This window comes from Aurantimicrobium photophilum (assembly GCF_003194085.1).
GTDB lineage: Bacteria > Actinomycetota > Actinomycetes > Actinomycetales > Microbacteriaceae > Aurantimicrobium > Aurantimicrobium photophilum.
In genome coordinates this window covers 1,317,829-1,433,171 of the sequence record NZ_CP023994.1, presented here as the reverse complement: position 1 = coordinate 1,433,171, position 115,343 = coordinate 1,317,829, and the positions used below count along the sequence as shown (strand labels likewise).

Below are 115,343 nucleotides of genomic sequence, written 5' to 3'. Positions count from 1 at the left end.
GTGCCGGATTGTGAGGCGGAGAGTTTTCGAGACCAGTTGCCGGCAGACAAACTGGCCATCAGCGCAGTTCCAAGACCAGGTGCACCATATCCGGGACCAACGCCGTTATCGCTGGCGACCACCGTCAGACTATCTGCTGTGCTGGTGAGGTCAAGATGCAGTGTCGTTGCGTGGCCATGTCTTCTGGCATTCGAGGCACACTCTGTGACGAGTCGGTCAATCAGGACAATTTCACGAGGAGAATATGTGTCACGAGAGGAAAGAGACATGGTGATATCCATCACCCCCCGCCAGGATTCCGTCAGTTGCTCCTTCATTGACTGCAACGTGAGGGTCGAAGAACTTCCCGGAGCTAACTGACCTCGTTCGAGTTCGGTGAACATCGAAGTGATGTGTGCCTTGACATCCGATAACGAATGAGGGGTCGTGCCGAGTTTTATAGAACTCGAAAGCAACTGGTTCTGCACATAGCCGTGTAATAACTCTGCTGTTTCTCGGCGGCGCAAGAGGTAAATGATTCGGTCAACATCCGTAGACAATGAATCAGATCGCAGTGCAGTGAGGCGATCACGGACTTCCTCATGGGTGTCCCGGGCGGAGAAAACTATTCCCAGAATCAACAAGGTCATGATCAGGGCAACGTAGAGAGTGACATCCGCGATCCAGCTCGTGACCCCCGGCAGGGGTCCCGCGAGCTGGAGGGTCAGCACTTCGATAGCTATCACCGCCACCGCAGGAAATAAGAAAAAGATCAGTGGGCCACTCACCGAGCCGCGGAAAGGAAGCAGTCTGCCCAGTGACAACACGAGGAGTGTGACGAACGATTGAAAAAGGCTTCGTTGTAAAGAATCGAGAAGGCCGACGAGGGGTATCTGTAAAAACAGCAGTGAAATAAACAAGGACGCACTTGTCCATACGGCAGGGAATCGATGTTGTTTTATCGCGTTGAGAGCCAAGTCGCGAAAGCGAAATGAATCTATCTGGGCATCTTCCTGTTGCCAGAGTTTGTGGCTCATGGGGCGAACATCACGCTCAGCGAGCTCCACGAGTGCAGTGCGCATCAAGTCGGGAGAATCGCCTGCACGATCAAGTTGTTCCTTGGCGCGCACAACAAAACGCGCAATATCCTCATCTAAGTAGCGCGTGGTTGCGGCACTGAGATCATGCGCCACCATTTCGCTGATGAGCTGCTCACGTTCTGAGTTGTAGTCAGCCCGTATGGAACCCAGAATGCCAAAGGCAGGAACAAGCCAGAGCCCAATCACGACAGCGGGCAATGTGTTCTGAACCAGCGCAGAGAACGTCACGGGAACATCTGTGAGAACCCACAGCACTAGATATGTCGTGAGACCTTTGGCCAGACCAGTGAAGGCACCAACCAGGAATACAACCCACGGCTGGACAGGTTGAACAACTGTTCTTCTCTTCAGAAGAGCTCGCCAGGACGCCCCGATCAGCAGGAGAACGACTGCGGCTGTGCCATTAGCGGCAACGGCAGCACCGAACTGATTCGGGGAAAGAGCGAAACCTAACAACAGCGTCGAGTTCACGCACCACACGGTGATCGCAATTGCCCACAACGGAAGGTAGCCACTCCAGCTGGAACCCACCCGCTCACCAAAACGCGAGCGTGTTCTATTCATGTGAGGAGAATCCTTGTGACTCAAAATACAGACGAGCGAGTTGCACGCGCTGGTTGGATCCTTCGTCTCTGGGAATGTTCAGAGATTTGAGCAGGCGCGTAATGCTGGCTTCAATGGATTTTTCCGTAACTTGCCTGCGCCGAGCAATCTCGGTGTTGCTGAGTCCTTGAGCAACGAGGCGGAGGGTTTCCAACTGCACGTCACTGAGTTGACTCATATTGCTGGGAAGCTCCGTGCTTATTCTGCGGTTCTTTCCTTCCAGCGACGCTGTGATCGCCTCGGCAATTTCGTCGATACTCCCCACGTCTTTTTTGAGCAAATATTGACTACCTTGTGGAAGTGGTTTGGTCTCTGCAATGAGGCGCGGATCTTCAAAAGAGGTTAGGAACACAATGCCAATGCGGGGATCGTTTTTCCGAAGTTCGTGGGCAACATCCACGCCCGTAGGACCCCGGCCGAGGTGCAGGTCTACCAAGGCAACTTGAGGAAAGAGGGTGTGCGCAAGTTCCAGTGCTTCGGCACTCGTCTTTGCGCTGGCCACCACGTCGACGTCAGCCGAAGCGAGTGCAGCAACAAGGCTCACACGCATGAGGTCGTCATCTTCAATGACGAGAGCTGTGGTGGGCATGAGTTAAGTATCCCCGCTTCACCTCATACGGCTGTCTTGTCGCCTGGCAATTAGGGCTACCCCTACATTCATCAGAAAAAGACGTATGAGATTCGCACGGTGTGGTCCGCTGAAACCATGACTAGAAGAATGTCGATATTGGCCTACCTGATTTCCCCACTAGTGGGATTGTTCTTCGTTTCAGTATCAGCACAATCTGCGATAGCTTCTCCGCCAACCGTGACTATCGGGCACATCATCTATTCCTATGATCCCGGCCAGCCAAATCTAGGGGCAACGATTCTCGGTGAGGACGGTGCTCTCGGGGATACGTTGGCACCGCCAGAAACAATCACAGTGTCAGGGCAAGAGTATTCAGTCTCTGCAATCCGGTTCCAAGCTTTTGAAAACAATTCAACAATCCGTCACGTATTTCTCCCAGCATCTATCAGGAGTATCGGGGACATCGCATTTAGTCATTCGAGCATTACTGATATCCAGCTCAACGAAGGGTTGTTGACACTCGGGGCGAGTGCTTTGTGGGATACGGACTTGGAAAGTCTTGTGATTCCTAGTTCAGTTACTTCACTAGGAACGTGTGTAGCTTGCAATATTCCCACTTTGACCGAACTCCAGATTCTGGCTCAACTAACTGTGATTCCAGACAACGCATTTAGTTACACCTCTCTGACACATGTTGATATACCAGCTACAGTCACCACGATTGGGGATGCTGCGTTTTATAACAGCCCTCTCGTTGATATTGATATTCCTGGAAATGTGACGTGGATTGGCTCCGGGGCATTTACTAATGCACTCGGGCCAGTAACTTTTCAGGGCGCACCACCGGCACTGAGCAATAACAATCCAGCTTTCAGTAACGGTGTCCAGATGCGATTCACCTGCCCCTACGCTTCCTCTATCGTGGCGGGGCAATGGAATGGCTACAGTGCAACTGCGTACTGTGCAGTTGCTCTCCATGCAGGCGGAGGCGTGTCCGTACCTTTTGTGCAAACGACATACGGCGGAACTGTCTTACCACCGCCTACTCCCACGCGTGTTGGTTATGACTTTGCTGGGTGGTACACCTCCAACACGTTCACAACACAATTTAATTTTGGTGTCCCTCTCTACTCAGATACAGAAGCTTTTGCTAAATGGGTCATCGCTACCGACGCACCACAGCTTGCCTCAACAGGGAGCAGAGATGAGTCGGAAATTATGTGGGCTGGGGTATTGCTTGCCCTGTCTGGTGTCTTGATTCTCGGTTTAGCTTCTCGATTTTCTTCAAGGCGCTAACTAGGCTCTCGAAGCTACTCACATTATTTGAAGCCATTTCTTGGGGTTACCCCGAAAGTTTCGGCCATAAAGCGGACTCGCGGCTGACGAAATATCAGACTCAATCACAAGTTGATTTCTTCAGATTGGTTGAGAAGTGTCCATCAGTAAATTGTTCAGTGGGATTGCCTCACTCGTTTTCATCTCACTTTTCTCATTTATGCCGACAGTGAGTGCTCAAGCGACACCCCTCAGCTGGCCAACAGGTGGAATTTTCATCGTTGGGGATGCAAAGTGGCAATTCGATCAATATGGCCTTCAGTACGCATGGGATGTCAACGACAACTGGAACTCTGACGGCTACCTCTCCTACCCCAATGAGTTCAGTTTTTCTCACGACCCTTCCACAGGTAGTGGGGGAGATTATTTTCTTTGCAGTGATCCCAGCACTCTTGCCACCGACGTTGAGATTACTCAACTAAGTTCAGGTGCCATCGACATCCTCTGCCCTGAATTAGCTGTACCCGGATATCCGAATCTCAAAGCACAATTGCAATTCACTTTGTTTCCAGGAACGGCATCGGGATACCTTCTCAGGCAGGCAATTGCAATTACGAATTCATCGAATAACTACGAGGTAATTCCAGATCTCGAACTTCACAATTTCCCCAATCTGCATACGGATTATTGGCAAGGTCAATATCTAGGCCATGAAGAAGCTGAGTGGTTTGTTGATTCCATCAACAGCCCATTCGTGGGCTGGCTCTGGGAAGACGCCACTTACTTTTCTCAAGGTATGGGGGATGGCCGCGCTGTAGCTGTTACTAACGCATGGGCAAGGACAGGACAAGCGCAAGCTGAGCACTACTTCACCGATAACACAAACAATCAAGGCAATCCATATGCAGGATCTGGAGCAAAACTTAGAACAAAAGCACCAAACTATTTCGCTCCCGATTCAACCACTCACCTCCTTACCTATACGAACATGGTTTTGCCATCGGCAGTAAGTAGTGCTGCTGGTGCTGCCGCTAAAGCTACTGTCATTTCGCAGAATGCAGATTATGCAAACTTCTCTGGTCGGCTTATCGAGGGGTTACCTGATTGCACAACTTACGCAGGTTGGGGAACAACTCCTGGTCAATGCTCTCTAGCTGGTTCATCTGGTGGAGGATCTTCTTCAGGGAACAGCTCACCTCAACCATGTATTGCGGCCTTGGCAGAAACAGGTTTCAATCTCTTTATCTTCTTGATTGGTGGCCTCAGTGCCGCAGCGGTCGGTACTTGGTTGGCCATTCAGTCACGCAAAACCCCACGTGTGAAAAACGGTCGGATTCGTCGGTTAATTTTTCCTGAAGGGCAAGGGAATTAGTTCCACCCCAGCTGATTAAAGAGCTCATAGCTCGTTGGGTCATCAGGCAGGTACCAGTTGAAGCCTTCGAGGGCGAAGACTGCGACAAGGTTTGCCACCACCGTGAACAGGAAGATGCCGATGACAACCCACGCCACCACACGACCAAACGTGGAGCTGGGGCGAACGGGCAAGAACTCGGTACCAAAGGTGAGCAAGACACCCGCGAAGACCAACACCACAACAAAGCTCACCAGAGCCCAGGTGTAAAGGTGGAGGCCGAGAACGGCTCCGCCATAGCCGGGGTCACCGGGCATGATGTGGAGCAAGATCTGGCGAATAGACATCACTGCGCCTAACAGCGCTCCAAGGATGGCAAAGCCGAGACCAGTCATAAAGCCTGAAGGAGAAAGCCTGCCTCGTAGTGAGCCCACTACGACATACAGTGCACCTAACGAGGAGAGCATCATGCCCATGCGCTGCGTAATGCACAGTGGGCAGGGGTACTCACCCAGGCCGAACTGGAAGTAGAACATCGCACCAGAGAGCACTCCGATGTAGGCAAGCATGAAGCCGATTTGTGCCCAGAAGCCCAGCTTGCCCAACAGGATGTGGTGAGGCTTGGTGGGGGCGGGAACAACAATGCGGGTGTCACCAACGACAACAGTGGTGCTGGCATTTTCGCTCTGCAGCGCAGACACGTGAATCTCACTCATTAGAAGCTCAAATCCAGGGTGCTGGTGACGTGGTGCGCGAACAAGGCAGCCGTGGCCACGAAAGCAATGGAGTAGCCGAGTACGACGACCCAACGCTTCTTGACAAAAATGATGAGTAAGGCTGATACCAAGATCAGCGCGAAGACGATTGTGTCCATGACTTCACCCTAACCCGGGGGAGAATGAATACATGACCGCGCCTTACCGAAAGCCAGCACTCTTTGCTGGGCATGAGTTCAGTGCGTTCCAAGGCGGGGATGACCCCGCAGAGGTTTCTGCTATTGCGCATGACACTGCTCGTGCTTTGCTCTCGCGCGTGCGCGACGAAGCACACCCCGACATTGTCGAGAAGGTTGTCTCCTTTGCAGATGACAATGGCATCGACACTTTGGCTGAGTTGTGGTCTCGCTCCAGCGCACACTCTCTGCCCGGTGCACTGTGGCGAATGTATTTGATTCGAGACTTGATTCGTGCCCAAGCCGCACAGATGAGTGTGCTCTTCGGCCAAGGACTATCTGTGCTCAGCACAGCGGATGTCGTGGTCGCAGGTGCTCCCACACCCGCAGGTCCTGATGAGATGGTGAACCTGGCGGACACCATCCTGCACGGTGCCTTTACGGGAGACTTCAGTGGTGCTCTGGATCGCTCCGCCGCGTTCTGCCGGATCGTTTCTGCTGGCTGTACGGCTGTGGCCAACGAGTCAGATGCGGCGCATCCAGAACGTGCCACCACCCTTACTCTGCAGGCATCTAGGCTCACTCAAACAGCTCATGAGCTTGCTGTGTGTGCTCGTTTGTGGCGTGACGGGGCGCTGGACTAATCTGGTCAGTGCCGGACCGTAGTAACCCCGGGCTCCAATATTCGCCGCTGCGAGCGGCCTTCCGCCGAGAGGCGTTCACTGCGGTTCGGCATTTTCATGCCCTGTGCAGATTTAGAGCTGAGAGTCGTGCGTCTCCACGGCAATGATGCCGGAGGAGGGGTGGGTCGAGCTCAGGTGAACAACCGTGAAGGACGCGGTGTCGAGCATGCTGGCTTCGTCGAGTGCCGCTGACCGTGGAGTGCCGGTGGCGAGGGCAAGCTCACGAATCACTGCGGGGGCAACGGGGCCGTGGGTGCAGATAACACTGCTCTTACGCTTGCGCACGACCTGTCCCACCACGGAGCGCACATCTGCTTTGCCGCTTTCAAAGGCGTCCTGGCTGATCTTGTTGGTGGACTTGACGTCCTTGCCCAGTGCCTTGGCAACGGGAGCAATAGTGGCCTTGCAGCGAGCTGCCGTGCTGGATATGAAACGCTTAGGCTTCCACGCAGCAATGGTGCGAACGATGCCGTGGGCTTGGGTGAGACCACGCTCGGTGAGGGGACGGGTTGCGTCCTCACCGCGCCAGTCGGAAGGCGATGTGGCCTTGCCGTGACGAAGCACAACAACGGCGAAGGTCTTGGTGACACCGTCTTTGACCAGTGCAGCAAAGTTATCGAGGATTTCCTTGTCGGGCTCATAGCTGAGCTCGCCACGGGCAGAAGCAAGCGGGAGCCATTCGAGAGCAGCGACCTCATCGTTGGGGACAAACTTGGACTTCTGAATCGCCTTGGTGGTCACTTCGGCCGCCCAGTACTGTACGAACTTGTTCTTGCCATTGGGCATGACGTATTCGGTTGCGCCGAGGGGAACACCAAGGGCAACCTTGATGCCGGTTTCTTCACGAATCTCGCGCACAGCGGTCTGGGGGAGAGTTTCGCCCGGGTCAACCTTGCCTTTGGGCAGGGAGATGTCTTTGTGCTCGGTGCGGTGAATGACAAGAACATGAACATCATCACCGATGATGCGCCAGAGAACAGCACCTGCTGCATACACAGTTGTGGGGTGGGCGGTGCTCATCGATGTCCTCCTGGGCGACGACGCTTACTCATGCTCTTCATCAGGTGATCTTGTAAATCGATGAGAGCTGCTCCTGAGGCGTCAACAGTGTGACGTGACCAGGAACCATCTGACTCTAGCCACCATGACGCCGTTGCGTCATCCATGGCCAGATTGAAGAGTTCATCCAACTCAGTGATGTGTTCTGTGTTGGGCAGGCGCACGAGCGCTTCTACGCGACGATCCAAGTTGCGGTGCATCATGTCGGCACTGCCGATGTAGACCTGAGGGTCTCCGGCGTTCTCAAAAATGAAGATACGAGAGTGCTCGAGGTAACGGCCCAGGATGGAGCGAACACGGATGTTCTCGCTCAAACCAGGAACCCCAGCCTTGATGGAGCTGATGCCTCGAACCCAGACATCCACCTGAACGCCAGCTCGGCTGGCCAGATAGAGCGCATCGATGATTTTCTCGTCCACCATGGAGTTGATCTTGATCCGAATGCGGGCAGGCTTGCCTGCCTGGGCATTCGTGGTCTCCTGGTGGATGAGTTTGAGAAGTCCCTTGCGCAGGTGCAGGGGAGCAACCAGTAGACGCTTGAACTTCTTCTCGATGGCGTAGCCAGAGAGCTCATTGAACAAGCGCGTGAGGTCTTTACCCACCTGAGGATCTGCGGTGAGCAGACCGAAGTCTTCATAGAGTCGGCTGGTCTTGGGGTTGTAGTTTCCTGTGCCGATGTGGCTGTAGTGCTTGAGCTCGCCCTTTTCTTGGCGGATCACCAAGGCCAACTTGCAGTGGGTCTTCAGGCCCACCAAACCATAGACCACGTGAACGCCGGCCTTCTCGAGCTTGCGAGCCCAACTGATGTTGGCCTGCTCGTCAAAGCGGGCCTTAATCTCGACCAAAGCTAGGACTTGCTTGCCCGCTTCAGCCGCATTGATCAGTGCCTGAACAATCGGGCTGTCACCGCTGGTGCGATAGAGCGTCTGCTTGATAGCGAGCACGTTGGGGTCTGCAGCAGCCTGCTCCAAGAACGACTGCACGCTCGTGGAGAACGATTCGTAGGGGTGGTGCAGCAGCACATCACCACGGCGAATGGAGGCAAAGATGCTGCGGGGTTCGTTCGCCTCTGCTGTGGTGAGTGCCGCAGCAGTGGTGGGAACGTGGGGTGGGTAGTGCAGGTCAGGACGCTTGATGCCAGCAATCTCAAACAGTCCACCGAGGTTCAAAGGCTCAGGTAGGCGATACACCTCTTGCTCAGTGATATCGAGTTCACGGATGAGTAGATCCAGCGTGGTGGGATCCATTTCTTCGCCCACCTCGAGGCGAATGGGGGGACCGAAGCGGCGCTTCAGGAGACCCTTTTCGAGGACCTGGATGAGGTCTTCTGTCTCGTCCTCATCGATCTGGACGTCTTCGTTGCGGGTCACACGGAAGGTGTGGTGCTCGAGAATCTCCATGCCGGGGAAGAGATCTTGCAGCTGGTTCGCAATGAGATCTTCAAGGGCGATGTAGCGCAGGCTGGCCACGCCTTCACGGCTGTCTACGCGCACAAAGCGAGGCAGCATCTGTGGAACCTTGAGGCGCGCAAACTCCTCAGTTCCGGTCTTCGCGTTGCGCACGCGAATAGCGAGGTTGAGGGACAGACCAGAGATGTAAGGGAAGGGGTGTGCAGGGTCCACAGCCAGTGGCATGAGCACCGGGAAAATCTGGTCGGTGAAGTAGCGGTGCAGAATCTCGTGGTCTGCTTCATCGAGCGAACCCCAGGTGACTACCTGAATGCCTGCCTCGGAGAGGGCTGGCTTCACACTGTCGTGATACACCTTGGCATGGCGTAACTGCAGTTCGTGGGCACGTGCAGAAATATCTGCGAGCACATCACCGGGTGCTCGGCCAATGTTGGTGGGCACCGCCAAACCGGTCATGATGCGGCGCTTGAGACCTGCGACCCGCACCATAAAGAACTCGTCCAGGTTGCTGGCAAAGATGGCCAAGAAGTTGGCTCGTTCGAGCAGCGGGAGCTTCTCATCTTCAGCTAACTCCAGCACGCGCTGGTTGAACGCGAGCCAGCTCAGCTCTCGGTCAAGGAAGCGGTCGGCAGGCAAATCCGCAGAAGGCTTGAGGATGACTTCATCAAAGTCATCGTCGACGTCAGGGGCGTCGATATCTGTTTCGTGCGGAGCCATACATTCATACTGGCACGGGCAGGTGACCGTAAAGAAACTAGGAGGTTACCGAAGCGTGCTCGTGGGTTTCTTCAGCCACGTTAAAGCGGTAGCCCACGTTGCGCACGGTGCCAATGACCTGCTCCATATCGCCGAGTTTGGCGCGCAGGCGACGAACGTGAACATCCACGGTTCGAGTACCACCGAAGTAGTCATATCCCCAGACTTCGCTGAGCAACTGCTCACGCGTGAAGACACGGGAAGGGTGGGTTGCCAGGAAGCGCAGAAGCTCAAATTCTTTATAGGTGAGATCCAGGGGCTTGTCGTGGACCTTGACCGAGTAGGACGCTTCATCAATCACGATGCCGGAGGCAGAGATTCGTGCCTCAGAAGGTGCATCTTGGTTAGCGCGGCCCAAAGCCAGGCGAATACGAGCATCTACTTCAGCGGGGCCTGCCGAGTCCAGGATCACATCTGCCACACCCCAGTCAGGGCTGACAGCAGCAAGACCGCCTTCAGTAATGACAAGAAGAAGGGGTGAACTCAGGCCGGTGGCCTGCAAGATCTTGCACAAGCTCTTGGCGCTGGCTAGGTCGGTGCGAGCATCGACCATGACGATGTCACTGTGAGGGGCACTGACCAGTTGTGCAGGTTCTGCAGGGATGGTCTTGACCTGGTGTGAGAGCAATCCAAGCGCGGGAAGGACTTCCGCGTTGTGGCGCGCGGCGAGAATCATGATGCTGGCCATACGGTCACCTCGTCTCACTTGGTGTTAATAGCCTAAATGTCTTGTGTTTCATCCAGATTTCGTATTCCTCAGTGTGGAATGCCGAGTTACCGGTTAACGACCACCCTCGGAATATGATGGTCACATGCTTCTCGCACTCGAACTTTTCTTCATCGGCCTGCTGGGTGTTGCCGGTCTGGCCATCGCTTGGATCTCCGGCATCGTTGTGTACAAGCTGTTCAAGGGACAGCGCTAAGCGCATCTCATGGCTGACGATGCCTCGTCGGCTTCCGGCGACATGCCACCCTCTCCTCTGACGGCGCTTCCTGGCGCAATTGTCGGAGCTACTGGCGTTGCCTCCGCCTATGGCAACAGCCTGACTGAGCAGCGCAGCCTGCTCGCAGGCAGTGCACTGGTTGATCTTTCTGATCGCGGTGTGATTGAGGTTTCTGGACCAGACCGCTTGGGCTGGTTGGATTCTCTGCTGAGTCAACGCCTGGACAATCTCAAACCCGGTCAGAGTGCTGAGACACTTCTGCTCGACCCCCACGGTCACGTTCAGCACGCCATGCGTGTGTTCGAAGATGGTCAGACCACATGGCTCCTTGTTGATGAAGGCCGATCAGCAGAGCTGACAAAGTGGCTGCTCAAGATGCGCTTCATGAAGCAGGTCGAGATCATCGACCGCAGCGCGGAGATGCTCACCCTCGGTTACTTTGGTGAACTTCCAGACGTTTTGGTTCCGCTCATTCTTCAACCTGCTGATGTCCCCGTGATCTGGCACGACCCCTGGAATGAAGTCGCCGAAGGTGGCTGGCAGTACTCAGCTCAAGAACACCCCGGCACACACTGGAACTACAGCGAAGCTGTTGTTCCTCGCAGTGCTGCGAACGAATTAGTTGACCTGGCCACCGCAGGAGTGATCTCTTTCGCTGGTACTGACGCCTTAGAAGCACTGCGTATTGCTGCCTGGCGTCCACGCATTGCCGCTGAAGGTGATGACAACGCTCTACCTCACGAGTTTGACTGGCTGCGCACAGCAGTCCACCTCAACAAGGGCTGCTACCGCGGTCAAGAAACCGTGGCCAAGGTGCACAACCTTGGCCACCCACCTCGCCGCCTCGCATTCCTGAGCCTGGATGGGGTGGACGTTGTTCTGCCCGAGGCCGGTGCAGCAGTGCTGGATGGGGAAACTGAGGTTGGCCACATCACGAGTGCTGCACGCCACTTCGAAGAAGGCGTCATTGCTCTGGCTATCTTGAAGCGCAATGCCAACACCGAGTCAGAGCTTGTCGTTGATGCTGAGGGAACACGTATTCCCGCAACACAGGTGGTTATCGTTCCACCGGAAGCTGGTCGCACCGCCAACGTTCCGAGGCTCCCACGCCTCGGTGCGGTGAAACGCGAAGGCTAATTTGCCTACCTGCCTGAAGTGACCGCCTCATAAGCGACGGTGATCTCGCCCAAACGCCAGCGGCTCTTGTTGCCGATGATGGGCCACCCTGCTTCTTTCATGCCTTGGGCTGTGGCAATCCAGCGCTGAGTGGCTCCAAAACTTCCTAAGGGTGCATGAGTGAGCCACTGCTTATCCAGAGCCGTGAGGAACTCATGGATGCGCTCGCCGGGGACATTGTGGTGAATGAGTGCCTTGGGTAGACGCTCGGCCACGATTGAGGGAACCTCGAGGGTGTCGAGCTTGAGGGCAATGCTGAGGGTTTGGGGGCCGTCTGTGGTGATGGCAATCCAGCTAGAGATGCGGCCAATCTCATCACAGGTGCCCTCCACCAGAACACCGCCAGGCTGAAGTCGGGCGACCATCATGTCCCAGGCAGCTTGGACTTCTGGCTCGTCATATTGACGCAAGACATTAAAAGCACGGATGACGACAGGTTGCCTGTTCTTTGCAACGGGGACTTCGAAGCCACCGCGAGCAAAAGAAATGCCCTGTGCTTGGTCGGAGGTGATGAGGTGTTCTTTTTCCCAGCGGGAAAGTTCCTTTTTCGCGATGGTGACGCGTTCGGGGTCAATCTCCAACCCAAGGAGCTCTACCTCTGCCCTGGTCTTGCGCAGTCTGGTGGCCAGTTCGACCGGGGTGGCAGCACTGGCGCCATAGCCCAAGTCAATGACGAGGGGGTCACTTGTGGTGCGCAGGGCAGGCCAAGTTTGAATCCACCGGTCTACTCGGCGCAAGCGATTGGCGTTGGTTGTCCCACGCGTGATGTTTCCCACGGGCATGCTCACCAGTTAACCACCCAATAAACTGGAGCTATGACGCACACTTTGATTTTGCTGAGACACGGTAATAGCGACTGGAACCAGAAGAACCTGTTCACAGGTTGGGTTGATGTTCGCCTGAGCGACCAGGGCGTTGGCGAAGCCAAGCGCGCTGGTGAACTTCTTGCAGAATCAGGTGTTCTTCCTGACGTTCTTTACACTTCGGTCCTCAGCCGTGCTATCCAGACCGCAAACCTCGCACTGGACACCGCTGACCGTCTCTGGATCCCCGTCAAGCGCAGCTGGCGTCTCAACGAGCGTCACTACGGTGCTCTGCAGGGCAAGGACAAGGCACAGACCTTGGCTGAATATGGTCCCGAGCAGTTCCAGACCTGGCGTCGATCTTTTGATGTGCCACCACCACCCATTGCAGACGACAACGAGTTCTCTCAGATCAACGACGTGCGTTACGCCGGCATCGATGGCGCGATTCCTACGACAGAATGCCTCAAAGACGTTATTGACCGCATGATTCCCTACTGGGAATCTGACATCACCAAGGACCTTGCTGCAGGCAAGACTGTTCTGGTCACCGCTCACGGCAACTCGCTGCGCGCACTGGTCAAGCACCTCGATGGCATCTCTGATGACGACATCGCTGAGCTCAACATTCCTACCGGTATTCCTCTGGTGTACAAATTGGACGAGAACTTCCGCCCACTTGGCCCAGCAGAGTATCTGGACCCCGAGGCTGCTGCAGCTGGCGCTGCCGCTGTTGCTGCTCAGGGCAACAAGAAGTAGTCACAGCCTTTACACAAGAACACCCCCGGCCACTGGCCGGGGGTGTTCTTGTGTAATTCGATTACTTAGAGATCTTGGTGACCTTCTTGGGCTCGAGACCTTCATATTCAGGCTGAGCTGAGGTGAGAACGGGTACCAGAACGGTCTTGGTCTCGCCGTTAGCTTCGAAAGCTACTTCGAGAAGTCCACCAGGAATGGTGTTGATGCCGCCGAGAATGATGCGGTCTTCGCTACCGGAACCCCATGAGGTGACCTGCTTGTCATTGCTGGGGACGTCGAGGTGTCCGTCAACAACAGTGCCGCCAGAAACGAAACCAATGTGAAGTTCCACATCCTCACCGGTGGAGTTAGCTGCACCCATAAGAAGGTTGCCGGTTTCGCCGTTGTCGCTGATGATCATCAGGTTGCGCAGCTGAAGGTCACCCACGTTGATGCCTACGCCGTCACTTGCGTCGTAGGGGGTTGTTGTGGCCTGTGGCTGAATCAGGTTGCAACCAGCGGTACCCAAGGCAACGCCAACAGCAAGAGCAGCAGCGACAACAATACGAACCTTCACGACGAAAGCCTCCAGAGTGTGAGAGCGGCGCCCAATTCAGGGCAGAAATTCCGCAAAAATCTTCGCTTTGAGCTTATCGCATCGCGGCATTGACGACCGAAGATGCAGCACCGCTCAGTGGGAAGTCGGCTCCGATAAGACTGTCAGTAAGCCGTGGTAAACTGGGTATTGATTTTAGGGAGCTCCACACTTATGCAGTTCATTGTTGGCGAAACAGTTGTTTACCCTCACCACGGCGCAGCGAAGATTACCGAAGTACAGAAGCGCGTAGTCAAGGGTGTTGAAAAGGTTTATTTGACCCTCCACGTGGTTCAGGGTGACCTCACTGTGAAGGTTCCTGTCGAGAACGTTGACCTCGTAGGTGTTCGCGACGTGATCGGCAAGGAAGGCCTTGAGCAGGTCTTCGAAGTTCTGCGTGCTCCTTTCACCGAAGAGCCCACCAACTGGTCTCGCCGTTACAAGGCAAACCTGGAGAAGCTTGCTTCCGGTGACGTCATCAAGGTTTCTGAAGTTGTTCGTGACTTGTGGCGTCGCGACCAGGACCGCGGACTCTCCGCTGGTGAGAAGCGCATGCTTGCAAAGGCACGTCAGATCCTCATCTCCGAGCTTGCCCTGGCGAAGAAGACCGACGAAGAGAAGGCATCTGACTTCCTCGACGAGGTTCTCGCGTCCTAACAACGCGAGTGGGCAGGCGAGTTCAGCATGTCTGGTGACCTGCACATATCGACGGCTGTCATTGTCGTTGCCGCAGGAAGTGGTACCCGCTTAGGTGCTGCACTTCCCAAGGCGTTTGTTGACCTTGCTGGTCAGACCCTTCTTGAGCGTTCATTGCGCTCGATCATCTTGTTGCCCTACCCGGTGCAGGTTGTTGTCGTTGCCCCAGCAGACTTTGTTGCTGATGCCGAAGCGATTGCCCACAAGGTTGCTCCTGGTTTAGAGGAACTGGTTTCTGTCGTTAACGGTGGCACTACTCGTCATGATTCGGTCGCTGCAGGTCTTGCAGCGGTGCAGTCCTCAGTAGAGGTAGTGCTCGTGCATGACGCTGCTCGTGCACTGACGCCCACCACGTTGTTCGCCGATGTGGATATGGCTGTGCAAGCAACTGGTGCAGGCATTGTTCCGGCGCTACCTGTGGTGGATTCTCTCAAACAGGTTGATGTCACCGGCGGTGTGCTGGGTATTGCTGATCGTGACCAATTGCGTGCAGCTCAGACTCCACAGGGTTTCCCTCGTGCTGAACTGGAAGCGGCTTACGCCGCTGCTGGTTCCTCTGACTACACCGACGATGCAGCAGTCTTTGCTGCGAATGGGGGAGCAGTGACCACCATTCCTGGCGATGAGGTCGCCTTTAAGATCACCACTGCTTGGGATCTCAACCGTGCACACCAAGTGCTCGGTGGTATTCCAGACACCCACCGTGTGGGCACCGGTATCGATGTTCACGCCTTTGGTGAGGCTGAAAACCTCTGGCTTGCTGGTCTGCACTGGCCTGGAGAGAAAGAACTCTCTGGCCACAGCGATGGCGATGCCGTGGCACACGCCATCTGTGACGCACTTCTCTCTGCTGCAGGTCTGGGAGACATTGGTTCCCGCTTCGGCACTGCTGACCCTGCCTATGCGGATGCCTCGGGTGAAGTCTTCGTTCGGGGCACCATTGAACTTCTTGCCGCTTCAGGGTTTGAACCCATCAATGTCTCGGTGCAATTGATTGGCAACAAGCCCCGCTTTAGTCCTCGCCGTGAAGAAGCGCAGGCAGTTCTGACCGAGTGGGTTGGAGCACCTGTTTCTGTCTCCGCCACCACGACTGATGGCCTCGGTTTCACCGGCCGTGGTGAGGGTGTTGCCGCTATTGCTACAGCCCTTGTTCGCCAGCGCTAAGCGCGCTCGCAGGTAGGCTAAACACGTGAGTATTCGTCTTTTCGACTCGAAGGAGCAAGCCCTTCGGGACTTTTCTCCTCTGACCCCAGGTCGAGTGGGAATGTACGTCTGCGGACCCACCGTGCAGTCGAGCCCCCATGTGGGACACCTGCGCAGCGCCCTGGTCTATGACCAGCTGCGCCGCTGGCTAACCCACGAGGGCTACCAGGTCACTTTGGTGCGCAACGTCACGGATATCGACGACAAGGTTCTCGACAATGCCAAGGCTGGCGGCGTTGAAGAGTGGTGGGCACTGGCCTATCGCATGGAGGCAGAGTTCACTGCCGCCTATGACCTGCTCGGCATTCAGCGCCCTACATACGAACCTCGTGCCACCGCAAGTATCCCTGAGATGATCGCGATCATTGAGCGCCTCATCGAGCGCGGCCACGCTTACCCTGCTGCAGACAACTCAGGTGACGTCTACTTCGACACTGCCTCGTGGTCTAACTATGGTGAACTTACCAACCAGAAGCCTGCCGAAATGGAAGCTGCCGCAGATGCAGATCCACGTGGCAAGAAGGCTCCTCAAGACTTTGCTCTGTGGAAGGGTCACAAGGCAGGCGACCCTGAGTCGGCTTCCTGGAAGTCCCCTTGGGGAGTGGGGCGTCCCGGTTGGCACATCGAGTGCTCGGCCATGTCGACGAAGTACTTGGGCACGTCCTTTGATATTCACGGAGGTGGCCTCGACCTGCGCTTCCCTCACCACGAAAACGAGCTCGCACAATCTGCTGCAGCCGGAGATGGTTTCGCTCAGTACTGGCTGCACAACGGACTGGTTTCCGTGGGCGGCCAGAAGATGAGTAAGTCTCTGGGCAACTCGGTCTTCGCTGCTGATCTGCTGGATAAAGCCAAGCCAGTTGTCTTGCGCTATCTCTTGGGCTCTGCTCAATACCGGTCCACTCTCGAACTCCACGACGGCGCTATCGCAGAAGCGAAGGCATCCTTTGAACGTATCGAAGGATTCCTGGACCGGGTCATTCGTGACGCGGGACAACTTGCCTCTGCTGATGTTCCTGCCGCGTTCCGCTCCGCGATGAACGATGACCTCAACATCCCTGCAGCGCTCGCGGTGGTCTTTGAGCTGGTTCGCTCAGGTAACAGCGCGCTGGATTCTGGAGATGTTGCCACTGCTGCATCTCAGGCAGCTGAGGTTGTGGCGATGCTGGATGTGCTGGGCGTAAACCCTCTGGATGCTGCCTGGGCAACCGATTCTTCCCAAGGCGATGCTGCCCTGGATCTCTTGATGGCTGAACTCCTTGAGGCACGTGCTGCCGCACGCGCGAATAAGGACTTCGCCACCGCAGACCTTCTCCGCGAGCGACTTGCCGCGGCTGGAATCACGATCGAAGACACCCCCAACGGGGCACATTGGAGTTTCAATGGCAGGTAAGCCTCGGGCTGGAGCAGTCCGCAAATCAGGTAAGGGTCCCGTCAAAGGCACCGGCGGTCTTGGCCGCCGTGCACTTGAAGGCAAGGGTCCAACCCCCAAGGCAGAAGACCGCGAATGGCACCCTGCGGGAAAGGCCAAGATCCGTCGCGAAAAGCTGGCTGCGATGGGCAAGCTCAACCGCAACACAGTTGACGGTCAGCGCAAGGCTGCGCCTAAGCGCAGCAAGGCCAACGATGACACCGAGGTTGTAACCGGTCGTAACTCGGTACTCGAGGCACTTCGTGCTCGAATTCCTGCAACCGCCCTTTACATCGCCACTCGTATCGAGATGGATGACCGCGTCAAGGAGATGCTGTCGATCGCCACTCAGCGCGGCATTCCTATCCTCGAAGTGATGAAGCCAGAGTTGGACCGCATGGGCGGATATGACTCGGTTCACCAGGGCGTGGCCGTCAAGGTTCCTCCTTACGAATATGCCCACCCCAACGACCTGTTGGAGAAGGCATTCGATTCCAAGAAGGCACCTCTGTTCGTTGCGCTCGATGGCATTACTGACCCTCGTAATTTGGGTGCGATTATTCGTTCCACAGCCGCGTTCGGTGGCGACGGCATCATCCTGCCTCAACGTCGTTCAGTGGGTGTGACCGCTGCTGCATGGAAGACCTCTGCAGGTGCGGCAGCGCGCCTGCCGGTTTCCATGGCTGCGAACCTCACTGCAACCATCAAGTCCTTCAAAGACCAGGGTGTTTTCGTGATTGGTCTCGACGGCGGCGGAGACACCATGCTGCCCGGTCTTGAACTTGCAGATCGACCTTTGCTCATCGTTGTGGGGAACGAGGGTAAAGGCCTGTCTAAGTTGGTCACCGACAATTGCGATGCAATTGTCTCGATTCCCATCTCAGCAAGCACGGAGTCCCTCAACGCCGGTATTGCTGCCAGCGTTGCTCTCTATGAAGTAGCACGCCTGCGCTCAGCTGGCGTTTAGCAATTTCCCAGCGTTCACACGTAATCTAGCTTCTTACGTGTTGACCTACGTCGAATTACGTCCCCCACATATTGGAGAAAACGAGAATGAGCACCGGATCCCACGGCAACCGACCTACTCGAAACCAGCAGCGTGAAGCTGCTCGTGCGAAGGCTAAAGAACTTCGCGAACAACAGCACAAGAACGACAAGCGTCGCAAACTCTTTATTCAAGGTGGAGTTGCCGTTGCGGTCATTGCTATCGCTGCCCTCTTCATCTCAACCATTGCCACCTCGGCACCCAAGGAAGGTCCTCGCCCTGCCAATATGGCCAGCGATGGAATCGTTCTCAGCGGTGCCAACATGGCTGCCGTGTTGAGCGAAGCAGGTTCCCCAGGTGCTGACCCAGTGGCTAATCTTCCTATGCCTGGTTCGTCCACCGTGGCCATCGAGGTTTACCAGGACTACCTGTGCCCTGCATGTCAGGCATTTGATGCTGCTAACGCAGAACAGTTGCAGACACTGGTTGAGGCTGGTGCAGCAACGCTGGAGCTTCACCCCATCGGTATGTTGGCCAACCAGTCTGCTGGAACCAAGTACTCGATTCGTTCAACTGCAGCAGCAGCGTGTGTAGCGAACTATTCACCTGACACCTTCTGGAAGGTCAACCAGGCTTTCTACGCTAACCAGCCTCAGGAAGGTACTCCTGGTCTCAACGATGACGAGATCACGGCGTTGATTGATGCACAGAAGCCACAGAACCAATCCAAGATTGCCAAGTGCATCAAGGACAAGACCTTCGTCCCTTGGGCTACTCAGGCTACAGATTACGCACTGACGGGACCCATGGCTCAGGCTGCTAAGGATTCCGGTGCTGCTGGCGTGGGAACCCCCACCATCTTGGTCAACGGCAAGGTGTACACCGGTTCGATTGTGGATCCCAAGGAATTCTTGGCATTCGTAACTCAGGTTGCTGGTGAGTCAGCTTCCACAACTCCCGCTACTCCAGCCGCAGGTTAGGATTAACGGGTAGTGAGGTGAGTTTCACCTCACGCAAGCCGACTTGGCGCAATTGGTAGCGCACCGCTCTTGTAAAGCGGGGGTTGTGGGTTCGAGTCCCATAGTCGGCCCGTGTTTGACGAGCGTGATCGTGCCATTCTCGACTTTGAGCGTGAATGGTGGCAGCACCCCGGTGCCAAAGAAGACGCTATTCGACAAACCTTTGGTTTGTCACCTGCTCGGTATTACCAAGTACTGGGCAAGCTGATGGATTCAGAAGCTGCATTGGCCTACGACCCCATGCTGGTGAAACGGCTGAAGCGCGTCCGGGATGACCGTCGCAGCTCACGCCAGAAGCGGATTAACCCTGATTCATCAGAAAAGAACTGAAAGAATAGAGCCATGTCTGAGAAAACAGTTCGCGACCAGTTCGACGACCTCACCCCCGGTGGAGAGCGTCGCGGTGTTCACCGTGCGCCCAAGCGCCGCGGTGCAGGCTTTGTTCCATTCGCCTGGGCAGCTTTGGCCACCGGCGTTCTTGTCGTGGGCGGTGTGGGAACACTCATCGTCACGAGTGACAGCATCAGCATGAAGGATTTCGAGAGTATCTTCGCCTTACCTACGGCGGCAGCTTCAGCTACGCCGAAAGCTACTGCTGCTCCGACGGTTGATCCTGCTTCGGTCGTTAACGTGCTGAACGCCACCGGTGAAACCGGTATTGCCACCGCCGTGGGTGACCAGATTGCTGCCGAAGGCTGGACCGTTGGAGCCAAGTCCAACGCCAGTGAAACGGCAGAGAAAACCTTTATCTACTACGGCAACCCCACCCTGGAAGGTGCTGCCCGAGGCCTTGCCCAGACTCTGGGATACGGCGAAATTAAGCTCACCGATAAGTACATTGAGAGCTCCGCACAACTCACTTTGGTTGTGGGACAGGACCACGCCGGCTAAATCGTTGTCATATCGCGACACTTAAAAGTTAGGTAAGGCTAACTGTTTTGTGCTATTCCCCAGTAGTGTGAGACCAACGGCACAAGCGATTTGTGTGTGTCGGTTGGGATACTGCAATTGGAGTTACACATGGCCACTGGAACCGTTAAGTGGTTCAACGCTGAAAAGGGCTACGGTTTTGTAACCGTAGACGGCGACGAGCAGGACGTATTCGTCCACTACTCCGCTATCGACATGAACGGCTACAAGGTCCTCGAAGAGGGTCAGAAGGTTGTTTTCGAAATCGGTACCGGAAACAAGGGTCCTCAGGCTGAGTCGGTTCGACTGGCTTAAAGCCTCGTAATATTCGGGCACGCCCGAGCTAACGCCGTCCACGAATGTGGGCGGCGTTAGTCTTTGCCCGTGACTACTTTTTCGCGAACTCTTTCCCGTGTTGTTGGTGTAGCAGCTGCGAGTGCTTTGGCGCTCGGCTTGGCGGCCTGTTCTGGCGGTGCCAGCGGCCCAGCAACTCCTGACTACAAGTCGACCTATAAGGCGCCGGCGCCCATTGCTTATGCACCCCTGACCGGTGTGGCACTAGCCGAAGGCACTGCTGTGGGACCTGCGCTGTCTGTGAAGATCTGTAACGTCTTTGCGTGTGAGCCACAGGATGGCCTCAACCAGGCTGACGTGGTCTTCGAAGAAATCGTGGAGGGTGGCATCACCCGTTACGTGAGCATCTGGAACTCGAACGTTCCCGTCAGCGTGGGTCCTGTCCGCTCATTGCGCCCCATGGACGCAGACATTGCTGCCCCCTTTGGCGGCATCATTGCGTACTCCGGTTATGGCGCTCAGGAAACCCGTGACCTTGCCGTTGACACCGGCTTGGTCAACGTCACCGAGAACGATCCTGCGATGTACCGCAACGACTACAACGTTGCTCCCTACAACCTGATGCTGCACGCACAGGAAGTCATTGCGGCAAACGCCGGCCTGGCTGCACCTGCTCAGCAGTGGGCATATGCAGGTTCGCTGGCAACCTCGACCGCAGTACTTGATGGAACTCCAGCTACATCGGTGCAGAGCATTTTCAGTAACTCCTCTGACAACACCTGGACCTATGACGGTGCTGGTCGTTACCTGCGCACCCAGTGGGAAGGTCCTGACCTTGACCTCACCGGAGCTCAGCTTTCTGCTGCCAACGTCGTCATCATGCGTGTGAACGTGGACGAGTTCGTCGGCGTTCCCCGCACCCGCATGGTTGATTCGGGTGAACTCTTCGTTCTCAGTGGCGGCAAGGTCGTTCACGGCACCTGGAGCAAGGCAGCGACTGCGGCTCCCATCGTGTTCAAGGGTGACAATGGCGTGACTATTCGCCTGGCTCCTGGTAACACCTGGATCGAGATGGTTCCGCTTGAGTCTTATGTCACCGGTGGCACTGTCAACATCGCCGGTTAGTTCATTCCAGTTACTGCATGAAGCCCACCCCAGCGAGGGTGGACTTCATGCTTTCGCTGACCGCGTACGCACTTGCACTCGGTGCAGGAGAGTGCCAATATTGAGTTAGCACTCGATTGAATTGAGTGCTAATCCCTGCAGTATTTCTGACGTCCGGGAGGGACGAAAAACAACCATGGCAAAAATCATTGCTTTTGATGAAGAGGCACGTCGCGGTCTAGAGCGCGGTCTGAACATCCTTGCTGACACCGTCAAGGTCACCCTTGGCCCACGCGGACGCAACGTCGTCCTCGAAAAGAAGTGGGGCGCCCCCACGATTACTAACGATGGTGTGTCCATCGCGAAGGAAATCGAACTGGACGACCCATTCGAAAAGATCGGCGCAGAGCTGGTTAAGGAAGTTGCCAAGAAGACTGATGACGTCGCTGGTGATGGAACGACCACCGCTACCGTTCTCGCTCAGGCACTCGTTCGCGAAGGTCTTCGCAACGTAGCTGCTGGCGCAGACCCCATTTCGCTCAAGCGCGGCATTGAGAAGGCTGTTGCAGCTGTTTCCGAGGAACTCATCAACAACGCTAAGGAAGTTGAGACCAAGGAAGAGATCGCAGCTACCGCTTCTATCTCCGCTGCTGACCCCGAGATCGGCGCACTGATCGCTGAAGCTATCGACAAGGTCGGTAAGGAAGGTGTGGTCACCGTTGAGGAGTCCAACGCTTTCGGCACCGAGCTCGAGCTCACCGAAGGTATGCGCTTCGACAAGGGTTACCTCTCCGCATACTTCGTGACTGACCCAGAGCGTCAGGAAGCAGTATTCGAGGACCCTTACATCCTCATCGTGAACAGCAAGGTTTCCAACATCAAGGACCTGCTGCCCATCGTGGACAAGGTCATCCAGACCGGCAAGCAGCTGCTCATCATCGCGGAAGACGTCGATGGCGAAGCACTCGCAACCCTCGTGGTCAACAAGATCCGTGGCATCTTCAAGTCGGTAGCCGTCAAGGCTCCTGGCTTCGGTGACCGCCGCAAGGCCATGCTTCAGGACATCGCCATCCTCACCGGTGGTCAGGTCATCGCTGAAGAAGTCGGCCTCAAGCTCGAGAACGTTGAACTCGACATGCTGGGTAAGGCTCGCAAGGTTGTTATCACCAAGGACGAGACCACCATCGTTGAAGGTGCTGGCGACGCAGACCAGATTGCTGGCCGCGTAGCTCAGATCCGTGCCGAGATCGACAACACCGACTCCGACTACGACCGCGAGAAGCTCCAGGAGCGCCTGGCTAAGCTCGCCGGTGGTGTTGCAGTGATCAAGGCTGGTGCCGCTACTGAAGTTGAACTCAAGGAGCGCAAGCACCGCATTGAGGACGCTGTCCGTAACGCTAAGGCTGCTGTTGAAGAGGGCATCGTCCCCGGCGGTGGTGTTGCACTGATCCAGGCTGGCAAGACTGCTTTCGAGAAGCTCTCGCTGACTGGTGACGAAGCAACCGGTGCAAACATTGTGAAGGTAGCTATTGAAGCTCCTCTGCGTCAGATTGCACTCAACGCAGGTCACGAGCCCGGCGTTGTCGTCGACAAGGTTCGTTCACTGGCAATCGGTTGGGGCCTCAACGCTGCAACTGACGAGTACGTTGACCTTCTGGCTGCGGGCATTATTGACCCAGCTAAGGTAACCCGCTCGGCTCTGCAGAACGCAGCTTCTATCGCAGCTCTCTTCCTCACCACTGAGGCAGTTGTTGCTGAGAAGCCTGAGAAGGCAGCACCCCCCATGGGTGACCCCTCAGGTGGCATGGACTTCTAAGTCCAGATAAACCACAAAGAACGCCTCCCCGCCGATTGGGGAGGCGTTCTTTTTGTCTCTGCGGTTACCCGCGGAACATTCGGGCCGTGGCCTGCTCAATGTCCATGTATTGCTGAGCAGCCAGGGAGAGTGCGTGGTTGATGGAGCTGAGGCTCTCGTCTACGCGTTGGGCGGTGAGATGCCACTCGGAGACCACAGCTTGAAAGGCTGTTGCTGCAGTGCCACTCCAGGAGCTTTGCAGATTACTCAGCTGCGAGTGCAGGGCGAGAACTTCACTCTGAATTCGAGAGATGGACTGCTGTGCAGCTGAGCTGGCATGGGAGACAGCTTCGCTGTCGACGTGAAAGACGGGCATGAGTTCTCCTAGAGGTAAGGAGAGCGCATCCGACCCCTGAGCGGAGGGGGGAGTGCTGCGGGTCGGATGCGCTCTGAGGCCAAGATAGGAGATCTTGTGGGGTCCCTAGAGCGCTTCAGCTATAGCTGTGGAGGAGTTAGTCCTGAACAGGGGTGTGGACGACAGGAAGAGTCACCGAGAACGTGGCGCCGCCACCCTTGGTCGCGGTGACGTTAATACGTCCCTGGTGTGCCTTCACAATGGAAGCAACAATGGCCAGTCCTAGACCACTACCGCCGGTTTCGCGGGCGCGAGAGTTGTCTGCACGGTAGAAGCGCTCAAAGATCTTCTCGCGAATTTGCTTAGGAATACCGTCGCCGTGATCGACGATTGAGATGGTGGCTTCGCCTGCTGCCTCATCGTGGGAGACGACCAGCTCGAGTGGTGTTCCCGACTCAGTAAAGCGAAGAGCATTACCCATCAGGTTGGTGACAACCTGGCGAATCTTGTTCTCTGCAGCCAGTATTTCTACTGAGTCACCCTCGACAGTGATGGTGCGCTCAGGGTCGAATGCGCGGGCATCGAGTGCTGCATCATGAGCGATCTTCAACAGATCAAACTTGCTTATCTCCAGTGGACGCGTCTCATCCATGCGAGCGAGCTCGAGCAAGTCTTCAACCAGCGCACCCATTCGGATGGCTTCTTTCTCAATGCGCTCCATGGCCTGACCAATTTCTTCAGGCGTTTGGAGTGCACCCATGCGATAAAGCTCAGCATAACCACGCACGGAAACAAGGGGAGTGCGCAGCTCATGGCTGGCATCGCCGACGAAGCGCTGCATTTGGTCAATCGTGCGTGCACGGTCCGCGAAGGCACGGTCAATCCTGCCCAACATGATGTTGAGGGAGCGGTTGAGTCGCCCCACTTCAGTATTTGTGGGTGCCGTGGAGGGCAGACGCAAGCTCAAGTCACCATCGGCAATAGCAACCGCCGTGTCTTCCACTTCACGCAAGGGGGCGAAGGTGGTGGTGACCAAGAAGCGGGTGAGCAACGCTCCCACGATCACGATGGCAATACCGAGGCCTAAGAAGATGCTGAGGTAGGTGGTCATCAGCTTGTCCACGCCCGCGGTGGAAAGTGCAACAACGACGGTGCCGAGGGTGCCGGTGGCGTCATCGAAGGTCACGGGGACAGCAATGGCGTGAAAAAGTGTTCGGCCATTACTGGACCTCACCGGGAAAATGGCACCATCTAAGGTGGTGGCTTGATCAACCGTGATACCAGTTGCGAGCTGGGGACGGATAGCCTCAGGCTTGTCCGTCCAGTTTTGCTCCAGCAGCACACCACCAGCGCTATAGACCGCGTAGTAGTAGTCCGTGGGAGCTGTCTGATCGGTCGTACCTGTTTTGCTCAGGCGAAGCACGCTGGAGAGGTCCTGATGCACTGATTGAAGCTGGGTGTCCAGCTGCCCAATCAGGGCGGGCTTGAGCATCGCCATGGTTCCAATACCCGAAACCAGCAAACCGATTGTCAACAACAACACAGTGACGCCGGTCACCTTGGTGCGCAAGGAGATGGCGTTCCATCGGTCGTTGAAATTGAAAGGCATCAGTAGCAATCTAAGCAGGTTCTAGGTGGGGAAATGCTGAAAGGGCGAGACCCGGTGGTCTCGCCCTTTCAGCATTGGAGGTGTGGGTGCTTAGGAAGCCTTGGCAACCTTGAGCATGTAGCCGAACCCACGCTTGGTGGCAATGAGGGGTTCGGTCGAGACGGCATCGAGCTTGCGACGCAGGTAGGAGACATACGACTCCACAATTCCGGCGTCACCGTTGAAGTCGTATTCCCAGACGTGGTCGAGGATCTGTGCCTTGCTGAGCACGCGGTTGGGGTTGAGCATGAGGTAACGCAGCAACTTGAACTCGGTGGGGCTGAGTTCAACCACAGCGTCGTTCACAACCACTTCGTGGGTGTCCTGGTCCATCGAGATTTCACCAGCACGGATCAGGGCTTCTTCATCTGCCTGCATGGTGCGGCGGAGGATGGCCTTGATACGAGCCACGATCTCATCGAGGCTAAACGGCTTGGTCACGTAGTCATCGCCACCGACGGTGAGGCCCATGATCTTGTCCTGGGTGTCGTCCTTTGCGGTGAGGAAGAGAATGGGTGCGGTATATCCGGCCGAGCGCAAACGCTTGGTCACGGAGAAACCGTTCATGTCCGGAAGCATCACGTCGAGCACGATCAGGTCGGGCTCTTCAGCGAGTACTGCCGAGATCGCGGCTGCGCCGTTGCCAACAGCCTGAACGTTGAACCCGGAGAACCGAAGACTTGTGGTCAGGAGGTCTCTAATGTTGGGTTCGTCATCAACTATGAGGATTCGTGGATTTTCCATGTCTCTAGTATCTGACTGTTTCCTGAATGTAACCTGAGAGTTTTTAGACAGCGAACTGTGCGCACGCTGAACTCAGGCGTATTCCCAGTAGTTAGGCGGGAAATTGGCAGAAAAGAAAAATTAGACGGTGTGACCGTCAACGATTTCGTAGGAATAGCCCTGCTCCGCAAGGAAGCGCTGGCGGTTCAAAGCAAAGTCCTGATCAACGGTGTCGCGGGCGACGAGTGTGTAGAAGGTTGCAGTGAAACCACTCTTCTTCGGGCGCAGGAGACGACCCAATCGTTGTGCTTCTTCTTGTCGTGAACCAAAAGCACCAGAGACCTGGATAGCAACACTGGCCTCAGGAAGGTCAACCGAGAAGTTCGCCACCTTGCTCACCACGAGTACCGGTTCGCTTCCGTCACGGAAGGCATTGAAGAGACGCTCACGTTCATCTACCGGTGTTGCCCCCGTGATCTCGGGAACACCGAGTGCGGCCCCCAGTTCAGCAAGCTGATCCAGATACTGACCAATGACGAGCACGCGCTCACCGGGGTGGGCTGCAATGAGCTTCTTCGCAATCGCAATCTTCACGGGCGAAGTTGCTGCCAGGCGATAACGCTCGGCGTCGCTTGCTGCGGCATAGATCAGACGCTCTTCGGGGTCGAGATCAATACGAATCTCTTTGCATTCGGCAGGTGAGATGAAGCCTTCTTGCTCAATCTCTTTCCACGGCGCATCGAAACGCTTGGGTCCGATCAGGCTGAACACATCAGACTCGCGACCGTCCTCGCGCACGAGCGTGGCAGTCAAGCCCAGACGGCGACGAGCTTGCAGCTCGGCCGTCAGCTTGAACACGGGTGCAGGGAGCAAGTGGACCTCGTCATAAATGACCAAGCCCCAGTCGAGAGCATCCAAGAGAGCAAGGTGAGCAAACTCACCACCGCGCTTGGCGGTCAAGATTTGGTAGGTCGCAATGGTGACCGGCTTTATCTCTTTTGTTGCGCCCGAGTACTCCCCGATTTCATCCGGGGTCAGCGAGGTGCGCTTCAAGAGCTCATCACGCCACTGGCGTGCCGAGACCGTGTTGGTGACCAAGATCAAGGTGTCGGTCTTCGTTGCTGCCATAGCACCCGCACCGACCAGCGTCTTTCCTGCACCACAGGGAAGCACAACCACACCCGAGCCACCCTCAAGGAAGTTGGAGACAGCCTTCTCTTGGTAGTGGCGCAGTGCCCAGCCATCGGTGGCGAGGTCAATGTCGTGGTGTGCACCGGGCTTGTAGCCGGCATTGTCTTCAGCGGGCCAGCCAAGCTTGAGTAATTCTTGCTTGAGCTGACCACGTGCCCACGCAGCCACTTCGTAACTACCATCCTCACGCTTGCCCTCGAGCAAGGTGGAGACCTTCTTGGAACGAGACACTTCAGACAGAACAGCAGCGTCAGTGCCTCTGAGAATGAGCGTGCCTTCGGCATCGCGCTCAATGGTCAAGCGACCATAGCGGTTCACAGTCTCCGCGATGTCGATGGTCACACTGGCAGGAACGGCATACTTCGAATACTTCTCGAGCGTGCCCAGAATCTCTTCTGCGGTGTGACCAGCAGCACGAGCATTCCACAACCCCAAGCGAGTAATGCGGTAGGTGTGAATGTGCTCGGGAGCGCGTTCAAGTTCGGCAAAGACAGCGAGGTCGTGACGAGCATCCGCGGCGTGCGGGTGTGCCACCTCGAGCAGTACTGAGCGATCGCTTTGAACGATCAACGGTCCATCGGGCATCTCTCTACGTTACTCCGGTTGAGAGGGTGCCCAGGACAGAGCTAGGCAGGGCGCACGGCAGTGATGTGAGAGGCAGGCAGAGTGCGCTCCACCTCAGTCGTGCGATCCAGGCAACGCAGACGACCGTTGGAGAAGCCCTTAGGTTCAATCGTGAACTCACGCTCGCCGTCAGGCATCGACACTGTCACCACAAGAATGCTCTTCTCTCTCACGGCAACATCGAGCTGACGAGCAATCCAGGTGGCATCATCGGTCGTTGCCGCTTCACGACTGCCACGCAGTCGTTGAACCAAAGCAACGTGAGGGCTGACGGGCTCAGGCTGAAGTTCAATACTGCGACGGTGAACCGGAGCAGCAATGATCTTGCCGGAGGCGTCCTCCAGCTGTGCTGGATACTTCGCATCGAGCAGGGCGTTGAGAACAATGCCCGCAGAGATGGCGGTCTGGAGAGAATCTTCCGAGACGGGACGCAAGCCCAGCGAGTGCAGGGAGTGGTCGGCATTGATGGTGCGCAAGACGAGAAGGTCCTGAGCCTTGACCACGGTGTTGCCGTTGACTTCCCGCACGCGAATGGTGCCAAAGCGTTCACCCAGGTCAGTGATGAAGTAGCTCACGGCCTGAGGAATATCGGTGGCAGCCAGAGCAGTGAGGTGATCCAGAATCTGCTGCGCAGAGGTGCCCTGCGCGAGCAGGTGGTTGGTTCCTTGCGCGGTAATGCGGAAGGTGGTGGCAAGACCTCTGGACTCCACCACACACAGTTCACGCATGAAGACGTCATCGGCTGGTGTGAGTGGGCCAGGTGCTACGACGGTGAAGTCGTGCTGCACAAACACGTGCTCAGCAAAAGGTGGAACAACGGCAGCAATGGCTGCGGTGACGGCCTTCCAGTTACCAGCCAACACTTCCTTGCCCACAGCAGTCACAGACCCAGCAGTGGAGAGGCCAAGAAGTTCTGCTTCACTCAGGCGCTCTTTTAAGTCACCATCGAGCCAGTCGTGACCGAGGGGATAGTGAACTTCGAGCCACGCATGCAGCTCAGGACCCCAGTTGGACTCTGTACTGAGAATCTTTTGAAGGTGGGTGCCAAGGTGTTCCGACCACGCTGTGGTCACAGCAAGCCAGCGCTCAGCGAGGGGCAGGTGGAGCCAGGTGTCCAGTTTCTCGGTGGCCATCCACCAGCCACTGTTCTTTGCCAGGATGCCCGAGAGTTTTCCCAACGCAAGAAGAGCGGTGGGAGTGATCTCTGCGCTGGGCATCAAAGGTGCCAGGCGCTGTGAATCTTGTGCGCTGAGACCACCGCGTGCCAGTTCTTTCACATGGTGAGACTCGATAGATCGAGCAAGTTCATCTAGAGAAGTAATTGCAGAGAGTGCTGTTTCAAGAGCTGCAACATCGCGGAGCTCCGAACCCTTCTCCGGCTTGCTGGGCTTGTCTGCTGTGGCAGGGACAAGCTTCTCGGTGGCGCTGAGGATGACAGCACTGACTTCGGGGTAGAGCTCGAGCTTCTTTCCCTCAGGGCCCAGAAGTGCCTGCTCAAGCGTGGTGGTGAGCTCGGGATCTGCAGCGGTCTTGCCGGTGCTGGCAAGTTCACGAAGCTGAAGCAATTGCTCCAGCGGAAGCCTGCGCACAGCGCTGAGGATGGAATCCTCCGTCAGCAGGGCGTCCGCTAAATCAAAGTAATCCTTGATGGCCGTGCTGTTGGTCAGGCGGGTTGAGGCAAGCTCTGAAAGCTGCTCATCGGTCAGCGCGCGCAGGCGCTTAGAAAGTTCTAACGAGGAAGACACAGGCTCCTACTTGCCTGTAGGCGAGTTAACGAGAACCCGCAGATGCGTCGCGGCGGCGACGAACCATATTGATGATGAGCAGAGAGACCATCAGGATGAAGCCAATCGGAAGGCCGATGCCGGGCAGAACCAATACAAACGTGCCGAAAGAACTGGTGAGATCCAGGTTCGTAATACCCGCGGTCACAATAGCCAGAAAAGCGAGAATGGATACTCCCACAATGGCTACGACCATGGTTCCCAGAATGCGTTCGAGACGTGTTGCTTCGTATGTGTCCTCTGTTGCCATACCTCTAAGGATAGGTGCCTTCTGTTACCTCTGAGTAAACTGGGGGTTGCACCAATCGCAGGAGGAAAAAATGCCAACCGGCAAAGTGAAGTTTTACGACGAGGAAAAGGGCTTCGGCTTTATTTCTACCGACGACGGCCAGGAAGTCTTCCTGCACGTTTCCGCCCTGCCCGAAGGTGCGAAGGTTCGCCCCGGATCACGCCTTGAGTTTGGTGTTGCCGAAGGCAAGCGTGGAGCACAGGCACTGTCTGTCCGCGTGCTCGAGACTCCTGCAGGTCGCGAGAAGCTTGACCGCAAGCCTGCAGACGACATGTCGATCATTGTGGAAGACCTCGTCAAGCTGCTCGACGGTATTGGCAACAACCTCAAGCGCGGCAACTACCCTGACAAGGCACACAGCAGCAAGATCGCAGCTCTGCTTCGTCGCGTAGCAGACGACTTTGATGTCTAAGCCATTCCCCACACTCACTGCATCCCACCAGCGCTTGGCGCTTGCTGCGCTGCACGAAATCACCACGCCTGAAAGCATTGGTGAACTTGAGGTAGAAACCATCGACCACGATGGCATTGCTACCTTGCAGTATCACTGCAAGCTCGATGGCTATCCCAACTGGGTGTGGAATGTCTCACTGGCAACCCTCGAAGGCGAAGAGCCCACCGTGATGGAGGCAGAACTGCTTCCTGCCGAGGGTGCACTCGTTGCTCCCGAGTGGGTTCCTTGGTCAGTGCGCTTGGCAGAATTCCTCGAAGCTCAGAAGCAGGCAGCTGCTGCCGGTATTGCGCTCGATGAAGAACTTCCCGAAGGTTTGCTTGACCTCGCCGAGGGTGCTCTCGATGGCACCATTCTCGACGATGAACTCGAAGACCTCGATGACTCGGATGCTGATGACAGCGACGAGGAAGACGACGACGACCTCGACGATGACGAGGACGACGAAGAGGACGACGAGGATGAGGAAGATGACGACGAGGAACTCGTCTCAGCTCCTACACACGGCGGAGATATCGACGGAGTCGATATTGATGACCTCGACGACAGCGCAGAAGATTCTGACGCTGACGACGAGAACTAACCTCTAGAGGCGCTCGAGTACGTACTCGATTGACGCAATCAGCGCGGCAACGTCGCTGGGCTCAATCGCGGTGAACGTAGCCACGCGAAGCTGGTTGCGTCCGAGCTTTCGGTAGGGCTCGGTATCGACGATGCCGTTGGCACGAAGCACCTTGGCAATGGCCGCAGCGTCGAAGTCGTCATTGAAGTCGATGGTGACGACAACCTGTGAGCGGTGCTCGGGGTTGGTCACGAAGGGGGTGGCGTAGTCCACCCGGTCTGCCCAGCTATAGAGCAGGTTGGACGATTCCTTAGTGCGGGCATCTGCCCAGTCCAGACCACCGGAGGCATTCATCCAGTTGATCTGCTCTTCGAGCAGGACCAGGGTTGCCACGGCAGGAGTGTTGAGGGTCTGCTCGAGGCGAGAGTTGTCGATGGCGTTCTTGAGGCTCAAGAATTCAGGGATATAACGGTCTGTGGCAGCGATGCGCTCCACGCGCTCAATTGCTGCGGGGGAGAACAGTGCAAACCACAGGCCACCATCTGAAGCGAAGTTCTTCTGTGGAGCGAAGTAGTAGACGTCGGTTTCGGCAGCGTCAATCTTGATACCACCTGCAGCACTTGTGGCATCGACCACGGTGAGCGCACCGGCATCGCCGTGCACGCGCTTGACGGGTGACATCACACCAGTGGAGGTTTCGTTGTGTGCCCAGGCATAGGTGTCGATGCCCGCCTTGGCGACAGCATCTGCGCGAGAACCGGCAGGGGCGTTGATCACATCGGGAGCGGTGAGCCAGGGGGTCTTGGCTGCGGCAGCAAACTTGCCACCAAATTCACCGCAGACCATGTTCTGGCTCTGCTTCTCAATCAAAGAGAACGCGGCTGCATCCCAGAATGCGGTGGAGCCACCATTGCCGAGGAGAACTTCGTAGCCATCAGGCAGGTTGAAGAGTTCACTCAGACCAGATCGCACGCGACCAACCATGTTCTTGATCGGTGCCTGGCGGTGGCTGGTACCCAACAGCTGTGCACCAATCCCAGCTAGTGCTGCCACCTGTTCGGGGCGAACTTTGGAAGGTCCGCAGCCGAAACGGCCGTCAACGGGAAGAAGTTCGCGGGGGATGGTGATCTCAGCCATGAATCAATTCTAGGGTTTGGTCACCACCCCGAAATTCCCCAACTCTCGCGCGAGTAAAGTAGTGAACATGACAGATCTGATCGACACCACGGAGATGTATCTGCGCACCATCCTCGAGTTAGAGGAAGAGAACATTGTTCCCTTGCGTGCGCGAATCTCTGAACGTGTGGGTCACTCCGGTCCCACAGTGTCTCAGACAGTGGCGCGCATGGAGCGCGATGGACTTGTCTTGGTTTCGGATGACCGGCACTTAGAGCTCACCGCAGAGGGTCGTTCAAAGGCGGTACATGTCATGCGCAAGCACCGCTTGGCCGAGCGTTTGCTCAGCGACATCATTGGTTTGGAGTGGGAGTTCGTTCACGACGAAGCGTGCCGCTGGGAACACGTGATGAGCGACAAGGTAGAGCGTCGCATCATGGAAATGCTGGGAAACCCTACTGAGTCTCCCTATGGCAATCCGATCCCAGGTCTGGAAGAGCTGGGCATTGAACCCGCCGAGGGTTTCTTGGATGGCGTGGCTAACCTGCTTGATCTGCTCCAAGCTTCGGGTGAGCTCAGCACGGGTGTTGTTCGACGCCTAGGAGAACCAGCACAGATCAACCCCGAAACCCTGGCTGAGTTTGCCGAATATGGCCTCACCCCCGGCTCCACCATTTCCTTCAAGCGAGATGGTGACCGCGTCCGCGTCTCTGCCACAGGATTCACAGGTTCACTCGATTTACCACTAGATGTTGCGGTGCACATCTTTGTTGAGCACAGCTTGTAGTAAATCGCCCGTTACCTTTTTGTGATTTTGTCGTGTCGCTAATGTGACTTTTGGGCTCACTTCGCGTAGTCTGGACAAGCTTTACAACCACCAAAGGGTTGCGAAGCCACATAGCGAGACGTCCCAACCCCCGTCTCTCGATATGTGAAACGAAGCAAATTTTGCATCGTGACGGGGTAAGCAACCTAGCTTGTTGGGACGCCGGAGGTTATACCTTGGCCGAATTAGGTAACGACGAATTCTCGTCACGCCGTGAGCGCAAGCTCGCGGAAAAGAAAACACTCAGCAAGACTGCACGCTCTTTCGCATCCTCTGCACGTGAGCGCGGCACTGCACTCGTTTCTGCTGCCCAGGAGGTAGCAACAGTAAAGCCTGCACTTCGTGCAGCACGCCCTGCACGCACCGAAAACAACGGTCGCAACTGGGCTCGTGCCGGGGTGATGGCTGTGGCACTCGGCCTGATGGCCACCTTCTCGATTCCTGCGTATGCAATCGACTCCAGCGATCACGTTGACGTTGAGGCATACAAGGCTCAGCTTGCTGCAGAAGCTCAGGCACTTGTTGTCTCTGGCGATGCTGCGGTTTCTGCAAGCCGCGATGGATACTCCACCGCTGCAGCTGTGACAGTTGCTACTGCAGCTCGCGCATCATCTTCCGCACGCATTTCTGTCGATGTTTCTGGAATCGCGTCAAACTCTGCACTTCTCAACACCGCATTGAACCTCGTTGGTATGCCCGGTGACTGCACCGCATTCGTTGAGCAGGCTCTGCGTAACATGGGTTACTCGGTTCCTGACCTGGGCCCCATGCAGTTCGGTGGCTATGGCACCGTCTTCAGCGACCCCAACCAGGTTCAGCCTGGTGACATCATGATGCGTGGTAACCACCTCGCTATCTATGCAGGTAACGGCCTGGCAGCTCAGGGTGGAATTGGTGGAACCTCTGTTCTTTCCTCCATCTCCGCTGATCCACAAAGCTACGCACTCTTCGTTCGCGTCGGCTAAATACCGACCGTGTTCTCGGGGTAACTCCCGATAACGATTCGGCGTGCCTGCTAGAGATTTGCTGTCTGCGCTCAATACTCTGAACTCAAGCATTAAGTGCGGAGGGTTCATGAAACTTCACGAACGAATAGGTGAGCGTCTACGCGCACGTCTTCGCTAGGGCATTGTCGGTAACGACGGTGCCCTTGTGTGTTTCTCGGGAACCTTCACACTTCTTGTGACCATTCGGCAAGCAGCCTGCACGCCATGCAGGCCCAACTCGAAAGGCCCCACCGTGCGCACCTTGGTACTCAACGCAGGATATGAACCACTCGCGATCGTCTCATTCAGGCGAGCGTTGATGCTGGTGATGAGCCAGAAAGCCACGGTGCTCAAAGCAGATGCCGACCACCCGGTCGAAGCCATCACGGCACAGTTTGATCGCCCCTCGGTCATCGTCCTCTCCCGCTATGTGCGCGTGCCCTATGCCAGGCGAGTGCCACTCACCCGACGTGGAGTGTTGCGTCGAGATGGTCACCACTGTGCTTACTGCGGCAAGAGTGCCAACACGATTGACCACGTCATCCCGAAGTCTCGCGGGGGAGCAGAGTCCTGGGAGAACCTGGTGGCCTGCTGCTTCAAGTGCAACAACATCAAGAGCGACCGCACTCCCCAAGAGATGGGCTGGCGCCTGAGGATTACTCCTCGCATGCCTGCTGGCCCCAGCTGGTTCGCCATGGGTCTTGATCACCGGGACACTGCCTGGGATGACTACCTAGCACCAGCGGCCTAGATAACTCCAGCGCTTAGACTGGAGTAACGCCTCTGTAGCTCAATGGAAGAGCACCTCCGTCCTAAGGAGTTGGTTGGGAGTTCGAGTCTCTTCAGGGGCACCAGAGAACGCTTACTAGAACTAAAGTCCCTTTCCACGGTCTCTAGTTGGTCTTCTCTAGTCGTTCCAGAATCCAGCGACGCTTCGGCGTCGTTTTCGTTTGTCTCGAGATCAATACCGACGCCGAACGATGCAGCCCACTCGGCTTGTGCTTCGAGCAGAAGGCGCACGGGTTCCTGCAGTTCTGACTCGGCGCGGTCCTGATCGAGGACGAAGATTCGCTTGAAGATCGCCTGATTCAGTTCGCGGCGCATGTCGTTGCTCGCGTTGCGGTATAGCTCGTAGGGGTCGCGCAGCAGCTCGAGCCATCCCTTGATGAAGTCGGCGCCGATGCTGAGGTCGTCCTCGATGGTGCCGAGTCGGGCCTCGAGCCCTGCTCGTTCACGTTCAATCTCCGTGATCTTCTCGCGGGCCTTCGAACCGGCAAGTCCGCCATCGGCGACAAGGTCAATGAGGTTATCTGCACGTGTTTGTAGGCGAGCGATCTGGCCTTGGATCTGTTCGCGCAGCTGACGTTGGGACCCGGCTTGGTCCTTGAGCGCGCCGTCAATCTGATCATGCACCCACTCGATGAAGTCCGGATTGAGCTTCACCGTTCGGTAGTGCTCGATGACTTCATCCTCGACGAGGTCAAAGGGAAGGTGGCGCGAGTCGCAGATCCCTTGCTGTTTCCCTCGGCAGAAGAAGTAGAAGTACTCGCCGCCGAGCGCCACATGATTGGCAAGGAGCTGGCGCAGGCATCGGCCACAGACCCGGCCGCTGCGCTCGCTGTACTGAAGCTCCTTCTAGGCGGGCACGGTGACCGTGGCCGGGTCGCCTTCGACCTGAGCCGGCACGCCATTCCTGTTGTGATCGCGAACGCCATGCTGTCGTCAGATGGCGACCTGAAGAACCAAGCCGAGGCATACATGAACGACCTCGGTGCCCGAGGAAACCTCGCGCTCGAAGATCAAGTGCAGGCCGTGCTCGAAGGTAAAGTCGGCGTGGATGACGTCGATGAGTAGGACTGGGCTGCTGGTCATGGTGGACTCGGTCTCCGCAACGAGGGAGAGTTAGATGGCGCAGCCGCTCTCGGTCGAGCAACTCAAGGAGTTAGTTCAGCGTCAGTCAAACGTAATCGTAACGACTGGTACTGGCGGATCGCGGATTCAAGATGTGGACACCGACTACCAGTCAAGCGACCGGATGCTCGTCGCCAACTTTCGCCGTCTTCGGTTGGAGCCGCCATTTCCCTGGAGAACGCTCTGGGAGTGGCACGGCTTCTACTCGCAGAACCTCGGTACGTACGCATCCCGACGGCAGCATGTTGGACAACTCACGCGCGCGGCTCTCGATGCCCTCGATGCCCTTGCGGTGAACGAAGGCGTGGCGGGTCCTGCACCCGCTAGCACTAGCGAAGTGGTTAGGGCAGCTCTGGGGGACGCCGAAGTACTTATCCGGGAGGGGCGACCGTCCAGCGCGGTCGATCGGGTCCATACCGCACTGCATGGTCACCTTCGCGCCCTCTGCGTTGCGGAGAGCATAACCGTCCCCGAGGGCGACCCGTCGATAACGGTCCTGCTCAAGGTCCTGCGCGAGAACCATCCTCGGTTCAAAGAGACGGTCGCGTTCAGTGACGAAGCCCGCCGCATGATCATGTCGATGAGCACCGCGCTCGACGCGTTGAACACCATCAGGAACCACGCCAGCCTTGCGCATGCGAACGAAGCCCTCCTCGGAGATCCTGAGGCGCACCTCGCGATCGACTCCGCTCGAACGGTGTTCCGCTACGTCGACGCCAAAGTGGCGTAGTGGTCCTTCTGTGAAGGCTGACAGTTGCGGGTATTCGAACGCTTTTCTCAAACCAAGGAAGGTCCCTCGAGGTCTATTGTTCGGAAAGGCGTCTCTTCACGGTATTTGGATCGACCCAGAACTTCTTGCCTAGCCGGTTGAGCGACGAGCCCGCGACCCGAAGTAGAAGGCGCTCTGCGGGATGCCGCCGGGCTCCGGATCTCAGCCCCGGCACCGCGAAGCGCGGCGAGCACCGTGTGATTGTCAAACCCGAGGCGCTGCCCAATCCGGATGCTGGACCACCCCTCGGCGTAGAGCTGTGCCGCTTCGGCGACCTCTGTCCCGTTCATTCGCCGTGAGGTGTCGATGCCTCGGTCGGCGAGGTGTTTGGCGACCGTTGTCCGGGAGATCTGCCACTCGCGAGCGACTTGCCGCATGTTGCGGACGTCGAGGTACCGCGCGACCAGTTGGTCGACTTCACGCTCCCGGAGCTGCCGAGCGGACGCCAAGTCGCTCGCCGAGATCGCAGGGTGACGCTCTCCACTGATGGCTCGCGTGATGAGCTCTTGAGGGCCACCTGCGCCTGTGAAAGTGTTCGAGTACGAGTGCAGCAGGCGCACTGCTATTCCGTTCGGGTGTTCCGTTCGGTAGGCCATGCGGGTGTTCGTAATGCGGGTAGGGGCAGGGCCAGAACTCACGCCGCCGCGACCTTTGGTCTGTCATTAGTACACGCCCTGATGTACTATCAGAGCATGACCACTTCGACTGCTGTTCGACTTGACGCGATTCGTCGGGTCGGCAAAGCCCTCGCTGACCCGACGCGCGTCGCCATCCTCTTGGCGCTCCTTGACGGGTCTCGCTACCCGGCGGAGCTGGTGGACGAGCTGGGCGTCACGAAGCAAACCGTGTCGAATCACCTCGCCTGCCTGCGCGACTGCGGAATTGTCGTCGCTAAGCCCTCCCGTCGACGAGTTCTCTATGAGATTTCGGATGCGCGGTTGCGTCACGCGCTCCAGGATCTCGTCGGCGTCGTGCTCGCTGTCGATCCGGTCGACGCATGCGACGTGAACGAGAACGATCTGGAGACGCGCGCGTGACGGCCATGGTGGGAGCACAACCGGAGGCGAGTCGCACCGCTCTGTTGCGCCGACGAGTGAAGATCATCGTTGCCGTCACCATTGGGTACAACGTGATCGAAGGCATCATCGCCCTCATTGCCGGCGCTGCCGCGGACTCGGCTGCGCTCATCGGTTTTGGGCTCGACTCTGGTGTGGAGGTGCTTTCGGCGACTGCCGTTGCTTGGCAGTTCACGCGTCGCGACCCGGAGCGATATGAGAAGCCGGTGCTTCGCGTGATTGCGTTCGCCTTCTTCGCTCTCGCCGCCTATACGATCGTGGGCTCCACCCTCTCGTTGACCGGGGTGACGACTCCTGAATCCAGCAACGTCGGTATCGTGCTCGCTGCCGTCAGCGTGGTCGTCATGCCATTCCTCTCGGTTCTAGAGCGGCGCACCGGTCGAGAACTCGGCTCCGCCACTGTGGTGGCTGACTCCAAGCAGACCCTCATCTGCTCGTTGCTCTCGGCGGCGGTCTTGCTCGGCCTCGTCGCGAACGCCGCGTTCGGATGGACCTGGGCCGATGCGCTCGCCGCCCTCGTGATCGGAGCCTTCGCCATTCGAGAGGGCATCGAAGCGTGGAACGGTGACACCTGCGCCACCGCGATCGGCGAACTCATGGAAGACTCCAGCACCCACGACCACGACCACGACGAGGAAAGCCACCTGTGAGCGCCGACGGGCACACTCATGCCGGCGGCACGATAAATCGACGGCGCCTGGCGATTGCTTTTGGCCTTACCGCCAGCGTTCTCGTCGCTGAGGTGATTGGGGCGATCATCACCGGGTCGCTTGCTCTACTCGTGGACGCGGCCCACATGCTGACAGATGCAGGTGGGCTGCTCGTTGCGTTGTTTGCAGCCAAGCTCATGGAGCGACCCGCAACATCACGTCGCACCTGGGGTCTTCGTCGTGCGGAGGTGCTCGCTGCCACCGTGCAGGCAACCGTACTGCTGGGCGTGGGCGCATTTGTGGTCATCGAGGCCGTCCAGCGATTCAGTCAACCGGCAGAGATAGCCAGCGTCGAGCTCCTCGTCTTCGGCATCGTCGGCCTCCTGGCCAACATCATCGCGATCGTGGTCCTGTCGGGCGGTCGCGGCGACAACCTAAACATGCGGGCCGCGTTCCTCGAAGTGCTCAACGATGCACTCGGGTCGGTGGCTGTCATCGTCGCTGCCGTCGTCATCATGACCACGGGGTTCCAACAGGCCGACTCGATCGCTGCGTTGCTGGTGGGGGTGCTCATCATCCCCCGCACGCTGCGCCTGCTGCGGGACGCCGTCGACGTGCTGCTCGAGTCAGTACCGCGCGGCATCGACCTCGACGATGTGCGACAGCACCTGCGAGACGAGGATCATGTTGTCGACGTTCATGACTTGCACATCACGCAGATTGCTACTGGGCTGCCCGTACTGACTGCCCACGTTGTCGTCGAGGCAGGTTGCTTCTACGACGGCCACGCACCCGAAATCACACAAGCGCTGCAGCGCTGTGTCGCCGAGCACTTCCCGGTTGCGATCGACCATGCAACATTCCAGCTCGAACCTCCAGGAGCGGTACAGGCGCACGACATGCACTAATCAAGTCAGCCGCCGCCCGACCTGGGGCGAATGGAAACTCCTCGTCTGCGAAGGCCGTTCAAAATGGTGTGGTTGTCGAACCCGAGCCGCTTGCCTATGACGAAACTCGAGAGCCCCTGTCCGTAAAGCTCGGCTGCTTCCGCGAGCTGCGTCTCCGTCATCCCACGGGAGGTACTAACGCCGTGCTCGGTGAGGATACGTGTGACCGTGGTGCGCGATAGTCCGAGGTCTCGAGCAACCGTGCGGATGTTACGAGTAGCGAGATAGTGGTCAACAAGCCGCTGCGCTTCATCGGCTCGGAGTTGACGGGCGCGCTTCGATCGAAAGTCACCTTGCGCGGGGCGCTTTGATCGCGTCGAGCGGAAGATTAGCTCTTGAGGTGAGACGACCCCGGGTGCGGGGTTCGAGTAAACCTGCAGCAGGTGCACCATTATCAAACGCCCCGTGAGGGGCGTTTGTTTTTTCTAAGAAAGAGCTACTTCTTGCCGCCAAAAAGCTTGGCGAAGAATCCGGGTTCTGCTTCGTGTCCTTGGCAGCGCTGGTTCTTGGGGATACCGCGCATGACCTGATCTACGTGCTGACCGCAGCCAGCCCAGGTGGCTTTGCCGCACTTACGGCAGGTTACTTCTCTACACATTTGTGACTCCTCACGTCATCAATAACTATACCCCCGGGGGTATAGCTCATGCCACACTTGAACTATGACCGAAAAGCGTGGAGCCAGGAACCTGACCGTTCGCTCAGATGAGCGACCCCAGGTTCGCCCCACCGCTGAGGGCTGGAAGCAAAACGTCGATGCTGATGGTCGTCCCACACTGCAGTTCGAACAGCCCAAACGCGGAGCTAAGCCCCCTGTTCACTTAGCTGATCTCACTCCAGACGAGCGCAAAGCCAAGGTCACCGAACTGGGTCTGCCCGGCTTCCGAGCCAAGCAGATCAGCACGCACTACTTCTCTCACTACACAAGTGATCCCGAGAAGATGACCGACCTGCCTGCAGCAGGTCGTGCTGAACTCGTTGAGTCTTTGCTGCCTCCTCTCATGACCGAGGTCAAGCGCCTGAGCACCGACAACGGTGACACCATCAAGTTCTTGTGGCGATTGTTTGATGGTGCTCTGGTGGAGTCCGTGCTCATGCGTTACCCCGGTCGCATCACGCTCTGTGTTTCGTCCCAGGCAGGCTGCGGCATGAACTGCCCGTTCTGTGCAACTGGTCAGGCTGGACTCACGCGTAACATGTCTGCGGCCGAAATTGTGGACCAGGTTGTGCGAGCAAATGCTGTGATTGCTGCCGGTGAACTTGGCGGCAAGCGTCGGAACGCAGGAAACCAAGACGCTGAAGGTCAGCCTGAGCGCGTGAACAACATTGTGTTCATGGGCATGGGTGAACCTTTGGCCAACTACAACCGACTGATGACGGCAGTGCGCACAATGCTCGCTCCCCAGCCTGAAGGCTTGGGCATGTCTGCCCGCCACATCACCGTTTCTTCTGTGGGCTTAGCTCCAGCAATTCACAAGCTCGCAGATGAAGGTTTGCAGCTCACCTTCGCCCTTTCTCTTCACGCTCCTGATGACGAACTCCGTGATGAACTCATCCCGGTGAACTCGCGCTGGAAGGTCGATGAGGCCCTGGATGCGGCCTATAACTACTACGAGAAGACCGGTCGCCGCGTCTCCATCGAATACGCCCTAATCAAGGACATGAACGACCACGCCTGGCGTGCTGATCTGTTGGCGGACAAGCTCAACGAGCGCGGCCGCGGCTGGGTTCACGTGAACCCCATTCCGCTGAACCCCACCCCTGGATCCATCTGGACTGCCTCCGAGCCTCACATTGCGAGAGAGTTTGTCCGCCGCATTGAAGAGCGCGGTATTCCCACCACCTTGCGCGATACGCGCGGCAAGGAAATTGATGGGGCCTGCGGCCAGCTGGCAGCTGCTGACTAACAGCTAGGAAACCCTCAAAAATAGGTGTCACTACGGGGTTTATCCCTGCCTGAGACATAGTGTTTTTCATGTGTGGCCCCGTAATCGAAAGTCTGGCGACGAGTCGTTAGAACCAGAAGAGACTCCGTCGAACATCGGCGAGCAGATCTCGATCGATGACGACCCCTTTCCCGAGCTTTCTACCGAGTCAGAACCTGCCGTTGATCTGCTTGCTCCCGCCGCGGGAAGCCTCAACTCCGCGCTGTCCAACATCAACGTGGCAGAGCCTGTGTGGAACCAGTGGCGTGAAGAACTTGCTGTTGTCGGTGGCACCTCACCCTTGATTCAGTTCGTCGATACTCCTCGCACCCGTATTGAGCTCACCTCGATTCACCCCGGTGGTCTGCCCTCGTTTATCTCGGGCAAGCCCACCCTGCTCTCGAACCTGATTCGTGAAGAGTTCGCTCTGCGTAACGCTCGATTGGCTGCGGCAGCTATCTCGGCCAAGAGCACCGAGATGCGTTCGATGCGCAGCATCGAATCTGTCTACCTCGCCCTCGGTATTGCCAAGTGGACCTTCCAGGACCGCGACTACTGTGGCCCAGTGTTGCTGCGCCCGATGTCGCTGCGTCGCTATGGCAAAGACTTTGAACTCAAGCTCAGTGGTCAGCCTTTCCTGAACCCTCAGCTCGCACGTGCTTTGGAGAGCCAGCTCGGTATCGCACTAGATGCTGACTCGTTCGTTGCGCTAGCCAACCTCGATGGCATGTTCAACCCACTGCCTGTCATTGAGCGCTTGCGTGGACTGACTCAGCACCTGAGTAACTTCGAGGTGGAGCCTCGCCTGGTTGCCTCGAGCTTCTCTGATCTCTCCGCCGCGATGGTGGCGGACGTTCAAGAGCTCGCTCACCCCATCTTGGATGCGCTCGCCGGGAATGTCACCGCGCGCACTCGCCTCACCAACGAACACAAGGACGCTGTCGTTGTCGGTCAGGACGAACGTCCACCGGCAACGGACACTTTGTTGCTCGATGCAGATGCTGAGCAAGAGAACATCGTGGCCGAGATTGCCGCCGGTAATTCTCTGGTTGTGAAGACGCTGCCGGGCACAGGTGGAACGCAGACCATTGTGAACGCCATTGGTGTTCTCACCGGAGCACACAAGCGCGTGCTGGTAGTCGGTGCTCGTCGCTCAAGCCTGGACTCGGTTGTTCACCGTCTGGGTCAGGTTGGTCTCGACGGACTCACCGTTTCACCTCGCACGCTGCGTCGCGATTTGATCAACGCCATCCTCCGCAACGAGAAGGCCACGCGCCCCAACGTCACCGACGTGGACGACGCCCTGCTTCGTTTGCGCAAGGTTCTGCTGGACTACCGCAGCTCGCTCACCCGCAAAGACGAAGTTCTCGGCGTCTCTGTCCTGGATGCACTCGAGGAGCTCTCTCGTTTGAGCTTGCTGCCCACTCCGCCTTCAACCACGGCTCGCTTACCTCGCCGTGCCATCGAAGGCCTCGCGAACTCTCGACCCCAGGCGGCAGCCAGTCTGATCAAGGCTGCAGCCCTCGGTGAATTCCGTTACGGCCCTGATGACTCTCCTTGGTATGGGGCAAACTTCCCCACGCCTGAGGAAACCACCGCTGCACACGAGCAGGCCAAGCGCCTGCACACCACCGAACTACCCAAGCTGCTCGAACGTGCTGAGGAAGTCTTTAGTCGCACCAAGATGCGTCCCTTCGAGAACCTCGAAGAGCTCGGCATATATCTCGAACTTCTCGTGAACATTCGCGAGACCCTGGATAAGTTCCTGCCCTCGGTATATGACCGCCCGCTCACTGAGCTGATCACTGCCACCTCTGGACGAGGTAGCGGCATGAGCGGTGGTGACCGCCGTCGTCTGAAGAAGTTGGCCTTCGAATACGTGCGCCCCGGTGCGAACGTGCCTGACATGCACGAAGCTCTCACCGAGATTCAGCAGCAGCGTGTGCTGTGGCAGCGCTACGTTGTTGCCGGTGCCGTCCCTGAGGTTCCCGTCGGTGTTGCTGACCTGCTTGCCAACTACGACAAGGTCTTGTCCGAACTCGTTGTTCTCGACATTGCTTTGGGACTCAATGGCACGGACAACTCTTTCGCCAAGCTGCCTATTGCAACTCTGACGAACAAGGTCTCGGGTCTTGCTGCCGAGTCTGAGGTTCTACACAACTTACAGGAGCGTACCTCCCTGTTGGCTCACCTGCGTGAACTTGATCTCGATGTTTTGCTCGCTGATCTCTCCTCGCGCCACGTGCCCGAAGAAGAAGTAGCGGACGAGCTTGAACTTGCCTGGTGGCAGTCGGTACTCGAGGGCATGCTCACCAACGACAAGGCATTGCTCAGCGCCAACACCACCATCTTGGACCGTCTCGAGTCAGACTTCCGTCTCGTTGACGACGCTCACGCGTCTGCCAATGGCGGACTGCTGGCAGCCCGTTTGGCTGAGTTGTGGAAGATTGGATTGGTCGACCTTCCTGATGAGGCAGAGCGCCTGCGTCAAAGCTTGCGTGGAGAAGCACTGAGCCCAGATGAGTTCATTGCTCTTGCTCCTCGTCTGGCTAAGTCGATTGCACCTGTGTGGTTGTGCTCGCCCTATGAAGCTCACCTCATTCCTGACTCAGTTTCCTTCGATGCTGTCTTCCTCGTTGACGCGGGAGCAACCACGGTTGCTGAGAATGCCGGGGCTATCCGCCGCGGTGCAGCTGTTGTTGTCTTCGGTGACCCCGTCACCCAGACCCCCTCACGTTTTGAAACCGGCATGGGTGAATTCGAGAACCCACTTCCTCCCGTCACCGATGCCGACGCCTGGCACAGCAAGTCTGCGCTGGCCCAGTTCAGCGGCATTCTTCCTGCGCGCACGCTAACCCAGAGCTACCGTGCCGGCGGCGAAGATCTGGCAGATGTGGTCAACCGCCGTTTCTATGGCGGCAAGATTTCATCCCTGCCCTGGGCAGGAACTTTCCTGGGTCACTCCAGCCTGCGCCTGCACTACATCGCAGACGGAACGGGAATGCCCGACTCGTCTACCGGTGCTGTCGAGAGCGTGGATGCTGAAGTCTCACGTGTGGTGGAGCTCGTGCTCGAACACGCAGCTGAGCGCCCCACCGAGTCGCTCATGGTCATCACGGCCAGCCCCAAGCATGCCGTGCGCGTAGAGCAATCCGTTCTCTCTGCTTTTGCTCGCCGTGCTGACCTGGCCGAATTCATCTTGGAAGATCGCCCCGAAGCATTCGCTGTGATGACCCTTGAGCAAGCCGTGGCACAAAGCCGCGACCGCGTGATCTTCTCTATCGGTTATGGTCGCACCCCACACGGTCGACTTCTTTCTGACTTTGGCGCACTGGCTCTTCCCGGTGGTGAACGTCTGCTTGCTGTGGGCATGACTCGTGCTCGTCGTTCGATGGAGATTGTCTCCTGCTTCCGTCCTGGTGACATCGATGAGAGTCGCCTCTCGGACGGTATGCGTGCACTGGCTGAGGTTCTCTCCGAGACGGAGAAGCCTCACACTCGTGCCGAGAACACCGATGCTCCCGAGCCCATGCTGGTTGACCTGGCGAAGCGCTTGGAGCGCCGGGGCTTACGCGTCTCGCTCAACCACGCAGGCGAGATTGCCCTGGCAGCGTCCTTCCAAGGCCGTGCTGTTGCCGTGGAGACCGATGCTGTGCTGGCTCGAGGCAGCCTGCGAGAATCACTACGTTTGCGTCCCGAGATGCTGCGCCGCCTCGGTTGGCACTACATCCGCATTCACGCCTTTGAACTCTTTGCCGACCCCGAGGCTGTTGCCACCCGTATCGCCGCCCTCATCGGTGTTGAGCCTCAGGAAGATGACATCCAAACCGGACCCATCGAGATTCCGGTAGCCGCAGCAACCTCAACGGTTGTGGTGGAAGAGGCCGTCGAAGAAGTCATCGACAACGAGATCGTGGAAGAAGTTGTCTCCGTTGAGCTGACGGAAACTGTCGTTGTCGAAGAAATTGATGGTGAACTCTTCATCGAAGATGTGATTGAAGAATCCGTCACGGTGACCGAGGTCGTTGCAGATTCTCCTCGCAGTATTGAGCCTGACGCGATCACTGAGCCCATCGATCTTCCTGAAAAGTAAAGAACGCATCTGATGGCTGAGAAGTCCGACTCTGCGCCAACTCCTCGTTCACGCAAGAACCGCCGTGTTCAGTGGCAACCAGAGGGTGTCACGGTTGATCCCAGCTTTGTTGATGCTCCTGCAGACGACTCAGGGGAAGACTGGGCAGAGCGCAGCCTGAGCAACGACGAACAGCTCAAACGCGACAAACCACCCCACTGGGGCTAAAGCCTCTTAGGAAGAAGAGCTGGACGAGCTGGAAGAACTCGATGAGCTCGAGCTTGAACTCTTTGAGTTTCCACCCGATCGAGAGTCTGTGCGGTAGAAACCAGAGCCGTTGAACGTCACGCCCACGGTGTTGAACAATTTGCGCAGCTTGCCCTTGCAGGAAGGGCATTCGGTCAGTGAGTCATCGCTGAGTGCCTGCTGAATATCGAAAGCGTTGTCACACTCGGTGCAGCGGTAGGAATAGGTGGGCACAAGATCTCCGTGTTGCGTTGGTGGTGCGAATTAGAACGTAATGAGGGCGGAAGGAGTGACCACGCCGGTCACCGGCTGGTCATGCACTTCGCGGGGGAGTGAATCAACGTATTCACCATCGAACACGATGGCATAGACAGGTGGACGTTTGCCCATCGAGCCGAGGGTCTTGTCGAAGTAGCCACGACCCCAGCCCATGCGCACACCCTTCTTATCCACTGCTGACGCAGGAACAATGATGAGGTCCACGCCATTGATGGCGATGGGGCCCAGCAGCTCACCGGTGGGCTCGGGCAATCCAAATAGGCCGATGTTCTCATCGGGGGTGTCATTAGCAATGGCCCAGTCCAGCAATCCGTCATCCCGGGTCACCGGAAGGAGAACTTCAATGTTGTTCTCATAGGCCCAGGTGAGGAAGGGGCGGGTTTCGGGCTCAGTGGGGGTGGCGAGATAGCAGGACAGCTTCTTCACGCCACGAGCAGCAACCAGGTGCTTCAAGTGCTCTGTAATCGCAGCAGTGTCGGCATCACGTTCGTGGGCACTCATATTGCGGCGACGATCACGAATCTCGGCACGCAAAGCCTGCTTTGCGGCTACGAGGTCTTCGGTCATGCCCCCAGTCTAATTGCCTCTCACATCAGCCAGTGGGCTTCGTTAGGCTGGTGAGCATGGCCGCCATCATTCCGACTCTGACCGAGGGTCGCGTGAGCATTCGTGGGATTAAACCCCGCGATGCCAAGAAGCTCGAAGAAGAGCTGATGCGTAATCGCTCATGGCTGCGCCAGTGGGAAGCCACCGCTCCTCAAAGCTTTGTCAGCTTTGACACCAAAGCAGGAATCAAGAACCTCCTAGCCCACGCACGCGCGGGATCGGGACTGCCCTTCGCCATTGAATATGACGGCGAACTGGTTGGTCAACTCAACGTCTCCGGCATTGTCTATGGGTCTCTCTCCTCCGCACAGCTGGGCTACTGGGTTGCAGAACGCGTGGCAGGCAAGGGTGTCACTCCCACTGCCGTTGCCCTGGCAACGGATTACTGCTTGCAGAACTTGGGTCTTCACCGCATGGAGATCTGCATTCGTCCCGAGAACGCAGCTTCGCTGCGCATCGTGGAGAAGTTGGGCTTCCGTTATGAGGGCTTACGTCGCCGCTATATCCACATTAACGGCGACTGGCGTGACCACTTTTCTTACGCCCTCACACAAGAAGAAGTGCCTGCGGGCGTCTTGAATAGATGGCAGTTGGGACTCGTTCCTGCCGATGTCAGCATGGTTCCTGCCGCTGACTTTGATGCACTTGGTAGATAACAGCTTCGTCACAGGAAAACAACACACCCTGCCCTTAAAGGGCAACGGGGAGTTTCACTCGTAACTTAGAAACATGAGTGGTGGAATGTTCGGTGGCGGCATAGTTTTCGCTATTGCTGCTGCCCTCTGGGTTGTGTATTTGATTCCGACCTACCTGCGCCGTCGCAACTTCGATGCGACCGAGCGCAATGCCGTGCGCATGCAACAAACCATCCGCGCGCTGGCAGAAACAACCGACGTTCCCGAGGAGATTCGCGTGGAAGCATCCGCACGCGCTGTGATTGAACAAAAGCGTGTCCTGCGCCAGGCAGAAGCTGCCGCTCGTGCTCAGGTTCGCCAGGCAGCTGGTCGCGCCGTCGGCTATGACGATGCAGCAGTGACTGCCGCTCACCGAGCTCGCCGCAACCGCATGTCCAGTGCCATCTTCTTGCTGGCCACTATTGCTGGCGTGGTTGCCGGCATTCTCATTCTTGCTAACGGTGGCAGCTGGGAAACCCTGGCCATCTCCTGCATTTCTTTCGCTATCGCGCTGGTGATCCAGGAAGTTGTCGTCTCCAGCAGTGCAGCAGCTGAACTCGCTCCTGCCAATGCCAACCGCTTTGCTTCAGACATCTTTGACCAGGGGTACTACAAGGCAGCTCCCGCTGCCAGAACCTGGACCCCCACAGCTCTTCCTCGCCCACTCCACCTCTCAGAAGGAACACTGGCTCAGGCCGTTGTGCAATCTCAGCTGGCTGCTGACCGTATGCGTCAGAACGCTCAGGAGTCGGCACTGGTTGAGCGCATGAGCATGGATCAGGCAGGTCTTGAGAACCTGCGCCGATCCGTCCCCGCAACTCCTGTTCAGGTTCCTGTTGCTGACAGTGTCACCGCACGTCTTGCTGGCATGGGTGTGGTTGCTGAGACCGAGTCCGCTTCCCTCGACCTCGACGCTGTGCTGCGTCGCCGTCGCGCAGGCTAATTTACTTCTCACTGAGAGAGATTCAACAAACAACCCGTTCATTTTGCGGTTGGTAACTGTTTACCAGCGCAAGGCATAGTAAACATGTGCTTTCCCGCTTCACATTAGGCGGCCTGCTTGGTTCTGGAGCCTCAGCTTCTGTATTCCTCGCCACCGATACCTTCACGGGGGATGCAGTCGCTGTTAAAGTACTGCACCCTCGTATGGCTGCGCGCCCGAAGCAAGCATCACGCTTTGTTGATGAAGCGATTCGCATGCAGGGGATTGAGCACATCAACATCACTCGCGTAATTGCCTGGGGAAAGAGTGTTGAGGGGGAAGAACCCGCAACATGGATTGCCTATGAGGTGGCACCCGGAATCAGCCTTGTCGAATACGTAGAGATCTTTGGCCCACTAGCACCTGCAGAAGCTGCCACCCTGACTCGGGGAGTCTTGGCTGGGTTGGGTGCTTTTCACAATGCAGGGCTTGTCCATCGAGATGTCTCACCACAAAACGTGATGATCGACACAGCAAGTAGTTCGAAATTTGCCACTGCTGACGTCAAACTTATTGATTACGGTCTTGTTGGAAAGGCAGGAACTTCGACGCGGACGAAGTCTGGTGTGGTTGGCAATGCTCACTTTATCTCGCCAGAACAGGCACGTGGTGATGGGGTTTATCCTTCGGGAGATATTTACCAAGCAGGTGCTGTCCTCTATTTCGCGCTCACTGGACTCACCCCTTTCGCCGGGGACAGTCCTGAAGAACTGGTTCAGGCCCACTTAGATCAAACACCCCCGGTTCCCTCAGCGATGATGGCCCACATCCCACGGGAATTAGATAGAGCCGTGGTCAAAGCAATGCTCAAGTCCCCGATGATGCGCTATCGCAACGTGGACGAATTCGCTAGATCATTGGCAGCGATTTTTGGAAGGGACGAGACTGCGACGGAAGTCCTACCTGTTTCATTTAGTCAGCTCGATCACACAAAAGTCTTGCCAGCAGCTGAAGTTCATTCTTTTGTGGATCTTGATCGGACGATGTTACTGGCATCTTCACAGGCAGAGACAGATTCCAATCAGAGATCGATATCCAAACCAACTCGTGGTTTTTGGAGAAATATCACTGCTGCAGCATGGGTGTGGCCGACCATTTTTGGAACCCTTCTCATTGCAGCAGTCGTGATGAGTGTTATTTCCGCTCAGCCGGGAATGCGAGATGTTGCAGTCGGGTCTTTACGTGTCGGTGGAGATACCTCTATAACTTCCGCAACTCCGAGCAATACGGCTGATCTAGAGATGCTCAGTGTTCCGCCTCTGACTGACATGACTCCGGCACAAGCTCTCCAAGCTCTAGAGAAGCTGGGACTCGTACTTGGGCAAGAAACGAGGAGTGACTCTCCTCTTGCGGCTGATCACATCATTAGCTCTGACCCCGCTGCTGGCGAGCTTGTTCCACGCGGGAGCACTGTCTCACTGAATGTTGCCACCGGCAGGAACAAGGTGCCACAAGTTACTGGACTCACTAGTGCAGACGCGCTGCAACAACTCAGTGCTGCCGGTTTCACGGTAGCGCTCAACGGGGATGATGGAGTGCCTGTAGGAGATCCCGGTTCAGTGGTGTCTTCTCGTGTCCTTCAGTTGAAACCTTCTGGTGGTTCATTGCTGCGAGTGGGTTCAACAGTCATTGCTGTAATCAACAACATTCCCGCAACGTCGCCCGTTCCCTCAAACTCAGTGATACCCAGTCCAGCCGCCACAGTTATTTCTAGCCCCGCCGCAACTTCTCAACCCTAATTCTCGAAATCTTTACTTAGTCCACCTGGGCGTCTACTGTCAGAAACCTTCCGTTAACTGATAGCGCTCAAACTTAGCTACGAGGTAATGGTGGAAAACGAACAAAATTTCCAAGCGATTGAAGATGTGCTCATCGCTAATACGCGCACGCCCATGGTGCGACCTCCACACAACGAGCTCCACGATCCCGATTCTGCTGGGAACCAACCCAGGAAGCTGTCTTCAAAAGAGTCGGTGTCTGATTTGGTGTTCCGAATCGTGGCACGTAGCGCCGGCGGGTTTACCGTTGCCATCATGTTGGCTGTGGGCTTGTTCCTCTCGATCCGGGCAAGTAGCGCGCTTTCAGTAGCTGGCTTTAGTTTTCTTACCGAACAAGAGTGGTCTCCTGAAACTCAGCAATTCGGTGTTGCAGCTGTGCTCTTCGGTACGGTCAGTATCGCTTTGGTCGCACTGTGTGTCTCGTTCCCACTTTCACTAGGTACTGCACTTCTGATTTCTGAAGTTGTTTCCCCCAAGATCCGCCAGAGCCTGATCACCTTGGTCGACTTGATGGCAGCTGTACCTTCTGTCATTTTCGGACTTTGGGGCGTCTTTTTCTTGCAGAGTGCAGTGATCCCGGTATCCCTGTGGATTTCCACCTACTTTTCCTGGATTCCGATTTTTGCAGTGACCAACGAAGGTGGGGAGGCCTTATCAGAGGCCTCTGCGTTTACTTCTTCAGCTTTCATCGCGGGAATTGTTGTGGGCTTGATGGTTGTGCCTACTCAAACATCCGTCATGCGTGAAGCTTTCGCACAAACTCCGGTGGGCGAGCGTGAAGGTGCACTTGCCTTGGGTGCAACGCGCTGGGGAATGATTCGTTCAACTGTTTTGCCTTTCGGCCGTGGCGGAATTATCGGCGGAACAATGCTTGGCTTGGGCCGCGCATTAGGTGAAACCATCGCTGTGTATATGATCATCTCGCCCATCTTCGTCATCAACTGGCAACTATTAAAGACGGGGTCAAACTCTGTTTCTGCCTTGATTGCGTTGCGTTATGGCGAAGCAAGTGAGTTTGGTCTTTCTGCGCTGATGGCCGCTGGTTTGGTTCTCTTCCTCATCACCCTTGTTATCAACTTCACTGCTTCTTCTGTCGTTGCCCGTTCTCGCTCAGGCGCCCAGAGCTAGGACAGATGATGACGATAAACCAACTTGAGAAGAAAACCTCTCTTCCGGATCCTGACCGCCAGTCGGTGGGCATTGTTCGCGAAGTGCGCAAAATGCGCCTTGAGGACAAGTTCGACATGATTGGCGGTGCTGTTGCCGGCCTCTCTTTGACCTTCCTTCTCTTTGGTTGGTTTACGCCGCTGACCAGTGATGTCGGATTTGTTGTGGTCGCCTTCCTTCTATTCTTGGGCGTTTATGCACTGTTGATTTCATTTCGCTCCGGCTTGCAGGACATCAAAGATCGCTTGATGACCGTACTGCTGTATTCGGCAGGTTCTTTACTCGTAGGCACACTGCTATTTGTGGTGACTTTCACCTTGTTCCGTGGTCAGGAAGCTCTTTCCGAGTTCAATTTCTACTTTGAAACGATGGAACTTGCCGGTCCACTTGATCCGCTTTCTATGGGTGGTATTTTTCACGCCATCATGGGCACACTGATGCAGATTTCTATGGCACTCATCATCACCATTCCTTTAGGAATCGCTACTGCTGTTTTCTTGAACGAAATTGGTGGCCCCTTCGCCCGATTCGTGCGGACGATTTCTGATGCCATGACAGCATTGCCTTCTATTGTTGCGGGGCTGTTTGTCTATGCCGCCATCATTACTCTCATCACTCATCAGCGTTCCGGTTTTGCTGCATCCATGGCAATCACGGTAATGATGCTTCCGATTGTGATTCGTGCTTCTGATGTGGTTTTGCGCTTGGTCCCAGGTAACTTGCGCGAGGCATCCCTGGCATTGGGTGCGACTCGTTGGCAAACAGTGCGTCGAGTTGTTCTTCCGACCGCACGTTCCGGACTCGTCACTGCAGTCATTCTCGGTACTGCACGAGGAATCGGTGAAACGTCCCCGGTTTTACTCACCTCAGGCGTTACTGCAGTTCTCAACCTGAACCCATTCTCGGGGCCCATGATTTCTCTTCCTCTGCAGGTATTCGACTTCGTTAAGTCACCTGAGCCCAATATGGTTGCCCGTGGTTTCGGAACCGCTGCCGTGCTGTTGCTTGTTGTGCTGACCTTGTTTACAGCTGCACGTATTTTTGGCGGCCGTGGCCCCGGTCAGCTTTCTGTCCGAGGTTACCGCCGTGTCCTGGCCCAATCACGCAGTGATGTTCGCCGTATGACTCAGCTCTCGAAAGATCGCGAGCGGGCGGCACAGACAGCTCTGCTCCCTCAGCAAACGCAGTTACAGAATCTTCCCCCCACCAGCCCGACGGATGAAAAATAACATGATGAAAAACGTCACTGCTCCCCGCCGCCGCTTAAGCCGGCTGGCATTTGTTGTCGCAGCATTTGCTGCGTTCGTCACTGTATTCACTGGGGCAGGCGAAAATGCCGCCTTCGCTACCACTTATGCTCCCATCAGTGGAACGGGTTCTACGTGGTCTCAAAACGCGCTTGATCAGTGGAGAAAAAACGTTGCTGCCAACTACGGCATGACAGTTAACTACTCAGGTGTGGGTTCATCTGCTGGACGCCGCGATTACATCGCAGGAACAGTTGACTTCGCAGTTTCCGAAATTCCGTTCCAGGCACAACCTGAAGACGGTTCTACTCCTGAAGTTCCTCCGCGCGGTTATGCATATATGCCTATCGTGGCCGGTGGTACTTCGTTTATGTACAACCTCAAGATTGGTGGCCAGCAGGTCACCAATATGCGGCTCAGCGGGGAAGTTCTCGCCAAGATTTTTGCCGGCTCCATCACCAACTGGAATGATGCTGCAATTCAAGCTGATAACCCTGGTCTCGCTATGCCAGATAAGACCATCGTTCCCGTGGTCCGCTCGGACGGATCTGGTTCGACAGCTCAATTCACGCTCTGGATGTCTGAACAACATGGTGGTGTTTGGAACCGGGGTATGACTTCCCAGTTCCCCACCATCCCTGGATTCAAATATCAGAGTGGATCCTCCGGCGTTTCCGGCTACGTTAGCCAGGACTATGGCGAGGGAGCAATTACGTACGTTGAATACTCCTATGCGCTTCAATCGGGATTTCCAGTAGCAAAGGTTCTGAACAGCTCCGGCTACTACGTTGAGCCAACGGCGTCTTCAGTTGCTGTTGCTTTGATGCAAGCCCAGATTGACACCACTCCTGGTGCAAACTACCTGACCCAGATTCTGGGCGGCGTGTACAACAACTCTGACCCTCGAACCTATCCGCTCTCCAGCTATTCCTACATGATTGTTCCCACTGCAACCGGCGGTGTCTTCACGGCCGAGAAGGGCGCCACCCTTGGTGCTTTCGGGCAATACATGCTCTGCGAGGGTCAACAACAGGCTGAAGCCTTGGGCTACTCGCCGCTGCCAATGAACTTGGTCATGGCAGGTTTCGAACAGATTCAGCGCATCCCTGGTGCTAGTGGCGTTTCGGTAGACATCAACTCTTGCAATAACCCGACGTTCAAGCCCGGTGATTCCCCCTCAAGCAATGCACTGGCCGCCACGGCGCCTCAGCCTGCCGAGTGTGACAAACAGGGACCAGATCAGTGCACAACTGGTACGGGCGGCGCAACACAGGAAACTGCTATTTCAGGTTCGGGCGCTGGTGGGTCTGCCTCTGGTGCTGCTGGAAGTGCTTCAGGAGCAGCAGGCAAAGCTGGCTCAAAAACTACCTCCTATGGGAGCGTCGGTGCTGCAAGCCCCTTCTTCCTCAATGAAGAACCGTGGGGTGGTCGCCAAAGCCTCATGCTTGCGGCCGGCGGACTCCTACTAGCGGCGGTCGCCGTTCCTCCCTATCTGATTCGACGGAAGTCGTTTGGGGAACACCACATTGCCCCCGAATCAACTGTTGAACCGAAATAACCAACATCTTTTTCCCGAAAGTAACCAATGAGCTCTGAAGATCCCACTACGCCAGCACCCACCTTCCGTGACGTTTTCCGCCATATGAAGGCAAGCACCATGGGCTGGCTTGGAGTTTTAGCAGGAGTTCTCGTGGTAACCGTGCTCGGCTTTGTTCTCATCGGGTTTGGAGTATTGAGCTTCAACACTGATGGACTCATTCGTCTTGACCCCGAACGCGTAGCGATGCAGATTCAAGCTGACTACAAAGACAACTTGGGAATTACAGCTGTTGTGGAATGCCCAGACTTACTTGTTGCCCCCAAGAATTTCACTTTCAAGTGCATGGCTCAATCTGGAGCAGCAGTGGCAACTGTTAATGTCACCATCACTGATCTCATCGGTAACATCATCTGGTTTCCTGAGTCAGACTTACCCGTTGGTTAGCCAAGTTATAACCCAAAACAACCCCGCGGTTCCGCCAGTATTACCTCCTTGTTCAGAAGGGGTTAACCGAGCCGGCTTAGCTTTATTTTGCTAGGCAAGTCTCAACCTCTAAATTACAAAGGACACCGCGGTGGCATCCCACGCTCGCCCCAGAAAATCCATGATTCTCCGTTCGGGAATCAGTGGACTGGTGGTTGCGTTGCTGTTCGGAACAGCAGCAGGATTGCTGACCAGCCTTGGTCAAACTTCAGAAGCAAATGCTATTTCTTCAACCGCTGAAACAGTTTCTGCCGCAACTTATGACCCAGCAGTGAGTAGTGCACCAATGCCTGATTTAGAGGTTACGGTTTCACAAACTGCAGATCTTGGTTCACAGGGTGTCACCATCAATTGGACAGGTGCGGAAGCTCCCACCCTTCGTCCGCAAGCGGGTACTGGTGGTGAGAACTTCCTACAGATTGCTCAGTGCTGGAAGGAAGACCCCAATTGGCCAGGGCATCCTGACCGCACATCTTGCCAATACGGTGGTTTCGAAACCGCAGCTGCGCTCCGTGAAAACAGTTTGGCCTCGCTAGCCAATGTTCACGCGAATGACGTTCCATTTACTGCTCCTGGAGCTAGTCAATTTGACTCTCCACTCACTTCAATACCTTTTATTTCAAATACTGGCGTTGAGGTCAGCGATATCGCTCTCAATCCCACCACCAACAGATTGCAGCAGTATTACTGCAAAGACAACGCCAACAATCCTGTCTTCCTGCAAAGTACATGTGGACTGAACTACATCAACGTCAACAGCAACCAGTTCTTCACGAAATACACCACAAACGAAATCCCTTGGGCTCCTTCTTCTGCAGACGGATCTGGCTCGGTCAAGTTTGAGATGCAGACAGTGATGGAGTCACCCGGTTTGGGTTGTGGTGCACCTACCACCGCAAATGGTGTGACAACCGGACAGTCCTGCTGGCTCGTTATTATTCCTCGTGGAACCAGCGACGTGGGAGAACCATATGTCACAAAATCAGGTTTGTTCTGGGACGCATGGAAGCATCACATTGCTTTTGAATTAGATTTCAAGCCTGTCGGTGTCCGCTGCCAAATTGGTTCGGCTGAAAAACAAATCGCCGGAAGTGAGCTCATGGCTCAGGCAGTTGCCCAGTGGCAGCCAGAACTGTGCCTTGGTTCCACGGGTGCAACATTCGTTGTCAGCGCAGGAGACGAATCCTCTGCACTGACTTCCGCAGCAGGAACTCGTGCCAGTCCACTCGCACTCACCAGTCGCCCATATTCAAATAGTTCTGACCCCCTTGTTTATGCACCCGTTGCAATCTCTTCCGTTGCACTCACTTTCACTATCGACCGTCAAATCGATCCGGATCAGAACGTTCCCAACGAAGTGGTTGCGCGGAATGGACTTCCCTTTGACAGCCTCAAGCTCAATCCACGTCTTGTTGCCAAGTTGTTGACGAACTCCTACATTCAGTCGCTTCCTTTTGGTGCGCCTCTCACACAGGTTGGTTTCATCGACGAACAACGTCCAGGTTCTAACGCAACAAACTTGACCCAAGATCCTGAGTTCCTCGCCATCAATGACCCTGAGTGGCAGTACATGAAGCTCAACGGTGCAGCACTAGGCGACTTCCTTATCCCCCAAGGACGTTCTGACCTCGCCTATCAGCTCTGGGCTTATGTGATGGCCGACCCAGATGCACGTGCATTCTTGGCAGGAACCCCAGATGACTGGGGCATGGTTGTGAATTCCTGGTATAGCTCAAATGCGGCACTGAACCCCTCCCAAACTGGGCTTTCTTTGCCGAGGAGTAACTTCCCCAAGGCTGACCCCATCGAAAAAGCTGACTCATATAACGCCAATACTCTCCAGGGAACAGGGGTATTGAACCTCGTTCAATACAGACCGTATGTACATGATTTGCAAGAAGGTGCTCTCCAAGTTCTTCGTGGTGATGGAAAAGTATTGGGCGGCTGGGACACGTCAAAAATCCCTGCAGCTTGGGGTAAATCCGGTCGAAGTTTCTTGGGAACTCGTCAGGTGTTGGCTGTGACGACAGCTGGAGCAAGTTCACGCTTCCAAAATGTCAACGCAATGTTGCTCAATCCTGCTGGTGAATTTGTTGCTCCAACTACTGCCAGCATGAGTGCTGCGGTCGCCGCTATGACGCCAACAAGCAATTCCAGTGTGTATGGTTTTGACTTCGCCTCTTCACAGGCACAGGCAGCCACGACCGCATATCCCTTGACGATGCCAATTTATGCAGCACTTAACCCCAAACAGTCAGATGCGGGTTTGCGCGAGGTCTATGCAGCCTTTATCCGCTTTGCTGCAAAAGATGGTCAAACACCAGGAACTGAAGCCGGTGAACTCCCGGAAGGTTACGCCCCGCTTCCAGCAAGTTGGGTAAACCAAGCTCTTCAAGCTGCGAGTGCTATCCAGTCCGGTATCAAGCCTGCAGCTGCTGTGAATCTGGGAACTGTTTCTCAGGGAACCTACACAACGACTAACTCAGTTTCTTCAGCTCCTGTTGTTGCCCCCGCAACGACAGTGGCAGCTACCGGAAACGCAGCTGGGGCATTATCCAGCGGTGAAACTCCCAAAGATCCCTCGGTTGGCCCTCTCGCGGTTGCCGTACCAGCAGGTTTTCTCTCGGGAGCTGCCGCTGCCGCTGCAGTGCCGCTCCTCAGCCGGAGGCGTTTGCGTCTGAACTAACTCAAGCTTTCGCTAGGCGAATCATGTCAAGCGAAATTCAAAGAACCACCCGGTTCAATGAAGCACCACCCAACAAAACAAACCATAGGAAAGGAATCCCTCGTGATTTCAAAGAAATCAGTTGCAATCGCTGCAACTCTTGGCGTTGCCCTTTCAGGCCTCGCCTTGGCACCCGCTCAGGCAGAACCTGTCTCTAACAGCTACGCCATCGTGGGATCGGACACCCTCGAAGACGTCGTCAGCGCTATCGTCAACGGAACCAACATTTCAGGCGCATCCGTTCGTGCAACTACTGGTGGAAACACTCTCGGTTCGTTCGATGCAACTGGTACTGCTTACATCACCACAAAGCCAAACGGACCCCGCTTCGGTCGCCCCAACGGTTCTGGTGATGGTGTGAAGGCGCTGAGCCGTTCCATGGACGGTGTTGCATACACTTCGGGTACCACCGGTGCACCTGCAGCAGTTGTTATCACTGGTCAGGTTGACATCGCTCGCTCTTCGAGCTCGGGAACTTCCAACGCCGCTGGTGAACTGCTCTACATTCCCTTCGGTCGAGACGCAATCGCATACGCCTACGGCGCAAGTAGCGGTTCGCCTGCTCTTGCAACCAACCTCGACTCACTTACCCTTGCACAGCTGACCTCTTTGTACACCTGTGGTGGCAGCACAACTGACACCACACAGATCTTCGGTGGACAGACAGTTACTGCTTACCTCCCCCAGGCTGGTTCAGGAACCCGTAAGGACTTCCTGGCAAAGATCAGCCTGACTGAGGCACTTGTAGCTCCTGCTATTGCAAGTGGTTGCGTGAAGACTGGCCAGGAGCACGACGCTTCTTCGCTTGCTACAAACTCGATTATGCCAATGTCTGCATCTCGTTGGATTGCTATGAGCAATGGCGCTTCCTTCAAAAAGCAGTCGGCTGTTGCAACTATCGCTGGTGTTGCCACCACAGCAGGAACTCCAGTTGCTGCAGTTGATGGTTCTGCTGGCGCACTTGAGCCCAATGCTTCTTACTACGCAAACTCAACCTGGGGGCGTGACACTTACGTCGTCGTTGAATATGCGCGTGTAAACGCAGCAGACCCTGCATATGACGCAGACCTTGCCAACGTAGTAAGCACCACTAACACCAAGAGCCTCACCTACAACGGTGCAAGTGCTCTTGCCAGCACAACCTTGGCAGTAAAGAAGAAGTTTGGCTTCCTTGCTCCTTCGGTTTCCGCTGTCAATATCCGCGTAGCTAAGTCTTAGTTGCTCCTCTACTAAAAGGATAAAAACGTGAAACTCAACAAAAAGAGCATGTTCGGCGCAGCGGCTATCGCTTCCGTCGCACTGATCGCTGGGGCTGTAGGTGCTGCTTCGGCAGCAACTCAGTCCAACGGTTCAGATGGCCCCATCTACTTCGCCAACGGCGATACTGGTGCCTTCATCACCGATGGTGCAAGTAACGCATGGGCTGGAAACTTCACTGCTTCCTCCTCTGCGAGCGACGTTGCACTTCCTCCGATTGCATGCCCCTCAACTGCAACTGGTGCATATGGCTTCCTTGCACCAGCTGGATCTGAGCGCACCAAGGCATCTTGGTCGGCATACAAGGTAGACGCATTCGTATCTGGTACGAAGAATGTCAACCTGCCAGACCTTTCGCCTACCTCGATGATCAACGGAACACCCGGTCAGGCTGCAGTCAAGGCATCTGGTGGTAACTACTCACTGGGTATTGCCTGCACCACCAACAATGGTGTAACCATTGTTGGTGCTTACTACCGCTCTATTGCAGTAACCGCTTCGACGGGTGCATTCACCTTCGCTGCGACTTCTGATGTATCGAGCACGCCTGCTCCTTCTGCTGTCACCACCGGTAACATCGCTCTTTCGGCGACTACCGTTGCTGCAGTAGACGGCCCCTTGAGCCTGTCAGTACCAGCTGGTGCTGCAGCAACTTTCGGGGCACCCTCTTTGGTCAACAACCGTTCGACCACCACCGGTACGCTCCCGAACATCACGGTGAATGATGGACGTATCAGCACTCGTCAGGGTTGGACCTTGACAGCAACAGTTGCTGATTTCGTCAACTCGGCAGACTCGGCAAACACCATCTCGAAGGCAAATCTTGGTATTGCCCCAGCGATTGTTGTTGGCTCGACCACTGCCGCGGGAGTAACTGCAGGAACTGCAACTGTTGCAGGATCTGCTACCTATGGAGCACTCTTCGCGGAGGCAGCACCAAATAGCGCGGTTGGCACAACCGTACTCAATGGTTCGTTGACCTTCGTAGCGCCACAGGACAAGGCCGCAGGTACCTACACCTCGACCTTGACCCTGACTCTGGTATCGAAGTAACTCTATAAAGACGAAATGCGGGAGAGCCCGGACCGGCTCTCCCGCATTTCACCATAGGAAACCCCCACTTTATCACCTCACTCGGAAAGGGTTGCGATGCGTTTCTTCACCGCGATTCGCACAGCCGCACTCACGGTGCTGGCTGTTTCTGTCGTTGTGCTCGGGTCGTGGAGTTCAGCTCAAGCCACCTCTGTCGCAAGCCCAGATATTTCTTTCACCGTGAATGTCGTTGATTCAAGTTCAACTCCGTCTGGTTCTGGAAATACCCTTGCAACTGCCAGATACTCGGTCACCGTCTCTGGCCTACTTGTCGGTTCACAAATTCACATTCTGGTGGATACAAATCCGACACCAATCGCCGCAGGCGTAGCAGATGGCACGGGTACGTACACCGTGACAACTGCTCTACCTACGGATCTTGCTGTCGGAGGCCATGACATTTTTGCTGAAGGCACGACCGCAGCAGGTGTTCCTTTCAGGAACGCTATTGCCTCACTGAATGTTTCAGGCGCAGGTCTTGTGACTCCTGGTTCTACCGGTGATGGAACACTTTCTTTGGTTGTCCCAGCAGGGGCAGCCACCACTTTGGGAACAACTGTGTTGGTGAACAACGTCTCGACCTCCACCGGAATGTTGGGACAGATTTCGGTTAATGACCAACGAACTGTTTCCAAGCAGGGGTGGACAATGTATGCCGATGTCACCAATTTTGTGTTGAGTACCGACAACACCGTAACGATCTCTAAGAGTCAATTGGGTACTGCTCCACAATTGGTTGCTGGTTCCACAGAAGCAAGTGGAATCTCCCTCGGAACAGCTACCCTCGCTGGTGCTGCTGCGTACCCAATGATTTTTGCTGATGCCGCAGCTCAAGCTTCTTCCGTTGGGCACAGTACCTTCGATGCGGCACTCACTTTTGTTGCCCCTCCGGAGTATCCGGTGGGCACATATAACGCCACGGTGACCATCACGTTGGTCTCTAAATAGCGCAGATCTGTTTTCTTAATTCAGTTCTGTTCACCCGGGCGTTAACCATCTGTCCATATGGTGGAAAGCAGAATAAGGCTTACTTATTTCATGCGTTTGTTCACCTTGAGCCTTCTTCGACCTCGTCGGCCGCTTTTACTAGCATTTGCAGCACTTGTGGCATTCTCTGTCCTCGCTAGCTCTGTTGTTTCGGACTCTGTTTCTGCCCGAGCTGAAGACACGGCGGGTATTGCTGGAGCACCATCTGATGGAGGGAAAATTGATCAAACTCGTTCACGTTTTTCCTACCAAGTTGAGCCCGGCCAAGTCATCCAAGATGAATATTTAGTCTCGAACTCTGGTTCTACGGCCGCTGAGGTTTCTGTATACGCAACAGATGCCTACAACCTCGACAACGGCGATTACGCTCTATTGGAGTCGAATCTCACGCCGGTCGACGTTGGTACCTGGGTCACATTTGCTGACGGATCTGATCGCATGGAGCTGAGCTTGGCCCCAGGTGAATCTCGTTCGCTTCCCTTCACAGTGAACGTTCCCGCGGATGCAAGCCCTGGTGATCACGCAGGAGGGATGATTATTTCTTCGTTGACGGAATCGGATCAGGTCAAGCTTGATCGTCGCATCGCCACGAGGTTGTATTTGCGTGTCAAAGGCGATGTGACGGCCCTGATGACGGTGAGTTCCATCTCTGCTGACTATCAGCCCTCAATTAATCCATTTGCGGGAACAATGAATATCACCTTCACAATTACCAACAGTGGAAACGTGTCTTTGGGTGCCAATGCCGTGGCACTCGTCAAAGGTTTGTTTGGTATCCCTCTTTCGGGCACAGTCCGTGTTGATATTCCAGAAATGCTTCCAGGAACCTCCCGCAGCATGACCGTTCCAGTGGAAGGAGTGGGCCAATGGATATTCTTGAACCCCTCCATCAGCATCATTGGAACAATCGACGATGATGCAATCAACCCAGGCCCTCTCCCTGAAGCTGAACGTGATGTTCCGCTGTTCGTGGCGCCCTGGGCATTGCTGATTATTCTTGCCCTTGCTGGCGGAATCTACTTCTTTATTCGCTGGCGTCGAAAGCGTGACCACGAACGTGCACAGGCATGGCTTGAATTCATGGATTCTGAAGAGAAGCGCCGCGCCTCCGCAGAAAGCGTCGAGGCGTCATGATGTCGTTCTCCGTTTCACGTCCCGCAATTAGTGCGGCTCTGGCTCTCGCTATGGTTGGGGGCATTGCTCTCGGGATTGCGGGCGTTTCTTACGCGGATGAAAATGACAGCGTCCCCATCACTGTGCAGGTGGTAACTCCTTCCGTCGCTCCTTCTCCCCGGACTGAAACTCCGGTGGTTGTACCGGTTAATACCCCCGTCTCGGAAGCTGTATTCCCCATTGTGTTGAGTGGTCTCGAACCCTTTTCCTATATTGAGATATTTGCGAACTCAACCCCTGTCTTGATTGCGTCGGGTTTTGCTGACTCAACCGGCCGTTTTGAAGCATCAGTCCGATTGCCTGCGAACCTCCCGGTTGGCGATCACACCATCTCCGCTACGAACACCCTTGCCGATGGCACCAAGCTCACCACCGTCGCCGTGGCATTCTCCGTCAGCAGCTCGGGAACTATCGCTCCTCCAACTAATGGTGGTGAGAGTGTGAGCGCCGCCGCATCACGCAGCGCCTCTAATGCCGCAGGCACTGCTTCTGGAACGACTGTCACTGAAGAAACCGTGACTGGAGCTGATGCAGCAGTATTGCTGGGGCCAGATCCCTTCAACTTGGGTGGCGTTTTTTATGTAGGCGGATTGGTAGCTCATGCGTCATACCCCTTGACCCCATTCTCTCCTGCAGCTCAAGTCGCTTTCGCAGTGAGAAACGTTAGTAGCCAGACGTTGGATGCCACTTTAGATTTCACCATTGAAAATGCTGTGGGAATGCCCATCGCAAAGCTCTCTCACTACACAATTCAGAATCTAAAACCAGGTGAAACCCGTGAAATAACTGCTCTTGTGAGAAATATTGGTCAATGGGGTGTTTATTCCGCACGAATGACTTTCGTTCCTCCCGAGAAGGTTGATGGCAACACCCTCACCTCCTTCAGTCTCTCTAGTGGATTTATCGCTCTTGCTCTGTGGGTGATCCTTGGAGCGCTCACCGCTTCTAGTCTGGTTGTGCTTTATTTACTTGGCCACCGCTTCTGGCACTGGCCGACTCCTGCTGAGCTGTTCAGTCAGTTACGAAAGATGATGCCCTTTCGAACGCATGAAAATGAAGAAGAACTGGTAGCAGAAAGCGTCGACGTTCTTGAAGAGCGTGAACCTGTGGGGGCGCCACAGTGAGTTCTTTTGTGGATTGGTTTGATCGCCGCGCCAACGACGTCATGGTGTGGATTTCGTACCGCCGGAAACAGAAAATGGCTCGGGCTGAGGAAAAGAACAATAGACCGCAACTCCCCAAACCTCCCCGAGGCTGGAAGCCAGGGAATCCGTTTGTTTCGGAGCAGGAACTTGAGGCAGCTCGAGCAATTCGTGCAGCTGTTGATGCTCAGAGTGCTGACTCGAAAGCAGACAGTGGTGCCCCAGGTTCGTCTCGCCGTGAGGTTAAAGAATCTGCACCTCAAGCCCCGCTCACACTCGCTGAGCGCGTAACAGGAATCTTTCAGTTCAAGAAAAAAGATCCACAGGCGCCTCCACCAATGCCTCGCAGGCTGCCCGCGATGGTTCGAGAGCCGCGGCACTTCACAAGCCGAGAGTTATTGACACGCAACGTGTTGATTGCGGTAACCGTAATCATTTTTGGCTTTTTTGGCAATTTGTTCTTTTTGAGTCATTTGCAACACGAAGTCTCTCAGCAACAACTTTCTAACCAGTTCCGTCAAGAACTCGCACTCGCAACAGCTCCTGTAAGCGAAGGTGATAAAGATTTGATCCTTCTACCCAATGGTGCGCCTGTTGCTGTGTTGACCATTCCTGACTTGGGAGTCAATGAGGTGGTTGTTGAAGGAACCGACTCTGCATCCCTCAAAAAAGGTCCAGGCCACCGTCGCGACACAGTTCTCCCCGGTCAAGCAGGTGTGAGTGTCATCATGGCGCGAGCAGCAGCTTATGGAGGTCCTTTTGGGAACATTCAAAGCTTGCAGCCAGGGACCCGTATTTCTCTCATTACCGGACAGGGATATCACGTGTATTCGGTTATCGGAGTTCGTTATGCAGGTGACCCTGGACCAGCTGAACCGGCAGAAGGAGTGGGACGCCTAATCTTGGAAACCGCTCGTGGTGGTCCGTATACACCGGATGGTGTCTTGAGGGTTGATGCACAATTGGTTTCTACTTCCAAGACGGCACCGGGCCAGGCCGAGACCATTTTGGCTCAAGTCACTACTGCTAAGAGTTCGTCCACCCCTGCCGTTTCTGGGACAGCAACTTCAATGCCGAATTCCACTTCAGCAGCATTGCCTACAGCAGGCCCAACAGCTGCACCTACTCCAACGACAATCGCCAGTGCTCAGCCAACCACCTCTGCAACACCTTCACCAACAGGTGCTCCTGCTACAGACACTCGGAATCCTGCAATTGCATTGGCATCTGTCAAAGCTTTGGATCCAGGACCCAGATACACAGGGACAAACACACTTGCACTGAATGAGCGTGAACTGGCAACCGACACCACCATGTTGTGGGCACTCATTTTCGCCCTGCAACTCCTCATCGTGGTTGAAATTGCAGCTATCTGGGCTTACCGAAGAGTAGGTCTGGAAAAAACCTGGATTGTGTTTATTCCCATATTCCTGTTGACCGGGCTGCTTGTTTCTGACCAACTCGTTCGATTACTTCCCAATCTTCTTTAAGCCCACTAGAGAAAGAAAACTGATGACTACTTCTGAAGCTAAGAAGCCCTCTATGGCGGGATCTTTTGTTGACTCTATGAAGGATGGCCTCGGGGCTGTTAAAGGAGTTTTCACACGAGAGCGCGACAGTAGCTCTAGTTCTGGTTCGCGTCTCAGTGAGCTCAAGCCTGAACCTGCCACTCTGCAAGCCAATAACATCTCCGCTTGGTTTGGAACCCACCAAGTATTGGACCGAGTATCACTCGAAATGCCTGCCGGCGTCATTACGTCACTCATTGGTCCTTCTGGTTGCGGTAAGTCAACTTTCCTTCGAATTCTCAACCGCATGCATGAGTTAGTTCCCTCTGCTCAGCTCGCCGGAGAAGTATTGATTGATGGTCAGGACATTTACGATCCAGAACTTCGGCTAACACAAGCACGTCGCGAAATCGGCATGGTGTTCCAAAAGCCAAACCCTTTCCCTGCCATGTCCATTTATGACAACGTGGTTGCCGGTTTAGCTCTGACAGGAATCAAAGTCAGCAATGACGAACGTGATGAGCTGGTTGAAACCAGCTTGATTCGTGCTGGTTTGTGGAAAGAAGTTCGTGACCGTCTTCGCTCTCCAGGTGGCGGGCTTTCCGGTGGTCAGCAGCAGCGACTTTGTATTGCGCGCTCACTTGCGGTGATGCCTCGAGTGCTCCTGATGGATGAGCCCTGTTCAGCCCTTGACCCCACTTCGACTCGTGTTATTGAAGAAACCATGTTGGAACTTGTCAATGACGTGACCATTGTGATTGTGACCCACAACATGCAACAAGCTCAGCGAGTTTCTCAGCAGTGTGCATTCTTCTTGGCGTCGCAGGGCACCCCGGGAGCAATTGTTGAGTATGGGGACACTGAGGCAATGTTCGACAGTCCTATTGACCCTCGAACATATGACTACGTCAACGGTCGCTTCGGATAAATCTCTTCCGACAGTCGAAGCGTTGCTTTCCCCGCGATAGGTTTGCTCTATGAGCACTCGTCGCGTAGTTATCACCGGAGCAAGCTCCGGTATTGGTCAGGCCACTGCACGTCTTTTCGCCCAGCATGGCTGGAGCGTGGTGGGTGTTGCCCGCCGTGCTGATCGTCTTGCTGCCTTGGCAGCAGAGACCGGCATCAGCACCTTCGTTGCTGATGTGACCAAGCAAGAAGACGTGGATTCTCTGCGTGACTTTCTCGCCGATTCAGGCCCTGTTCACGCTCTGGTGAACAACGCCGGTGGCGCCTTCGGCGCCTCCTCGGTTGAAGACAGCGACCCTGAGGACTGGAAGCGCATGTTTGACGTCAATGTCATTGGTGTTCAGCGCGTGACCAGTGCGCTGCTTCCCTTGCTCCGCAAGGCAGCAGCAGACGGCCACGCCGACATCATGACCGTGACCTCCACGGCAGGATTCGTTCCTTATGAAGGCGGCGGCGGATATAACGCGGCCAAGTTTGCCGCTCACGGTGTCGTGGGTGTGCTGCGCTTAGAGCTTGCCGGTGAACCCATCCGTGTTCTGGAGATTGCTCCCGGCATGGTCAAGACTGATGAGTTCGCGTTCAACCGTTTAGGTGGTGACACAGCCAAGGTCGACGCACTCTATGCAGATGTGAAGAACCCTTTGGTGGCTGAAGATGTTGCCGAAGCGATTGTGCACGCCATTGAACTTCCTAGCCACGTCAACATGGACATGATCACGATTCGCCCGGTTGCCCAGGCTGCTCAACACAAGCTCATCCGCGGCGAACTCAAGCCGAAGGCATAGTTATGGAATCTCTTTCTCGTCACACCGACTACGGCAATGTGCCCTTCGACGAATCGATTGCGCTGCCTGATCCTCTGGCTCAGTTTGCGCAGTGGCTGAAGCAAGCTGAAGACGAGGACGTCTTTGAGCCCAACGCCATGGTGGCCAGCACCATCGATCCCGATGGTGCAGTGAGTTCCCGCACAGTCCTGCTCAAGGGTTTGGACGACACGGGCCTCGAGTTCGTCACCAACTACACCTCCCGCAAGGGCAAGGCTCTGCTGCACAACCCCAGCATCTCGCTGCTGTTCCCCTGGTATGGACTCAAGCGCCAGGTGATTGTCTATGGCGAAGCTAAGCCCACCGTGGCAGAGGTGAGTGACCTCTACTGGAACCGTCGCCCCAAGGGTGCTCAGCTCGCCTCGGCAGCAAGTGACCAGTCAGCGCCTATTGCCTCACGTGAGGAATTGGACAAGCAACTGGCAGCACTGGAAGAGAAGTTCCCCGGCGACACCGTGGTGCCCAGACCCGAGCACTGGGGTGGCTTCCGTGTGATCCCTCACGCCTTCGAATTCTGGCAGGGTCGCTCGATGCGTTTCCACGACCGCGTGCGTTACGAACTTGTGGATAGTCACTGGCAGATAACTCGTCTCCAGCCCTAGGCTGAAGCAATGAGTACTCCCTTCACCAGCTTCACTCTCGACCAGCTCAAAGCCCGCACCAGCGCCAAATGGAAGCACTACGGACCTGACGTGTTGCCGCTGTGGGTGGCAGAGATGGATGCCACTATCGCGCCCTCTGTTGTCGAGGCAGTGAATGCAGCAATGACATCTGGTGACACCGGCTATGCCGTGGGAGACGCCTATGGTGAAGCGTTTGTTGAGTACTCGAAGCGACACTGGAACCTCGACCTCGACCCTGCCTACACAATCCCCGTCATCGATGTGATTCGTGGACTGGGCTCGGTCATTGAGCACGCCACCGAGGCCGGTGCCCCGATTGTGATTACTCCTCCGGTGTATTACCCCTTCGCCATGATTGTGGCCGGCACGGGTAGGACTCTGGTCAATGCTCCGATGACAGCAGCTGGACGTTTTGATCCAGAAACACTCGACAAGGCTTTCGCAGAAGCTGCCGCGATGGGTAAGGGTGGGATGGTCTTGATCAGCAACCCCCACAACCCCACTGGCGTGGTGCACACGCGTGAAGAGCTCACCATCTTGGCCACGCTCGCCAACAAGCACGGCATCCGCATTCTCTCCGATGAAATCCACGCCCCACTGACGATGCCCGGCTTCGAGTTCATCTCGATCCTGGACATCCCCGAGGCAGCGGATGCCATCGTGGTGACCAGTGCCTCCAAGTCCTACAACCTTGCTGGTCTCAAGGGTGCACTCATTGTGACTAACAAGGAGTCTTCAGAATTTGTGCGCAAGATGAAGGCAGAATATCTCGAAGCCCCAAGCCACCTGGGCACTATTGCCCACGTTGCAGCGCTGCGTGGTGGGGATGAGTGGATTGCTGCCGTGAACAAGGACATCGACCGCAACCGTCACCTCGTGACCGAATTGGTGAACACTTTCCTGCCCGGTGCGAAATACACCCCGGTTGAAGCCACTTATTTGGCGTGGGTGGACTGCCGAGCTCTGGGGCTCGGAGATGACCCGGGACAGGCCTTCCTCGAAAAGGGCAAGGTTGCCTTCTCAAGCGGTCATGTCTTCGGTGAAGGTGGCGAAGGCCACATTCGAGTGAACATGGCAACCAGCCCCGAGATTCTGACGGAAGCATTCCGCCGGGCTTCTCTCGCTCTTTAGCTGATCGTTTCTACAGGGCCAGTATCGGGCAGCGGAGCCCCGTGGCCTCCCCGGAGGTCGGGGCTCCAGCGGAATGTTCCTAAAGCGCCAATGGCGGTAATGAGGGCAAAAAGTGTTGCGGCAATAATGGCCGTCTGGGCGCCAAAGTGGTCAATGCATAAACCAGCAACGGCTGATCCCAGCCCGGCACCAATCAACTGACCACTGCCAATCCAGGCATAGGACTCTGCGGTTTCACTGAACTTCATGGTGGCGCTCACATTGGCAAAGAGCACCGTGAGGGCAGGGGCAACACCTAGACCTGAGATAAACAGGGTGACAGCGAGCCACCAGAAGTCAGACGAAAGTGATGCAGCGGCAAGTCCAGCAAAGACCAACAGAAGTCTGCGCGTCATAGACCAGGGGGCAATTTCGCGGTGGCCCCAGGCTAGGCCTCCCACGAGGGAACCCAGGGCGTAGATGGCCAGAATCCATCCAGCTTCGGGGCCATCCTCACCAAAGAGGCCAATAATTCCTGCCTCCACGGCAGCAAAGCAGGCAACCAGGGTCAGGCCCAGCAGGGTGGAAATAATGACCGGTGGCCTGGAGAGCACGCCGCCGAGGCGACGCTTGCTCATGGGAATGCGAACCTGACCTACCGAAGGTGAGGTAATAAACCACAGCCCACCGGCAGCGAGGAAGGCCATCGCTGCCAACACTGCTTCCACGCTGCCCACGCGGAGTGCGACAAAGGTGGTGAGCACGGGACCCACAATCCAGATGATTTCCTGAGCGGAAGCATCCAGGGAAAACAGGGGAGTGAGTAAGCGGTTAGGAACCAGCTTGGGATAGATGGTGCGCACGGCGGGCTGGATGGGTGGGAAGGAACATCCACCGATAAAGCCGAGAACGACAAGTGCGGGGACAGACAGCGGGAAGATTGCCATCGACGACAAGGTAATCACTGCAACTATTGTCATCACCGACAGGAGTGGGCGCATGCCCCAGCGTGCCATCAGTCGTGAACTAATGGGGCCTGCAATGGCTTCGCCCAGGCTGATAGCGGCAACGACCAAACCAGCCGCCGCATAGGAGTGGTGAACCTGCTCCACGTGGATCAAGAAGGCGATGGAGAGCATTCCGTGGGGGAATCTGGCCAAAAGTTGCGACAACAAAACACGGGTTACGCCTCTGACCCGCAGTAGTTCTAGATAAGTTTTCACAACCTCTCCACTCTAGCTGGGCTATTTTGTGGGCGCCTGAGTGTCCGTGGGTGCTCGGAAGATGTATTTCTACGCAAATAGAGCAAAAAGAGGTGTTGATATGTGCATAAATGAGGAAAAGTTATCCACAACTGGGGATGACACGCCCACAACATCTAGGGATTCAATTTCACCCCCAACCCCTTATATAGTGGTCAAGCACCAAGAGCAGATCAATCACGAGGAAGAGACAACAGACGTGGCAATCACCGTCGTAAAGCGCAACGGACAGCGCGAGCAGTATGACGCCAACAAGATCAACATGGCGATCGAAGAGGCAACACATGGCCTCCACGACAACATTGCGTGGGTGACCCAGATTGCCACCGAGCTCGAAATCACGCTGTTTGACGGGATTACCACCCAGCAGCTGGATGAAGCAGTTATCCAGGTTGCACTGCAGAACGTCAAGGATGACCCTGCATTCGACGTTGTTGCTGCTCGTCTTCTGCTCAAGACCATCTACAAGCGCGTACTGGGTGACTTCTCTACCCCAGAACAGCTGAGGAAGCTGCACCGCGAACACTTCGCTGAGAACATGAAGCGCGGCGTTGAGGAAGGTCTGCTCGACCCACGCCTGACCGAACTCTTCGACCTCGATGCTCTTGCTGCTGAGATTGACCCCAGCCACGATGACCTGCTCAAGTACATCGGTGTTGTTACCCTCAACAACCGTTACGCCATCAAGGGCCGCAACGGTGACCCACTTGAGGTTCCTCAGTACTTCTGGATGCGTATCTCCATGGGTCTGTCTTTGAATGAGAAGAACCCCACCGAGCACGCGATCAAGTTCTACAACAAGATGAGCCAGCTCGAGTACCTCGCAGCAGGTTCAACCCTGGTTAACGCCGGAACCATCTACCCACAGCTCGCCAACTGCTTCGTTCTCGAAATGCAGGACGACATGGAGCACATCGCGAAGACCACTCGCGATGTGATGTGGCTGACCAAGGGAACCGGTGGTATCGGTCTCTCGGTAACCAAGCTTCGCGCACAGGGTTCACCTATCCGCTCGAACAACACCACCTCGACGGGGCCAATCCCCTTCATGCACACCCTGGACTCGATCCTTCGTGCAGTGAGCCGTGGAGGCAAGAAGTTCGGTGCAATGTGCTTCTACATGGAGAACTGGCACATGGACTTCCCCGAGTTCCTTGACCTGCGTCAGAACTCTGGTGACCCCTACCGTCGTACCCGTACCGCCAACACTGCTGTCTGGATCTCCGATGAGTTTATGAAGCGTGTCCAGAACGATGAAGACTGGTACCTCTTTGACCCCCTCGAGGTCACCGACCTCAACGAGCTCTACGGCAGGGCATTCTCTGAGCGCTACAGCCACTACGTAGCTGAGGCAGAAGCTGGCCGCATCAACCTCTACAAGAAGATTGGTGCCCGCGAGCAGTTCAAGCAGATCCTGATTTCCCTCCAGTCCACCAGCCACCCCTGGTTGACCTGGAAGGACACCATCAACCTGCGTGCCCTCAACAACAACACCGGCACCATCCACTCTTCGAACCTCTGCACCGAAATCACATTGCCTCAGGACGAGGACAACGTCTCGGTATGTAACCTGGCTTCAATCAACCTCTCTCGTCACCTCACTGACGACAACAAGGTTGACTACGCCAAGCTTGCAGAAAGCGCCAAGCTCGCTGTTCGCCAGCTCGACAACTTGATCGACATCACCCGTTCTTCGGTTCAGGAAGCTGACTTCTCCAACAAGGAGAACCGTGCAATCGGTCTGGGCCTGATGGGCTTCACCGACATTGTGGAGCGCTTGGGCTACTCCTACGAGTCCGAAGAGGCATATGACCTCATCGATGTCATCACCGAGCACATCTCCTACGCAGCCATCGAGGCGTCGGCAGAGCTTGCTCAAGAGCGTGGTGCTTACTCCAACTTCGAAGGCAGCCGTTGGTCACAGGGTCTCGTGCCCTTCGACAGCATTGACCTGACCGAGGCAGACCGTGGTGTCCCCATCACTGTCAACCGCAACACCACCCTCGACTGGGATGCTCTGCGCGCCAAGGTCAAGAACGGTGTCCGCAACGCCACTCTGATGGCTATCGCCCCAACTGCCTCCATCGGTCTTGTTGCTGGAACCACTCCTGGTCTGGACCCACAGTTCTCACAGATCTTCAGCCGTGCAACGAGCTCGGGTAAGTTCCTTGAGGTCAACCGCAACCTCGTTGCTGACCTGCAGGAGCTCGGTCTCTGGGAGACCGTCCGTGAAGACCTGCTGCGTAGCCAGGGTGACGTTCAGAACCTGCCTCAGATTCCTGACCACATCAAGGCTGTTTACAAGACCAGCTTCCAGCTCTCGCCCTTCTCCTTCATTGAAGTTGCCGCGCGTGCACAGAAGTGGATTGACCAGGCCATTAGCCGCAACATGTACCTGGAAACTCGCGACCTCGGCGAAATGATGGAGATCTACTCCGAAGCATGGAACCGTGGCGTGAAGACCACCTACTACTTACACATGAAGCCACGTCACACTGCTGAGCAGTCCACTGTGAAGGTGAACAAGTCGGAAGACATCAACGCTGGTGGTTCGGGCGCACCCAAGAAGGGCTTCGGCTTCGGCAGTGGCTCGGGTTCCAACCCAGAACCTCACGCTGTTTCAGCAGTAGCTGAGGCAGAACCAGCAGTAGCAGCTCCAGCTCGTAAGGGCTTCGGATTCGGCTCGGGAGGTGGCAACTAATGAACTACACCACTTCAGTAGACGAGTACGTCGTTCCCGTCGACCCCATGGATGAACTTCAGTGTGACTCCTGCCAGTAGGCAGGACCACCCTGATCCACAGACACCCCTGCAACACCTGCACCATCTGTAATAACCCCGCCGCACCCCACTGATCCACCAGGATCAACCCCCGCGGGAAACAACAGATCACCACACATATTTAGACGACTAAAAGGAGAAACACCATGGGTATTCTCGGTACCGGAGTTCAAGAAGGACTCATGCTCAAGCCTGTCAAGTACAAGTGGGCAATGGACCTCTACGACCAGGCTGTAGCTAACACCTGGTTCCCCAACGAAATCCAGCTCGGCGAAGACATCGCTGACTTCAAGAAGATGAGTGACGAAGAACGTCACGCCATCACCTTCTTGATGAGCTACTTCAATCCCAACGAGCTTCTCGTGAACAAGGCACTCGCCTTTGGCGTATACCCCTACGTGAACGCTCCTGAGGCTCACCTCTACCTCGCAAAGCAGATGTGGGAAGAAGCAAACCACTGCATGAGCTTCGAGTACGTCCTCGAAACCTTCCCCATTGACCGTGAGGTTGCTTACAGCTCTCACGTCAAGGTGCCTTCCATGGCTCGCAAGGAAGAGTTCGAAGTGGGCTTCATCAAGCGCATGACTGAGCAGACCCTCGACATCACCACCACCGAGGGCAAGAAGGACTTCGTTCGCAACCTCGTTGCCTACAACGTCATCCTCGAGGGCATCTGGTTCTACTCAGGCTTCATGGTTGCCCTCAGCTTCCGCCAGCGCAACCTGCTGCGTAACTTCGGATCTCTCATGGACTGGGTTGTTCGCGACGAGTCGCTTCACCTCAAGTTCGGTATCAACTTGATCCTCACCGTTCTGGAAGAAAACCCAGACCTGCAGACCGAAGAGTTCGCAGCAGAAATCAAGCAGATGATTCTCGATGCAGTCGAGATGGAGTCGGAATACAACCGCGACCTTCTCCCCAACGGCATCCTGGGCCTGAACTCGAACTACATCAACCAGTACGTGAAGTACTTGGCTGACCGTCGTCTCGAGGAGCTCGGCTTCGAAGCAGAGTACAAGGTCTCGAACCCTGCAAAGTGGATGGCTACCGCCAACGACACTCTGCAGTTGGTCAACTTCTTCGAGTCGACCAACACCAGCTACGAGTCGAACGGTGCGACTGCCTAGTCACACCTCACACTCGAACAGAGTTAAGGGCTCTCCTGATTACAGGAGGGCCCTTTTCTGTGCCCCAAATGTATAAAAGGTGTATAACTTCCGTCTAAACTATTGGTATGAAGAATTTCTCCCTCAAGGCGCTTGGCGCCTTCATTTTTGCCGCTGGGCTTGTAGTTGCTGGTGTTGCTGCACCTGCCCAGGCGGCACCAATTACCTCACCTAGCGTCACTACTTCAGGTTTAGTTCAAGGTCAAACAAACCCAAATCCCATCGTCATTAGCATGACAACCCCTACAGGATCTGATGGGGCAAACGTAACAATTCCGAGTGACTGGTCGTGGACACAAACCATGTCCCCTGCGAGCACTCCCTGCGTAGCGCCGGTCCAGGTTTCGGGTTTTACTGCGACATTTTGTCGTTATGGAGTTTCACCTTTTGTGTTGGATTTATATACAAGTAACAACTTGAACCCAATTACAAGTGGCACCACGGTGACGATCACCATTGCAGCCGGAGCCTTGAATGTTGGCGCAGCCACCGACTTTATTCTCAGCTTTCAGAATGGTGCAACTGTCGTTGATACTTCGACTGTGAGTGTCGGTGCAAGTAGTGCGAAAACGGTAACTTTCAACGCAAACGGTGGAACTGGTTCAACTGCTACACAGTCATCAAGTAGTGCGGCTGCTTTGACAACAAATGGCTACTCCCGTTCCGGTTACGTATTTGCCGGATGGAACACGGCTGTAGACGGTTCAGGAACCGCCTACGCTGATGGTGCAAGTTTCCCCTTTACAGCTAATACAACCCTCTATGCACAGTGGACGGCAACCCTTGCCAACACGGGCATTAGCAGCGCAACTGGAATCTCCCTACTTGTGGGCGGACTATCACTGGCAATTATTGGCGCAGAGCTCTTCATGATTGCTCGCCGCAAGCGCAGCAACTAAGCGGTAAACCTCAGAACACCCCAGCCTTTTGGCTGGGGTGTTCTTTGTTTATGCCAAGACTTTCTTAATCCTCTGGAGCGAGATGGGCTCTGCAGTCCCTAATGACTGCGCAAACATGCTCACTCGGAACTCTTCAATCATCCATCTGACTTTCACAAGTTTCTCTGGTGAGTGCGGGGCAAGGGGAATCTTCCCTCCTGCAGCTTCGAACATGTTCAGTGCTTGATCGAGTTCCACAGATGCTGTTCTATCTCTTCCTGCATCTTCGAGCATTTTTGTTATCCGCATGGTGATTGCTCTGACATAGATCAAGATGCGGGGGAGTCTGTTGAGGCCAGCTTCAGAGATGAACCCTGGTTGCAGTAGTTGCTCAAGGTGAGCTTTCTCTTGTGTGAGCTGGGCAAGGAAAGACATTGGGTTTGCACTTGCCATGGCTTTCTGTGCTTCCTTAGCTGCACTCAAGATACGTGCGGTGAGGGAGACAGCATCAAAGATGTTGTCCATAATGGCGCCTTGGACGCGGTCCCTGAGGGTTTCGAACTCTGCCTTCTGGAAAATCATGCCGTCTTCGCGCATAGAGAAAAGGACGCTATCCACGCTTGCTGCAATGGCATCTGCGATCAGAGCATTCAAACTGGGGTAAGGGCTTTGGGTGAGGATCAGTTTCTCTGCCGCAGTGAGGTGTTCTTGCACATATTTCGCAGGTGAAGGAATTGCGGCAACAACTAATGCTCTGGTGCCTTGAGGGTGTTCACGCTTCTGGTCTGCTTCGGTGGCTAGGAGTCTGATGTTGACTTCTTGCTTAGCTGTTCCTGAGTTTGTCACAACAAGTGCAGGGTATGCACGCACGGTGTTGCCACCGTGCTGGGCATCAACTGTTCGAGGGAGTTTATCAAAGTCCCAGCTGGTGAGACCGTCACGTTCTAGTGGGGAAGTAACTCGCTCAGCAACCTCGGCAACGGCATCTCTGCTGCGCTCTGCTAGGCCTCGCTGTAGTTTGCTTAAGTTTTTGTCGGTGCCCAAGTTCTTGCCTGTGTTGCCAATAACCCGATAGGTCATGCGCAAGTGATCTGGGAGGCGGTCTGAGTCAAAGTCTTGTGCTGAAACCAGTGCTCCACTGAGGCTTTGGAGGGCTTTGGCAACTGCAACCAGGAGTTTGCCTTCTGGTTGTTCGGGCAAGGTTGAAGCTGCTTTGGCTGCCCAGTCCGCTGCCGGGACTACTTGTCTTCTAATGTTCTTGGGCAGGGTTTTGATGAGGCCAGTAATGAGCTCGAGGCGAAGACCAGGAACAAGCCACTCGAAGGCTTCTGGTTCGAGCCTGGCTAGTAGTGGCAAGGGAATCTCAACCGTGACGCCGTCGTCTTCACGTCCGGGTTCAAATCTGTATTTGAGCTTGAGGCGTTGATCGCCATAGAACCACTCAGACGGGAACTCGTTCTCGTCGTGTTCTGCTTCTGTTTCTTCTAACAGGTCTGCACGTTGCATGGTGAGGAAGTCAGGGTTGGTGCTGCGCTCCTTTTTCCACCAACCTTCAAAGGTTCTGGTGGAGAAGACATCTGCAGGGATGCGCTGGTCATAGAAGGCGAAGACGACTTCGTCGTCTGCCAAGATGTCACGTCTTCTTGAGCGCTCTTCGAGTTCTTCGAGTTGTCTTCGCAAGGCACGGTTGCTGCGGTCGAATGCTTGCTTGGAGTCCCATTCGCCATCCACCAGCGCATGGCGAATAAAGAGTTCTCGGCAGAGCTCTAAATCTATTCGTGAATACTGCATTCGTCGGTGGGCAACGAGAGTGACACCGAATAACGTCACGCGCTCATACGCGACGACTGCACCCTGGTTCTTCTCCCAGTGTGGTTCGCTATAGCTGCGCTTGCAGAGGTCTCCTGCGAGTTTTTCTGCCCAACCCGGATCAATGGCAGCGTTGGTTCTGGCAAAAAGTCTGCTGGTTTCCACCAGCTCCGCACTCATCACTGCTGCGGGTGGTTTCTTAGCGAGAGCAGAGCCAGGGAAGATGACAAACTTCTGGTTTCTGGCACCCATGAACTCATGCTGTTGTTTGCGGGGGCTGTTGTTGGCCCCTCGCTTGTCACCGAGTTTGTTGTCACTGACCTGTTTGAGGCCAATGTGGGAAAGAAGTCCTGAGAGCAGGGACTTGTGAATGCCGTCGGGGTCAATCTTGGGTTCACCCAAGCTCAGACCCAATGGCTTAGTCAACGTCTTGAGCTGGCGGTAGACGTCATTCCATTCACGCACGCGCAGATAGTTCAAGAACTCTGCTTTGCACATCCTGCGGAAGGCGCTCGAGGAGAGTTCTTTCTGCTTTTCTTCGAGGTAGTTCCAAAGGTTGAGCAAGGACAGGAAGTCACTGGTGGGGTCGGTGAATCTTGCGTGGGAGAGATCTGCTTGTGGGCGCTTCTCTAGCGGGCGTTCCCTAGGGTCTTGAACTGTGAGCCCCGCCACAATGGCCATGACTTCACGGGTGACACCGTGATGCCGGGATTCCAATACCATCCGCGCAAAGCGGGGCTCAATAGGAATGCGGGAAAGGTCGTGACCGACCTTGGTGAGTTTGGTTGCTCCCGTGTTGTTCTGGATAGCGCCGAGTTCTTTGAGGAGGTCCAGGCCGTCCTTCACGCCACGTGAATCTGGCGTTTGTAGGAAGGGGAAGGCTGCAATGTCGCCCAAGCCCAGAGACGCCGCCTGCAGAATCACCGACGCGAGGTTGGTGCGCAAGATTTCGGGGTCGGTGAATTCTGGGCGGCGCTCAAAGTCTTCTTCTGAATACAACCTGATGGCAATGCCGTCACTGGTGCGACCGCAGCGTCCCGAGCGCTGGTTGGCACTGGCTTGAGAGATGGCTTCGATAGGCAAGCGCTGCACTTTGGCGCGGGGTGAATATCTGGAGATGCGAGCGGTACCGGCATCAATGACGTATTTGATGCCGGGAACAGTGAGGCTTGTCTCCGCCACGTTGGTGGCCAAGATGATGCGTCTTCTCAAGCCTGCAACCTTGCTGGGTTCAAAGACTTTGTGCTGGTCAGCGGCTGACAGGCGACCGTATAAAGGCAGCACTTCCGTGCCGGCCTTCATCCGGCCGGCAGCGATGTGACCTTCGATGGCTTCTTGGGCATCACGAATCTCTGTCTCACCGGAGAGAAAGACGAGCACATCTCCGGGAGCTTCCTTTTCTAACTCATTGAGGGCAGAGATGATGCCGTCGAGATAGTCACGTGCTGAGTGCTCGGGAGCTTTCGTTGCCTTGTTAGGTTCATCTGCGAGCTCGTCGTCATCGACGTCATCGCTGGACATCTTGTCTTCGACCAGTGGACGATATCTAATCTCAATAGGGAAAGTTCTTCCGGAGACCTCAATCATGGGTGCGCCACCAAAATGTGTGGAGAAGCTCTCGGGGTCAATGGTGGCGGAGGTGATGATGAGCTTGAGGTCCGGACGCTGGGGGAGAAGCTGCTTGAGATAGCCGAGGAGGAAGTCAATGTTGAGGCTGCGCTCATGGGCCTCGTCGATGATGATCGTGTCATAGGCGCTCAGCAAGCGATCACGCTGCAGGGCGTTGAGCAAGATGCCGTCGGTCATGACCTTGACCTCGGTTTCAGCACTGGCCTGGTCGGTGAAGCGGACTTGGTAGCCGACAAGGCCACCCAGTTCCACCTTGAGTTCTTCGGCGATGCGCTCTGCTACGGCCCGTGCTGCAATACGTCGGGGCTGGGTGTGAGCAATACTGGTGCGACCCAGTTCCAAGCACATCTTGGGAATCTGGGTTGTTTTACCCGAGCCGGTGGCACCAGCAATGATGACAACTTGGTTGTCCCTGATTGCATTCAGAATCTCTTCACGACGCTCACTGACAGGTAAGTCAGGAGGATACGTGATGAGTGCGGCGTCCATGGGCTTCTTCCAGCCTACGCGAGGGTATTTATACGGCTGGTCTAATGTGCCAAACTGTCACAGTCACCAATAGAGGAGTCCATCCGTGTCAACATCAGCTACCGCAGGAACCGCACCTGAAACAGGCTTTCGCCGTTCCGCCGTTATTCTTCTGGGTCTCCTAGGTGCAATCCAAGTAGCAGACCCACTCATTTCTTCCCTGGCATTGGTGAAAGCCTCAGACCAGCTCAACTTTTCGGCTTCGACGCAGTCCCTTGCTGTCGGTATCTCAACACTTGCTTTGGCTGCCACTGCTATTCCTGGCGGAATGCTCGCTGATCGCTTCGGCCGCAGGCTTTTGTTGGCACTGTCGGTGTTGGTTGCTGCTGCTGGCCAGCTCTTGACGGCGAGTGCTGGTCTCATTGACCCCACTGCCGGCACGGCAGTGGGGATGTATTTGCTTGGCCGCATCATTACCGGTGTTGCTCTCGGTGTGACCTTCGGTGCCGCATACGGCATGCTCCGTAACGTCTCCAGCTCCAAGTCGCTGGGACCGGCCATGGCCACCTTCAACATTGTCAATGGTGTCATTCCCGTCATTGCCATGGTTCTCGGTGGTGTGCTCATCGGTATTGACTGGCGTTTGGCTTACCTGATCCTTCCCGTGATCTCCGTCATCGGTTTCTTTCTGGTCAAGCCCATCCTGCCCAAGATTGACAAGCTTCCCGCCTCAAAGGTCGACTACCTCGGCATGCTCTTTGTCGCCGTGGGTATCGCTGGGCTCCTCTATGGCATCAGCGGTGCGACTAACGGTTTCGATCACCCCTCGTTCTATGTTCCCGTCATCGTTGCGCTGATCTCTTTGGCGGCGTTTGGTATCCGTGAGAACCGCACTACGTCTCCCGTCTTCCCCATCAAGTTGCTCACCCACCCCGCATTCTTGGGCGCTGTCATCATGGGTGTCTTCTGGAACATGGCATCGGCCTCAATGAGCCAGATGCTTCCCAATATGTTCCAGTACGTCACCCACATTCCTGCCGGTCTTTTGGGCGCAGCTAGCTTGCCTATGTCAGCAGCAGGCATTATTGGTTCCGTACTTGCCGGAACGTTCCTCGGTAAAGGTTCGAAGCCTCGCACGACCGCAGCAACCGGTTATGTGCTGATGGTGCTCGGTTTCTTCACCTTCCTTCTGCTCTCTCCCACCTCTGGCTACCTCATGTTTATCCCCGGTATGGTCATTGCTGCGGTGGGCTGGATGATGAATGCCACCAGCCAGGGCAACCTCTTCATTACTTTGGCCCCGGCCAAGTTCTATGGTCCGGTGACCTCCAGCAAGCTCGCTGTGGGACAGTTCGGTTACGCTCTCGGTCTCACCGGCAGCACGGTCATGGTGTCGCTGTTCACTCTGTCCGGAGTGAGCACAGCAACAAAGGGCGCAGTTGCTGGAGACAGCAACTGGGATGCCATCACGGGTTACCTGGCCACCGGTAAGACCTCAAATACTGCGTTGTCGGCAGTGAGTACTTCTGACCTTGCCGCGATTTACACCAGCGCCTTTGTGACCACCCTCACCGTTATTGCCGTCATCACTGCTCTCGCAGGCGTGATCATGTATCTCTTGCTCAAGAACAAGAAGGCAAGTATTCCTGTTGATGAGTACCTGGGATTGACGAACTAAGTCATTTCGACTTTCTTCGCCCTCGCTTACTTTTCTAAGCTCTACTCATGTTGTCCTGTGATGAGTTCCTTACTCGAGTAAGTGTTCCCCTCGCCATTGATGGCGGAATGAGCACCGAGCTGGAACAGCAAGGCTGTCGACTCGAGGGCTCGTTGTGGACTGCTCAAGCTCTGCTCGATGATCCTGGACTCATTGAGGCTGCACATAAGGCCTATGTCGATGCGGGCGTTGGCGTTGTCATTACCGCCAGCTACCAAATTTCTCGTGCGGGTTTTGTCGAGAACGGTCATACTGCTGAGGATGCTGACCGCGCTCCTCTCTCAGATCTCCATTGCCTTTCGGCACCTGCCGAACTTCACGCAGGGAGCCGGCCGTCAAGGGAACGTGGAATACCGGACTGAGCGCAGCGAGGGAGGATATGCCGCGAAAGCCCTTGACGGCCGGTGTCGCGGCTGCCCGCCACCTCGCCTCCCAGGGCGGGGTGGTAGCCACGCTCGTCGGCGAAACGGGCGTTACCCCATACACTCGGATGCTCATCAAGGGCGTCGCATTCGGCCCGACCCCTCCGGGATTCATCACGCTCCGCCTGCCAGAGGTAGAGTACCTTGCCGATACCGTCACCGGCATTGATCCTGGCGACCGGGAAGTGCGTCTGACGTCGGGGGCGCGGATCGGCTATGACGCCGTCATCATCGCCACCGGCAGCCGGCCCCGCCTGCTGCCCGACACCGTCCTCGGAGCAGGGGCCGCGATGGAGCGGGGGCAGGTGAGCCCCCTCCACTCGCTCGCGGATGCGCAGCGCATCCGCGAGCGGCTGGCAGGGCTCGGACGCCGAGCACGGATTGTCATTTACGGCGGGGGGATCATTGCGGCTGAGACCGCGTCGACGCTGCAGGAAGCTGGGCACACGGTCATGCTCATCAATCGCGGCACCGTCCCCGGCTTGGCAGCGTTCGGCGCCCCGGTCGCCGAGCGCCTCGCCGCCGAGCATCAGTCCCGCGTGCGTACCTACTTCGGTCGCACCGTGCGCCAGGTCGAAGCCGGCGATCATGGCGTCGTGGTCACTCTCGACGACGACAGCCCCCTCATCGGGGACATCCTGTTGGTAGCGCTCGGCACGATCCCCGCTGCCCCTGCCCCTGCTCCGTGGACGGGCGGCGTCGACGTTGACGCCCATCTCCGCACCGACGTCCCGTACCACTATGCGGCCGGCGGCGTCGCCATGCACCACGACGCCCTCGGCGCCTGGCGCATCGACCACTGGGAAGACGCCGCCGCCCAGGGCGCGCACGCGGCTCGAGTCGCCCTGCACGATCTCGGCCTCGACGCCGCCCCCGACCCATATCTGCCGCGTAGCCCCTACCTGGCGCTGGTCTACGGCCACGCGGTCGCCGGGGTCGGTTCCACTGTCGGCGCCGTCTCCCGTCTCGAGGAGGGGGACGAGTTCATTGTGCGGCACGAACGCTCCGGAACCGTCATCGGCGTGACCGGCATCGACGCCGTCGGAACGGTCTCCCAGTGGGGGCCGCAACTGCACCAGGCGGCTGCCAGACACAGCGGTGCCCAATCGCGACCGCCATTCTTGAAAAATACCCCATAGGGGTATAGGGTTGTGAGGAATGCCGGGTTGTGCAGGTGCGGCGGCCCGAAGCATCACTGCTGAGTGACTGCCTCACCTGATCCGGCCGCAGAGACGGGAACCAACCCGCACGACTCGTCCACCGAGGAGCAGCGTTCATGACAGATCCGAACAGCCACAATCACGATCACCACGACCATCCGAGTACGACAGCCGCTGGGCACGGGGGCGGGCATCACCCAGCGCCGACGCAACTCGACGAGCAGGCTCCTCAGCAGCACGACGCACATCACGGTCACGATGCGCAGGCCGGGCACGGCCCGCACAATGCCCACCAGGATCACGGCGGCCACTCCGGTCATGGAAACCACGGCGGTCACGTCGAACGTTTCCGCAGACTGTTCTGGATCAATCTGATCATCGCGCTCCCGGTGGTCGCGTTCTCGCCGATGTTTGCGATGCTGCTCGGCTACGAGGTGCCCGGCTGGGCGACCTTTGTCGCTCCCGCGCTCGGCACGCTCATGTACGCGTGGGGCGGATGGCCCTTCCTCACCGGCGCATGGAGCGAGCTCAAGGCCCGCAAGCCCGGCATGATGCTCCTGATCGCGCTGGCGATCACCGTCGCGTTCTTCGCATCCTGGGCGGCCACGCTCGGGCTCGTGCACCACGAACTCGAGTTCTGGTGGGAGCTCGCGCTGCTGATCGTCATCATGCTGCTCGGACACTGGATCGAGATGCGATCCCTCGCCCAGACCACCTCGGCGCTCGACTCCCTCGCCGCCCTCCTGCCCGACGAGGCCGAGCGCGTGGAGGGCGACGAGATCGTGAAGGTCGCCCCCGCCGAGCTCGCCGTCGGCGACATCGTGATCGTGCGGCCCGGCGGCAGCGTGCCCGCCGATGGCCGCATCGTCGACGGCCGCGCCGCGATGGACGAGTCCATGATCACCGGCGAATCGCGCACCGTGACCCGCGGGGACGGGGATACGGTGACCGCCGGCACGGTCGCGACCGACTCGGGCCTGCGCGTCGAGATCACCGCGGTCGGCGACGACACCGCACTGGCCGGCATCAACCGACTCGTCGCCGAGGCGCAGAACTCCTCGTCCCGCGCCCAGCGCATCGCAGACCGCGCCGCCGCACTGCTGTTCTGGTTCGCCCTCGCCGCCGCCGTCATCACCGCGGTCGTGTGGACGATCACCGGGGATCCCGATGCGGCGGTCGTGCGCAGCATCACCGTGCTCGTGATCGCCTGCCCGCACGCCCTCGGCCTCGCCATCCCGCTCGTGGTGTCGATCGCGACCGAGCGGGCCGCGCGCGGCGGCGTGCTCATCAAGGATCGCCTCGCCTTGGAGTCCATGCGCCAGGTCGACGCGGTGCTGTTCGATAAGACCGGCACCCTCACCAAGGGGGAGCCCACCGTCACCGGCGTCGAGCCCGCTGGCGAACTCGACGCCGACACCGTGTTGGCTCTCGCCGCGTCAGCCGAGGCCGACAGCGAGCACCCGCTCGCGAAGGCCATCCTCGCCTCCGCGAACGAGCGCGGCCTCACCGTGGAGCCCGCAACCGGGTTCTCCTCCTCACCGGCGGTCGGGGTGACCGCTACCGTCGCAGGCCACGAGATCCGCGTCGGCGGGCCCCGCCTGCTCGAGGAGACCGGACAGCCCGAAACCGCAGCCGCGGACGCCTGGCGGGAGGAGGGCGCGATCATTCTGCACGTCCTGCGCGACGGGCAGGTGATCGGGGGTCTGCGGCTCGCCGACGAGATCCGCCCCGAATCCCGCGACGCCGTCGACGCGCTGCACCGCCTCGGCGTCGAGGTCGTCATGATCACCGGCGACGCCGAGGCCGTCGCCCGGGAGGTCGGCCGCGAGCTCGGCATCGACCGCGTCTTCGCCGGGGTGCGCCCCGAGGACAAGTCGGCCAAGGTCGCCGCCTTGCAGCGAGAGGGCAAGAAGGTCGCGATGGTCGGCGACGGCGTCAACGACGCCCCCGCACTCGCGCAGGCCGACGTCGGCATCGCGATCGGTGCGGGCACCGACGTGGCGATCGCCTCGGCGGGTGTGATCCTCGCGAGCTCCGACCCGCGCAGCGTGCTCTCCGTGATCGAGCTCTCCCGCGCCGCCTACCGCAAGATGAAGCAGAACTTGTGGTGGGCCGCCGGCTACAACCTCATCTCGGTGCCGCTGGCGGCCGGTATCCTGGCTCCGGTGGGCATCGTGCTTCCCATGTCCGTCGGCGCGATCCTGATGTCGCTCTCGACCGTGGTCGTGGCAGTCAACGCGCAGCTGCTGCGGCGCATCGATCTCACCCCCGCAGCCAGCACCCGTTCCGTCCTGGAACGCGAGAAGTAAGGATCCCCATGGCACTCGACACCGACACCGCCGCCGAGCACCACGGCTACATCGACGACAAGGCGCAGTATCTGCAGCGGATGAAGCGCATCGAGGGGCAGGCGCGTGGCATCGCGAAGATGATCGACGAGGAGCAATACTGCATCGACATCCTCACGCAGGTCAGTGCGCTCACCCGCGCGCTGCAAGGCGTCGCTACGGAGCTGCTCGACGACCACCTCAAGCACTGCGTGCTCGAGGCCGCAAAGCTCAGCGACGACGCCGCCCACGCGAAGATCCAGGAAGCCAGCGACGCGATCACCCGCCTCGTCCGCTCCTGACCGTCCGCCCTGGCGGGATCAGTCGCGAGGGGTGAGCCCCGCGACCAGGTTGAACGCGCCGGTGAGGAGATTCAGGGAGACCACCCCGACGACGTCGGCGATCTCGCGCGTGCTGTACCCGAAGGCGCGCAGCTCGTCGATCTGCGCATCCGTGATCGATGACGGCTCGCGATAGACCAGGACGCCCAGCCGGATCATCGCCGCGATCGCAGGGAAGGGCGAGGTGCCCTGCCGGGCGGCCTCGATCGCGGACTCGCTCACACCCAAGGCACGCGCCGCAGCGATATGGGAATCGAGGCACAAGCTGCACCCCTGCCGCGACTGCACCGCGATCGAGATGAGCTCGCTGATCTTGCGGTCGAGCTTTGCACGGCGCATCGCCCGGCTCAGTTGGAGATATCCGCCGAGCAGCGCGGGGGAGTGCGCCATCGTCGACACCATGTCCCCGACGTGGCTGTGCCGGACTACCAGGTCGCCGAGCAGCTTGCGAGAGGCGCTGACAGCTGATGAGGGCGTGAGTTTGGGGAAGCGGGGCATGACGAGGCCTCCTTCGGAATCGGTCAGGGGCCCGGCAGTGCGGGCAGGATAACGGTGGATTCGTCACCGTCGAGGGCGACGATGCCGCGCTCGTCGACGAGGATGACCCTGCCGGTGGGGGAGAGCCCCAGGGCTTCGACGGTGCCGGCCGCCGACCCGATCGACTCCCAGCCGGTGTCGCCGGCGCGCTGCCAGACCTGTCCGTCGGTGCCGACCCCGACGACCGTGTCCCCTGTGGCCTCGAGCAGATACAGCAGCGGCGCATCGGCTGCGGACGTGAACGACGCCCCATCGTCTGTGCTGGTGCGCAGGCCCTCGGGGGTGGCGGCGGTGATCGTCCCGTCCGTGGTGACGGCGAGATCGACGGCGGCGATCTCGCCGCGGGCCTCCCAGGTGTCTCCGCGGTCGTCGCTGACCCGTAGCGCGGGGCTGGTCGACCCGATGCCGTAGAGCCGATCGTCTGGTCCGGCAGTGAGAACGTGGAAATCCTCGGTGTTCGTGAATACGATCGGCTGCCAGCTCTCCCCGGCATCCTCGCTGCGGATGATGCCGAGATTCGGGGAGCCCAGCTCCGCCGGGGTGTCAAGGCCGGGATGTCCGGAGGCGATCAGGGCGTCTCCGCTGGCGGCGAGCCCCATCAGGTCGAAGTCGTAGCCTCCCAGGGGACCGTCCACGGTGCCGTCCTCGTCGACGCGGTAGAGGCCGGTGTGCGTGCCGACGAGGAGGGTGCCCGTATCCTCGGGGATCACCGCGTGAATGTGGCCGAACGTCGGAGGCGGCGAGGAGGCCGGCGCCGTGGGAGCGGTGGCCGCGCACCCGGTCAGGACGGCGGCGACGGCGGCCGTCGCCGCGGCGAGCAGCAGCCGTCCGCGCAGACGGGGTGTACGGGGGAAGCGGGATGCGGGCATGTGAGCACCTTTCAGCGGGATGCGAGCAGGCGGCCTGGTCAACGGAGGGATGCAGGTGGCACCGGGGAGCGGTGCGAACTGCGGGGATGCGGGCGGGATCCCCGCCCGGGCCTGGGCGGGGATCCCGTGCCGGGGCCGGGGTTAGAGGCTGTCCAGGATCTCCTGCATCGTGGTGATCTCCGCGCTCTGGCCGTCGATGACCTGCTGCGCGAGCTCGAGTACGTCCGGGTTCTCCCCGCCGTCGAGGGCGGCCTGGGCCATCTCGATCGCGCCGGTGTGGTGCTCGATCATGCCCTCGAGGAACAGGCGCGTTGCCTCGGCGCCGGTGGCCGATTCCAGGGCGGTCATGCTGTCTTCCGACATCATGCCGCCGCCATGATCCATGCCACCCATCGACGAGTCGTCTGCGGACACGCCCCAGTCCTCGAGCCAGGCCTGCATGGTCTCGATCTCAGGGCCCTGGGCGTCCTTGATCTGCTGGGCGAGCTCGATCACCCGCTCGTCGATGCCGTCCTTGGCGAGCAGCATGTCGGCCATGTCGATCGCCTGCTCGTGGTGCGGGATCATCATCGTCACGAACATCTGGTCGGCCGCATTGAACTGCGCGGAGGTCTCGGCAGGGGCCGTGGAGGAGCTGGATCCGTGATCCATGCCGGCCATCCCGTCCGACGTCCCGCTCGGGGAGCAGCCGGCCAGCAGCAGGGCGGTGGACAGCGCGGTCGAAGCCAGCGCAAGCGTGCGAATACGCATCAGTATGCGTCCTTTCATTCAGTCAACAAAGTCAGAGATTCGCGCCCCGGGCAGGGCGCAGCCGTGCTCCAGCCGTGGCCGGAGCGGGCGCGAATCAGGTGCGACTGATCGACAGAACGCGAAGAGACGGGGGCCGCGGGCGCGGTAAGACGGTGCCCGCAGGCGGCAGGGAGCGGATCGCGAGGACGAGGGAGCGCCAGGAGTACCCCAGCATGAGCGGCGCGAACAGCAGCACGACGGCCACCAGCAGCGCGAGCACGCACCCGACCATCAGCATGACGTGACCGGGGTCCGGATCCCCGCACGGGCCAGGACAGTGGGCATCCCCGGGTGCGGGATCCGGTGCGGCCATCGTGCTGGATGCGTGCACCCCCGCCGCCGTGACCACGCTGCCGCCCATGTCGGCGCCCGCGGCTTCGTGATCGGTCGCGATGAGCGCGGCCGGGGATCTCGTGTCGTGGCCGCCGTGCCCGGCCGAGCCGCTCAGCACATGCATGCCGAAGAGCCCCACCAGCACCAGGGTGAGCAGGCCGAACGCGAGCAGGCGGCGTCGCGCGTCGCCGCGCCGTACTCCGGGATCGCTCTGCATCACGGCCTCCTCTCCGCTTTACCCCTGCGCTGCGCGCAACTCGTTGGCATGTTCTAGGTTCTACGCTAAAGCATCCCAGGCGCTCCGCGCTGGGAATCGCGGCGCATTGCTGCATCATCTCCAGCCATTGCGGCCATTGGCGTCAACTGCGTTGACCCTTCTGTTGTCTCTGCTGCTATTGCTGAGATTCGCAGCGTGACCGATCTGCCCGTGGTGATTTATGCCAATGGTGGTGGAACCTGGAATGCGCAGACGGGCGTCTGGGAGAACGCAGCTGCGGATGCGCTCGTTGCCTACTCGGCAGAGTGGATTGCGCAGGGAGCGAGCCTTATTGGTGGCTGCTGTGGCACGCATGCAGGCGATATTCGCCAGCTTGCCTCTGCGCTTTAGCTAGCACTCAATAACGTTCACAGCGAGACCGCCTTCGCTGGTCTCTTTGTATTTGGTCGACATGTCCAAACCAGTTTGACGCATGGTTTCAATCACGGTGTCGAGGGAGACTAAGTGGTTGCCATCGCCATGGAGAGCCAGGCGAGCTGCACTGACAGCAGTGGAGCTGGCAATGGCATTGCGTTCAATACACGGAATCTGAACCAGTCCACCCACGGGGTCGCAAGTGAGACCCAGGTGGTGTTCCATGGCAATCTCTGCTGCGTTCTCCACCTGACGGGGTGTTCCGCCTAGAACTGCACACAGACCGCCGGCAGCCATGGCGCAGGCAGGACCGACTTCTCCTTGGCAACCTGCTTCAGCGCCGGAGATACTCGCATTTGCTTTGAAGAGTGAACCAATGGCCGTGGCAGTGAGGAGATAGCGGCGAATACCCTCCTGGTTCGCCCCAGGTACAAAGCGCAGGTAGTAGCTGGCCACAGCAGGAACAATGCCGGCAGCACCGTTCGTCGGTGCGGTGACGACGCGGCCTCCGGCCGCGTTCTCTTCGTTCACCGCCAGGGCAAAGGCATGCAACCATTCAATGGTGGTGTCTCGGCTATTGGCGGCATCTGCGGTGACGAGGTGTTCACGCAGCTCGGCTGCGCGGCGCTTCACGTTGAGACCACCGGGCAGTGTTCCGGCCGAGGTGAGTCCCGCATTCACGCAGTTATGCATGGTGTCCCAGATGGCATCGAGGCGTTCGTTGACCTCGTCCAAGTTGTGCTGGGAGAGTTCGTTCTTCAGAGCCACCTGATCGATAGTCATGTTCTGCACATCGCACAAGGCAAGCAGCGCAGTGGAGGTGCCATAGGGCAGGGGCCACTCTGTAGTGATAGAGCTGGCTTCTTCGCCGTCACGGCGAATAAAGCCGCCACCCACGGAGTAGTAGGTCTGTTCGAACAGGGGAAGTGCGTCGTTGCCGAAGGCGCGGAGGGTCATCGCATTGGGGTGACCAGGGAGTCTCGTTCGGGGCTCGAACATGATGTCGTCAGCTGTGAAGGCAATGGTGTGGGTTCCACTGAGCTTGAGGGTGGGGTCAGACTCGAGGGTGCTCCAGGCGCCACGAACCTGTTCGGGCATGCACGTTTCGGGAGCGAGACCGCTCAAGCCCGCGATCACGGCACCAGGGGTGCCGTGACCAATACCGGTGGATCCAAGGGAACCATAGAGGCTGCAGTTCACGCTGGTGACAGAACCTAAAAGGTTTTTGTTCTTCAGAACGGTGACGAAATCGAGGGCTGCTCTCATCGGTCCCACGGTGTGGGAACTAGAAGGCCCAATACCTATAGAGAACAGGTCAAAGGCTGAGACGTACGCTGTCACAGTCTGAGTCTATGGTGAGGCGCTCTATCTGGCTAGAGAAGTGACTGTGGGAGTGTCCGGTCAGTGAGACTGTCTAGATCCAGCTGGGCATCCACATGTGCAGGTGCCAGTACCAGTAAGGAATCTGCATTCCACTCCACAGTGGGTAGAAGAAGATGCTCAGCAGCACGGTCAGGATGCCGAAGACCGTCAAGATGGCAATCCCGGTGCTGCGCTTGTACTCATCCTTGGTGGCCAAGATGAGGCCCACCACAAAGGTGATGGCCAGAATCATGTAGGGCTCATAAACAATGCCGTAGAACTGGAACACTGTGCGGTTGAGATACATCAGCCACGGCACATATCCGGCAACAATACCCATCAGGATGAAGCCAACCTTCCATTCGCGGTAGCGAACGAGACGGTAGGCAAGGTAGGCCAAGGCAGCGGTGCCACCCCACCAGATCAGGGGGTTTGCAATAGCTGTGATCGCAGACGCACACGAGTCAAAGGTGCAGCCGGCATCACCCTTGTTGACGCCTTCATAGAACATGCTGGTGGGCCGCCACATAATCAACCACGTCAGCGGGTTGGCTTGATACGAGTGTGGTGTGACGAGGCCCACATGGAATTGATAGGCAGAAACGTGATACGCCCAGAGGCTCTGCGCCCAATCAGGAACCCAAGACAGAGGGCCACTCCAACGCAATCCAGACTCTGCGGTGACGAGGTCACGATAGTACCCACCTGAGGTGAGAATCCATCCTGCCCAGCTGGAGATATAGGTCACCACAGCGATGGGCACCATCAACAGGAAGGTGGCAGGAGCTTGTTTCAGCACTGCAGCTGAGAACCAGAATGGCAGCCCCACACGTCGTCGATCTAGCCCATCCATCACCACGACATAGAGGGCGAAAGCAGCCAAGAAATACATTCCCGACCACTTCACTCCGCATGCCAAGCCAAAAGCCACTCCAGCAAGAATCAGGTAGGGGCGGTTCCACAACGTCGGGCCCCAGGTGGGGCCAACAGCATCATCGCCAAGCTGTGCACGGCGACGGCGCATCCACGCCATGAGTCGGGGGAGGTTTTGTTCGCGGTCAAGAAGGACAAGTCCAAAACCTGCCAGCGTGAACAATGTGACGAAGTTATCCAGCAAGCTCACCCGGGAGAGAGTGATGGCGTGGCCATCAATGGCCATCAGGCCACCGGCAACCACTGTCAACAGGGTGGAGCGGAACAGCTTCTGGGCAATGAGCATCACCAGAAGAACAATCAGAATGCCGGCGATCGCTACGCCACAGCGCCAACCAAAAGAGTTGTCAGCGCCAAAGAGCGCCATTCCTGCGCCAATGAGCCACTTGCCCAATTGCGGGTGGACAACATAGGACGGGTCAGTGGTGAAGCCGTCCGTGATCCCGGCATTGAACTTTTTGTCGGGGTCATCGCCCCAGGTGGACTCGTAGCCGTTGTTCCACAACGACCATGCGTCTTTGACGTAGAAGGTCTCATCAAAAACAAGGGAGTGGGGGTTACCCAGGTTCCACAGGCGCAGGACGGCAGCCAGCAGAAGTACTGCTGCAGGAGCTCCCCAGGCCAATGCTCGTTTCACCAGTTCAGCCTACAGACCAGAACCCTGCCAAAATGGGAGAGTGATCATCCTGGCAGCAACTCCCATCGGCAACTTGGGCGATGCCTCGACCCGTTTGGTAGAGGCATTGACTGAGGCAACCGTGATTGCCAGTGAAGACACCCGCACCACCTCCAAGCTCTTGAATGCTCTCGGTATTGAGAACCGTCCCCGCCTCATCGCGTTGCACGATCACAACGAATCAACCAAGAGCCCCGAGATCATTGAGCTGGCCAAAGAAGGCAACGTTCTGGTTCTGTCAGACGCGGGCATGCCTACTGTCAGTGACCCCGGCTTCCATCTCGTAGAGGCAGCTGCCGCTGCCGGTGTGCAGGTCACCGCTATTCCTGGGCCCAGTGCGGTGATTACCGCGCTCGCCGTGGCGGGACTTCCCACCGACCGCTTCACCTTTGAAGGTTTCCTACCTCGTAAGCAGGGAGAACGTAAGGCAACGTTCCGAGCACTGGCTCGTGAGTCGCGCACCATGGTGTTCTTTGAATCCCCCAACCGTATTGCTGAGTCACTGATCGATGCTCGTGATGAGCTGGGGTCTGAACGACCTGCTGCAGTGTGCCGCGAGCTCACCAAACTCTATGAAGAGGTCAAGCGCGGATCATTAGCAGAGCTCGCCGACTGGGCCGCCGACGGCGTCCGCGGCGAGATTGTTCTGGTAATTGGTGGCGCTACTGCGGCAACGCTGACGCTGGAGGACGGACTTGTTCAGGTTCAGGTGCTCGTGGCCGATGGAGTGCGCCTCAAAGAGGCGACGACACAGGTTGCTGAAGAGACTGGCCTCTCCAAGAGAGAGCTGTATCAGGCAGCTCTCGCAGCTAAATAGGTACTCCTACACAGCAGTAGCTCAGTGCTTCGTTCCACAGAGAACAGTTCTGGGAACCTGCTTGGTTGTTGCAAAGGCATTCTGCATGAATGTCGTTTCTCACTTTCAGTCATGTTCTTGTATCTGACAAGTTCATTGAGCATGTTGTTCATGGAGAGAAAAGTGAAATGCTCGGAGGTCATCTCTCCGGCCTTTCACGGCCAGGAAAGACAGAATTTCCGCCTTCATGGACTCGTCGCCACATTCGTGAAGCCATCAATTCGATTCTCGAACAACCGGAAGTCGTAACTTTCTCCGGGAAAAGAATATTTCTGCAGAAAACCATTAGGGGCGTTCAGATTGAGTTGAAGCTGGTCATTACGAAGAAAGGTGTTGTGCCAACATCGTGTTTCCCAGTCTGGGGAGACGGAGTTATACGAAATGTCGGAGGACAACAGGTCCATATTGATGGGAACAACGAAAAGGAAGGCGAGTAGCATGAAAATCATGAAGGATACAACAGCTATGGCCTATGAATTGCGAGAATTTCTTGCGTGCCAGATTTCGCGTTCGCGGTTGCGTTTTGTTGATTCAGCACTCTTTGCGGGCGAACCAGTAGATGCCATGATGACGGGATTTGCTCTCGCTTACGACCTTCGCCTTTATGTCCCCCAGGCAATCCGTGACGAATACCTCGGTGGAGTTAAGTGGACTCCTGAAGAGTTAGAAGAACTTAACGAATACTTTGAGGTAATCCCCCTCGAACGAGCTGCATAGCTCGGTATTTCTCACCATCTGGGGCGAAATAGAATAGAACCTATGTCTGCCGGCAAAAGCTTCTACGTCACCACGCCTATCTTCTACGTCAACGACGTGCCACACATTGGTCACGCGTATACGGAGGTCGCTGCTGACGTGCTCGCACGCTGGCACCGTCAGGCCGGAGACCGCACCTGGATGCTCACGGGTACCGATGAGCACGGTGAGAAGATACTCCGCACTGCCACCGCTAACGGTGCCACTCCACAGGAGTGGGTAGACCGACTGGTGGAGTCTGCATGGAAGCCCCTGCTGGACACCATCGACATCTCGAATGACGACTTCATCCGCACCACGGACGCTCGTCACGAAGACAACGTAAAGAAGTTCCTGCAGCACCTCTATGACGCCGGCTACATCTATACCGGTGAATACGAAGGTTCCTACTGCGTGGGCTGTGAGGAATACAAGCAGGACTCTGACCTGGTTGAGGGCACCGGAGAATTCGCAGGCGAGAAGGTCTGCGCCATTCACTCCAAGCCCGTGGAAAACCTACACGAGAAGAACTACTTCTTCCGCATGAGCGACTTCACCCAGCCACTGCTGGATATGTATGAAGCGAACCCCAACTTTGTGCAGCCTGAGTCTGCTCGCAACGAGGTTGTCCAGTTTGTGAAGCAGGGTCTCAACGACCTCTCCATCTCTCGCTCCAGCTTTGACTGGGGAATCAAGCTTCCCTGGGATGACTCCCACGTTGTCTATGTGTGGTTTGACGCACTACTGAACTACATCACTGCTGCCGGCTATGGCTATGACGAAGAGAAGCTTGCTACTCTGTGGCCTGCCACCCACATCGTGGGTAAGGACATCCTGCGATTCCACGCGGTGATCTGGCCCGCCATGCTCATGGCTGCCGGTGTTGAGGTTCCGCACCAGGTTTATGGTCACGGCTGGCTCCTCGTCGGTGGCGAGAAGATGTCTAAGTCCAAGCTCACCGGAATTGCACCCAACGACATCACCGACACCTTTGGTTCTGATGCGTTCCGCTACTACTTCATGAGCGCCATTAGCTTCGGCCAAGATGGCTCGTTCAGCTGGGAAGACCTCTCTGCTCGTTACCAGGCAGAACTGGCGAACGGTTTCGGAAACCTCGCTTCTCGCACCTTGGCTATGGTCACTCGTTATTTCGACGGTGTTGTTCCTGCTGCAGGCGAACTGACACCTTCAGACAAGGCCATCGCAGATGTTGTTGCCTCAGCTGCTGTGGAAGCAGACGCTGCTATTGAGCGTCTGGCTATCCACGACACAGTGACCGCCATCTGGACCATCGTGGATGCCCTCAACGGCTACATCACTGAGCAGGAGCCCTGGGCGTTGGCAAAGGATCCCGCGAATGCTGGTCGTCTCTCCACGGTGCTCAACACGGCTACTGAGGGTCTTCGTGCACTTGCTGTTTTGCTGTCTCCCTTCATGCCTCAGGCAACCCAGAAGTTGTGGTCTGCTCTGAACGTGGAACCCAACCTTGGCGCTCTCACTGCTCAGCCCATTCGCGAGGCAGGAAAGTGGAACCAGGTTCCCATTGGCACCACCGTGGGCGCTCTCGAAGCTCTCTTCCCCCGTATTGAGTCCTCCGCCGAGTAGTCGGAAAACCAATATGACCGAATCGGCATATATTCGTCAGCGCGACACCACAGCCGAGCACGGCCAGAAGCGTGACTTGTCCTACCCTCCATTGCCCGAGCCACTCCCGGTCGCGGTCTATGACAACCACACTCACCTTGAGATCTCTGACGGGGAACAGCCCATCGATTATCACGAGCACCTCGAACGTGCTGCTGAAGTCGGCATCGTCGGTGTGATTCAGGTTGGTGGTGACGTGGAGACCTCGAAGTGGTCTGCCTCTGTCGCCGCGGCTGAACCTCGCATGCTGGCTGCCGTTGCCATTCACCCCAACGAAGCTCCTCGCTATGAAGAAGCCGGCACACTCGATGACGCTCTGGCAGTTATTGATGACCTCGCCTCCTGGCCTCGCACCCGCGCGGTGGGGGAGACCGGTCTCGACTTCTTCCGCACGGGACCTGAAGGTCTGGCTGCTCAGCGTCGCTCTTTTGAAGCTCACATCGAGATTGCCAAGAAGCATTCCATCGCGATGCAGATCCATGACCGTGATGCTCACGACGACGTCATTGAGACCCTGCTTCGAGTCAGTGCGCCAGAGAAGACGGTGTTCCACTGTTTCTCTGGCGATGCTGCCATGGCAAAGATTGCTGCCGACAACGGCTGGTACTTGTCATTCTCGGGCACCGTCACGTTCAAGAAGAACGAAGAGCTGCGTGAAGCACTCCAGGTGATTCCTCGCGAACTCGTGCTGGTTGAAACCGATGCACCGTTCCTCACGCCCACACCGTTCCGTGGTCGCCCCAACGCCCCCTATATGACTCCTCACACGGTTCGTGCGATGGCAGAGGTGTTGGGAGATGACCTGGGTGATCTGTGTGCACAGATCGCCTTCAATACCGAGAAGGTTTATGGCTCCTGGGCAGACGGGCTCGTCGAATGAGTGTGAAGCTGCTCGGCCCCGCCGAGATTCGTGACCTGGCAGAACTGCTCGATGTCACCCCCACCAAAAAACTTGGTCAGAACTTCGTTATTGACGCCAACACCGTGCGCAAGATCGTCAAGGTTGCTCACGTTGAAGCCGGTGACTCTGTTGTGGAGATTGGGCCAGGTTTAGGTTCTCTGAGCCTGGGCATCGTGGAAGCCGGAGCTTCCCTGGTTGCGGTCGAGATTGATGGCCGCCTCGCAGCGCAGCTGCCGGCGACCTTTGCCGAGATGGCTCCGGACGCCAAGCTCACCGTCATCCACGAAGACGCCATGAAGATCATGGAGCTCCCCGATAAGCCCACGCGCCTGGTTGCGAATCTTCCCTATAACGTCTCCGTTCCTGTGTTGCTGCACTTCCTAGAGCACTTCCCCAGCATTCGCTCGGGTGTGGTGATGGTGCAGGCAGAAGTTGGGCACCGTCTTGCTGCTGAGCCCGGTTCCAAGGTTTATGGCGGCCCCAGTGCCAAGGCGGCCTGGTATGGCAAGTGGCGTATTGCTGGCACTGTCAGCCGTCAGGTGTTCTGGCCTGTTCCAAATGTGGACTCGGTGTTAGTTGGTTTTGAACGTGATGCTGTGCAGCCAGGTGACGAGGCCCTCCGTCGTCGCACCTTTGACATCATCGATGGCGCATTTGGTCAGCGTCGCAAGATGCTGCGCCAGGCACTCTCTGATTTGTGTGGGTCGAGTGCTGCTGCAACCGAGTTGCTGGAGCGTGCAGGGATTGATCCCACGCTGCGCGGTGAGCAGCTGAACATTGCTCAATTCGTGTCTATCGCCAACGCCAGCTAGTTTGGAATTATGACCGAGACTGGTGCACGCGAGGTGGTTCACGTTCGAGCCCCCGGCAAGATCAATGTCTCGCTCGCTGTTGGCGCCGTGATGGATGATGGTTACCACGATGTGGCGACCACCTATCAAGCCGTCAGCCTCTATGAAGAAATCCGTGCGTATCCCGCAGACGATTTCTCTGTCTCCTTCACCGGTGACTTTGACCTGAGTGGTGTTCCGCTCGATGCGTCCAACCTTGCCATCAAGGCAGCGCAGCTGCTTGCACGCAAGGCGAAGTATCGCGGCGGTGTTCGCCTCGAAATCCAGAAGAACGTTCCCATTGCCGGTGGCATGGGTGGTGGCTCAGCAGATGCTGCGGGTGCTCTCGTTGCCTGTGATGCACTGTGGGGAACCAACCTGGGTAAAGATGCTTTGTTGAAGCTCGCAGCCGAACTCGGTGCTGATGTTCCCTTCGCGCTGATGGGTGGCACTGCCATTGGTACAGGACGTGGAGATCGCCTGAGCCCCGTGCTCACCAGCCACGAACACTTTGAGTGGGTTCTGGTTCCCGCCGACTTTGGCCTCAGCACTCCTGCTGTCTATGGTGAACTCGATGCTCACCGTGAACGTCACATTGCCGACATCAAGCCCGCACCACAGTCGCCCACCGTCGACACTGCGGTTCTCCAGGCGCTGCGTGCAGGTGACCCCGTCATGCTGGCAGACGCTTTGAGTAATGACCTGCAGGCTCCTGCCCTTCACCTCCAGCCTTCACTCGTGGACATCCTGGAACTCGGTGAGAAGAGCGGTGCTCTGGCCGGCATCGTCTCGGGCTCTGGTCCAACTCTTGCTTTCCTTGCCGAAGATGCTGAGTCAGCTATTGATCTTCAAGTTACCCTCAGTGCTGCCGGTCATCATGTTCTGCGCGTATCGGGCCCCGTGCACGGCGCCCGAGTAGTGAACGACTAATGGCTCACTTGCTCGGTGGAGAGAACCTCCAGCTCGAATTCCCCACGCGCGTCATCTTTGACGGCATCACGGTGGGACTCAACGACGGTGACCGTATTGGTGTCGTTGGTCGCAACGGTGACGGTAAGTCCACGTTGATGAAGATTCTTGCCGGACGCCTCGAGCCAGACTCTGGCCGCGTCACCCGCCGCGGTGGCATCACCCTCGGCATGCTCGACCAGTCTGATGAAGTTGATGGCAACCTCACTGTGGGCGAGGCTATTGTCGGCGGTATTGAAGAACACGTCTGGGCAGGTGATCCCAAGGTTCGCGATGTTCTCACAGGGCTTGTCACCGATATTCCGTGGGATGCCAAGGTCGGCGACCTCTCTGGTGGTCAACGTCGCCGTGTTGCTCTCGCTGCCCTGCTCACCGGTGACTGGGATGTCATCTTCTTGGATGAGCCCACCAACCACCTTGACGTGGAAGGTATTTCTTGGCTTGCCGGTCACCTCAAGAAGCGCTGGCCCAATGGCCAAGGTGGTCTCTTGGTCGTAACCCACGACCGTTGGTTCCTCGATGAGGTTTCCACCGACACCTGGGAAGTCCACGACCGCATCTTGGAGCCATTCGAGGGCGGCTATGCCGCCTATGTACTTCAGCGCGTGGAACGTGACCGCATGGCTGCGGTCAGCGAGGCTAAGCGTCAGAACCTCATGAAGAAAGAGCTGGCGTGGTTGCGCCGTGGAGCTCCTGCTCGAACTGCAAAGCCTAAGTTCCGCATCGAAGCCGCGAACGCGCTCATCGCAGATGAGCCGCCAGTTCGCGATGCCATTCAACTTTCCTCGATGGCTATGCAACGTTTGGGTAAAGACGTTGTGGATCTTGAGGGTGTCTCGGTTAGCTATGGCGAGAAGCACGTCCTGCGCGATGTGACCTGGCGTATTGCGCCTGGTGAGCGCACAGGAATTCTTGGTGTGAACGGTGCTGGAAAGTCGACCCTGCTTGGACTTGTCTCTGGCCACGTGGAACCCAGTTCTGGTCGCGTGAAGCGCGGCAAGACCGTCAAGATCGCGACCCTGACTCAGCAACTCGATGAACTCACCGCCGTGCAGGACATGCGTGTGAGTGCTGTTGTTGCCGAGAAGCGCACCACCTACTCCGTTGGCGGCAAAGAGATGACTCCTGGCCAGCTCTTGGAGCGCCTGGGCTTCACCTCAGCGCAATTGTCGACTCCGGTGAAGGACCTCTCCGGTGGTCAGAAGCGTCGCTTGCAGCTGCTGTTGATTCTGCTCGACGAGCCCAACGTGCTGATCTTGGATGAGCCCACCAACGACCTCGACACCGACATGTTGGTCGCCATGGAAGACCTCCTCGACACCTGGCCAGGAACCCTGCTCGTCATCTCGCACGACCGTTACCTGCTTGAGCGCATCACAGATAACCAATACGCCGTGCTCGAAGGCCACTTCACCCACCTGCCCAACGGCGTTGACCAATACTTGGCACTGCGTGCCAAGCAGATGGCTGCACCGAGTGTCTCGGTCACTGCCCAGGCCACGGCAACGATGAATAAGCCCGTGCCCAAGCTGGCTGGTGCTGAGCTGCGCAACGCGGAGAAGGAATTCGGTTCCATCGAGCGCAAGATTGCCAAGCAGCAGGCAGATGTTGCTGAGATTCACGCCAAGATGGCCGCTCACGACCAGAACGACTATGTCGGCCTGGGAGAATACGCCGCACAGATAAGTAAGTGCGAAGGCACGATTGCTGATCTGGAGATGCGCTGGTTAGAACTCAGCGATCTGCTCGGACACTAGCAACTGTTTAGTAACTAGACACTTGAAGTGTTTAGGCGCTAAACTGTAGTATGCGAGCACGAGAAGTTAACTCCCGAATTGAATCACTGGGAGGACAATTTCTCAGACAAAAGGGATCCCATCGTTTGTATCGGATTACTCGAGAAGGTGTCAGTGTGATGGCTGTAGTTCCGCAACATGGTGGAGATATCCCCATTGGAACATTGCGTGCCATTGAACGCAGTTTGGAAGAAGTGTTAGGGAAGGGGTGGCTGCGATGAAGTTCGTTGTCAGAGTTGCACGTGAAGGCCAGTCTTGGCTGGCCGAAGTACCAACTGTTCCAGGAGCGGCAACTTTTGCTGGCAACCTCGTGGCGCTTGAGTTGGCAGTCCGAGAAGTCTTGTCACTCCTTCTGGATATCGAGGATGAGTCAATCTTTACTTTCGAGTTTGAGTTTTCGAACGTGGGTGAAGAAATGCTTGCTGCCGTAGAGCTTGGTAAGCGACGTGAAGAACTCGAGCGCGAACAAAAAGAAATTATGACGGCCTCAGCTCGCTTCATCCAGGAGCTCTCTAAGGAGGGCTATTCCGTGAGGGACCTCAGCGGAATCCTGCACATGTCACCTGGCCGGGTGTCGCAGATTGCTAAGGAATCTGAGCGACTTCGCGCGTAATCAACGAATAACAGTTACACCTGGGAACTTTGCCCAAGCTTTATCTGCAGTGATGATGGGAACTCCCAGCCGTTGACCCATGCTCAAGCACAAGCGATCTGCGATTGATAAGCCATCTCCTGCTTCCCACAGAAGCGCAGCAACTTCGGCATCTTCTTCGGTTACGGGTTGAACGATAAGTCCCACAGCCTTGAGCTGTTGGCTGATGTTTGCCCAACCCAGGTTCTGGTGCAGGATTTTTTGACCAAGTTCTGACCAATTAACTGCACTGATCATTCCGCCATCTGAAAGATGTTGTTCAACGTGGTCTGCACCAGGCTCTTCATAGATAAATGCAAGCAGTGCAGATGTGTCAAACAGCGGCAGCTGGGTCACAGTCCCAGGCTTTCATCTTCGAGTTTGGCCTCTGCGCGTTTTTCGGTAATGAACTGATCTACTGAGTAGCCGGAGCCTTTGAGGATTCCTCGGAGCTTTGCCAAACCTTCTTTTTGGGTGGTGATTCTCACGCCGTCTTCAGACTCAACCAAGATGAGTTCGGTACCGGGCTCCCAATTGTGGCGGGCACGGATTTCTGAGGGGATAACTACACGGCCTTTATCTCCCACTTGGACTTTGTAAGTGTCACTCATATCAATATCTTCCCACTTTTGTGGGACGGACACTAGAAATGTGTGAGTCGTCATGCGCTCAGAATAGGGATGCACTCAGCGCCGGGAAAAGCATCGGCTCAAGCTGTGGAAAACATGGGACTTTTCAGTCCCGGGGATAAAGCGGAACTAAACCCCTGCGAGACCTTCACCGATAAGGAACGTTGCCTCAACACGGTGAATGCCACCGTGAGCGACATCGCAATGAGGTTCATGACAGAACGCTGTCTGTTGAACACATAAGTAAAGAGATTCACTGCTGCTGCAATGCCCACTCCCACCACGCCAATGAAAGGCATGACCCAGGTGTCTGTTAGGGGAACCGTTTCACGGAATGCGCTGGTGATCATGGGGAGCACCAGCCACAGCAGAAAAGCGGCGACAGCAAACCGGAGTGCTACTTTGCCTGGCTTTTCATGAGGCCAGAACGTTCGCTGCTTCGCCATGGGTTACTCCGCAGAGTCTTGTGTGTCCACGTCGATGCTGAGGCGACGTAGGGACTCTGCCAAGCGGGTCTGCTCACTGCGTGACAGGGATGCCAGGAGTAGAGCCTCTGCATCAACCAAACGAGTAATAGCTGCGTCAACGCGGGTGAGCCCGGCGGCGGTCATCTCAACCAGAACGCCACGGCCGTCATTGGGGTCTTCGCGGCGAACCACCAAACCGCTGTCGACCAGACGGTCGATGCGGTTTGTCATGGTTCCACTTGATACCAGGGTCTGTTGCAAGAGCGCCTTAGGGCTCAGCTGATAGGGAGAGCCTTCTCGGCGCAGTGCAGCGAGAACGTCAAATTCCCAAGATTCCAGCTTGGATTTGTGGAAAGCGTCCTTGCGGGCGCGGTCCAGCATCTTGGCGAGACGGCCTACACGAGAGAGGACCTGCAGGGGAGAAAAGTCGAGATCGGGGCGCTCGCGCTTCCACGACTGCACAATGCGGTCGACTTCGTCATTCTGAGGTGCCATGCATCCATTATCCCTGCTGGTATCTGGCAGACTGTACTTGTGGGTTTCCTCAAAGAGAATCCATATTCCGCCATAGTGTAAAGGCAGCACAACAGTCTTTGGATCTGTTGGTCTAGGTTCGAATCCTGGTGGCGGAGCTCCGGATCAAAAATTGGAGAAGTGAGTGACCGACGCACAACTAGCCATCGTGGTTCTTGCAGCTGGTCAAGGTACTCGCATGAAGAGCTCCACTCCCAAGCTTCTCCACAAGCTCGGTGGAGTTTCTGTCGTCTCCCACGTTCTCGCAACAGCTCGCGAACTGAACGCTGCACACGTCGTCTCCGTCGTTCGTCACGAACGTGATCGCTTGGTGGAGGTCATTGAAGTTGACCTGCCCGAGAGCATCATTGTGGACCAGGACGAGGTTCCCGGCACTGGCCGTGCTGTTGAGCTTGCTATTGCAGCTCTCCCTGCAGGCTTCGCTGGTGACGTGCTTGTGGTCAACGGTGACGTTCCTTTGCTTGATGCTGAGACTCTGCAGGGTTTGATCAACCAGCACCGCGATGCGCAGGCAGCAGCGACCGTGCTCTCCACAATCCTCGATGATGCCACCGGTTACGGTCGCGTGATTCGTTCTGCTGATGGCAATCTGGAGAAACTCGTTGAGCACAAGGACGCCAACCAGGATGAACTGGCCATCAAGGAAATCAACGCCGGTATTTATGTCTTCTCAGCTCCTGAGCTTCGTGCGCAGTTGAGCAACCTCACTCTCGACAACGCTCAGGGCGAGAAATACATTACCGATGTGATTGGTCTGCTTCGCCAGGCTGGGGCAACTGTTGCTGCCGTTGAAATCTTGGACTCCTGGAAGGTCGAAGGAATCAACGACCGTGCACAGCTTTCTCGTGCTGCAGGTCTGCTCAACGGTTTGATTGTGCGCGGCTGGCAGCTTGCCGGTGTGACCATCACCGATCCTGCTTCAACGTGGATAGATATCCAGGTTCAACTCGCTCCTGACGTGGAGATCAAGCCAGGAACGCAGCTCCTCGGTGCAACAGTGGTGGAGACAGGCGCTGTGATTGGCCCAGACACCACCCTGCTCGACACCGAAGTAGGCGAAGGTGCTGTGATCAAGCGCACCGATGCGACCCTATCGGTCATCGGTGCTGGCGCTTCGGTTGGCCCTTTTTCTTACCTGCGCCCTGGTACCTACCTCGAGGCTTCCGGCAAGATCGGCACTTTCGTTGAGACGAAAAATGCACGCATTGGCAAGGGCAGCAAGGTTCCTCACCTTTCCTACGTGGGAGATGCCACCATCGGAGAAGAAAGCAACATTGGTGCGGGCACCATCTTCGCTAACTACGACGGCGTGACCAAGAGCCACACCACCGTGGGTTCTCACGTGAGAACTGGCTCTCACAACACGTTCGTTGCGCCAATTAGTATTGGCGATGGAGCATATAGTGGCGCCGGTGCAGTCATCCGTAAGGATGTCCCAGCTGGTGCTCTCGCCATTAATGTTGCTCCCCAGCGCAATATGGATGGCTGGGTTCAAGCCAACCGTCCCGGCACCGCAGCAGCTAAGGCTGCTGACGAGGCCAAGTAACACCCTCCATTACGAGTCACCCCACCCGAAAGGCCTTCAGTGTCCGAACTATCAGTGCCGACAAAGAAGAAGCTCGTAATTGTGAGTGGACGTGCTCACCCTCAGCTGGCGACGGACGTTGCTGCAGAGCTGAAGACTCATGTCTCCGGTACTGATCTGCGCACCTTCGCCAACGGTGAAATCTATGCCCGTTATGACGACAGCGTTCGTGGCGCGGATGTCTTCGTAGTCCAGTCACACACTGCGCCCATCAACGAATGGGTGATGGAAACCTTGATCATGATTGATGCACTCAAGCGTGCATCGGCCAAGCGCATTACCGTAGTGGCTCCCTTTTACCCCTACGCACGTCAAGACAAGAAGGGTCGTGGACGCGAGCCCATCTCTGCTCGTCTGATGGCTGACCTGTTCAAGACTGCTGGTGCTGACCGCATCATGAGCGTTGATCTTCACGCAGCTCAGATCCAGGGCTTCTTCGACGGTCCTGTTGACCACCTCTTCGCGATGCCTGTTCTGCTGGAGCACTTCCGTGCACAGCTAGACCCCGCAACTTTGACCGTGGTGTCACCAGATATGGGCCGCGTTCGCGTTGCGGACATCTGGAGTGAGAAGCTCGGTGCACCTCTGGCCATCATTCACAAACGTCGTGACCCTAAGGTTCACAACCAGGTCACCGTCCACGAAATCGTGGGTGAAGTTTCGGGCCGCGTCTGCCTCCTCGTTGACGACATGATCGACACTGGTCGCACCATCGTGAAGGCTGCGGAAGCACTTGTTGCCAACGGCGCTATCGGTGTTGTCGTTGCTGCAACCCACGCAGTCTTCTCAGATCCTGCATGCGAGATTCTGCAGTCTGAGTTCATCAGTGCTGTTGTTGTCACTGACACCCTTCCCGTCCCAGAAGACAAGCGCTTCGAGAAGCTCACTATTCTTCCCATTGCGCCGCTCCTGGCTAGCGCTATTCACGAAGTATTCGAAGAGGGTTCTGTCACCTCGATGTTCGATGGTGCTGCCTAAGCACTAGTTCTTCACAGTCCTCTCTGGACTGCGGATTTCAACCGCTCTGAAGTTCAGAGGTATTTGTCATGCACGGGTTACGTATTTTGTGCCTATGGTGATGACAAAAGAGCTTGTATATACTTATAACATATACAAGGAGAAGCTGATGACTTCAAGCAAAATCTTCTACAACAACACAACCCAAGCGGTGCGGTTACCCAAGGACGTCGCGTTTCCTTTAGAAGTAACCGAGGTAGACATTTTCATTCAGGGTGAAACCCGAGTTATTGCCCCTAAGGGGCAAAGTCTCGTTGCCTGGATGCAAACCGGTCCACATTTCACTTCGGACTTCATGGTTGACAGGGATCAGCCCCCCATGCCTGAAGACGAAGAAGGGATATTCGAATAGTGGGTTACCTCTTTGATACGAACATCCTTATTCATCTTGACCGTCACGGTGATCTTGAACTTGCTGAGCGTGTTCAATCTGTGATGTCAGATTCGGGTGTTTCTTCCATCGCAGTGATGGAGATGTATTACGGAGTGGCCCGATCAACTCACATTGAACCAAATTTGATCAAGACGAAATCTTTGTTGAGCATTTTCCCTATCTTCGAATTTACTGCAGCAGACGCGTTTGAAACTGGAATGCTTCGCGCCGAATTACGACGTGCAGGGACGCCTATTGGCCCATTTGAGGTGTGCATAGCAGGCCAAGCTCGAGCCCGAAAACTCACTCTAATTACTGCAAATGTTCGTGAATTTGAACGCGTTCCCGGACTTCGCGTAGAGAACTGGTTGAGCTAGTTAGTTTTTCGCTGAAGGCGGGCAGTCTGCCCATATAGTGCTGTGCGGGAAAGACTCTTCGAGGACCTGCAGCGTCTCCTGAAGAGGAAGTGGCTCCAGCGTTGGAGTTCCAAAGACGGGTGCCAGCGGTGCATCCAGCACGGTGAGTGCAAAGAGGATAACCGCCAGCATGCCCCACGACATTGCTGCAGAGATGCGCGCGAGGAGCTTACGGTCTGCCAAATGCATGGCCAGAAGTGCCGTCATGACAAAGGCTGAGAAGTAGATAACCAGCCAGACCACAAAAGGAATCAGAGCAGAGTTGCCCATGACCAGCTCTTCACGCGCACTTGTCAGCTCTGCAACACTCGATGCCAGGATTGGAAAATTCTGCTGTTGCTGAATTGTGCTCAAATCTGCATGTGCAACATCAGAATTGAGTTTGAGGAGCCATTCAGTAGTAATCGGTGACCCACCGCGGTCGCCGTTGCCGATGGCCTCCCAGTCGTTATTCACACTCGAACGCAATGCGCATGCCACATCGCGGCGAATCTCAACTCGCTGTTCCTCGGCTAAGGATTCTGTGGCAGAGAAAATGGTGAGGCTCGTGCGTCCCATGGACTGGATGCTGCCCTTTGTGGCATCAAAGTCAGCAACAGCAAAGCTGAGCAGCAGACCCAGCAGAATACCTACCGCGCCACCAACAAAGGCAAGTGTGTCGGAGAGGCGACCCAGTTCGTGACCTTTGAGGTCACCTTCTGTGAAGCGCTTATCGGCGAACTTGTGAATGAGGCCACCGGCGAACCAGCCCAACAGCACGCACCCGAGCAGGATGCCCTGGGTAATCAGAACTTGGGTGGTCAGCATCAGGTTTACAAGCCTAGTTCGGCGAGCGTGGGTGGGTTACACCCAGCACGTGAACAGGTGATGGCGCCAACCTCAGCTGCAAGAGTGAGCAGGTCAATCCACTCATCCAAGGTGACCCTGGCAAGGAGTTCTTCAGCGTTACCGCCGAGTGCACCACGCTGCTGCAGGCCATAGAGAGTTGCGCCGAGGAAAGAGTCACCAGCACCAACGGTGTCGACGAGTTCAATCACGGGGGCCTTCACGCTGACGGTGTCACCGGTGGGGGTGAATAGCGTTGCACCATCAGCACCACGAGTCATGATCACGTGGTGACCTGCGCTAGCCCACAGGCGTGCGGTGTCAACAGGGGAGCGGTCGGGGTAGAGCCAGGCCAGGTCATCATCAGATGCCTTCACGATGTGGGCGAGCTTGATCTGACGCTCCACGCGAACGGTCTCGTTCTCGCGCTCAAAGCCGAGGCCTGGACGGATATTGAGGTCAATGATGACAGTGGAGTTCTCGGTGGAGTGCAAGTGACCAGCGAGGTTTTCTATCACCGAAGCGCCGGGTTCGATCGCAGTTGCCACAGAACCAATCACAAGTGCTGCAGGGGGCTCCACCTCGAGGTGAACAAAAGCACCTAGGGTCCAGCCCCAGTCGGCAGTTCCTTTGAGATAGAAGCTGTAACTGGCTTTGCCCTGGTCATCCAGTGATGCCACTGCCAGTGACGTGGGGTCACTGGTGCGCTCAACTAAGGAGAGGTCAATCTTCTCTGGAGAAAGCCAGTCGTGGAGCTTCTGGCCGAACTTGTCGTTGCTCATACGGCCAGCGAAGCTGACGTTGGCGCCTAAGCGAGCCAGGGCAATAGACACATTGGCAGGAGCACCACCAGGCTTTGCCTGGTAGCTGCCATCTGCTTGCTGGATGAGGTCAATCAGTGCCTCACCGATGACCACAATGCGATCACTCATGGATGTCTCCTTTGAGCGGGGGAGGGAATTCCCGCAATCGGATTAGTGGGTGCTGGGCTCAGCTTCAATTTCGGTGCGGTCACCAGACCACAGGGTGTGGAAGGTGCCAGGCATGTCGATGCGCTTGTAGGTGTGAGCACCGAAGAAGTCACGCTGACCCTGAACAACAGAAGCAGGAAGACGCTCGGCACGCAGACCGTCGTAGTAGGACAGCGAGGAAGCGAAAGCGGGGATGGGGTATCCAGCCAGTGATGCGCCAGCCACGATTCGACGCCATGCGCCCAGTGACTTGGCAACAGCGTCGGTGAAGTAGCCATCAAGCAGGAGGGACAGCAGGTTTGCGTCCTTGCCGTAGGCCTCAGCAATGCGGTTGAGGAACTGTGCACGAATGATGCAACCACCGCGCCAGATCTTGGACACAGCGCCCAAGTCAATGTTCCAGTTGTATTCCTTCGCACCGGCGCGAATCGCGTCGAAGCCCTGTGCGTAAGCAACAATCTTCGATGCATAGAGTGCGCGGCGCACGTCTTCAACGAATGCTGCCTTGTCTGCAACGTTGTAGTCCACGGTGTCTGCAGGAAGGTTATTGGCAGCGTCGCGCTGTGCGCGCTGAGAAGACAGCGAACGAGCGAATACGGCCTCAGCAATACCGGAGACAGGAACGCCCAAGTTAAGAGAGGTCTGAACAGTCCAGACGCCGGTGCCCTTCGAGCCAGCCTCGTCAAGGATGACGTCAACCAGTGGCTTGCCAGTCTTGGCGTCAACCTGCTTGAGAACCTCAGCGGTGATTTCGATGAGGTAGGACTCGAGCTCGCCCTTGTTCCATTCGGTGAAGATGTCTGCGATCTCGGCAGGAGAGAAGCCACCGATGTTGCGCAGCAGGTCATAAGCCTCTGCAATGAGCTGCATGTCTGCATATTCAATACCGTTGTGAATCATCTTCACGAAGTGACCAGCACCGTCGGTGCCCACGTGGGTGACACAAGGCTCTCCCTCAGCGACAGCTGCGATGGAAGAAAGAATGGGGCCGAGGGTCTTGTAGGACTCAGCAGAACCACCAGGCATGATGCTGGGGCCCTTGAGCGCACCCTCTTCACCACCGGAAATACCAGCACCAACAAAGTGAATGCCGGTGGGGGAGATAGCTGCCTCGCGGCGAAGTGTGTCAGTGAAGAGTGCGTTTCCACCGTCAACAATGATGTCACCTGGCTCGAAACGCTCAGCGAGCTGGCTGATCACGGCGTCAGTACCTGCCCCGGCCTGAACCATGATGATGGCGGTGCGAGGCTTAGCCAGCGACGCAACGAAGTCATCGATGGTCTCAGAAGCGATGAAACCTGCTTCGGGGTGCTCGGTTATGAGCTGCTCGGTGCGGGCGTAGGAGCGGTTGTAGACGGCAACGGTGTTGCCTTCGCGGCTGGCGAGGTTGCGTGCCAAGTTTGAACCCATAACGGCGAGTCCAACGACTCCGATGTTTGCCTTCGCGCTCACGAATGCGTCTCCTAGCTGAAGTAAGAAATAAAGAGGGAAAAGTAGAGGTATTCAGTCGTCTCTTAAGGAATAGGTCTCTGTTTCAATCGTACCCGACCGAAGATTGACCTTTTTGCCCGATTTCGCGCTGTTACGCCTTTCCCGCTACAGTAAAGAAGTACTTCGGCGAGGGATATCTCTTGGATATCCGTTATCGACGCGGTGGAATGTGGCTCTCGCCGTTTCCTCACGCTGACATGCGTTCGAGTTGAAATAACGATCGAGGCCACGGCCTCTAGATAAGGAGGCCATCATGGCTGAAGTTGATAACAAGGTACCCGCAGAGGTACGTACCCAGTTCGGTAAGGGCTTTGCTCGCCGTCTCCGTGTTGCAGGTCAGATCCCTGCTGTTGTTTACGGTCACGGTGCAGAGGTTGTACACGTTGCAGTTCCTGCTCGTCAGGTAACTCTTCTTCTTCGTAAGAAGAACGCAATCCTCGACCTCCAGATCGATGGCAAGAGCACTCTTGCTCTCGTGAAGGATGTTCAGAAGGACCCCGTACGTCAGATCATCGAGCACATTGACCTCGTTGTTGTAACCAAGGGTGAGAAGGTCGTTGTTAACGTTCCTCTTCACATCGTGGGAACTCAGCAGGCTGGTGCAGTTCTCGAGCTTGACGCTAAGGCTGTTCCTCTCCTCGCAGAAGCAACTCACATCCCAGAGTTCATCGAGATCAACATCGATGGCAAGGCTCCTGGCTTCAAGGTGACCTTCGCAGACCTCGACCTTCCTGCAGACGCAACCATCGATGGTGAGTCCACTCGCCTCGTTGTTCACGTTCACGCAGCATCGGCTAAGGATTCTGCAGAGTCAGGCGAAGAGCTGGCAGCTGAGCTCGCTGACGAAGCAGCACACGCTGAGCACAAGGCAGAAATCCACGCTGAGCAGCACGAAGCAGAGAAGGCAGAAGCACTCGCTGACGCTGAGCTCTCCGGTGCAGCTGCTGCAGCTGAGGCTGCTGAGTAATCACTCAATTGAGCACAACCTGGCTTGTAGTCGGGCTCGGTAACCCCGGGCCCGACTACGCCGGTCATCGCCACAACGTGGGCCAGATGGCTGTGTCGCAGTTAGCCAGCGACATCGGTGCAACGTTTAAGTCACACAAAGCAAATGCATTGGTTGCAGAAGGTTGGGTGCGCCCCGGAGGCCCCAAGCTCGTCATTGCCAAGCCCAATACTTTTATGAACCTCTCGGGTGGCCCAGTAGCTAACCTGCTGAAGTTCTATGGCGTTGAACCCGCCAACTTGATCGTTCTGCACGACGAGCTCGACATCGACTTCGATGTGATCCGACTCAAGAGCAACGGTGGCCACGGTGGTCACAACGGACTGCGCGACATCATCGCTGCCATCGGCGCCAATGAATTCAATCGTGTGCGCATCGGCATTGGACGTCCTCCCGGACGTCAGGATGCCGCTGACTTTGTGCTGTCGAACTTCAACTCGTCCGAACGAGAGATTTTGCCTCACGTCTTGGCTCACGCCACTGATGCAGTGGAAACCATCGCAGAAGAGGGCATCCTTGCCGCTCAACAGCGTTTCAATTCCCCTGCCTAAGCTCTCAGCAGGCTTAAAGCTTCTTCTGGATACCCTTAAGCCGTGAAGTTTTCACCACGAGTTCAGATGATTGCCGCACTGGCAGTCAGCACAGTGCTGGTCACCAGCACTGCCGTTGTGGTGGGAACAAACTACGTCACCACGCAACAAAGTGCTCAGTCAGCACTTTTTGACACTGTGGCTTCAGGGAATGAGAAGGTCACGGCGGTGACGCAGCGTGCTGCAGATCTGGAACTGGCCATTACGAATGCTCAGAACATTCTCCAAGACTCCAGCGGAAAAGTACTCGACGAAGCCTCGCGTCAAGCTCTCGAGAAGTCGATTGCTCAAGCACAGCAGACCCTCAAACAGCAGAAGTCACAGCTAGTCAAACTCAAGGCATCAGTTTCGTCCCTCAAAACCCCAGCACCACTGGATGTGTTGTGGCCATACGGAAAACAGCTGCGCGCTCAAGAAGTTCAGGACAGCGACACCACCAGCGTCGATGTGCTCGTCAAAGCAGTCATGGCACTCGGTGGGGGAATTCAAAACGTCCAAGCAGCTCAGGCAGCCTGGCAAGCAGAGCAGGATCGCATTGCGGCAGAACAGGCAGCTGCCGAAGCTGCAGCAGCAGCTCAGGCCGCGGCAGCAGCACGTCGTGCAGCTCAAGCGCAGACTCTTGAACAAACCGGTGGTTCAACAACCCCCACAGCTCCAGCTCCTCCCGTCACAGCGGCGGCAGCGGCACCGGTCACACAAGGGTTTAGTGCGGAAGCGTATGTCACCGCACTTGCTCCCAACTCTTATGTCGTCTGGGATAACGGAATGTGTGCCAGACAGTTTGGCGCCAATGTTTATCTCTGCGGGTTTGCCACGGTTAATCTCAACGGTTCCAATACCGATCGTGTCCCTATCACACTGGATAGCTCATTAACTGAGCGTTACTCCAACAGTGTTGGTGTGTCAGTACTCGTGCACGAAGCCGCCCACGCTCGGCAGTGGTGGAAATACGGCCCTTCCATCATGACCGCCTACAACGCTCTTGTGCCAGGTCAGACCGGTTCAATGCCGGTGGAGTGGATGGCAGACTGTGCCACTATCGTGAAATTGGGCTACAGCACCGGTGCTTACACTCGAAACTGCACAGCAGAGCAGCTCGCTGAGGCTGCCACACTCTGGTGAGCGCCCTAGACTAACCTCATGGTATTTCAGGGGCTTTCGCGCGCCCTTTCGCGCACCCCAAATATCGCCGAAGCTCTCAGCTACGCCAACAAAGATGCTGATTTCTCTGTCGTTGAAGGCCTCAATGCCCCGCTTCTCTCGGCACTGATTGACGCACGTATCTCGGCAGGACTGCCACCTGCGGTAATGGCGGTCACCGCCACTAACCGCGAAGCAGAACGTCTGGCCGCTGCACTCTCAAGCTTGATGCCCCATGCCCAGCTCTGTGACTTCCCAGCGTGGGAAACGCTTCCTCATGAGCGCTTGTCACCCAGCCCTGAAATCGTCGGTCGCCGTTTCGAAGCGCTTCGCCAGATGCGTGACTGGGATGGCTCCCACCCTCTTGTCTTGATCACTTCTGTTCGCGGTGCTCTGCAGCCCATTGCTGACAACCTCGGAGACGTGGAACCCATTGCGCTCAGCGTGGGCAGCAGGGGCAATGACCTGATGGCCATTGCGGCCCAGCTGGTTGACCTCGCCTATGTGCGCGTCGACATGGTCACCCGCCGTGGAGAGTTTGCCGTCCGCGGTGGCATCTTGGATGTGTTCCCACCTGTTGCCGACCACCCCATTCGTGTGGACTTCTTCGGTGATGAAGTGGATTCCATTCGTGCCTTCTCCGTAGCGGACCAGCGATCGCTGGACGGTGACATTCCGAACATTGCTTTGCCACCGAGCCGTGAACTTCTCCTGACCGCACCGGTTCGTCAGCGTGCACGTGAAATGGAACACGAGTTCCCGGGTATTAACCAGATGCTTTCCAAGATTGCCGAAGGTATTGCCGTGGAGGGTATGGAGTCGTTGACTCCTGCACTCGTGGATCGCCTGGTTCCCATCACGAACTACCTTCCTCAAGGCGCTGCGGTTGCGCTGCTTTCTCCTGAGCGCATTGCCACGCGTGCGATTAACCTCACTGAGACCAACCGAGAATTCCTGCATGCGGCATGGAATGCCGCCAGTGCTGGAGCACAGTCACCGATTGACCTCTCTGCCGGTGACTTCCTCACCGTGACAGAACTGCGCACACATTATTCCGGTGGTGCTTGGTGGACATTCAGTGCATTCCAGCACGGACCTGATGCCTCCGAACCACTGCCGGAAGAACTCGATCTCGATGAGATCCTGGCGATTCGCATCCACGCCAAAGCTGTGCCCACGTTTGCGGGCAATGTGGATGGTGCTGTTGATCACGTGGAGGCTCTGCTCAAACAGGACTGGACCGTCATTGTGGCGGCCGAAGGCCACGGTCTTGTTGAACGAGCAGGACAGGTTCTTTCAGAACGTAACCTTGCTGCGCGCATGGTCGCGGAGCTTCCTGGCGAGCTCGAACCTGCTGTGGCATATCTCGTTCAGGCTTCCGTCGAGGCAGGCTTCGAGCTCGAGGAAGCCAAGCTAGCCGTTATCTCTGAGGCTGAGTTCTATGGCCGTGCTGCCGGTTATGACGCCCGGGCACCACGCAAGTTGGCCAGTCGTCGCAAGAATGTGGTGGACCCACTCAAGCTTGAAGCAGGCGACATCGTCGTCCACGAAACTCACGGTATTGGCAAGTTCCTCGAGCTCGTTCAGCGTGAAGTGTCCTCCGGTGGTCGCAATGCGGTGAAGACCACCCGTGAATACCTCGTCATTGAATACGCCCCCAGCAAGCGCGGCTATCCCGGCGACAAACTCTATGTCCCCACCGATCAGCTCGACCAGCTCACGCGGTATGTGGGCGGGGAAGCACCTGCGCTGTCCAAGATGGGTGGCAGTGACTGGGGCCAGGCCAAGAGCAAAGCTCGCAAGGCAGTTCGTGACATCGCCGTTGAACTGGTCAAGCTCTATAGCGCGCGCATGGCTAGCCGTGGATTCTCCTTCAGTCCCGATACTCCCTGGCAGCGCGAACTCGAAGAAGCCTTCCCCTATGTGGAGACCGTAGATCAGCTCACCACGATCGATGAAGTCAAAGCAGACATGGAGCGAGCCATCCCGATGGATCGCCTTATCTCGGGTGATGTGGGCTTCGGTAAAACAGAGATCGCGGTTCGCGCCGCGTTTAAGGCTGTCCAAGATGGCAAGCAAGTAGCCATCTTGGTGCCCACCACGCTGCTGGTGAAGCAACACTTTGAGACCTTCCAAGAACGCTTCGCGGGATTCCCTGTTCACTTGCGAGCTCTCAGCCGCTTCCAAACGGATAAGGAAGCCAAGGAAACCTTGGCAGGCATGGCTGATGGCACCGTGGACGTGGTCATTGGAACCCACCGTCTCTTGGCGCAAGGCGTCACGTTCAAAGACTTAGGGCTCGTCATCATCGATGAAGAGCAGCGCTTTGGTGTGGAGCACAAGGATGCGCTGAAGAAGCTCAAGACCAATGTCGACATCCTGGCCATGAGTGCCACGCCCATCCCTCGCACGCTTGAGATGGCCGTCACCGGCATTCGAGAAATGTCTACCCTGGCCACCCCGCCAGAAGATCGCCACCCCATCCTCACCTTCGTGGGTCCCTATTCAGAGAAGCAGGCAGCTGCCGCTATTCGTCGCGAGATTCTGCGTGAAGGTCAGGTGTTCTTCGTTCACAACCGTGTCTCCAGCATCAACCGGGTTGCTGCGCAGATTGCAGAGCTCGTTCCCGAAGCACGCGTGGGTGTTGCTCACGGTCAGCTCACTGAGCACCAGCTTGAGCAAGTCATTATCGACTTCTGGGAACGCAAGTTTGACGTGTTGGTCTCCACCACCATCATCGAGACCGGTCTTGACATTGCCAATGCCAACACCTTGATTGTGGACAGGGCAGATAAGTATGGACTGAGCCAACTCCACCAGCTTCGTGGTCGCGTGGGCCGTGGGCGCGAACGCGCCTATGCCTATCTCTTCTATGACGAGACCACGCCACTGAGCGAAACAGCTCACGATCGTCTCAACGCGCTCGCGATGAATAACGAGCTGGGCTCGGGTATTCAGATTGCGCTCAAAGACCTTGAGATTCGTGGAGCAGGAAACCTACTCGGCGGGGAACAGTCTGGCCACATCGCTGGCGTGGGCTTTGACCTCTACCTGCGCATGATTGGCGAAGCCGTCTCAGCCTTCCGCGGCGATGTCGCCGAAGGCCAGACCGAGCTCCGCCTCGAGCTTCCTGTCGATGCGCGTATCCCTGAGGACTATGTCGATAGTGAGCGACTGCGCCTTGAGGCTTACCAAAAACTCTCAGTTGCCAGCGGCCCACTCTCTCGTGACGAGCAGATTGATCAGGTCTTGGAAGAACTCACCGACCGCTATGGTGAGCCTCCTGCTCAGGTGCACAACCTCATCTCCATCTCGCGCCTGCGCAGACGAGCACACAAGTCCAGTCTGAGCGAAGTTGTCGTGATGGGCTCCAACCTGCGCATTACTCCCGCAGACCTCCCTGATTCGATTCAGGTGAGACTGGCGAGAATGTATCCGGGAGCGAAGTATGTTCCAGCTGCTCGGGTTATTACGGTGCCCCTGCCAGAAGATGCGGATCTCATTGCCTGGACCGGCAATCTACTCGATGCCATCTTCCCGATAGCAAAACCTGAAGTTAGTGCTGCTTCCGATAGTGGTGAGAACGCCAGCTAACCAGAGCGCCACCAATCACAATTGCTATAGCCGATCCGACTAGAACGGCCAGCACGCCCTCATCGCGGATAGCGTCATTGCCGGCAAAAGCTAGCTCGTTCATGAGCAGTGACACCGTGAACCCAATACCGGCAACGGCAGCGACGGTGAGCAAGTCCCAGCCGCGAATGAGTGTCTCGGTGGCCTCGCCACGCTTGGCTATCAGTGCCACGATGCTGCCGGCAATCATGATGCCGATGATCTTGCCCACGGGTAGTCCCACAGCAACACCCCAGAATGCAGGGCTGAGTTCTGCAGGGGAGACCGCTGGAATAACAACGAGCGCCGAAGCGAAAGCAAAGAGCGGCAAGATCGCAGCATTGGTCACGGGCTGAAGAGCATGTGCTGCTTTCGATGCGAGCTTGGGGTTCAGTACCAAGCCCAGAGCAACACCTGCGATGGTGGCGTGCACGCCGGAAAGGAAGGTGAAGTACCAGGCGAAGAGTGCCACCACAACCAGAAGTATCGTTCGAAGTCGAGGGTTCGAAATACGCCCTTCGCAGCCAATGAACCGGAACAGATAGACGGCAACAACGGCCATGCCCAGTGCTAGGAGATCAATGCTGTGACTAAAGAACACCGCGATGATGAGAATCGCGATGAGGTCATCGAGCACAGCCAGGGCGAGCAAGAAGACACGAATACGTCCAGGCAGCCCGCGACCCACCAAAGCAATCAGACCGAGCGCAAAGGCAATATCTGTTGCCGTGGGGATCGGCCAACCTTGGGCAAAGTCAGGTCCAGCAATGGCGAGATACAGCGCAGCAGGAACAACCACACCGCCCACGGCAGCGATCCCGGGGGCGAGTGCATGCTTGACTGAGTTGAGTTCACCCACAGTAAGTTCGTGCCGCAGTTCCACCGCCACGATGAAGAAGAAGATCACCAACAGGCCGTCGGTGATCCAGTGGCCAATGCTGAGGTCGAGCTCGAGTGCCGGAAAGCCAATGTGGCTAGCGAAGAGTTCGATCAGGCCAGGGCCGGCAACAGAATTGGCCAGTACTAAACCGAGAACGGCAGCTGCGGCCAACGAGATGGCGGCATAGCGTTCGGATCGAAAAATTGTGCGCATGCTGACTCTGGCCATAGTTCTAGCCTAGGCGCCGGCGTTAGCGTGGCGCTCGAGGAAGGCAAAGAGCTCGTTGTCATCCACGCCGGGGAAGGTTCCAGACGGCAGGGGAGAGAGCACGTGCGCGTGCATACGCGCACTGGGCCATGCCTTGCCTGACCAGCGGTTGGTCAGATCTTCGGCGGGAACCTTGCAGCAGTTCTCATTGGGGCAGGTGGAGACTTCGCGGTTGTCTGTGTCGCGTCCACGGAACCACTTGGCGTCGTCGAAGGGAACGCCGACGCTAATCGAGAAGACTTCCTTCTCACCGGTTCCGGTCTGGGTGGAGTCCCAGAAGGTACCGCCAGGAGTGTCGGTGTATTGGTAGAACTCGTTTGTGCGGTTGGTGCGCTCGAAAGCCACACGTGCCGGCCACTTGCGGCAGACAACCTGACCCTCGATCGAGCCATTCGCATCTGCTGGGATGCGGAGGCCGTCGTTGGCGTAGCCGCGGAAAATACCTTCACCCTGGTTCACGCGCAGGAAGTGGGTCCTGAGCCCCAGGTGCTCAGTAGCAAGGTTAGTAAAGCGCAGGGCTGCTGCTTCGTGCGTCACGCCAAAGGCGTCACGGAAGTCCTCGATAGCAATATTGCGTTCTTTCTTGGCGTTTTGCAGGAATGCCACCGAACGTGAACGCGGCATCAGGCAGGCTGCCGCGAAGTAGTTGATCTCGAGGCGTTGCTTGAGGAACTCGGCATAGGTGTGTGGCTTCTCATGCCCCAGCACGCGGTGAGCCATGGCTTGCAAAGCCATTGCGCGCAGGCCGTGACCGCCCGGAATAGAGGCGGGGGGCAGGTAGATACGGCCATTGGCTGTATCAGTTACCGAACGAGCTGAGCTGGGCAGGTCATCTACGAAGATCAGTTCAAAGCCGAGGAGGTTTGCCATCTCTGCCACGGTGCGGTGCATGAGGGCACCGGTTTCGTGTCCGGTGCGCTTGACCAGATCTTCTGCCAACTCATCAAGTTCGGGCAGGTAGTTGTTCTTCTCGCGCATAATCGCTTGCAGTTCGGTGTTGGCACGACGTGCCTCTTCCGGGGTGGCAATGGATTGGCGTGAGCGACGCTCCATTTCTTTGTGGAGGCCGACGATGGCTTCGAGTGCCTCATCACTGAGTCCTTTAGTGCTGCGCACGGTGGGGAGGTTGAGCGCGGTGTAGAGCTCGGACTGCTGCAGGCGGTCGAGTTCAATCTCGAGCTCTGATCGGCGGTCAGGAGCCTCGGTGCTGAGAAGTTCAGGCACGGTGACACTGAGTGAGCTCGCAATGGCATTGAGAAGCGACAGCTTGGGTTCGCGCTTGCCGTTCTCAATCAGGGAAAGCTGGCTCGGCACAACGCCAACGGCGTCGCCGAGCTGTTCCAAGGTCATTCCCGCGGTAATGCGGAAGTGCTTGATGCGTTTGCCCAAAATCATCATGTCAGTGGCCATTTCTTTACAATACG

Annotated in this window: 109 protein-coding genes and 3 tRNA genes (1 of these 112 running past the window's edge); 76 read left to right on the top strand and 36 right to left on the bottom strand. The window is 56.8% G+C overall.

The features are described 5' to 3' along the window. Positions 1–1,643, bottom strand: the 5' portion of a protein-coding gene (locus AURMO_RS07150) for a sensor histidine kinase (protein WP_162532702.1). It extends 46 nt beyond the left edge of the window; the window shows 1,643 of its 1,689 coding nt (coding positions 1–1,643); it begins with the start codon at positions 1,641–1,643; its stop codon lies beyond the left edge, outside the window. Further along, positions 1,636–2,271: a response regulator transcription factor gene (locus tag AURMO_RS07145; RefSeq protein ID WP_110234445.1), complete on the bottom strand. Its 636-nt coding sequence runs from the start codon at positions 2,269–2,271 to the stop codon at positions 1,636–1,638. The genes AURMO_RS07150 and AURMO_RS07145 overlap by 8 nt, the downstream gene beginning before the upstream one ends. A gap of 99 nt (positions 2,272–2,370) precedes the next feature. Between AURMO_RS07145 and AURMO_RS07140 the strand changes: the two genes are divergently transcribed. Together AURMO_RS07140 and AURMO_RS07135 are read left to right on the top strand one after the other, a co-directional pair. Beyond that, on the top strand, positions 2,371–3,549 hold the full coding sequence (locus AURMO_RS07140; RefSeq protein WP_110234442.1) for a leucine-rich repeat protein: 1,179 nt from the start codon (positions 2,371–2,373) through the stop codon (positions 3,547–3,549). A gap of 136 nt (positions 3,550–3,685) precedes the next feature. Further along, entirely contained in the window at positions 3,686–4,900 is a 1,215-nt protein-coding gene (locus AURMO_RS07135; RefSeq protein WP_110234440.1) for a hypothetical protein, read from the top strand. On the opposite strand, the gene AURMO_RS07130 is transcribed toward AURMO_RS07135, so the two are convergent. Beyond that, positions 4,897–5,595, bottom strand: coding sequence for a disulfide bond formation protein B (locus AURMO_RS07130; RefSeq protein ID WP_204163608.1), 699 nt, complete (start codon positions 5,593–5,595; stop codon positions 4,897–4,899). The genes AURMO_RS07135 and AURMO_RS07130 overlap by 4 nt on opposite strands. Continuing rightward, complete coding sequence (locus AURMO_RS08930) at positions 5,595–5,753, bottom strand: DUF5993 family protein (protein WP_162532701.1); 159 nt, start codon at positions 5,751–5,753, stop codon at positions 5,595–5,597. Before AURMO_RS08930 ends, AURMO_RS07130 begins: the two co-directional genes overlap by 1 nt. Before the next feature lie 32 nt (positions 5,754–5,785). On the opposite strand from AURMO_RS08930, the gene AURMO_RS07125 reads away from it, so the two are divergent. After that, positions 5,786–6,415, top strand: coding sequence for a DNA-directed RNA polymerase subunit beta (locus AURMO_RS07125; protein ID WP_110234437.1), 630 nt, complete (start codon positions 5,786–5,788; stop codon positions 6,413–6,415). 111 nt (positions 6,416–6,526) lie between these two features. Here the strand turns inward: AURMO_RS07125 and AURMO_RS07120 are convergent, their stop codons facing one another. Genes AURMO_RS07120 through AURMO_RS07110 form a run of 3 tightly spaced genes read right to left on the bottom strand, consistent with a single transcriptional unit; the run spans position 6,527 to position 10,366 of the window. Beyond that, a complete protein-coding gene (locus AURMO_RS07120) occupies positions 6,527–7,474 on the bottom strand; it encodes an NUDIX hydrolase (protein WP_110234435.1) in 948 nt (315 codons plus the stop codon). Then, on the bottom strand, positions 7,471–9,639 hold the full coding sequence (locus AURMO_RS07115) for an RNA degradosome polyphosphate kinase (RefSeq protein WP_110234432.1): 2,169 nt from the start codon (positions 9,637–9,639) through the stop codon (positions 7,471–7,473). The genes AURMO_RS07120 and AURMO_RS07115 overlap by 4 nt, the downstream gene beginning before the upstream one ends. A 37-nt stretch (positions 9,640–9,676) precedes the next feature. Continuing rightward, positions 9,677–10,366: a winged helix-turn-helix transcriptional regulator gene (locus tag AURMO_RS07110; protein WP_110234430.1), complete on the bottom strand. Its 690-nt coding sequence runs from the start codon at positions 10,364–10,366 to the stop codon at positions 9,677–9,679. Between the two features lie 244 nt (positions 10,367–10,610). Between AURMO_RS07110 and ygfZ the strand changes: the two genes are divergently transcribed. Continuing rightward, positions 10,611–11,759, top strand: a complete 1,149-nt coding sequence (ygfZ, locus tag AURMO_RS07105; RefSeq protein ID WP_239406817.1) for a CAF17-like 4Fe-4S cluster assembly/insertion protein YgfZ — start codon at positions 10,611–10,613, stop codon at positions 11,757–11,759. A gap of 5 nt (positions 11,760–11,764) precedes the next feature. On the opposite strand, the gene AURMO_RS07100 is transcribed toward ygfZ, so the two are convergent. Beyond that, entirely contained in the window at positions 11,765–12,580 is an 816-nt protein-coding gene (locus AURMO_RS07100) for a class I SAM-dependent methyltransferase (protein ID WP_110234428.1), read from the bottom strand. Between the two features lie 33 nt (positions 12,581–12,613). Here AURMO_RS07100 and AURMO_RS07095 point away from each other — a divergent pair, with 33 nt between their 5' ends. Then, positions 12,614–13,360: a phosphoglyceromutase gene (locus AURMO_RS07095; RefSeq protein WP_110234426.1), complete on the top strand. Its 747-nt coding sequence runs from the start codon at positions 12,614–12,616 to the stop codon at positions 13,358–13,360. Between the two features lie 61 nt (positions 13,361–13,421). Here the strand turns inward: AURMO_RS07095 and AURMO_RS07090 are convergent, their stop codons facing one another. Then, positions 13,422–13,916 carry a hypothetical protein gene (locus tag AURMO_RS07090; RefSeq protein ID WP_110234423.1) on the bottom strand — a complete coding sequence of 165 codons (495 nt, stop codon included), beginning with the start codon at positions 13,914–13,916 and terminating at the stop codon, positions 13,422–13,424. Between the two features lie 192 nt (positions 13,917–14,108). Here AURMO_RS07090 and AURMO_RS07085 point away from each other — a divergent pair, with 192 nt between their 5' ends. From AURMO_RS07085 to groL, 11 genes are all read left to right on the top strand, one after another. Continuing rightward, entirely contained in the window at positions 14,109–14,591 is a 483-nt protein-coding gene (locus tag AURMO_RS07085; protein WP_110234421.1) for a CarD family transcriptional regulator, read from the top strand. A 27-nt stretch (positions 14,592–14,618) separates the two neighbouring features. Continuing rightward, a complete protein-coding gene (ispD, locus tag AURMO_RS07080) occupies positions 14,619–15,794 on the top strand; it encodes a 2-C-methyl-D-erythritol 4-phosphate cytidylyltransferase (protein WP_110234419.1) in 1,176 nt (391 codons plus the stop codon). A gap of 25 nt (positions 15,795–15,819) precedes the next feature. Further along, positions 15,820–17,226 (top strand): cysteine--tRNA ligase, encoded by a 1,407-nt coding sequence (gene cysS, locus AURMO_RS07075; protein ID WP_110234417.1) that lies wholly within the window; start codon positions 15,820–15,822, stop codon positions 17,224–17,226. Next, a complete protein-coding gene (gene rlmB / locus AURMO_RS07070) occupies positions 17,216–18,211 on the top strand; it encodes a 23S rRNA (guanosine(2251)-2'-O)-methyltransferase RlmB (RefSeq protein WP_110234415.1) in 996 nt (331 codons plus the stop codon). The genes cysS and rlmB overlap by 11 nt, the downstream gene beginning before the upstream one ends. A gap of 86 nt (positions 18,212–18,297) precedes the next feature. Then, positions 18,298–19,209 carry a DsbA family protein gene (locus AURMO_RS07065; RefSeq protein WP_110234413.1) on the top strand — a complete coding sequence of 304 codons (912 nt, stop codon included), beginning with the start codon at positions 18,298–18,300 and terminating at the stop codon, positions 19,207–19,209. Between the two features lie 37 nt (positions 19,210–19,246). Beyond that, positions 19,247–19,319, top strand: a tRNA-Thr gene (locus AURMO_RS07060). Position 19,320: 1 nt separating this feature from the next. Then, positions 19,321–19,578, top strand: a complete 258-nt coding sequence (locus AURMO_RS07055; protein WP_110234410.1) for a DUF3263 domain-containing protein — start codon at positions 19,321–19,323, stop codon at positions 19,576–19,578. 12 nt (positions 19,579–19,590) lie between these two features. Next, positions 19,591–20,139, top strand: coding sequence for a LytR C-terminal domain-containing protein (locus AURMO_RS07050; protein ID WP_110234408.1), 549 nt, complete (start codon positions 19,591–19,593; stop codon positions 20,137–20,139). Between the two features lie 129 nt (positions 20,140–20,268). Beyond that, the gene (locus tag AURMO_RS07045) at positions 20,269–20,472 is read left to right on the top strand and encodes a cold-shock protein (protein WP_110234406.1); all 204 of its coding nucleotides are present in this window, start codon (positions 20,269–20,271) and stop codon (positions 20,470–20,472) included. A gap of 69 nt (positions 20,473–20,541) precedes the next feature. Beyond that, positions 20,542–21,576 carry a DUF3048 domain-containing protein gene (locus AURMO_RS07040; protein WP_162532700.1) on the top strand — a complete coding sequence of 345 codons (1,035 nt, stop codon included), beginning with the start codon at positions 20,542–20,544 and terminating at the stop codon, positions 21,574–21,576. A 175-nt stretch (positions 21,577–21,751) separates the two neighbouring features. Next, the gene (gene groL, locus AURMO_RS07035) at positions 21,752–23,371 is read left to right on the top strand and encodes a chaperonin GroEL (protein ID WP_110234401.1); all 1,620 of its coding nucleotides are present in this window, start codon (positions 21,752–21,754) and stop codon (positions 23,369–23,371) included. 64 nt (positions 23,372–23,435) lie between these two features. Here the strand turns inward: groL and AURMO_RS07030 are convergent, their stop codons facing one another. From AURMO_RS07030 to AURMO_RS07005, 6 genes are all read right to left on the bottom strand, one after another. Then, a complete protein-coding gene (locus AURMO_RS07030) occupies positions 23,436–23,726 on the bottom strand; it encodes a WXG100 family type VII secretion target (protein ID WP_110234399.1) in 291 nt (96 codons plus the stop codon). Positions 23,727–23,862: 136 nt separating this feature from the next. After that, the gene (locus tag AURMO_RS07025; protein WP_110234397.1) at positions 23,863–25,314 is read right to left on the bottom strand and encodes a sensor histidine kinase; all 1,452 of its coding nucleotides are present in this window, start codon (positions 25,312–25,314) and stop codon (positions 23,863–23,865) included. 90 nt (positions 25,315–25,404) lie between these two features. Next, on the bottom strand, positions 25,405–26,097 hold the full coding sequence (locus tag AURMO_RS07020; protein WP_110234394.1) for a response regulator transcription factor: 693 nt from the start codon (positions 26,095–26,097) through the stop codon (positions 25,405–25,407). 120 nt (positions 26,098–26,217) lie between these two features. Continuing rightward, a complete protein-coding gene (locus tag AURMO_RS07015) occupies positions 26,218–27,852 on the bottom strand; it encodes a DNA repair helicase XPB (RefSeq protein ID WP_110234391.1) in 1,635 nt (544 codons plus the stop codon). Between the two features lie 41 nt (positions 27,853–27,893). Then, positions 27,894–29,636 carry a helicase-associated domain-containing protein gene (locus AURMO_RS07010; protein WP_110234389.1) on the bottom strand — a complete coding sequence of 581 codons (1,743 nt, stop codon included), beginning with the start codon at positions 29,634–29,636 and terminating at the stop codon, positions 27,894–27,896. 25 nt (positions 29,637–29,661) lie between these two features. Next, on the bottom strand, positions 29,662–29,925 hold the full coding sequence (locus AURMO_RS07005) for a hypothetical protein (protein ID WP_110234387.1): 264 nt from the start codon (positions 29,923–29,925) through the stop codon (positions 29,662–29,664). A gap of 70 nt (positions 29,926–29,995) precedes the next feature. Here AURMO_RS07005 and AURMO_RS07000 point away from each other — a divergent pair, with 70 nt between their 5' ends. Further along, on the top strand, positions 29,996–30,376 hold the full coding sequence (locus AURMO_RS07000) for a cold-shock protein (RefSeq protein ID WP_110234385.1): 381 nt from the start codon (positions 29,996–29,998) through the stop codon (positions 30,374–30,376). Continuing rightward, positions 30,369–30,998, top strand: a complete 630-nt coding sequence (locus tag AURMO_RS06995; RefSeq protein WP_110234383.1) for a DUF3027 domain-containing protein — start codon at positions 30,369–30,371, stop codon at positions 30,996–30,998. The genes AURMO_RS07000 and AURMO_RS06995 overlap by 8 nt, the downstream gene beginning before the upstream one ends. 3 nt (positions 30,999–31,001) lie before the next feature. Here the strand turns inward: AURMO_RS06995 and serC are convergent, their stop codons facing one another. Next, positions 31,002–32,114, bottom strand: a complete 1,113-nt coding sequence (gene serC, locus AURMO_RS06990) for a phosphoserine transaminase (RefSeq protein WP_110234381.1) — start codon at positions 32,112–32,114, stop codon at positions 31,002–31,004. Between the two features lie 67 nt (positions 32,115–32,181). Between serC and AURMO_RS06985 the strand changes: the two genes are divergently transcribed. The 9 genes from AURMO_RS06985 (at position 32,182) to AURMO_RS06940 (ending at position 39,219) form a co-directional block, all read left to right on the top strand. After that, a complete protein-coding gene (locus AURMO_RS06985; RefSeq protein ID WP_110234913.1) occupies positions 32,182–32,880 on the top strand; it encodes an iron-dependent transcriptional repressor DtxR in 699 nt (232 codons plus the stop codon). A 215-nt stretch (positions 32,881–33,095) separates the two neighbouring features. Then, on the top strand, positions 33,096–33,884 hold the full coding sequence (locus AURMO_RS06980; RefSeq protein WP_110234379.1) for an NlpC/P60 family protein: 789 nt from the start codon (positions 33,096–33,098) through the stop codon (positions 33,882–33,884). A gap of 274 nt (positions 33,885–34,158) precedes the next feature. Beyond that, a complete protein-coding gene (locus tag AURMO_RS06975) occupies positions 34,159–34,656 on the top strand; it encodes an HNH endonuclease (protein ID WP_110234377.1) in 498 nt (165 codons plus the stop codon). A 28-nt stretch (positions 34,657–34,684) separates the two neighbouring features. Then, positions 34,685–34,759 (top strand) — tRNA-Arg (locus AURMO_RS06970). Between the two features lie 487 nt (positions 34,760–35,246). Next, a complete protein-coding gene (locus AURMO_RS06965) occupies positions 35,247–35,759 on the top strand; it encodes a hypothetical protein (protein WP_110234375.1) in 513 nt (170 codons plus the stop codon). 52 nt (positions 35,760–35,811) lie between these two features. Continuing rightward, positions 35,812–36,546 carry an abortive infection family protein gene (locus AURMO_RS06960; RefSeq protein WP_110234373.1) on the top strand — a complete coding sequence of 245 codons (735 nt, stop codon included), beginning with the start codon at positions 35,812–35,814 and terminating at the stop codon, positions 36,544–36,546. A 731-nt stretch (positions 36,547–37,277) separates the two neighbouring features. Then, a complete protein-coding gene (locus tag AURMO_RS06950; RefSeq protein WP_110234912.1) occupies positions 37,278–37,622 on the top strand; it encodes an ArsR/SmtB family transcription factor in 345 nt (114 codons plus the stop codon). Positions 37,623–37,627: 5 nt separating this feature from the next. Further along, positions 37,628–38,311: a cation efflux transmembrane domain-containing protein gene (locus tag AURMO_RS06945; RefSeq protein ID WP_204163658.1), complete on the top strand. Its 684-nt coding sequence runs from the start codon at positions 37,628–37,630 to the stop codon at positions 38,309–38,311. Beyond that, positions 38,308–39,219 carry a cation diffusion facilitator family transporter gene (locus AURMO_RS06940; RefSeq protein WP_110234367.1) on the top strand — a complete coding sequence of 304 codons (912 nt, stop codon included), beginning with the start codon at positions 38,308–38,310 and terminating at the stop codon, positions 39,217–39,219. The genes AURMO_RS06945 and AURMO_RS06940 overlap by 4 nt, the downstream gene beginning before the upstream one ends. A gap of 475 nt (positions 39,220–39,694) precedes the next feature. Here AURMO_RS06940 and AURMO_RS09015 read toward each other — a convergent pair whose 3' ends face one another. Next, positions 39,695–39,856: a hypothetical protein gene (locus AURMO_RS09015; protein ID WP_110234363.1), complete on the bottom strand. Its 162-nt coding sequence runs from the start codon at positions 39,854–39,856 to the stop codon at positions 39,695–39,697. 64 nt (positions 39,857–39,920) lie between these two features. On the opposite strand from AURMO_RS09015, the gene rlmN reads away from it, so the two are divergent. The 3 genes from rlmN (at position 39,921) to AURMO_RS06915 (ending at position 45,483) form a co-directional block, all read left to right on the top strand. Further along, entirely contained in the window at positions 39,921–41,165 is a 1,245-nt protein-coding gene (gene rlmN, locus AURMO_RS06925) for a dual-specificity RNA methyltransferase RlmN (protein WP_110234361.1), read from the top strand. A 70-nt stretch (positions 41,166–41,235) separates the two neighbouring features. Next, positions 41,236–45,276, top strand: coding sequence for an AAA family ATPase (locus AURMO_RS06920; RefSeq protein WP_204163606.1), 4,041 nt, complete (start codon positions 41,236–41,238; stop codon positions 45,274–45,276). Positions 45,277–45,288: 12 nt separating this feature from the next. Then, entirely contained in the window at positions 45,289–45,483 is a 195-nt protein-coding gene (locus tag AURMO_RS06915) for a hypothetical protein (RefSeq protein WP_110234359.1), read from the top strand. Between the two features lie 6 nt (positions 45,484–45,489). Here AURMO_RS06915 and AURMO_RS06910 read toward each other — a convergent pair whose 3' ends face one another. Together AURMO_RS06910 and AURMO_RS06905 are read right to left on the bottom strand one after the other, a co-directional pair. Next, positions 45,490–45,735, bottom strand: coding sequence for an FmdB family zinc ribbon protein (locus tag AURMO_RS06910; protein WP_110234357.1), 246 nt, complete (start codon positions 45,733–45,735; stop codon positions 45,490–45,492). A 30-nt stretch (positions 45,736–45,765) separates the two neighbouring features. Then, positions 45,766–46,347, bottom strand: a complete 582-nt coding sequence (locus AURMO_RS06905) for a 5-formyltetrahydrofolate cyclo-ligase (protein WP_110234355.1) — start codon at positions 46,345–46,347, stop codon at positions 45,766–45,768. Between the two features lie 56 nt (positions 46,348–46,403). Between AURMO_RS06905 and AURMO_RS06900 the strand changes: the two genes are divergently transcribed. The 18 genes from AURMO_RS06900 (at position 46,404) to AURMO_RS06810 (ending at position 67,685) form a co-directional block, all read left to right on the top strand. Beyond that, positions 46,404–47,042, top strand: a complete 639-nt coding sequence (locus tag AURMO_RS06900) for a GNAT family N-acetyltransferase (RefSeq protein ID WP_110234353.1) — start codon at positions 46,404–46,406, stop codon at positions 47,040–47,042. A gap of 73 nt (positions 47,043–47,115) precedes the next feature. Continuing rightward, a complete protein-coding gene (locus AURMO_RS06895) occupies positions 47,116–48,003 on the top strand; it encodes a hypothetical protein (RefSeq protein WP_162532699.1) in 888 nt (295 codons plus the stop codon). An 86-nt stretch (positions 48,004–48,089) separates the two neighbouring features. Next, positions 48,090–49,781, top strand: coding sequence for a protein kinase domain-containing protein (locus AURMO_RS06890; protein WP_110234349.1), 1,692 nt, complete (start codon positions 48,090–48,092; stop codon positions 49,779–49,781). A 258-nt stretch (positions 49,782–50,039) separates the two neighbouring features. Then, positions 50,040–50,948 carry a phosphate ABC transporter permease subunit PstC gene (gene pstC / locus AURMO_RS06885; protein WP_239406816.1) on the top strand — a complete coding sequence of 303 codons (909 nt, stop codon included), beginning with the start codon at positions 50,040–50,042 and terminating at the stop codon, positions 50,946–50,948. Positions 50,949–50,953: 5 nt separating this feature from the next. Continuing rightward, positions 50,954–52,216, top strand: coding sequence for a phosphate ABC transporter permease PstA (gene pstA, locus AURMO_RS06880; protein WP_110234347.1), 1,263 nt, complete (start codon positions 50,954–50,956; stop codon positions 52,214–52,216). A 1-nt stretch (position 52,217) separates the two neighbouring features. Continuing rightward, entirely contained in the window at positions 52,218–53,792 is a 1,575-nt protein-coding gene (pstS, locus tag AURMO_RS06875) for a phosphate ABC transporter substrate-binding protein PstS (protein WP_239406815.1), read from the top strand. A 27-nt stretch (positions 53,793–53,819) separates the two neighbouring features. Next, on the top strand, positions 53,820–54,218 hold the full coding sequence (locus tag AURMO_RS06870; RefSeq protein ID WP_110234345.1) for a DUF4333 domain-containing protein: 399 nt from the start codon (positions 53,820–53,822) through the stop codon (positions 54,216–54,218). Positions 54,219–54,348: 130 nt separating this feature from the next. Then, entirely contained in the window at positions 54,349–56,943 is a 2,595-nt protein-coding gene (locus AURMO_RS06865; RefSeq protein WP_162532698.1) for a hypothetical protein, read from the top strand. 102 nt (positions 56,944–57,045) lie between these two features. Further along, entirely contained in the window at positions 57,046–58,200 is a 1,155-nt protein-coding gene (locus AURMO_RS06860) for a type 2 periplasmic-binding domain-containing protein (RefSeq protein ID WP_110234341.1), read from the top strand. A gap of 27 nt (positions 58,201–58,227) precedes the next feature. Then, positions 58,228–59,292 carry a hypothetical protein gene (locus tag AURMO_RS06855; RefSeq protein ID WP_110234340.1) on the top strand — a complete coding sequence of 355 codons (1,065 nt, stop codon included), beginning with the start codon at positions 58,228–58,230 and terminating at the stop codon, positions 59,290–59,292. A 96-nt stretch (positions 59,293–59,388) separates the two neighbouring features. Next, positions 59,389–60,279, top strand: coding sequence for a hypothetical protein (locus tag AURMO_RS06850; protein ID WP_110234338.1), 891 nt, complete (start codon positions 59,389–59,391; stop codon positions 60,277–60,279). Between the two features lie 90 nt (positions 60,280–60,369). Next, positions 60,370–61,452, top strand: coding sequence for a WxL protein peptidoglycan domain-containing protein (locus AURMO_RS06845; RefSeq protein ID WP_162532697.1), 1,083 nt, complete (start codon positions 60,370–60,372; stop codon positions 61,450–61,452). Further along, entirely contained in the window at positions 61,449–62,615 is a 1,167-nt protein-coding gene (locus AURMO_RS06840; protein ID WP_110234334.1) for a hypothetical protein, read from the top strand. The genes AURMO_RS06845 and AURMO_RS06840 overlap by 4 nt, the downstream gene beginning before the upstream one ends. Beyond that, entirely contained in the window at positions 62,612–64,123 is a 1,512-nt protein-coding gene (locus AURMO_RS09060; protein WP_239406814.1) for a sortase, read from the top strand. Before AURMO_RS06840 ends, AURMO_RS09060 begins: the two co-directional genes overlap by 4 nt. A gap of 22 nt (positions 64,124–64,145) precedes the next feature. Beyond that, positions 64,146–65,069, top strand: coding sequence for a phosphate ABC transporter ATP-binding protein (locus tag AURMO_RS06825; protein WP_239406813.1), 924 nt, complete (start codon positions 64,146–64,148; stop codon positions 65,067–65,069). 49 nt (positions 65,070–65,118) lie between these two features. Next, the gene (locus tag AURMO_RS06820) at positions 65,119–65,892 is read left to right on the top strand and encodes an SDR family oxidoreductase (RefSeq protein WP_110234332.1); all 774 of its coding nucleotides are present in this window, start codon (positions 65,119–65,121) and stop codon (positions 65,890–65,892) included. Positions 65,893–65,894: 2 nt separating this feature from the next. Then, on the top strand, positions 65,895–66,533 hold the full coding sequence (gene pdxH / locus AURMO_RS06815) for a pyridoxamine 5'-phosphate oxidase (protein WP_110234329.1): 639 nt from the start codon (positions 65,895–65,897) through the stop codon (positions 66,531–66,533). 9 nt (positions 66,534–66,542) lie between these two features. After that, positions 66,543–67,685, top strand: coding sequence for a MalY/PatB family protein (locus AURMO_RS06810; protein WP_110234327.1), 1,143 nt, complete (start codon positions 66,543–66,545; stop codon positions 67,683–67,685). Here AURMO_RS06810 and AURMO_RS06805 read toward each other — a convergent pair. Next, complete coding sequence (locus tag AURMO_RS06805; protein WP_110234325.1) at positions 67,682–68,887, bottom strand: MFS transporter; 1,206 nt, start codon at positions 68,885–68,887, stop codon at positions 67,682–67,684. The two genes, AURMO_RS06810 and AURMO_RS06805, sit on opposite strands and share 4 nt — an antisense overlap. A 238-nt stretch (positions 68,888–69,125) precedes the next feature. Here AURMO_RS06805 and AURMO_RS06800 point away from each other — a divergent pair, with 238 nt between their 5' ends. From AURMO_RS06800 to AURMO_RS06785, 3 genes are all read left to right on the top strand, one after another. Further along, entirely contained in the window at positions 69,126–71,627 is a 2,502-nt protein-coding gene (locus tag AURMO_RS06800) for a ribonucleoside-diphosphate reductase subunit alpha (protein WP_204163605.1), read from the top strand. Between the two features lie 226 nt (positions 71,628–71,853). Further along, positions 71,854–72,834, top strand: coding sequence for a ribonucleotide-diphosphate reductase subunit beta (locus tag AURMO_RS06790; RefSeq protein ID WP_110234317.1), 981 nt, complete (start codon positions 71,854–71,856; stop codon positions 72,832–72,834). A gap of 107 nt (positions 72,835–72,941) precedes the next feature. After that, positions 72,942–73,772, top strand: coding sequence for an InlB B-repeat-containing protein (locus AURMO_RS06785; protein ID WP_110234315.1), 831 nt, complete (start codon positions 72,942–72,944; stop codon positions 73,770–73,772). Positions 73,773–73,820: 48 nt separating this feature from the next. On the opposite strand, the gene hrpA is transcribed toward AURMO_RS06785, so the two are convergent. Then, positions 73,821–77,678 carry an ATP-dependent RNA helicase HrpA gene (hrpA, locus tag AURMO_RS06780; protein WP_110234312.1) on the bottom strand — a complete coding sequence of 1,286 codons (3,858 nt, stop codon included), beginning with the start codon at positions 77,676–77,678 and terminating at the stop codon, positions 73,821–73,823. An 85-nt stretch (positions 77,679–77,763) separates the two neighbouring features. On the opposite strand from hrpA, the gene AURMO_RS06775 reads away from it, so the two are divergent. The 5 genes from AURMO_RS06775 (at position 77,764) to AURMO_RS06755 (ending at position 83,585) form a co-directional block, all read left to right on the top strand. Further along, entirely contained in the window at positions 77,764–79,335 is a 1,572-nt protein-coding gene (locus AURMO_RS06775) for an MFS transporter (protein WP_110234310.1), read from the top strand. Positions 79,336–79,382: 47 nt separating this feature from the next. Continuing rightward, positions 79,383–79,736 carry a homocysteine S-methyltransferase family protein gene (locus AURMO_RS06770; protein ID WP_110234308.1) on the top strand — a complete coding sequence of 118 codons (354 nt, stop codon included), beginning with the start codon at positions 79,383–79,385 and terminating at the stop codon, positions 79,734–79,736. A gap of 17 nt (positions 79,737–79,753) precedes the next feature. Next, on the top strand, positions 79,754–80,935 hold the full coding sequence (locus AURMO_RS06765; protein ID WP_110234306.1) for an FAD-dependent oxidoreductase: 1,182 nt from the start codon (positions 79,754–79,756) through the stop codon (positions 80,933–80,935). Between the two features lie 137 nt (positions 80,936–81,072). Then, positions 81,073–83,265 (top strand): heavy metal translocating P-type ATPase, encoded by a 2,193-nt coding sequence (locus AURMO_RS06760; RefSeq protein WP_110234304.1) that lies wholly within the window; start codon positions 81,073–81,075, stop codon positions 83,263–83,265. A gap of 8 nt (positions 83,266–83,273) precedes the next feature. Then, positions 83,274–83,585, top strand: coding sequence for a metal-sensitive transcriptional regulator (locus AURMO_RS06755; protein ID WP_110234302.1), 312 nt, complete (start codon positions 83,274–83,276; stop codon positions 83,583–83,585). An 18-nt stretch (positions 83,586–83,603) separates the two neighbouring features. On the opposite strand, the gene AURMO_RS06750 is transcribed toward AURMO_RS06755, so the two are convergent. The 4 genes from AURMO_RS06750 to AURMO_RS06735 all read right to left on the bottom strand — a co-directional run bounded on the left by AURMO_RS06750 (position 83,604) and on the right by AURMO_RS06735 (position 86,369). Next, positions 83,604–84,122, bottom strand: a complete 519-nt coding sequence (locus tag AURMO_RS06750; protein WP_110234300.1) for a carboxymuconolactone decarboxylase family protein — start codon at positions 84,120–84,122, stop codon at positions 83,604–83,606. 23 nt (positions 84,123–84,145) lie between these two features. Then, positions 84,146–85,030 carry a F510_1955 family glycosylhydrolase gene (locus AURMO_RS06745; protein WP_110234298.1) on the bottom strand — a complete coding sequence of 295 codons (885 nt, stop codon included), beginning with the start codon at positions 85,028–85,030 and terminating at the stop codon, positions 84,146–84,148. A gap of 141 nt (positions 85,031–85,171) precedes the next feature. Continuing rightward, positions 85,172–85,780 carry a DUF305 domain-containing protein gene (locus AURMO_RS06740; RefSeq protein WP_204163604.1) on the bottom strand — a complete coding sequence of 203 codons (609 nt, stop codon included), beginning with the start codon at positions 85,778–85,780 and terminating at the stop codon, positions 85,172–85,174. A gap of 94 nt (positions 85,781–85,874) precedes the next feature. Continuing rightward, a complete protein-coding gene (locus tag AURMO_RS06735) occupies positions 85,875–86,369 on the bottom strand; it encodes a DUF6153 family protein (protein WP_110234296.1) in 495 nt (164 codons plus the stop codon). Between the two features lie 72 nt (positions 86,370–86,441). On the opposite strand from AURMO_RS06735, the gene AURMO_RS06730 reads away from it, so the two are divergent. After that, on the top strand, positions 86,442–86,759 hold the full coding sequence (locus AURMO_RS06730; RefSeq protein ID WP_110234294.1) for a homocysteine S-methyltransferase family protein: 318 nt from the start codon (positions 86,442–86,444) through the stop codon (positions 86,757–86,759). Here AURMO_RS06730 and AURMO_RS06725 read toward each other — a convergent pair whose 3' ends face one another. Further along, on the bottom strand, positions 86,760–88,124 hold the full coding sequence (locus AURMO_RS06725; RefSeq protein WP_110234292.1) for an L-serine ammonia-lyase: 1,365 nt from the start codon (positions 88,122–88,124) through the stop codon (positions 86,760–86,762). Between the two features lie 73 nt (positions 88,125–88,197). Continuing rightward, positions 88,198–89,715 (bottom strand): dolichyl-phosphate-mannose--protein mannosyltransferase, encoded by a 1,518-nt coding sequence (locus AURMO_RS06720; protein WP_110234290.1) that lies wholly within the window; start codon positions 89,713–89,715, stop codon positions 88,198–88,200. A 40-nt stretch (positions 89,716–89,755) separates the two neighbouring features. Here AURMO_RS06720 and rsmI point away from each other — a divergent pair, with 40 nt between their 5' ends. The 10 genes from rsmI (at position 89,756) to AURMO_RS06670 (ending at position 98,098) form a co-directional block, all read left to right on the top strand. Continuing rightward, positions 89,756–90,571, top strand: coding sequence for a 16S rRNA (cytidine(1402)-2'-O)-methyltransferase (rsmI, locus tag AURMO_RS06715; protein WP_110234288.1), 816 nt, complete (start codon positions 89,756–89,758; stop codon positions 90,569–90,571). An 89-nt stretch (positions 90,572–90,660) separates the two neighbouring features. Then, positions 90,661–91,047, top strand: coding sequence for an EndoU domain-containing protein (locus AURMO_RS06710; protein WP_110234286.1), 387 nt, complete (start codon positions 90,661–90,663; stop codon positions 91,045–91,047). A gap of 1 nt (position 91,048) precedes the next feature. Next, positions 91,049–91,327 (top strand): hypothetical protein, encoded by a 279-nt coding sequence (locus tag AURMO_RS06705; RefSeq protein ID WP_110234284.1) that lies wholly within the window; start codon positions 91,049–91,051, stop codon positions 91,325–91,327. A 42-nt stretch (positions 91,328–91,369) separates the two neighbouring features. Further along, positions 91,370–92,950, top strand: a complete 1,581-nt coding sequence (gene metG / locus AURMO_RS06700) for a methionine--tRNA ligase (protein ID WP_110234282.1) — start codon at positions 91,370–91,372, stop codon at positions 92,948–92,950. 13 nt (positions 92,951–92,963) lie between these two features. Continuing rightward, complete coding sequence (locus AURMO_RS06695; RefSeq protein ID WP_110234280.1) at positions 92,964–93,869, top strand: TatD family hydrolase; 906 nt, start codon at positions 92,964–92,966, stop codon at positions 93,867–93,869. Beyond that, positions 93,866–94,702 (top strand): 16S rRNA (adenine(1518)-N(6)/adenine(1519)-N(6))-dimethyltransferase RsmA, encoded by an 837-nt coding sequence (rsmA, locus tag AURMO_RS06690; RefSeq protein WP_110234278.1) that lies wholly within the window; start codon positions 93,866–93,868, stop codon positions 94,700–94,702. Before AURMO_RS06695 ends, rsmA begins: the two co-directional genes overlap by 4 nt. A gap of 9 nt (positions 94,703–94,711) precedes the next feature. Further along, entirely contained in the window at positions 94,712–95,650 is a 939-nt protein-coding gene (locus AURMO_RS06685) for a 4-(cytidine 5'-diphospho)-2-C-methyl-D-erythritol kinase (RefSeq protein ID WP_110234276.1), read from the top strand. Further along, positions 95,650–97,446, top strand: coding sequence for an ABC-F family ATP-binding cassette domain-containing protein (locus tag AURMO_RS06680; RefSeq protein ID WP_110234274.1), 1,797 nt, complete (start codon positions 95,650–95,652; stop codon positions 97,444–97,446). The genes AURMO_RS06685 and AURMO_RS06680 overlap by 1 nt, the downstream gene beginning before the upstream one ends. 50 nt (positions 97,447–97,496) lie before the next feature. Beyond that, positions 97,497–97,706 (top strand): type II toxin-antitoxin system HicA family toxin, encoded by a 210-nt coding sequence (locus tag AURMO_RS09100; RefSeq protein WP_110234272.1) that lies wholly within the window; start codon positions 97,497–97,499, stop codon positions 97,704–97,706. Then, a complete protein-coding gene (locus AURMO_RS06670; RefSeq protein WP_110234270.1) occupies positions 97,703–98,098 on the top strand; it encodes a hypothetical protein in 396 nt (131 codons plus the stop codon). The genes AURMO_RS09100 and AURMO_RS06670 overlap by 4 nt, the downstream gene beginning before the upstream one ends. Here AURMO_RS06670 and AURMO_RS06665 read toward each other — a convergent pair whose 3' ends face one another. From AURMO_RS06665 to AURMO_RS06650, 4 genes are all read right to left on the bottom strand, one after another. Further along, complete coding sequence (locus tag AURMO_RS06665) at positions 98,099–98,473, bottom strand: type II toxin-antitoxin system VapC family toxin (RefSeq protein WP_110234268.1); 375 nt, start codon at positions 98,471–98,473, stop codon at positions 98,099–98,101. Next, positions 98,470–98,727, bottom strand: coding sequence for an AbrB/MazE/SpoVT family DNA-binding domain-containing protein (locus AURMO_RS06660; protein ID WP_162532696.1), 258 nt, complete (start codon positions 98,725–98,727; stop codon positions 98,470–98,472). Before AURMO_RS06660 ends, AURMO_RS06665 begins: the two co-directional genes overlap by 4 nt. 98 nt (positions 98,728–98,825) lie before the next feature. Further along, positions 98,826–99,191: a hypothetical protein gene (locus AURMO_RS06655; protein ID WP_110234264.1), complete on the bottom strand. Its 366-nt coding sequence runs from the start codon at positions 99,189–99,191 to the stop codon at positions 98,826–98,828. A 3-nt stretch (positions 99,192–99,194) separates the two neighbouring features. Further along, positions 99,195–99,707 (bottom strand): MarR family winged helix-turn-helix transcriptional regulator, encoded by a 513-nt coding sequence (locus AURMO_RS06650; protein ID WP_110234262.1) that lies wholly within the window; start codon positions 99,705–99,707, stop codon positions 99,195–99,197. 66 nt (positions 99,708–99,773) lie between these two features. Here AURMO_RS06650 and AURMO_RS06645 point away from each other — a divergent pair. The 5 genes from AURMO_RS06645 (at position 99,774) to AURMO_RS06625 (ending at position 103,098) form a co-directional block, all read left to right on the top strand. Further along, a tRNA-Gln gene (locus tag AURMO_RS06645) sits at positions 99,774–99,844 on the top strand. A gap of 26 nt (positions 99,845–99,870) precedes the next feature. Then, positions 99,871–101,292 (top strand): bifunctional UDP-N-acetylglucosamine diphosphorylase/glucosamine-1-phosphate N-acetyltransferase GlmU, encoded by a 1,422-nt coding sequence (gene glmU / locus AURMO_RS06640; protein ID WP_110234260.1) that lies wholly within the window; start codon positions 99,871–99,873, stop codon positions 101,290–101,292. Between the two features lie 39 nt (positions 101,293–101,331). Further along, complete coding sequence (locus tag AURMO_RS06635) at positions 101,332–102,309, top strand: ribose-phosphate diphosphokinase (protein ID WP_110234258.1); 978 nt, start codon at positions 101,332–101,334, stop codon at positions 102,307–102,309. Between the two features lie 148 nt (positions 102,310–102,457). Next, positions 102,458–102,700 carry a type II toxin-antitoxin system VapB family antitoxin gene (vapB, locus tag AURMO_RS06630; protein WP_110234907.1) on the top strand — a complete coding sequence of 81 codons (243 nt, stop codon included), beginning with the start codon at positions 102,458–102,460 and terminating at the stop codon, positions 102,698–102,700. Then, positions 102,700–103,098: a type II toxin-antitoxin system VapC family toxin gene (locus AURMO_RS06625; RefSeq protein WP_162532695.1), complete on the top strand. Its 399-nt coding sequence runs from the start codon at positions 102,700–102,702 to the stop codon at positions 103,096–103,098. Before vapB ends, AURMO_RS06625 begins: the two co-directional genes overlap by 1 nt. Here AURMO_RS06625 and AURMO_RS06620 read toward each other — a convergent pair whose 3' ends face one another. Genes AURMO_RS06620 through gndA form a run of 3 tightly spaced genes read right to left on the bottom strand, consistent with a single transcriptional unit; the run spans position 103,099 to position 106,343 of the window. Then, positions 103,099–103,944, bottom strand: coding sequence for a bestrophin-like domain (locus AURMO_RS06620; RefSeq protein WP_110234254.1), 846 nt, complete (start codon positions 103,942–103,944; stop codon positions 103,099–103,101). It abuts the gene before it with no gap. Between the two features lie 5 nt (positions 103,945–103,949). Then, on the bottom strand, positions 103,950–104,894 hold the full coding sequence (locus AURMO_RS06615) for a carbohydrate kinase family protein (protein WP_110234252.1): 945 nt from the start codon (positions 104,892–104,894) through the stop codon (positions 103,950–103,952). A 42-nt stretch (positions 104,895–104,936) separates the two neighbouring features. Beyond that, the gene (gene gndA, locus AURMO_RS06610) at positions 104,937–106,343 is read right to left on the bottom strand and encodes an NADP-dependent phosphogluconate dehydrogenase (RefSeq protein WP_239406886.1); all 1,407 of its coding nucleotides are present in this window, start codon (positions 106,341–106,343) and stop codon (positions 104,937–104,939) included. Between the two features lie 334 nt (positions 106,344–106,677). Here gndA and AURMO_RS06605 point away from each other — a divergent pair, with 334 nt between their 5' ends. Genes AURMO_RS06605 through mfd form a run of 4 tightly spaced genes read left to right on the top strand, consistent with a single transcriptional unit; the run spans position 106,678 to position 112,754 of the window. Then, entirely contained in the window at positions 106,678–107,391 is a 714-nt protein-coding gene (locus tag AURMO_RS06605) for a 50S ribosomal protein L25/general stress protein Ctc (RefSeq protein WP_239406812.1), read from the top strand. A gap of 8 nt (positions 107,392–107,399) precedes the next feature. Next, complete coding sequence (gene pth, locus AURMO_RS06600) at positions 107,400–107,981, top strand: aminoacyl-tRNA hydrolase (RefSeq protein ID WP_110234246.1); 582 nt, start codon at positions 107,400–107,402, stop codon at positions 107,979–107,981. A 42-nt stretch (positions 107,982–108,023) separates the two neighbouring features. Next, positions 108,024–109,142 (top strand): hypothetical protein, encoded by a 1,119-nt coding sequence (locus tag AURMO_RS06595; protein ID WP_162532694.1) that lies wholly within the window; start codon positions 108,024–108,026, stop codon positions 109,140–109,142. A gap of 18 nt (positions 109,143–109,160) precedes the next feature. Next, positions 109,161–112,754: a transcription-repair coupling factor gene (gene mfd, locus AURMO_RS06590; protein ID WP_110234243.1), complete on the top strand. Its 3,594-nt coding sequence runs from the start codon at positions 109,161–109,163 to the stop codon at positions 112,752–112,754. Here mfd and AURMO_RS06585 read toward each other — a convergent pair. Beyond that, on the bottom strand, positions 112,717–113,880 hold the full coding sequence (locus AURMO_RS06585; RefSeq protein ID WP_239406811.1) for a Na+/H+ antiporter NhaA: 1,164 nt from the start codon (positions 113,878–113,880) through the stop codon (positions 112,717–112,719). The genes mfd and AURMO_RS06585 overlap by 38 nt on opposite strands. A gap of 9 nt (positions 113,881–113,889) precedes the next feature. Beyond that, positions 113,890–115,329, bottom strand: a complete 1,440-nt coding sequence (locus tag AURMO_RS06580) for an XRE family transcriptional regulator (RefSeq protein WP_110234239.1) — start codon at positions 115,327–115,329, stop codon at positions 113,890–113,892. Between the last annotated feature and the right edge of the window lie 14 nt (positions 115,330–115,343).

Coding starts and splice junctions, on each gene's coding strand:
- AURMO_RS07145 (WP_110234445.1), bottom strand. CDS start 2,271: ATGCCCACCACAGCTCTCGTCATTGAAGATGACGACCTCATGCGTGTG.
- AURMO_RS07130 (WP_204163608.1), bottom strand. CDS start 5,595: ATGAGTGAGATTCACGTGTCTGCGCTGCAGAGCGAAAATGCCAGCACC.
- AURMO_RS08930 (WP_162532701.1), bottom strand. CDS start 5,753: ATGGACACAATCGTCTTCGCGCTGATCTTGGTATCAGCCTTACTCATC.
- AURMO_RS07125 (WP_110234437.1), top strand. CDS start 5,786: ATGACCGCGCCTTACCGAAAGCCAGCACTCTTTGCTGGGCATGAGTTC.
- AURMO_RS07120 (WP_110234435.1), bottom strand. CDS start 7,474: ATGAGCACCGCCCACCCCACAACTGTGTATGCAGCAGGTGCTGTTCTC.
- AURMO_RS07115 (WP_110234432.1), bottom strand. CDS start 9,639: ATGGCTCCGCACGAAACAGATATCGACGCCCCTGACGTCGACGATGAC.
- AURMO_RS07110 (WP_110234430.1), bottom strand. CDS start 10,366: ATGGCCAGCATCATGATTCTCGCCGCGCGCCACAACGCGGAAGTCCTT.
- ygfZ (WP_239406817.1), top strand. CDS start 10,611: ATGGCTGACGATGCCTCGTCGGCTTCCGGCGACATGCCACCCTCTCCT.
- AURMO_RS07100 (WP_110234428.1), bottom strand. CDS start 12,580: ATGCCCGTGGGAAACATCACGCGTGGGACAACCAACGCCAATCGCTTG.
- AURMO_RS07095 (WP_110234426.1), top strand. CDS start 12,614: ATGACGCACACTTTGATTTTGCTGAGACACGGTAATAGCGACTGGAAC.
- AURMO_RS07085 (WP_110234421.1), top strand. CDS start 14,109: ATGCAGTTCATTGTTGGCGAAACAGTTGTTTACCCTCACCACGGCGCA.
- ispD (WP_110234419.1), top strand. CDS start 14,619: ATGTCTGGTGACCTGCACATATCGACGGCTGTCATTGTCGTTGCCGCA.
- rlmB (WP_110234415.1), top strand. CDS start 17,216: ATGGCAGGTAAGCCTCGGGCTGGAGCAGTCCGCAAATCAGGTAAGGGT.
- AURMO_RS07065 (WP_110234413.1), top strand. CDS start 18,298: ATGAGCACCGGATCCCACGGCAACCGACCTACTCGAAACCAGCAGCGT.
- AURMO_RS07050 (WP_110234408.1), top strand. CDS start 19,591: ATGTCTGAGAAAACAGTTCGCGACCAGTTCGACGACCTCACCCCCGGT.
- AURMO_RS07045 (WP_110234406.1), top strand. CDS start 20,269: ATGGCCACTGGAACCGTTAAGTGGTTCAACGCTGAAAAGGGCTACGGT.
- groL (WP_110234401.1), top strand. CDS start 21,752: ATGGCAAAAATCATTGCTTTTGATGAAGAGGCACGTCGCGGTCTAGAG.
- AURMO_RS07030 (WP_110234399.1), bottom strand. CDS start 23,726: ATGCCCGTCTTTCACGTCGACAGCGAAGCTGTCTCCCATGCCAGCTCA.
- AURMO_RS07025 (WP_110234397.1), bottom strand. CDS start 25,314: ATGCCTTTCAATTTCAACGACCGATGGAACGCCATCTCCTTGCGCACC.
- AURMO_RS07020 (WP_110234394.1), bottom strand. CDS start 26,097: ATGGAAAATCCACGAATCCTCATAGTTGATGACGAACCCAACATTAGA.
- AURMO_RS07015 (WP_110234391.1), bottom strand. CDS start 27,852: ATGCCCGATGGACCGTTGATCGTTCAAAGCGATCGCTCAGTACTGCTC.
- AURMO_RS07005 (WP_110234387.1), bottom strand. CDS start 29,925: ATGGCAACAGAGGACACATACGAAGCAACACGTCTCGAACGCATTCTG.
- AURMO_RS07000 (WP_110234385.1), top strand. CDS start 29,996: ATGCCAACCGGCAAAGTGAAGTTTTACGACGAGGAAAAGGGCTTCGGC.
- AURMO_RS06995 (WP_110234383.1), top strand. CDS start 30,369: ATGTCTAAGCCATTCCCCACACTCACTGCATCCCACCAGCGCTTGGCG.
- serC (WP_110234381.1), bottom strand. CDS start 32,114: ATGGCTGAGATCACCATCCCCCGCGAACTTCTTCCCGTTGACGGCCGT.
- AURMO_RS06985 (WP_110234913.1), top strand. CDS start 32,182: ATGACAGATCTGATCGACACCACGGAGATGTATCTGCGCACCATCCTC.
- AURMO_RS06960 (WP_110234373.1), top strand. CDS start 35,812: ATGGCGCAGCCGCTCTCGGTCGAGCAACTCAAGGAGTTAGTTCAGCGT.
- AURMO_RS06950 (WP_110234912.1), top strand. CDS start 37,278: ATGACCACTTCGACTGCTGTTCGACTTGACGCGATTCGTCGGGTCGGC.
- AURMO_RS06945 (WP_204163658.1), top strand. CDS start 37,628: ATGGTGGGAGCACAACCGGAGGCGAGTCGCACCGCTCTGTTGCGCCGA.
- AURMO_RS09015 (WP_110234363.1), bottom strand. CDS start 39,856: ATGTGTAGAGAAGTAACCTGCCGTAAGTGCGGCAAAGCCACCTGGGCT.
- rlmN (WP_110234361.1), top strand. CDS start 39,921: ATGACCGAAAAGCGTGGAGCCAGGAACCTGACCGTTCGCTCAGATGAG.
- AURMO_RS06915 (WP_110234359.1), top strand. CDS start 45,289: ATGGCTGAGAAGTCCGACTCTGCGCCAACTCCTCGTTCACGCAAGAAC.
- AURMO_RS06905 (WP_110234355.1), bottom strand. CDS start 46,347: ATGACCGAAGACCTCGTAGCCGCAAAGCAGGCTTTGCGTGCCGAGATT.
- AURMO_RS06900 (WP_110234353.1), top strand. CDS start 46,404: ATGGCCGCCATCATTCCGACTCTGACCGAGGGTCGCGTGAGCATTCGT.
- AURMO_RS06895 (WP_162532699.1), top strand. CDS start 47,116: ATGAGTGGTGGAATGTTCGGTGGCGGCATAGTTTTCGCTATTGCTGCT.
- pstA (WP_110234347.1), top strand. CDS start 50,954: ATGATGACGATAAACCAACTTGAGAAGAAAACCTCTCTTCCGGATCCT.
- pstS (WP_239406815.1), top strand. CDS start 52,218: ATGATGAAAAACGTCACTGCTCCCCGCCGCCGCTTAAGCCGGCTGGCA.
- AURMO_RS06870 (WP_110234345.1), top strand. CDS start 53,820: ATGAGCTCTGAAGATCCCACTACGCCAGCACCCACCTTCCGTGACGTT.
- AURMO_RS06850 (WP_110234338.1), top strand. CDS start 59,389: ATGCGTTTCTTCACCGCGATTCGCACAGCCGCACTCACGGTGCTGGCT.
- AURMO_RS06845 (WP_162532697.1), top strand. CDS start 60,370: ATGCGTTTGTTCACCTTGAGCCTTCTTCGACCTCGTCGGCCGCTTTTA.
- AURMO_RS06840 (WP_110234334.1), top strand. CDS start 61,449: ATGATGTCGTTCTCCGTTTCACGTCCCGCAATTAGTGCGGCTCTGGCT.
- AURMO_RS06825 (WP_239406813.1), top strand. CDS start 64,146: ATGACTACTTCTGAAGCTAAGAAGCCCTCTATGGCGGGATCTTTTGTT.
- AURMO_RS06820 (WP_110234332.1), top strand. CDS start 65,119: ATGAGCACTCGTCGCGTAGTTATCACCGGAGCAAGCTCCGGTATTGGT.
- pdxH (WP_110234329.1), top strand. CDS start 65,895: ATGGAATCTCTTTCTCGTCACACCGACTACGGCAATGTGCCCTTCGAC.
- AURMO_RS06810 (WP_110234327.1), top strand. CDS start 66,543: ATGAGTACTCCCTTCACCAGCTTCACTCTCGACCAGCTCAAAGCCCGC.
- AURMO_RS06790 (WP_110234317.1), top strand. CDS start 71,854: ATGGGTATTCTCGGTACCGGAGTTCAAGAAGGACTCATGCTCAAGCCT.
- AURMO_RS06785 (WP_110234315.1), top strand. CDS start 72,942: ATGAAGAATTTCTCCCTCAAGGCGCTTGGCGCCTTCATTTTTGCCGCT.
- hrpA (WP_110234312.1), bottom strand. CDS start 77,678: ATGGACGCCGCACTCATCACGTATCCTCCTGACTTACCTGTCAGTGAG.
- AURMO_RS06770 (WP_110234308.1), top strand. CDS start 79,383: ATGTTGTCCTGTGATGAGTTCCTTACTCGAGTAAGTGTTCCCCTCGCC.
- AURMO_RS06765 (WP_110234306.1), top strand. CDS start 79,754: ATGCCGCGAAAGCCCTTGACGGCCGGTGTCGCGGCTGCCCGCCACCTC.
- AURMO_RS06760 (WP_110234304.1), top strand. CDS start 81,073: ATGACAGATCCGAACAGCCACAATCACGATCACCACGACCATCCGAGT.
- AURMO_RS06755 (WP_110234302.1), top strand. CDS start 83,274: ATGGCACTCGACACCGACACCGCCGCCGAGCACCACGGCTACATCGAC.
- AURMO_RS06750 (WP_110234300.1), bottom strand. CDS start 84,122: ATGCCCCGCTTCCCCAAACTCACGCCCTCATCAGCTGTCAGCGCCTCT.
- AURMO_RS06745 (WP_110234298.1), bottom strand. CDS start 85,030: ATGCCCGCATCCCGCTTCCCCCGTACACCCCGTCTGCGCGGACGGCTG.
- AURMO_RS06740 (WP_204163604.1), bottom strand. CDS start 85,780: ATGCGTATTCGCACGCTTGCGCTGGCTTCGACCGCGCTGTCCACCGCC.
- AURMO_RS06735 (WP_110234296.1), bottom strand. CDS start 86,369: ATGCAGAGCGATCCCGGAGTACGGCGCGGCGACGCGCGACGCCGCCTG.
- AURMO_RS06710 (WP_110234286.1), top strand. CDS start 90,661: ATGTCGTTTCTCACTTTCAGTCATGTTCTTGTATCTGACAAGTTCATT.
- AURMO_RS06705 (WP_110234284.1), top strand. CDS start 91,049: ATGAAAATCATGAAGGATACAACAGCTATGGCCTATGAATTGCGAGAA.
- metG (WP_110234282.1), top strand. CDS start 91,370: ATGTCTGCCGGCAAAAGCTTCTACGTCACCACGCCTATCTTCTACGTC.
- AURMO_RS06695 (WP_110234280.1), top strand. CDS start 92,964: ATGACCGAATCGGCATATATTCGTCAGCGCGACACCACAGCCGAGCAC.
- rsmA (WP_110234278.1), top strand. CDS start 93,866: ATGAGTGTGAAGCTGCTCGGCCCCGCCGAGATTCGTGACCTGGCAGAA.
- AURMO_RS06685 (WP_110234276.1), top strand. CDS start 94,712: ATGACCGAGACTGGTGCACGCGAGGTGGTTCACGTTCGAGCCCCCGGC.
- AURMO_RS06680 (WP_110234274.1), top strand. CDS start 95,650: ATGGCTCACTTGCTCGGTGGAGAGAACCTCCAGCTCGAATTCCCCACG.
- AURMO_RS09100 (WP_110234272.1), top strand. CDS start 97,497: ATGCGAGCACGAGAAGTTAACTCCCGAATTGAATCACTGGGAGGACAA.
- AURMO_RS06670 (WP_110234270.1), top strand. CDS start 97,703: ATGAAGTTCGTTGTCAGAGTTGCACGTGAAGGCCAGTCTTGGCTGGCC.
- AURMO_RS06660 (WP_162532696.1), bottom strand. CDS start 98,727: ATGAGTGACACTTACAAAGTCCAAGTGGGAGATAAAGGCCGTGTAGTT.
- AURMO_RS06655 (WP_110234264.1), bottom strand. CDS start 99,191: ATGGCGAAGCAGCGAACGTTCTGGCCTCATGAAAAGCCAGGCAAAGTA.
- AURMO_RS06650 (WP_110234262.1), bottom strand. CDS start 99,707: ATGGCACCTCAGAATGACGAAGTCGACCGCATTGTGCAGTCGTGGAAG.
- vapB (WP_110234907.1), top strand. CDS start 102,458: ATGACTTCAAGCAAAATCTTCTACAACAACACAACCCAAGCGGTGCGG.
- AURMO_RS06620 (WP_110234254.1), bottom strand. CDS start 103,944: ATGCTGACCACCCAAGTTCTGATTACCCAGGGCATCCTGCTCGGGTGC.
- AURMO_RS06615 (WP_110234252.1), bottom strand. CDS start 104,894: ATGAGTGATCGCATTGTGGTCATCGGTGAGGCACTGATTGACCTCATC.
- gndA (WP_239406886.1), bottom strand. CDS start 106,343: ATGGGTTCAAACTTGGCACGCAACCTCGCCAGCCGCGAAGGCAACACC.
- AURMO_RS06605 (WP_239406812.1), top strand. CDS start 106,678: ATGGCTGAAGTTGATAACAAGGTACCCGCAGAGGTACGTACCCAGTTC.
- mfd (WP_110234243.1), top strand. CDS start 109,161: ATGGTATTTCAGGGGCTTTCGCGCGCCCTTTCGCGCACCCCAAATATC.
- AURMO_RS06585 (WP_239406811.1), bottom strand. CDS start 113,880: ATGGCCAGAGTCAGCATGCGCACAATTTTTCGATCCGAACGCTATGCC.
- AURMO_RS06580 (WP_110234239.1), bottom strand. CDS start 115,329: ATGGCCACTGACATGATGATTTTGGGCAAACGCATCAAGCACTTCCGC.